This is a genomic window from Comamonas sp. CMM03 (assembly GCF_019218715.1).
Classification (GTDB): Bacteria; Pseudomonadota; Gammaproteobacteria; order Burkholderiales; family Burkholderiaceae_C; genus Comamonas; species Comamonas terrigena.
This window is the reverse complement of record NZ_JAHUXB010000002.1, coordinates 616,244-730,194: the sequence shown is the minus strand read 5'-3', so window position 1 is coordinate 730,194 and position 113,951 is coordinate 616,244. Positions and strand designations below refer to the sequence as shown.

Sequence of the window (113,951 nt, the reverse complement as noted above, 5' to 3'; positions counted from 1 at the left end):
GGCGTTGTCCAGCGTGTTTGTGCTCTCCAATGCGCTGCGGCTCAAGCGGTTCAAGGCACCGTTGTAAGACCGCAGGCTGCCGGGGCGCGGCTGCGGCATGAAAAAAGCGCTTCCGGGGAAGCGCTGGAGAGAAGGGCAGTCCGGGGTCAGGACGGCAGCTTGGGCACGTCGATGAAGTCGTCCAGGCTCAGCCCCTTTTCTTTCAGCAGCGCTTCCAGCACGGGCTTCAAGCGGCCCAGGCTGGCTTCCACGGTTTCGCGCACCGTGTCCACCACCACCTGGGTGCTGCGTTCGATCTCGATGTTGACCAGATCGCCCACCTGCTTGCTGCCGAACACGGTCATGCGCAGCGTTTCGGGAATCAGCCAGACCTCGAACCAGCCTTCCTTGCGGTTCACCTCGGCCACTGTCAGGCTGGCGCCGTTGACGGCGATATAGCCCTTGGCAAACACATAGGGGCGAAAGGCTTCGGGAATGCCGAAGCGGATCTTGTGGTTGGTGTCGGTGCGCACGATGTCCAGCAGCGGCGCGGTGAAGTCCACATGGCCGGACAGCGGGTGGCCGCCGATTTCGGCGCCGTCCTTGGCGGCACGCTCCACATTCACATGGGCGCCGGCCTTGTAGCTGCCCAGCGTGGTGATGGCCAGGCTTTGCTGCATCACGTCGAAGGTGGCGCTGGTGGGCGAGAGGTTTTCTGTCACGGTCAGGCAGACGCCGTCGTGCGAGACACTGGCGCCCACCGCCAGGTCCTGGCAGAAGCCTTCGGGGAATTCCATGGTGAAGGTGCGCAGACCGTCCTGGTCGCGCAGCGCGGCAATGGTTGCCACGGCCTGAATGATGCCGGTGAACACGGGTGGGTTTCCTTGGGACGCGGCCGCAGCGCTTGCGCGCGGTAGCCATGGTGCAAAACGCTTATTGTGCCCGCGGCCCTGGCGCACGGCGGTCTTGGCCCTGTTGCCAATGCGGCAGCCGCTCAGGCGGCCAGTGCGGCGCCATCCCAGTGGCCGCTGACCAGCCCCAGCGGTTTTTTCAGCGCCCGCACCCAGGCGCAGTCCGGCCAGGCCTCCATCTGTACATTCATGCCGGCAAATACGCCGTAGCCGGGACCGGCGGCGATCTCCCCGTCGGCCTGCAGGGTCTCGCCCGTGCGGATGCTGCAGGCGGCGCGGATGTCGCCCAGCGCCTTGATGCCCCAACCCGCCTGGATGTGGTTGCCGCAGTCCAGGCTGTCCTGGGTGGCAATGCCATGGCCTGCGTCCAGCAGGCCCTGCACGGCAATGCGGCCGCCCGCGCGCAGGCCCTTGCCGCAGTGCAGGGCCCCCTGCACGTCCACTTCCTGGCCGATGTGGGCCTGTCCTTGCAGCGTCACATCGCCGCCGCAGCGCAGTTCCCAGCCGGTGCGCAGGTCTGCGGCGCGCAGGGCGCCTTGCACTTCCACGCTCCAGGCGGCCTTGATGGCATTGCCGGCCTGCAGCAGTTCGCCGCAGAAGATGGCGCCGCCGCTGTGGATGTTTTCCCCCGCTTCCAGCGTGCCGGCGCGTATGCCGCCGCCCACCTGCAGGCTGCGCCCCACCAGCAGTTGGCCGCTGACGCGCACGTCGCCATGCACGATCAGCGTGCCGGCGTAGACCAGGTTATCGGCCTCCAGATGCTCCAGCTCCAGCACGGTGTTGGTGGGGCCGAAGTTCTCCAGCAGCCAGCGTGCGTCGTCCACGCGGCCGGCGGCCACCTGGGTGTCCATGGCCGCCTGGTAGTCGCCACCGCCCAGGTTGTTGCGCACAAACCAGCGGTACCCCATGGCGCAGGGGTTCTTGCCGCGCAAGAAAGTTTGGGTCAGTTCCATGTCCATTGTTCAACCTCGTCCATTCCGTGGGGGAAATGGGCGCGTGGCGCGGCCTGCGGGCGTGGTGGGGCCGTGGCTGCGCGCATGCGCCTTTGCATGTGCAAGTCGTGGAGGCCGTGCGGAGGAAAGGGACTGTGTGTGCCTTATGCCTTCCGCACGGCGGCGGAAAGCATGGCCGTAACGCCACTGAGGCTGACAAAGGCGGTCGGCACGCCATGGCGGCGGGTGTGCAGGGCACGCAGCACACAGGCACGCACCTGCGGCACTGCAGCAAGGGCAGCGCGGCGCAGGCGGGCAGAAAGGGGAAGGTGGGTGCAGACCATGGGGGGGAAACTGCTGCAAATTATGCCCTGCCTGCTTTTTCGGCACGGGGCGCTGCGGTATCACTGTTACAAATCGGTCCGCCGATGACCGTCTGGGCGATACCTGCACCCGGACAGGTATTGCCTGCTTTGGGTAACATCACGGCCCTTGCGGGCGCGCGCACCGCTGGGGTGGCCGTTGTTTGTAACAACCGCACCGCCCGGCGTGTGTGCGCGGCATGCCACCGCGTTCCCTGTTTTTGCGGGTTGCAGTCTCCTTCCGGCCTTGGGTGCCGGTGGTTGTCCGCTGCAGCCGGCCCCTATTGCGCGCGACTGCGCACCCTGCCATGCCATCCAACCAGCCCCCTTCTTTCTTCAGCCGCATCGCGATTGCAATCGGCAGCTTCTTTGCCATTCTGGGCGACGGCCGCCTGGCGGCCGATGTGCGCCGCGTGCGCGCCGGCGAAGCCCTGGCCGCCGACGTCCAGCCCACGGAAGTGCGCGTTGAAGTGCCGGTCGAAAAGGTGGTGGAAGTCCGTGTGGAAGTGCCCGTGGAGAAGATCGTTGAAAAGACGGTCGAAAAGCGGGTGGAAGTGCCTGTCGAAAAGCTGGTGGAAAAACTGGTTGAGAAGACCATTGAGGTGCCCAACCACGCGGCCGCCCTGCAACTGCTGGGCCTGATGCAGCGGGAAGCCCGTTTTGTCGACTTCATCCAGGAAGATGTGGCGCCCTACACCGATGCGGAAATCGGCGCAGCCGCCCGGGTGGTGCACGAAGGCTGCCGCAAGGTGCTGCGCGAGCATTTCGCGATTGCCCCGGTGCGCAGCGAAGCCGAAGGCGCCCGCATCACATTGGAGGCGGGCTTTGACGCGACCGCCGTGCGCCTGACCGGCAATGTGGTCGGCCAGGCTCCGTTCACCGGTACCCTGGGCCACCGTGGCTGGCAGGTCACCGAGGTGAAGCTGCCCCAGCTGACCGACAGCCAGGCCGCCAAGGTGCTGGCGCAGGCCGAAGTGGAGCTGTAAACCATGAGCGTGTTTGCCTCCATCGCCGCATCCGGTGCGGCCCAGCCTGCGGGCTCTATGTCCGCTGCTGCTCCCGCGCCCGCTACGGCCACCACGACCCCCGCACCCGTTCCGTCCGCTGCGCCCGCCCGCTACAGCATCGGCATCGACCTGGGCACCACGCACTGCGCGCTGTCCTATGTGAACAGGGCGGCCAGCGACGGTGAAACCGTGGTGCAGGGCGTGCTGGAGATTCCCCAGCTGACGGGGCCCGCCAGCGTGGAAGCCAAGCCGCTGCTGCCGTCCTTTCTGTACCTGCCGCACGAGAGCGAGCTGACCGAGGCCGAGCGCCGCCTGCCCGGCGCGGTCGCGCAGGACTTCATCACCGGCGAGTTCGCCCGCAGCCGCGGTGCGGCCACGCCCATCCGGCTGGTCAGCAGCGCCAAGAGCTGGCTGTGCCACCCTGGCGTGGACCGCCGCGCAGGCATTCTGCCGCCCGATGCGCCCGAGGAAGTCAGCCGCATCTCGCCGCTGACCGCGTCCATCCGCTACCTGGAGCACCTGCGCTGGGCCTGGGAGCAGGCCCATCCCGAGGCCCCGTTTGCCGAGCAGGACATCACCGTCACCATTCCCGCATCGTTCGATCCTGCAGCGCGCGAGCTGACGGCCGAGGCCTGCAAGGCCGCCGGCTTTGACCGGCTGACCCTGTTGGAGGAGCCCCAGGCAGCGCTGTACAGCTGGATCCAGGCCAGCGGCGGCCAGTGGCGCAAGCAGGTCCGGCATGGCGACATCATCCTGGTGGTGGACGTGGGTGGCGGCACCACTGACCTGTCGCTGATCGCCGTGCTGGAGCGCGAGGGCAATCTGGAGCTGCAACGGATTGCCGTGGGCGAGCACATTCTGCTGGGCGGCGACAACATGGACCTGGCCCTGGCCTACGGTGTGGCGCGCAAGCTGGCGCAGGAAGGCAAACAGTTGGATGCCTGGCAGACCCGCGCGCTGGCCCATGGCTGCCGCAGTGCCAAGGAGCAACTGCTGGCCGATGCGGCGCTGCAGTCCGTGCCGGTGGTGGTGCCCAGCCGGGGCAGCAAGCTCATTGGTGGCAGCATCCGCACCGAAGTCACGCGCGACGAAGTGCTGGCCATGCTGGTCGAAGGCTTCTTCCCCAAGGTGGCCGTCAGCGACAAACCCAAGACCCGCGCCCGGGGCGCGCTCACCCAGCTGGGCCTGCCCTATGCCCAGGATGCGGCGGTCACGCGCCATCTGGCCGCGTTCCTGACCCGCCAGGTCAATGCCCTGGCCGACATCGACGGCCTGGACGGCGACCAGGTGGACGGTTCCACCTTCCTGCACCCCACGGCCATTCTGTTCAATGGTGGCGTGCTCAAGGCCGGGCAGATCGAGCAGCGCATTGTCGAGGTCATCAACGGCTGGCTGGACGATGAAGCCTGCGCGCCCGCCCGCCTGCTGGACGGTGCCAATCTGGACCTGGCCGTGGCACGTGGCGCGGCCTACTACGGCCATATCGCCACCAGCGGCCGCGGCGTGCGCATCCGCGGCGGCACGGCCCAGTCGTATTACGTCGGTGTGGAGTCGAACATGCCCGCCATCCCCGGCATGGAGCCGCCGCTGTCCGCGCTGTGCCTGGTGCCGTTTGGCATGGAAGAGGGCTCGGAAGTGGCGCTGCCTGACGAGGAGTTCGGTCTGGTCGTGGGCGAGCCCGTGCGCCTGCGCTTCTTTGGCTCCAGCGTGCGCCGTGCCGATACCGTGGGCACCATGCTGGACTTCTGGGGGCCGGAGGAACTGGTGGAGCTGCAGGAGATCGAGCTGAACCTGCCGGCAGCAGGCCGTGTGGCCGGCGAGGTCGTGCCGGTGACCCTGCAGGCGCGCGTGACGGATATCGGCACCTTGGAGCTGAATGCCGTGCCGGTGGGCGGAACCGAACGCTGGAAGGTGGAGTTCGACGTGCGTGCGGAGACCGCCGCCGACGCTGCCGCCTGAAGCGGCTGTCCCTGGTGAAAAAGCCCGCTGGCCTATGGGTCTGCGGGCTTTTTTGGTGGGAGCTGGCGGCCGTGCGGAGATCGCCAATGCCCTGCCTGCCAGCAGGGGCCTGGCCTTGCATGCCAAGGCATATGAAATGGCGCTCTGTATGATATTGATAAATCTTTATCAATAAAACGTGAAAACCTTTTCCGCTTCTGCGCCGCTGGCGCTGCCCGGTGCTGGCCGGCTGCAATCGATTGACGCCCTGCGGGGACTGGTCATGCTGTTCATGCTGCTGGACCATGTGCGCGAGACCTTCTATCTGCATCTGCAGGTGCCGGATCCGATGGTGGTGGCCGATACGCCGCCGGGCCTGTTCTTTCCGCGCATGCTGGCCCATCTGTGCGCCCCGGTGTTTGTGTTTCTGACCGGGCTGGGCGCCTATCTGTACGCCAGCCGCCACGCCGATGCCGGGCAGGCGCGGGCGGCGGCTTCGGGCTTTCTGTGGCGGCGGGGCCTGTTCCTGGTGCTGCTGGAGGTGACGGTGGTCAACTTTGCCTGGACCTTCCAGTTTCCACCGGCCAAGGTGTTCCTGCAGGTGATCTGGGCCATCGGCCTGTCCATGCTGGCGCTGTCGGTGCTGGTGTTTCTGCCGCGCCAGGCCTTGCTGCTGCTGGGAGCGGTGCTGGTGGCCGGGCACAACCTGCTCGACGGCCTGCATTTCCCCGCCGGCCATCTGCTGCACGCACCCTGGGCCATCCTGCATGACCGGGGCTGGCTGGAACTGGCCGGGGTGCAGCTGCGCACCTCCTACCCGGTGCTGCCCTGGATCGGCGTGATCGCCCTGGGCTATGGCATCGGCCCCTGGTTTGGCAGGGCCTGCGCGGCGGCACAACGGCAGCACCGTCTGCTGGTGGCGGGCGCGGCCTGTCTGCTGGGCTTTGGGGTGCTGCGCACGCTGAACGTGTATGGCGATGCGCCCTGGCAGGCCGGTGCCGGCACGCTGTACACGGTCATGTCCTGGTTCAATGTGACCAAGTACCCGCCGTCGCTGCTGTTCCTGTTGCTGACGCAGGGGGTCGGGCTGCTGCTGTTGCACGCATTCGAGGCGCGTGCCGGCCGCCCCTGGCTGCAGCCGCTGGCCACGCTGGGCGCGGCGCCCATGTTCTTCTACGTGCTGCACCTGTATGTGCTGAAGTTCATGTACCTGGCGGCCGTGGCCGTCTGGGGGACCAACCAGGGGCAGCTGTTCGGCCTGGACCACCTGCTGTGGCTGTGGGTGCTGGCCGCCGTGCTGGCCGTGGCGCTGTACCCTGCGGTGCGCTGGTTTGCCGGGCTCAAGCAGCGCCGGCGCGACCTGGCATGGCTCAAGTACCTGTAGGCCGGCGTCGGCGGTGCCGGCGGCGGCACAATACCGCTTCCTTGAAGCAGCCCCCGCCATGACGTCTTCCATGCAACGATCCACCAAGCAGCGCACCGCCATCCAGCAGGCCATGACGCAGGCCGACCGGCCGCTGGCACCGCCGGATGTGCTGGAACTGGCCCAGGCCACGCTGCCGGGCCTGGGCATTGCCACGGTGTACCGCGCCCTCAAGGCCATGGCGGAAGAGGGCGTTCTGCGCGAGGTGCACCTGCCCGGGCGCAGCCCCATGTACGAGGTGGCCCACCACGGCCACCACCACCACTTTCAGTGCAAGCAGTGCCAGCGGGTGTTCGATGTGCACGCCTGCCCTGGCAATCTGGCGGGGCTGGCCCCGGCAGGGTTTGTGGTGGAGGGCCACGAAATCACGCTCTATGGCCGCTGCAGCGACTGCGCGGCCCAGCCGTCCTGAAGGCGCGCGGCGTGACCCGGCCTTCCGCGTCTGCGGCCTTTGTCGTTGGTATCGACCTGGGCACCAGCCACACAGTGGTGGCCAGCGTGCCCGTGCGCGGCACGGCTGCCGAGATTGCACTGCTGCACATTCCCCAGCGCAGCACGGCGGGCGAGGTGGCGCTGCTGCCCCTGCTGCCCTCGGTGCGCTACCAGGCTGCGCCGGGTGAGCTGGGCGAGGCCTGGCAGCAGCCCTGGCCGCCGCAGGGGGCATCGGCCGATGCGCCGGCCGTCATCGGCCGCTGGGCGCGGGATCTGGGCGCGGCGGTCCCCGGTCGCCTGGTGGCCAGTGCCAAAAGCTGGCTGTCCCACCCCGGCGTGGACCGTACGGCACCCATCCTGCCCTGGGGAGCCGCAGAAGATGTAACCCAGGTCTCGCCGCTGGCGGCCTCTGCGTCCTACCTGGCCCATGTGAAAGCGGCCTGGGACCAGGCCCATCCCGCCGCGCCGCTGCAGGACCAGATCGTGGTGCTGACGGTGCCGGCATCGTTTGACGAAGGCGCGCGGGCGCTGACGCTGGAGGCGGCAGCGCAGGCCGGTCTGCCTGGCGTGCAGCTGCTGGAAGAGCCCAAGGCCGCGTTCCACGACTGGCTGGTGCTGCAAGGCGCGCAATGGGCGCAGCAGCTGGCGGACAGCCGCCTGGTGCTGGTGGTGGACGTGGGCGGCGGCACCACCGATCTGACCTTGATCCGCGTCGAGGCTGCCGCCACCGGCGCACCGGATGGCAGCCTGCCCACCTTGACCCGCACCGCAGTGGGCGAGCATTTGATGTTGGGCGGTGACAACATGGATCTGGTGCTGGCCCACCAGCTGGAGCCGCAGTTTGCGGACGGAGGCCAGCGCCTGCCTGCGCAGCGTTTTGCCCAGCTGGTGCAGCGCTGCCGCGTGGCCAAGGAACAATTGCTGGCCGCCGATGCGCCGGAACATGCCCGCATCACCCTGCTGGGGGGCGGCAGCCGCCTGCTGGCGGCCACGCAATCCGCCACCTTGACCCGTGTGCAGGTGCAGCAGTGGGTGGTGGAAGGCTTTTTGCCGCCTGCACAGGTCACCGACCAGCCCGGCAAGCGCCAGGGTGCGCTGCGCGGTTTTGGCCTGCCGTATCCGGCGGATGCGGCCATCACACGGCATCTGGCGCAGTTCCTGGCCCAGCATGCCGGCGGCACCTGGCCCGACACTGTGCTGCTGAACGGCGGCGTGTTCCATGCGCATGCGATGGTGGAGCGGCTCACGCAGCAGCTGACCGCCTGGCGCGGCAGCCCCGTGCGGGTGCTGCACAACCCCCACCCGGACTGGGCCGTGGCGCGTGGCGCGGCAGCCCATGGCTTGGTGCGTACGCAGCAGGAGCATGCTGCACACGATGCACTTTCCGAACAGACTCCCGAACGCACGGAAGGCGTCACAGAAACGATCGCCACCCGCAAGCCGGCGGCCGCGGCCCTGCCGGTGATCGGCGGCGGTGCGGCGCGCAGCTACTGGCTGGTGCTGCCGGGCAAAAAGGGCGCGGCCCCGCAAGGCCTGTGCCTGCTGCCGCGCGGCACGGAAGAAGGCGTGCGCATGGTGCTCTCCGGTCGGCGCTTTGCGCTCAAGCTGGGGCAGGCCGTGCGCTTCAGCCTGGTGGCGCACAGCGGCAACCTGCCGGCGCAGGCTGGACAGCTGGCGGCGCTGCACGGCGAGGGCTGGGTGGAGTTGCCTCCCATTGCCACCGTGCTGCCGGCGCCGGAGGGCCACAGCACTGCGCAGATCGAGGTGCAGTTGCAGGCCTGCATGAGCGAGGTCGGCACGCTGGAAGTGCGCTGCGTGGCGGTGGCGGATACCGCCCAGTCCTGGCTGCTGCCCTTCCATGTGCGTGCTGGCGGCCATGCCGTGGATGTCGGCGCTGCGCCCGTGCCGGCAGAAGGCCCGGAGAGCCCGCAGGGCGGGGACAGAACGGCGCAGCACCTGCCCCAGGCCGTGGCCCGGATCGAACGCATCTTTGGCAACCAGGCCCAGGAAGTGGGCGCCAAGGAGGTGCGCCAGCTGCGCCAGTCGTTGGAAAAGCTGCTCGGCCCACGCGAGGGCTGGGAGGTGGCGGCGCTGCGCACGCTGTTCGACGCGCTGCAGGCGCGGGCCAAGCGCCGGCGCCGCACGCCCGAGCATGAACGCGTGTGGCTGAATCTGTCCGGCTGGTGCCTACGCCCCGGCGTGGGGGCGCAGCTGGACAGCTGGCGCATGGAGCAGGTCTGGGCCTTGTATGCCCAGGGGCTGGCCCATGCCAAGGAGGCCGCCAACTGGACCGAATGGTGGGTGTTCTGGCGGCGCGTGGCTGCGGGCCTGGATGCGGCGCAGCAACTGGCGCTGCTGGAAGATGTGGCCGGCCACATGCAGAAGGCCGTGCAGCAGACGGCACGCAGCGGTGGAAAAAGCAGCCATGGCAGCTATGACGACATGCTGCGCCTGTTTGCCGCCATGGAGGCCGTGCCCTGGCAGTACCGCCAGGAAATGGGCCAGTGGATGCTGCAGCGGCTCCAACGCGAGGGTGAATCGGTGCAGACCTGGTGGGCCATCGGCCGTCTGGCCGCGCGCCAGCCGCTGGCCGCCAATGCGCACCTGGTGATGCCACCCGAGGCCGCACAGGAGTTTCTGAGCGCCACCCTGGCCCAGGACTGGCGCAAGAACGACACCGCGATGTTTGCCGCGGTGCAAATGGCCCGGATGACGGGCGACCGTGCACGCGATCTGCCGGATGCGCTGCGCGCCCAGGTGCTGGAGAAAATGCGGGCCAGCGGTGCGCCCCAGCGCTGGGTGGCCATGGTGGAGCAGGTGGTGCAGATGGACGCCGAAGACCAGAAGCGCAGCCTGGGGGACAGCCTGCCGCCCGGGGTGGTGTTGCTGTGAGGGCGGAGGGTGCCGACGGCGGCGGCCATTCCCGCCAGTCTGGATGGCGGGAGGCTGGGCAACTGCAGACCCAAGCGGCCGCCCGCGCCCTGGCGCACACGAAAATGAACAAAAAGGGGGGGATGTGATGTCTGTGGTGGGCCCTTTTTCGATGCCCAGGCGCAGCCGCCTTGCCCTGGTGCTGCTGGCGCTGCTGGTCATTGCCCTGGGCCTGGCCTCCCGGCGTGGCCTGGTGCCGTTTCCGGCGGCGCTGGGCAACTACCCCGGCGATGCACTCTGGGCCTGGGTGGTGTTGCTGTGTGTGGCCTGGGTACAGCCGGCCATGCCGCGCACCCGGCTGGTGGCATGGTCGCTGGCCATCGCGTTTGGCATTGAATTTCTGCAGCTCTACCAGGCCCCCTGGATGCAGGCGCTGCGCGCCAACAAGCTGGCGTATCTGGTGCTGGGCAATGGCTTTGATCCGCTGGATCTGGTGGCTTATGGGGTGGGCATTGCACTGGGGGCGGCGGTGGATGGGGTCTGGGTATGCGTGGCGGCCCGCCGCGTGCCGGGGAGTGGCCATGCGGCGCGGTGTTGACTGGCGCCGTGCCGCAGTGCTGGCACTGTGCACCAGCCTCTGGGGTGCATGGGGTTTGCTCCCGGCGCAGGCCGGGACGGCGGACGCAGCCTCGGCGTCCCAGTTGCGCTGCGGCTGGTGGGAAAACCCCACACCGTCCAATGCCTGGTTGAACGACCGCGACGGCAGCTGGACCGTGGGTTCCCAAGGCGGCCAGCAGGCCGAAGGGGACTGGCCCAGCTTCACCGACGCGCAATGGGTGCGCACCAATGGCTATTACGGCTACGGCTACGGCTACGGCTACGGCTGCGCCTGTCTGCGCGTGGTGGCCGACGCCCGCAGCCAGAAGGTGGAGCGCATTCTGTCGGCCCGGGCCAGACCGCTGGCCGCTTGCCGCCAGGACCGTCATCTGCGCGAGCCGCTGCGGCCGGAGTGAGCGGCGCACTGCGCTGCACCGGTGCCGGGCGCTTGGCCGCATCTGCGTCGCCGCCCGCATGCAAGCCGCTACGATGGCTGCCGCGGTGTGCCGGCAAGCCCGTTCCGGGTGCGCTGTGTGCCCACCTACCGTTGTCCCTGCAGGAGTGATTGCATGACCATGCCGACCCAGACCGTGATTCCCCAACTGCGCATGACCGACGCGGTGCGCAGCCTGCAGTTCTATGTGGACGGGCTGGGTTTCACGGTGGACTGGGAGCACCGCTTTGAACCCGGCTACCCCTTGTTTGCCCAGCTTTCCCGCGACAGCGGTGCGGGCCGGCAGCTGATTTTTCTGACCCAGCACCGTGGCGACTGCGAGGTGGGCGGTGCCGTCTACTTTGTGGTGCCCGATGCGCGCGCCACGCTGGCAGCGTTCGAGGCGCGGGGCATCTGGCCCACCAATCCGCTGGAGGCCACGCCCTGGGGAAGCTGGGAATTTCTGTTGACCGATCCGGACGGCAACCGGCTGCGCTTTGCGTCGGACCAGGTCTCGGACGCCGTGGAGCACAGGGGCCAGGGCGGGGTTCAGTAGCTGGCGTCCGCGATGGCCTGTCCCACCTGGCGCAGCGCTGGCTCCAGCACGTCCAGCGGCACCGATCCCAGCGCCAGGCGCAGGGCATGCGGCACCTGGGCGGTGGTGGCGAACGGCTCGGCCGTGGAGACTGCTATCCGTTGCAGCAGCAGGGCCGCCGCAATCTGGTCGGCACGCACTTCGGGCGGCAGCGGCAGCCACAGAAAGTAGGACTGCGGGTGGTGGACCCGGGGCAGACCGGGCAGCAGCGTGCCCAGCACGCGGGCCGCCAGTTGCTGGCGCAGCGCGGCGTCTTCGCGTTTGTGCGTTTCCAGCCGGGTGACGGTACCGTCTTCCAGCCAGCCGCAGGCGATGGCGGCCATCACGCCCGGGGTGTTCCAGGTGGTGGCGCGGATGGCGCGCTCCAGCGCGGGCACCCAGTCCAACGGCGCGGTGGCAAAGCCCACCCGCAGACCGGCCGCCACATTCTTGGAAAAACCGGACACATACACCGTGCGCTCCGGCGCCAGTGCTGCCAGCGGCGGTGGGGCCGGGTCGGCCAAGTAGGCATAGGCGCCGTCTTCGATCAGCACCAGATCGTGCGCACGCGCCAGCTCCACCAGCTGCAGGCGCTGCGCAAGGGGCAGCACCCAGCCCAGCGGGTTGTGCAGCGTGGGCATGGTGTAGAGCGCACGCACGCTGCGCTGGCGGCACAGCTGCTGCAGCGCGGCCAGGTCGGGCCCTTGCGGTGTGGCGGGAATGGGCAGCAGCTCCAGGTGCAGCTGCTGCGCCAGCAGCTTGAAGCCGGGGTAGGTGAGTGCGTCCACGGCCACCACATCGCCGGGCGCAAGCCGCGCCATCAGCGCCACGGTCAGGCCGTGCTGGGCGCCGTCCACCAGCACCACCTGCTCACCGCTGACCTGCAGGCCGCGTGCACGCAGGTGCTGGGCCACGGCGGCGCGGTCGCGGGGGCGGCCGCCATGGGGCTGGTAGCGCAGCAGGGCTTCCAGGTCGCCGGTCAGGGCCAGCTGGCGCAGCGCAGTACGCAGCAGTTCGGCTTGGTTGGGCAAGGTCGGTACATTGAAGCTCAGGTCCACACTGCCCAGCGCAGCGGGCGGAATGTCGATGCCGTGGCCCGGCGGCAGTGCGGTTTCCTTGACGAAGGTGCCACGCCCGGTTTCGCCACTGACCAGGCCCATGGCGCTGAGCTCGGCATAGACGCGGCTGGCAGTGACCAGGGCCAGGCCTTCGCGGGCCGCGAGCTGGCGGTGCGTGGGCAGGCGCGTGCCGGCCGGCAGCTGGCCGCTGCGGATGGCGGCGGCCAGGCGGTCCACCACGGTCTGGTAGCGGGAGGTGCGGGACAGGGAAGTGGTGGCCATGGGGCAGATCAGCGCAGCCATCGCAGCCATCGCAACCATCGCAACCATCGCAACCATCGCAGCGGCTTTGTATGCATGACAATTTTTTGATTGTATTGGGTTGTGTGCCTAGCATGGCGGCCTTGTTCCTGTTGCACCGCGTTCCACTGCCATGACCTCTTCCGCCCAAGCTGCTTCGGCGTCCACCCCTGTCCACAGTTCCCAAGGCTGGCTCAACGGCCTGATCGGGGTGGTGATCTTCAGCGGCTCACTGCCGGCCACACGGCTGGCGGTGCTGGATCTGCCGCCGGTGTGGCTGACGGTGGCGCGTGCCAGCATTGCCGGGTTGCTGGCACTGGTGGTGGTGCTGTGGTGCCGGCAACCGCGCCCGGCGCGCTCCCAGATGGCGTCGTTGGCTGTGGTGGCGGGGGGCGTGGTGCTGGGCTTTCCGCTGCTGACGGCGCTGGCGCTGCAGCATGTGCCGGCGGCGCATTCGATTGTGCTGGTGGCGCTGCTGCCGCTGTGCACGGCGGTGTGCGGTGTGTGGCGCGGCGGTGAGCGCCTGCGGCCGGCGTTCTGGGCGCTGTCGCTGCTGGGCGCGGCCCTGGTGCTGGGGTTTGCGCTGTGGGCCGCCTGGCAGCAAGGGGGGGAGACGTCGTTTGTGGGCGACGGGCTGATGCTGCTGGCCGTGGCGGTCTGTGGCCTGGGGTATGCGGAAGGGGCCAAGCTCTCGCGCAGCCTGGGCGGCTGGCAGGTGATCAGCTGGGCGCTGGTGCTCTCGCTGCCGGTGATGCTGCCGCTCACCCTGTGGCTGTGGCCTGCTGACCTGAGCGCCGTGCGCGCCCCGGCCTGGTGGGGGCTGGCCTATGTGGCACTGTTCAGCATGTGGCTGGGCTTTGTCTTCTGGTACCGGGGCCTGGCGCAGGGCGGCATTGCGGCCGTGGGGCAGTTGCAGCTGCTGCAGCCCTTGCTGGGGCTGGCGCTAGCGGCCTGGCTGCTGGGTGAGGCGGTGAGCCCGGCCATGCTGGCGGTGACCGTGGCCGTGATCGCCTGCGTGGCCGGGGCCAAGCGGGTGGCGTGATCTGCCGTGCAGCGCGCCTCAGCGCGCGGTGATGGAATGCGCCACCGGCGCACCGCCGTCTTCGCGGCGCCAGGTGGTTTCCATGCGAAAGCGCGCAGGGATGTACCAGTTGACCGAGGCGGCCAGCAACTGGTCCTGGGTGTCGTAATAGGCCCGCACCACATGCAGGGCCGGGCTGCCGGCGGGCAGGCGCAGCAGGTGCAGCGCGGGATCGGGCATCAGGTCGGCTTCGATGCGCTGGCGGATGCTGTCCGCCTCTACGCCGCACAGCGTCTTCAGCAGCGTGTAGATGCTGGGGTGGTCGCCATGCAGGTGGGCAATGATTTCAGCGAATGCCGGGCGCAGGTAGATCTGCGAGTACGACATGGGACTGACCTGTCCCGTGGGGTGGCGCATGGCGGTCAGTTCCATCCACACCGATCGCTGGGGGCAGTGCAGGATGGCGGCCAGGGCGGCATCGGCCTCCTTGCGCTGGCTGGCCAGCACTTCCAGACGCGTGCTATCGCCATAGGTCATCGCATCCTGGAAGGTGCTCTCCGAGGTCAGCACATACGGCACCACCGGCTGGGTGGCCCGCACCACGCTGCCCGCGCCGGGCTGCTTGCTGATCAGGCCTTCCTCCACCATGCGGCGCGTGGCTTCACGCACCGTGTGGCGGCTGACGCCGTACTGGGCGCAGAGCTGGACTTCCGTGGGAAAGCTGCTGTGCACGGGGTACTGCCCGTTCTGGATGGCGGCGCACAGCTGCTGGTAGAGCTGCTGGTAGAGCGGGCCATCGGCAGCCACAGGGCGTTTGGCCGTGCGGGAGGCAGTGTGCGAGGAGGGCGTGGCGGTTCGGGGCATGCGGGGTGCAGTGTCGCAGAGAACGCAATGCTGCGGACAGGTTAAGCCATGTCAAAGCGGGTTTGTCCGTACATTGTTTTAAATGTACGTACATTACATTTTCATGCATCGGATTTGAAAGTGCCCGGCCATGTCTCTCCCCCCTCTCCAGTCCTCACCGCCACCCGCCCAGCCTTTCCAGGGGCTGGTGGTGGTGGAACTGGGTCACAGCGTGGCAGCACCGTTCACCGGACTGATCCTGGCCGAAATGGGCGCCGAGGTCATCAAGGTGGAAAAAGCCGAAGGTGACGATGCACGCCGCTGGGGTCCGCCTTTTTGGGAAGGCGAGGGCGCCTATTTCCAGGCGCTGAACCGCAACAAGCAGTCGGTGGTCTGCAACCTGCGCGGTGCGCAGGAGGTGGCGGCGTTGCGCCGTCTGATCGCCGAGCGCGCGGATGTGGTCATCCAGAACCTGCGCCCCGGCCATGTGCAGCAGCTGGGCCTGGATGCGGCCACGCTGCGGGCAGACAAGCCGTCGCTGATCTACTGCAACCTGGGGGCCTTCGGTGCGGTGGGGCCGCTCAAGGACCGCCCGGGCTACGACCCGCTGATGCAGGCCTTCGGCGGCATCATGAGCACCACCGGCGAGCCGGGCCGGGCTTCGGTGCGTGTGGCACCGTCCATCGTTGACATGGGCACGGGCATGTGGGGGGCCATCGGCATCCTGGCCGCGCTGCACCGCCGTCACCAGACGGGGGATGGCCAGACGGTGGACGTCTCGCTGTTCGAGACCGCTGCCACCTGGGTATCGCTGCTGGCCGGCCAGGTCATGGCCAGCGGCCAGCAGGTGCAAAAGCAGGGCTCGGGAGCGCCCGGCATTGCGCCCTACAAGGCCTATGCCACACGGGACGGGGAGGTGGTGATCTCTGCCGGCAGCGATGCGCTGTTCCAGCGCCTGTGCGGCGTGCTGGGCCACCCGGAATGGGCCACGCAGGCCCGCTTCATCGACAACCCGCAGCGCGTGGCGCACCAGGAGGCGCTGTACCGCCTGATCGACCCGCTGGTGGCAGCCCGACCCACCGCCCACTGGGTGGAGGCGCTGGAAGCCGCCGGCGTCCCCTGTGCCCCGGTCAATACGGTGGGCCAGATGCTGGAGCACGCCCAGACCCAGGCGCTGGACCTGGTGCATCCCGTGCCCGGTACCGGCATGCGCTTTGTGGCGCTGCCGCTGAGCCTGGACGGTCAGCGCCCGCGTGTGCGCAGCGCCCCGCCTGCGCTGGGCGCCCATACCCAGCAGTTGCTTTTTCCGGAGCTGGCATGACACAGGAGCCATGGATGGATGTTGTGAACACCGCCTACGAGACGCTGGATGTGGCGCTCGTGGGCCCGCACGTGCTGCAGGTGACACTGAACCGCCCCGATGCGGGCAATGCCCTCAACACCCAGATGGGGCGCGAACTGCTGCAGCTGTGGAGCGCGCTGACCGAGGACGCCGGCCCGGTGCGCTGCGTGGTGCTGACCGGTGCGGGGGGGCGGATTTTCTGTGCCGGAGGCGATCTGAAGGAGCGCAACGGCATGACGCAGCGCCAGTGGCAGCTGCAGCACGAATTGTTCGAGCGGATGTACTGGACGCTGACCGACCTGCCGCTGCCGGTAGTGGCCGCCGTCAACGGCCACGCCTATGGCGGCGGCATGGAAATGGCGCTGTGCTGCGACTTTGTCTATGCCAGCGAGGTGGCGCGCTTTGCCCTGCCCGAGGTGACGCTGGGCATCATGCCGGGCGCCGGTGGCACGCAGAACCTGCCCCGCGCCGTGGGCGAGCGCCGGGCCAAGGAGCTGCTGCTGACCGGCAGGCCGCTGTCCGCCACCCAGGCGTTGGAGTGGGGTGTGGCCAACAGCGTCTACCCCATGGGCGAAGTGCTGGAACGGGCGCACGAGACGGCGGCGGTGATTGCCGGCAACGCGCCGCTGTCAGTGCGGCAGATCAAGAAATCGGTGCGCTATGGCGGCCAGATGGAGCTGCGCACGGCCTACCGTTTCGAGGTGGAAGCCTACAACCACTTGGTGGGCACCCAGGACCGCATGGAAGGCGTGCGTGCCTTCAACGAGAAGCGTCCCCCCGTTTTCACGGGGCAGTGACACCCCCGGGAGCCCGTGTTTGAACAGCCAATTGACAGTGCGAGGACAGCCATGACCGAATCTGCCGTGGTCCACATCGAAGCCGGTACCGACTATGCCGACATCCGCGACAGCGTACGCCGCGTCTGCGCCGACTTTCCGGGTGCCTACTGGCGCACGCTGGAGGAGACCGGCGCTTACCCGTCGGAATTTGTCCAGGCGCTGACCGACGCCGGTTTTCTGGGGGCGCTGATTCCCGAGGAGTACGGCGGCAGCGGCATGCCGCTGCGCGCGGCGGCCGTGATCCTGGAGGAAATCCATGCCAGCGGTTGCAATGCCGGCGCCTGCCACGCCCAGATGTACACCATGGGCACGGTGCTGCGCCACGGCTCGCAGGCGCAAAAAGACCTGTACCTGCCGCAGATTGCCGCCGGCACGCTGCGCCTGCAGGCGTTTGGCGTCACCGAGCCCACCACCGGATCGGACACCACCAAGCTCAAGACCCGTGCCGTGCGCGAGGGTGACAGCTATGTGGTCAATGGCCAGAAGGTCTGGACCTCGCGGGCGCTGTACTCCGACCTGATGCTGCTGCTGGCGCGCACCACACCGCTGGAGGACTGCGCCCGCAAGAGCGACGGTCTGTCGGTCTTTCTGGTGGACATGCGCCAGCTGAAGGGCAAGGGGCTGGAGATCCGCAAGCTGCCGGCCATGGTGAACCACAACACCACCGAAATCTTTTTCGACAATATGCGCATTCCGGCCAGCAGCCTGATCGGCGAGGAAGGCAAGGGGCTGAAATACATTCTGGACGGCATGAATGCCGAGCGCATTCTGGTGGGCGCCGAATGCATTGGCGATGCGCGCTGGTTCACCGACACGGCGGTGCAGTACGTCAGCGAACGCCGGGTGTTCGATCGGCCCATCGGCCAGAACCAGGGGGTGCAGTTTCCCATCGCCAAGGCCTACGCCGAAATGCAGGCCGCCGATCTGGTGCTGCGCCGTGCCTGTGCCCGGTTTGCGGCCGGCCTGCCCTGCGGCGAAGATGCCAACATGGGTAAGCTGCTGGCCTCCGAAGCCTCCTGGCACGCGGCCGAAGCCTGTCTGCAAAGCCATGGTGGCTTTGGCTTTGCCACCGAATACAACGTGGAGCGCAAATGGCGCGAAACCCGGCTCTACCAGGTGGCGCCGATCTCCTCCAACCTGATCCTGTCCTATGTGGGTGAGCACATCCTGGGCATGCCCCGGTCGTACTGAGGAATGGAGATGACGTTTCCTCTGGGCTGCTGCACAGTGTCCGTCGATCACATTGCCCCGGCAGGGGCGGTCCCGGTTTCGGGGCGGGCTGAGGGCGCGCAGCGCCATGGAGCAACACGATGCCGATAGCTGAAATGACACCGGTGGCGGCGCCGCCTGCCCGCTTGAAGACCTCCTTGCCGCTGACGCAGGCGCTGGCGCGCTATGTGCGGGCGCCGCACTTTGGCGGCCAGGAGGCTGCAGCCTGTGCCCTGGCGCTGACCGGCACGCTGGACACGCTGGCCACGCTGCTGGCGGGCCAGAACGAGCCGGTGGTGCGCATCGTGCGGGCTCATCTGGCGGCCAGCGGCACCGGCCCTGCCGAGGCGCCGGCTCCGTCGCTGCAGCAGTTGCTGGGCACCGCCCAGGCGGCCCTGGTGAATGCCGTGGCCGGCCATGCGCTGGACTATGACGATGTGGCCATGTCGGCCCACCCCAGCACGGTGCTGGTGCCCACGCTGTGGGCCGAGGCCCACCGCCTGGGCGCCAGCGGCGCCGAACTGCTGCGTGCCTATGTGGTCGGTTACGAGGTCTGGGCCGAGCTGTTCAGCCGCGAAAGCGGGCAGTACCACCTCAAGGGCTGGCACCCCACCGGCGTGTTCGGCGTGGTGGGTGCGGCGGCCGGCGTGGCCTACCTGAACCGGGAGACACTGACCGAAGGCCAGGTGGCCCAGGCGCTGTCGCTGGCTGCCAGTTCGGCGGCAGGGCTGGTGGCCAATTTCGGCACCATGGCCAAACCCTGGCACGCGGGCCGTGCGGCGGCGGCGGCGATCGATGCCGTGCGGCTGGCACAACTGGGCATGACGGCGGCCACCGATGTGTTCGAGCACCATGCCGGCTTCCTTGCCGCGCTGTCGCCAAGCGGTGAATGCGATCTGCAGCGCCCGGCCACCATCGGCGGTGTTCCCCGGCTGCTGAGCTGGGGGCTGTCGATCAAGTGCTATCCGGTGTGCTACTCGGGCCACCGCGTGATCGACGGCGTGCTGCAACTCAAGGCAGCCCATGGGCTGCAGCCCCAGGATGTGCAGCGCGTGGATGTGACCATTGGCAATGCCCAGGCCAGCATGCTGCGCAACCACCGCCCGGTGAGCGGGCTGGAGGCCAAGTTCAGCATCGAGTTCGATGTGGCCTGCGCCCTGGTGGCCGGCGACGTGGGCCTGGCGCAGCTGACCGACGTTTTCACCCAGCGCACTGACATGCAGGCGCTGATGGCCAAGGTGCAGGTGCACACCACCGAGCGCAGCGACCCGGTCGATCCGGCGTTTTCTGTGGCCGACAGCGTGCGCATCACCACGCGCGACGGCCGGCGGCTGGAGACCGGAGAGATCCGCTTTCCCAAAGGCCATGCCATGTACCCGCTCAGTGCCGAGGCGCTGCGCAGCAAGTTCCTGGACTGCGTGGCCTACAGCGGCCTGCCGTGCGATGGCGCCGCGCTGTACGACGCCGTGCGCAGCCTGGCCCAGATGCCCGACGTCCGCGCGCTGGCGCAGCATCTCTGAAGGAGGCTATCGAGTCCCTGATACCTCCTGCAAGGCGCGTGCCGTGCACCGGCCCCACAAGGACCGCATGCCCCGCGCTGCAGCAGCCGCCCACCGGCGGTGGAAGACCGAAAGTGAGGCCGTCCGTGCTGGCTGCTGCCGCCGGACGCATGCGAACCCGGTGCGCCGTATGCCAACGATGAACGCGGCGCGCTGTTTTGACGGAGTCCACCATGTCCGATCTGTTAGTTGCTTCTTCCTCCGTCACCTCCGCCGGCTGGCGCCGCCGCGACTGGCTGGCTGCCGGTGCCGGCCTGCTGGGGGCCGGCCTGCTGCCCGGGGCCGCGCGTGCCCAGGGCTGGCCCGACAAGCCCATCCGCATCATTGCGGCCCAGGCGCCAGGTTCGTCCAATGACGCCACTTCGCGGGCGCTGGCTGACTATCTGTCCACCAAGCTGGGCGTGCCCGTGGTGGTGGAAAACAAGCCCGGTGGCGTGGGCATGATTGCCGCCGAAACCATCGTGCGCGCGCCGGCCGACGGCTACACGCTGCTGATGACCTTGCACAGCCAGCCGGCCCAGGCACCGGCCCTGCTCAAGCGCCTGCCGGTGGATCCGGACAAGGACATCGTGCCCATTGCCGCTATCGGCGTCGGGCCGGTGCCGGGCGTAGTGCACAAGGATTTCCCGGCCAGGACCATCCAGGAGGTGATTGCCTATTCCAAGAAGAAGCCGGTCAACGTGGGCAACTATGCCGTGGGGTCGGGCTGGCAGCTGATGCTGGACCAACTGGTCAAGGACACGGGGGCACAGTTCAACGTGGTCAACTACAAGGGCACGGGCGCCATGCTGATGGACCTGTACGGCGGCCAGATCGACATGGGGGCCGGTTCCCTGGCCGGCATTGGTGGCGGGCTCAAGCAGGGCAGCGTGCGGCCGGTGGTGATTGCCATGGGCAATCCCTCGTCCAAGCTGCCGGGTGTGCCGACCTGGAAGCAGGCAGGCTTCAGTGGGAGCGCCTACGAGAACCTGCCCGAATGCAATATGTTGTTTGCCAAGGCCGGCACCCCCCAGGCGCTGGTCGACCGTCTGGCCCAGCTGGTGCACAGCAGCTACACCGAATCGGAGCGTATCAAGAGCGTGCGCGAGACCCTCTCCGATGAAGACCCGGCGCTGACCGGCGCTGCGCTGCGCGCCTTCATCGACCGCACCTGGCCGACCTACCGCCAGCTGACGCGGGCGGCGGGGATTGCGGCGAGCTGAGCTTGCCCTTCAGAGGGCTGGACATGGCGCACGGCAGTGCTTGGTTCTTCCGGCGGCACGGCACGCGGGTGCCCGTGCCGCCATGTGTTGGCAGAGGGCGACAGATGCGGGTTGCATTTTGTACACGGTCTGGGAGACAAAGGCTGGCGCCCCAGAGGGGCGCGCCAGATTTTTGCGGAATGGGAATGGGAGCATCTCTTTTTCTCATGCCCCGGGATGGCCCGCATTGCTGAGAATGCGCACTGTATGGACGGCTCTCTCCCAGTGCTCCCCCTTTCCGTTTTGCAGGCCGCGTTGCGTGCGGCGTTCGAGCGCTGGATGGTCCTGTGCGAGCTCACGGCCCGCAGCGACGGCATTGCACCCGAGGAACTGCAGCGCGAACTGGACTGGCTGCGCAGCCGCAGTGCGCTGCTGGTCCAGCGCAGCACGCCGCAGCAAATGCGCCAGCTCATTGCGGACCTCCAGAACGCCGAATCCTGGGTGCACGCCAGCCTGCGCCTGCGCATGCAGGCCCTGCCTGGGGGGGAGGGTGGTGGCACGCAGGCGACTGCCGCAGGCTGTGGAGGCCGCGCAGCTTTGCTATGTTCCGGCAAATACCAGCACTGCGCAGTTTTCTGCCCTTCCACCGCCATGCCTCCTGTCAACCATTTCAAACGTGCCCTGCAAGCCGGCCAGGCCCAGATCGGTCTGTGGTCCACCCTGCCGTCGCCCTATGTCAGCGAGCTGATCGCCGGCGCGGGCTTTGACTGGGTGCTGCTGGACACCGAGCACACCCCCACCGATGTGCCCCAGATGCTGCAGCAACTGCAGGCGGTGGTGGCAGCCCGCCCGCGTAAAGGCCTGGGCTGCAGCCATGCCGTGGTGCGCCCGGCGTGGAACGATAAGGTGCTGATCAAGCGCTATCTGGACATCGGCGCGCAGACGCTGCTGCTGCCTTTTGTGCAGAACGCCGACGAAGCCCGCGCGGCGGTGGAGGCCGTGCGCTACGCCCCCCAGGGCCTGCGGGGCATGGGGGGATCGATGCGCGCCTCCAACTTCGGCCGTGACGCCGACTATGTGGCCAAGGCCGCCGACGAGATCTGCCTGCTGGTGCAGGTGGAAACCGGCGAGGCGCTGGACAACCTGGAGGCCATTGCCAGCGTGGACGGTATCGATGGCGTGTTCATCGGCCCGGCCGATCTATCCGCCAGCCTGGGCTACCCCGGCAATGCGGGCCATCCGGACATGGAGGCGACGATCGACCGGGCGCTGGTCACCATCCGCGCCTGCGGCAAGGCGCCGGGCATTCTGGCGGTGAACCCCGACCGTGCCCAGGCATGCCTGGACAAGGGCGCGCTGTTCGTCGCCGTGGGCATGGACATGCTGCTGCTGCGCCAGAGCGCCGATGCGCTGGCCCTGCGCTTCAAGCGCCCGGGAGATGCAGCGGTCAGTGCATCCATGTATTGAGTGTGGTGTCCCCCGCTTTCTAGAATGGATGCCGACGGGCGCCCAGGGCGCACCGCCACCTTCTATCAAAAACGCAGCTGCTTCTGCACTTGCAGCAAGGTTTTCACAGGCGTTGGATACTGAAAACCTTTAAGCCAGTGCACCAAAGCGCCTGTTTTCCTAATGCCCCTGGAGCGACCGCTCCGGGACTCTCCCTCTCAGCCATGGATGGATTTCGCATGTCGCATGCCTACCCCGATACCCAACTCCTGATCGACGGCCAATGGGTCGATGCCGCCAGCGGCAAGAAGATCGCTGTGCACAACCCGGCCACGGGAGCGGTGATCGGCCATGTGGCCCATGCCGGTATTGCCGATCTGGACCGTGCACTGGCCGCCGCTCAAAAAGGCTTTCAGGTCTGGAAGAACACCAGCGCCCACGAGCGCCAGGCCACCATGCGCCGCGCTGCGCTGCTGTTGCAGGAACGCGCCGACGCCATTGCCGCCGTGCTGACGCAGGAACAGGGCAAGCCCCTGGCCGAAGCCAAGGGCGAGGTGCTGGCCGGTGTGGGCATCATCGACTGGTTTGCCGACGAGGCGCTGCGCCTGTATGGCCGCATCGTGCCGGCGCGCCGCAGCGATGTGCTGCAGCAGGTCGTCAAGGAGCCCGTGGGCCCGGTGGCGGCGTTCACGCCCTGGAATTTCCCGGTCAACCAGATCGTGCGCAAGATCAGCGCTGCCCTGGCCACCGGCTGTTCCTTCCTGTGCAAGGCGCCGGAAGAAACGCCTGCCGCCCCCGCCGCGCTGCTGAAATGCTTTGTCGACGCCGGCGTGCCCGCGGGCGTGGTCGGTCTGGTCTATGGCGATCCGCATGAAATCTCCAGCTACCTGATTCCCCATCCGGTGATCCGCAAGGTCACCTTCACCGGCTCGACGGCCGTGGGCAAGCAGCTGGCCGCCATGGCCGGCGCCCACATGAAGCGCTGCACCATGGAGCTGGGTGGCCACGCCCCGGTCATCATTGCGGAAGATGCCGATGTGGAGCTGGCCGTCAAAGCCGCTGGCGCTGCCAAGCTGCGCAACGCCGGCCAAGTCTGCATTTCGCCCACGCGTTTCCTGGTACACAGCAGCCTGCAAAAGCAATTCACGGAAAGCGTGGTGAAGTACTTTGAGTCCGTCAAGGTGGGCAACGGCTTGGAAGCCGATTCCAAGATGGGCCCGCTGGCCAATCCCCGCCGCGTGACGGCCATGAAGGCGCTGGTGGAAAACGCCCACGCCAAGGGTGCGGACGTGCTGCTGGGCGGCAAGGCCCTGGGCGATGCCGGCAACTTCTATGCACCCACCATCCTGGGCAATGTGCCGCTGGATGCCGATGTGTTCAACAACGAACCCTTCGGCCCCGTGGTCGCCATGCGCAGCTTCGAGAAGCTGGAGGAGGCCATTGCCGAAGCCAATCGCCTGCCCTATGGCCTGGCGGCCTATGCCTTCACCCGCTCGCTGAAGTCGGCCCACCAGCTCAGCCAGCAGGTGGAAACCGGCATGCTGTGGATCAACCAGCCCGCCGTGGCGTCGGCGGAAATGCCTTTCGGCGGCATCAAGGATTCGGGCTATGGCTCCGAAGGCGGCACGGAAGCGCTGGAAGCCTATCTGATTCCCAAGGCCGTCTCGATTGCCATGGTGTGAGCACCGGCCCCGCTGACGGGGCTGCTGCTGCAAAACGGCCACCTGCGGGTGGCCGTTTTGCTTTCTGCCGTGCAGCCGGCTGGCCCGGCCGGTTGCAACATCTGGCTTGTCCTACAGCCAGCGGCCGAGAGGGCATTGCAGGATGCGGTGCAGAAGCACCTGTGTGCCGCGAAAGGAGCCTCCATGCCCTCCAAAGCCCCTACCCTGCAAGCGCTGTTCGTGCAGCTCGGTCTGGCGGCAGATGAGCTGGCCATCTTGCGCTTCATCCGCCAGCACCGCCCGATGCCCCCCGACGTGGACATGCTGCATGCCCGGTTCTGGACCCCTTCGCAGGCCGCGGTGCTGTGGCGGCTGCGCCGCCGGGGGCCGCACTGGGTGGAAGTACTGGACCAGTTGGAGGCCGCATTGCGCGGCCACCGTGGTCAGCAGCAGGAAAGCGCCTGACCCCGGTGTTCTCTGGCGAGCGCAGGCCGGCAGGGACGGCCCGTGCGATGGGGCGTTGCCGCAGCGATGGCTGTCAGAGCCACAGCGGCAGCCACAGATTCAGCAGCCAGCCTGCCCCCAGCAGCCAGCCAAACAACACCAGGGCCAGCAGCAGCGGCCGGGTGCCGGCGGCGCGCACGGCCGCGATGTGGGTGGTCAGTCCCAGGGCGGCCATGGCCAGGGTCAGCAGCAGCGTATCCAGCTGCACACCGGCCTGCACCAGCGCAGCGGGCAGCACGCCCAGGGAATGGATGCCAGCCACCAGCACAAAGCCCAGTGCAAACCAGGGGATGGTGATGCGGCTGTGCGGGGCGGCGGCCTTGACGGAGCCGCTGTCCATTGGCTGATGGTCGGCGCGGCGCTCGCTGCGCGCCAGCCACCACGACAGCACCAGCAGAAATGGGGCCAGCATCATCACCCGCACCATCTTGGCAATCACCGCCATGTCGGCCGCATCGCGGCCCACGGCTTCGCCGGCAGCCACCACCTGGGCCACTTCGTGCACGGTGGAGCCCACATACAGGCCGTACTGCTGGGCGCTCACCTCGAACCAGCCATGCGCAGCATTCCAGTGAAACAGCGCCGGATAGAGAAAGGTGGCCACGGTGCCGAACACCACCACGGTGGCCACGGCCACCGCCACATCGGACGCCCGGCCCTTAGCCACCGGTTCGGTGGCCAGCACGGCGGCCGCACCGCAGATCGCACTGCCGGCCCCCACCAGCAGGCTGGTGCGCGGATCCAGGCCGAACACGCGCCGGCCCAGCCATTGGGCCAGCACAAAGGTGCTGGAAAGCACCAGCGCGTCGGTGGCGATGCCGGCCCAGCCCAGCTGGCCCATGTCCTGGAAGGTCAAGCGCAGGCCATACAAGACGATGCCGGCGCGCAGCAGCCGCGCCTTGGACAGGCCCACGCCGCTGGCGCAGGAGGCGGCCAGGCGGGGGTAGACGGTGTTGCCCAGCACCATGCCCAGCACGATGGCCAAGGTCAGCGCGCTCAGGCCGCGCTCGGCCAGGGCCGGCAGCGTGGCGGCCCACAGGGAGGCGGCGGCGATGGCACCACACAGCAGCAGACCGGGCAGCCACTGCTGCAGGTGCTGGCCGGCGCGGGCCCAGACGGACAAGGGAAATGCGGAAGTGGACATGGCAGACACGGCCGTCCACGGGAGTGAAAAGCGTGCCAGGACCGGCCTGGAGCGTGGGCGACGGTCTGCACTTTAGATAATTTGGTTATATTTGTATAACCGATAGTTTGTGTAAAGACTATCGATGAAACAGGTAGATTCATGCGCCAGATCACGCGAAAAGGAGAGTGCCCATGCTGCATCTGACGCTGCGCCAGGTGGAAATATTCTGCGCGGTGGCCCAGTCCGGCAGCACCGTGGCGGCGGCCCAGGCGGTGTCGCTGTCCCAGTCCGCCACCAGCGCCGCGTTGCAGCAGCTGGAGCGTGCGCTGGGCAGCCAGCTGTTCGAGCGGGTCGGGCGCCAACTGGTGCTCAACGATGCCGGCCGCGCCCTGCTGCCGCAGGCGCTGGGTCTGCTGGAGCAGGCGCGCGCAATCGAGCAGGCGTTTGTCGTGCAGGGCTGTGGCCTGCCGGTGCGGCTGCGGCTGGCGGCCAGCACCACCATCGGCAGCTATGTGCTGCCGCCGGTGCTGGCGGCGTTGGCGCGCAGCCACCCGCAGGTGGCGGTGGACCTGCAGATTGCCAACACCGCCGAAGTGGCCGAAGCGGTGCTGGCGCTGGAGGTGGATCTGGCCTTGATCGAAGGGGCCAGCCACTGGCCGGGGCTGGAGGTGCAGCCCTGGCTGCGCGACGAGCTGGTCATCGTCAGTGCGCCCCACGACCCGCTGGCAAGGCAGGCTGCCGGCCAGCCACTGGCATCCGACGCGCTGCGCAGTGCCCGCTGGCTGCTGCGCGAGGCGGGCTCGGGCACCCGCGAAATGGTGGAGCACGCGCTGCTGCCGCACCTGCACCAGTTGCATGCGGCCGCCACCCTGGGCAGCTCCGAAGCCATTGCCCGCTGCGTGGCCCAGGGGTTGGGCATCAGCTGCCTGCCACGTGTGCTGGTGCAGCCCTTGGTGGATGCGGGTGAGCTGGTGGTGCTGCCCACCGTGCTGCCGCAGATGCAGCGCTATTTCTCGCTGGTGCAACGGGCGGGCAAACGGCGTTCGCCGGCACTGCAGGCGTTTGTGGACGCCTGCCGGGCGATTGCGCCGCCATCCACGGATTGAGTGACCGGGCGGCTGCTGGGGCTGCAGCGGTTTCGCCAACGTGCCACTTCGCTTGCGGCCGCCGCTTTTGGCCCTATATTGGAATCACAAGCCCGGCGTGGGCTGCGCAGCGCCGGATGCCATCACCAGGGAGGCCACCATGAAAACCATCGACGAAATGCTGCACCTGGACCTGCTGACCCACGAACAGCACCTGCAGATCAGCACCTGGATTGACGCTGCAGACACCCCCGAAGCCATTCTGCAGATGCCCGCCTCCCTGTGGCAGGCCGTGGAACGCGCCAGCCAGGCCATGGGCGTGAACGAGGATTTGCTGCGGCCGCCGGCACTGGACGCGGGCAACGCCGTCTTTGGCTGACGCGCAGCAGGCGGAGGGCGGAAATCCCCCTGCCATCGTGGGCATGCCGCTGAATTCGCCTGCTCCATCCCCGTTTCGTGTCCGCCCGGCCGCTGCCACCGATATCGACGCCATCTTCCATGTCCGGACCTCGGTTCGGGAAAATGCACTCACGGTGACCGAACTGGCGGCGCTGGGCATCACGCCCGCTTCCATCCATGCGGCGATCACAGCGGCACCGTGTGCCTGGGTGGTCGAACGCGATGGCAAGGTGGTGGGCTTTGCCATGGCCGATTTGCCCGAGGCATGCCTGTTTGCCGTGTTCGTGCTGCCGGAGCATGAGGGGCAAGGGGTGGGGCGCCAGCTGATACAGGCCGGCGAAACCGCGCTGTTCCGGCACCACCCGGTCATCTGGCTGGAAACGGATGCGACCAGCAGGGCCGCTGCCGTGTACCGGCATCTGGGGTGGACACCGGCCGGCGATGCGGGCGACGGGGATGTGCGCCTGCAAAAGCTGCGCCCCTGACGCGATAGCGGGAGCCGTGCAGGGGACGCTCCCCGACGGATGCGACCCGTTGCTGTGGCAATTGCTTCGGGCACCCCGAGGCCGGGCAGGTGCCGACGGCAGCAGCTCCGGTGCGCTGCCGCCGTGGTGTTTACTTCTTCAGCGGAATCGGCGTGCCCGCGGGCACGGCCACGGCGGTGACGCTGTTCTGGGGTGAGCCTTCGATCACCCGGTCGGAATAGGTCATGTAGACCAGGGTGTTGCGTTTGGCATCCACCATGCGCACCACGCGCAGGCGCTTGAACAGCAGCGAGGTCCGTTCGGTGAACACTTCTTCCTGCTGGCGCAGCGGCTGGGGAATCTGGATGGGGCCGGTGGCCTGGCAGACGATGGAGGCTTCGGAGCGGTCTTCGGCCAGGCCCAGCCCGCCCTTGATGCCGCCGGTCTTGGCGCGCGAGACATAGCAGGTCACGCCGGCCACCTTGGGGTCGTCATAGGCGTCAACCACGATCTTGTGGTCCGGGCCAATCAGCTTGAACACCGTGTCCACGGCGCCGATCTCTTCGGATGCGGCGGCGCGGGTGGCCGGTGCCAGGGTGGTGAGGGCCGCCAGCAGCAGGGCGGACAAAGCAGGGCGCAGGGCAATGTGGTGCATGGCTGCCAAGCATACGCGCTGCGCGGGTGGGCGCCGGGCCGGCGATGGCACTGTGCCAGGCCCTGGTTTGCAAGGGACCACGGGCAGGCGTGTACCGGCCGCGGGACAATCCCCGTCCTCCACCACGGCAACTGGGGCGCACAGCGCGCCCAGACCGGTGGCCGGTGGAGCAGGCATGCCATGGCGGTTGCCGGACCCCGGGTCTTTCGGGTGTCTGCGACGGCCGCGCTGCATGCCTGCAGGCCCGGTGCACCGGGTGCCCAGCGCATGGCGCTGGCAGAACGCCCGCCCCGCGATGCCGGCCCTGACTGCCGCTGCGTTGCGGCATGGCCCACAGCCCCCGTGCAGTCTCCATGCGCGCGCGGCTTCTGAATTCAGAGTTTCCACCCGGTGGCACAGGCTGCGGGGGTGGGCTTTTCTTTTCCCGGAGGAAATGGTTTGGTAGGAATGCGAGAGAAGAACGTTGCGGCGTTGCCCGTGCTGGGCCGGTCTGCGCTGCTGTGGATGGCGCTGGCCTGTGGACTGTGCGCGGGCGGCAATTATTTCAACCAGCCGCTGCTGCACTCGATTGCCCGGCACTTTGGTGTGGACCAGGGAGTGGCGGCACTGTCGGTCACCTTGGCGCAGTCGGCCTATGCGCTGGGCCTGCTGCTTCTGGTGCCGCTGGGCGACATGCTGGAGCGGCGCAGTCTGGCGGTGGCCTTGATGCTGCTGGCGGCGGCCGGCCAGGCCATGGCGGGCTGTGCACCGTCGGTGGGCGGCTTCATGCTGGGCACGGTGGTGGCGGGCCTGTTTTCCGTCGCAGCCCAGGTGCTGGTGCCCATGGCGGCGGCGCTGGCCGCGCCCGGCCACAGCGGCCGCAATGTGGGCACGGTGATGACCGGGCTGCTGCTGGGCATTTTGCTGGCGCGCAGCGTGGCGGGCCTGGTGTCGGCATGGGCCGGTTGGCAGGCGGTGTACCAGGGGGCAGCGCTGTTGATGGTGCTGGTGGCCTGGTGGCTGTGGCGGGTGCTGCCCACCTCGCGCACGGCGCAGCCGGTGGCCTATGCCCAGGTGCTGTCCAGCATGCTGGAGCTGCTGCACACCCACCGCGCGCTGCGCCAGCGCACGCTGGCCAGCGGGCTGGCGTTTGCCTCGTGCAGCGTGCTGTTTGCCACCATGGCCCTGCAGCTGTCGGCCGCACCACTGGCGCTGGATGACGCACAGATCGGCCTGGTGGGGCTGGCAGGTGTGGCCGGGGCACTGGTGGCATCGCGCGCCGGACGCTGGGTGGACCGGGGCCTGGGGCGTACCACCTGCACGGTGGGGGCCATTGCATTGGTGGCGGCCTGGCCCATGCTGTGGTGGGGCGGGGAACACCTGGGCTGGTTTGCCCTGGGCCTGGTGGTGATCGACCTGGGCCTGCAATGCCTGAACATCACCAACCAGGCCACCGTGGCCCAGTTGCTGCCGGCGGCACGCTCGCGCATGAATGCGGTCTATATGACGGGGTATTTTGCGGGGGCGGCGGCGGGCTCGGCCCTGGGCACACTGGCCTGGCACTGGGGGCAGTGGCAGGGTGCCTGCCTGCTGGGGGCGGTGCTGGCGCTGGGGGCCGCACTGGCCGCAGTGCGGCTGCGTGCGCCGGCGGGGCAGATGGCTGCCGCCTGAAGTCTCGCGCTTTCTCTGTGGTGGCCGTGGCAGAGGCCACAATCGCCGGCGTGGTCTGCGCATGCCGAACCTGGCATGCGACAGGCCGTTTTCTGCAGGACACCGCTGTGCACCACTTTGCCTCCCTATTGCTGATCGCCGGTATTTACCTGGCCGTGCTGGCCAGCCCCGGACCCAATTTCTTCATCCTCAGCCAGATGGCGCTGGATGGCCGCGCCCGCGCCGCGCGCTGTGTGGTGCTGGGGTTGACGACGGGGTCGGTCGCCTGGGTGCTGCTGTCGATTGCGGGTGTGGCCACCGTGCTGGCCCGGCACCCGCAACTGGGCACGGCATTGCGCGTGCTGGGGGCGGCCTACCTGGTCTGGTACGGACTCAAGCTGTTGCGCTCTGCCTGGAAAGTGCCTGCGGTCAACGCAGCACCGTCCACGGCGCTGGGGGGGCAGTCGGCCTGGGCGGCGTACCGCACCGGCTTGCTGACCGGCCTCACCAACCCCAAGGGCGCGGCTTTCTGGACCAGTGCGTTTGCTGCCATCTTTCCGGATGCGGCGCCGCTGTGGTTCTATGGCGCCACGGTGCTGCTGGTGGCGCTGATGTCGCTGGGCTGGCATCTGGGCATCACGCTGGTGTTCGGCATTCCGGCCCTGCGCAGCGGCTATCTGCGCATCGAGCGGGCCATCAACGGCCTGTCCGGCGCCGCCCTGGTGCTGTTGGGACTGCAGCGCATGGTGGCGCGCTGAAGGGTACGTCCAGTCGGCCTCGGCGCCCTATGCCTGCAGCGGGCCCCCGGGCAGCGGCACCTGCAGGCCCACTTTCAGGCAGTTCAGCGCCACCGAGGTGCGAAAGCGCCGCACATTCTCGTCCCCGCCGAACAGCCGGGTGGTGATGGCTTCGAAATCCGCCATGGTGGCGGCGGTGATGACCAGCAGATAGTCTGCTTCCCCGGTGATGGCATAGCACTGCTGCACGGCGGCTTCGTCCTGGATGCGCTGGCGCAGGCCAGCGGTGCGCAGCGGGTGTTCGTCGTGCACATGCACTTCCACCAGCAGGGTCAGCGGGCGGCCCAGGCGGGAGGCGTCCAGCACGGCGGTTTCCGCGCGGATCACGCCGCTGTCCCGCAGCCGGCGGATGCGGCGCTGCACGGCAGCGGCCGACAGGTGCACGGTCTGCGCAATGTCACGCTGCGCCACGGTGTTGTCGCGCTGCAGCAGGGTCAGGATGGCCAGGTCGAAATCGTCCAGGGACAGCGTGGAAGGCGTGGGCATAGAATGAGTGAAAGTTGCGTGAAGCCAGTCTATTCAGAGGCAAAAAACCAGGAGTGGCGCAATATATTCTCGCCATGTCGAATGTACGCAATGCACGCTGGCTGCCGTGGCTGGCCATCTTCGGTTCCGTGGTGTTTCTGGGGCTGGGTACGTCCTGGGCCAAGCACACGCTGTTTCCTGCCGTCGGGGCCCAGGGGACGACGGCGGTGCGGGTGGGCTTTTCTGCGCTGATCCTGTGGCTGCTGTGCCGGCCCTGGCGGTTGCCGCTGTCGCCGGCGGACCGGCGGGCCGTGCTGCTCTACGGGGCGGCACTGGGGGTCATGAACCTGTCTTTCTACATGGCGCTGCGCACGCTGCCGTTCGGCGTGGCGGTGGCGATCGAATTTTCCGGGCCGCTGGCGGTGGCGGTGTGGGCGTCGCGCCGGGCGCTGGACATGGTCTGGGTGCTGCTGGCCATGGCAGGCCTGGCCCTGCTGCTGCCGCTGGGCCATGCGGTCAGCAGCCTAGACCCGGTGGGCGTGCTGTGGTCGGTGCTGGCGGCGGTGTGCTGGGCCAGCTATATCCTGTTCGGCAAGCGCATAGGGCATCTGCCGGTGGGGCATTCGGTGTCGCTGGGGCTGGCCATGGCGGCGCTGGTGGTGATTCCGGTGGGCGTGGCCCATGCGGGCAGTGCGCTGCTGGCGCCTTCGGTGCTGCTGGTGGGGCTGGGCGTGGCGGCGGTGTCGAGTGCGGTGCCGCTGTCGCTGGAGATGGTGGCCCTGCAGCGCCTGCCGCCCCAGGCCTTCGGCATCATGATCAGCATGGAGCCGGCGGTAGCCGCCATGCTGGCCTTGCTGCTGCTGGACGAACAGCTGAGTGCCGTGCAGTGGCTGGCGATCGGCCTGATCGTGCTGGCATCCATGGGCAGCGCGTTGGCGGTGCGGCGGTCGGAGCCGGCCCCCAGGGCGGCACAGTTGCCGGCCGAGGCCTGAATCCCGCCGGGCGCCGCAGCCTTGGTGGTCCGTGTGACGGCGCACACGGCTAAGGTGGCATAGACGGCATAGACGGCATAGACGGCATAGACGGCATAGCTGCCCGGTGGCCCAGTGGCCATTTGGGCGCACTTCCTGTCTGCATCTCCCGCGGTGTATCCGAACGCAAAAAAGCCCCGGTGACGGGGCTTTTTCAGGGGCGGTACAGAGCAGGCTCTGCGGGCAGGCCGGAGATCAGACTTCGGCGATGCGTTTTTGCAGGTGGGCCAGGGCTTCTTCCACCTGGTCGACCAGCACCAGGCACAGATCGCCGGGTTGCAGACGGGCCAGCGCGTGGTCAATGGCGATGAACTCGCCATGGATGTCGGTCACATAGCTGGTGCGGCTGGCGCCTTCCAGACCCTTGCGCAGCAGGGCGATGACTTCGCCGTCCTCGCGGCCGCGCTGGCAGGCGTCCTGGTACAGGACCACATCATCGAAGGCGTGACCCAGGATCTGGGTCTGCTCGGTGATGTCCTGGTCGCGGCGGTCGCCGGCACCCGAGATCACCACGCTGCGCTTGTTGCCGGGCATGCCTTCTACCGCCTTGGTCAAGGCACGGATGGCATCCGGGTTGTGGCCGTAGTCGGCAATGATGGTGGCGCCCTTGTAGTCCATCACATTGAAGCGACCGGGGGCGTTGTCGCTGTCGTTCACAAAGCCGGCCAGGCCGCGCTTGATGGTGTCCCAGGGCAGGCCGGCACCCCAGGCGGCGCCGATGGCGGCCATGGCGTTGTCGACCTGGAAGCCGATGGTGCCGTTGCGGGTGACGGGAATGTCGCGCAGCGGCACGGATTCGCGCCACGAGCCTTCGGCAGCGACGATGGAGTCACCGTCCACATAGACCACGCGGTTGCCCTGGGCACGGTGTGTTGCCATCACGGGGTGGTGGCGGTCGGCACCGAAGAAGATCACCTTGCCGGTGCAGAACGGCGCCATGGCCGAGACGTGCGGGTCGATGGCGTTCAGCACGCCGTAGCCGTTGGGGGCCACGTTCTGCACGATGACGCGCTTGAGCACCATCAGCTCATCGACGGTGGTGATGAAGTTCAGACCCAGGTGGTCGCCTTCGCCCACGTTGGTGACCACGGCCACCTGGCAGCGGTCAAAGCCCAGGCCTTCGCGCAGGATGCCGCCACGGGCACATTCCATCACGGCGGCGTCCACCTCGGGGTGGCCCAGCACGTTGCGGGCGCTCTTGGGACCGGAGCAGTCGCCGCTGTCGATCTGGCGGCCGTTGACGTACACGCCGTCGGTGCTGGTCATGCCCACGCGCAGGCCTTGCGAGGTGAACAGCTGGCCGATCAGGCGGGCGGTGGTGGTCTTGCCATTGGTGCCGGTCACGGCCACCAGGGGGATGCGGCCGTCGTCGCTGCCGTTGAACAGCAGATCGACCATGGGCACGCCCACGTTGCGAGGCTTGCCATAGGACGGGGCCAGGTGCATGCGCAGGCCAGGGGCTGCGTTCACTTCGACGATGCCGCCGTTCTGCTCTTCCAGCGGGTGCAGCACGGATTCGCAGATCACGTCCACGCCGCAGATGTGCAGGCCGATGGTCTGGGCGGCTTCGATGGCGCGGGCCGCCACTTCAGGGTGCACGTCGTCGGTCACATCGGTGGCGCTGCCGCCGGTGGACAGGTTGGCGTTGTTGCGCAGCACCACGCGCTGGCCCTGGGCGGGCACGGATTCGGGGGTCAGGCCTTCGCCGGCAATGCGGGCAATGGCAATGTCGTCCAGGCGGATCTTGGTCAGCGCCGTGCCGTGGCCGGTGCCGCGGCGGGGGTCCAGGTTGACGATGTCCACCAGTTCACGGATGGTGTGTTCGCCGTCACCCAGCACCTGGGGCGGTTCGCGGCGGGCAGCGGCGACCAGCTGGCCGCCCACCACCAGCAGGCGGAAGTCGTGGCCGGGCAGGAAGCGCTCGACCATCACGTCATCACCGTACTGCTGCGAGGTGGCGTAGGCAGCTTCCAGCTGGGCGCGGGTGGTGATGTTTACCGTCACGCCCTTGCCCTGGTTGCCGTCCTGGGGCTTGACCACCACGGGCAGGCCCACTTCCTGGGCCACGGCCCAGGCGTCGTCCACGTCGGTGACGGGGCGGCCCAGCGGCACGGGAACGCCTGCGGCGTGCAGCAGGCGCTTGGTCAGGTCCTTGTCCTGTGCAATGGATTCGGCCACGGCGCTGGTCTGGTCCACTTCCGCGGCCTGGATGCGGCGGGCCTTGGAGCCCCAGCCCAGCTGGACCATGGAGCCGGCCGTCATGCGGCGGAAAGGGATGCCACGGGCTACGGCGGCGTCCACGATGGAGCCGGTCGAGGGACCGATGCGTTCATCTTCGTCCAGCTCGCGCAGGGCGGCGATGACGGGCGCCGCATCGAACGGGGTGTCGTTCAGAGCGGCCTGGATCAGGGCTTCGGCCTGTTCCAGGGCCTGTTTGCCCACGGCTTCTTCGGTGTATTCGACCACTACCTGGAAGGTGCCGGTCTCCAGCGTGGCATGGGTGCGGCTGAAGGTGACCGGGCAGCCAGCCTGGGCCTGCAGCGACAGCGTGGCCAGTTCCAGCACATCGGCCAGCGACACCGGCTTGTCGGCGCCTTGCGGCAGCAAGGTGCCGATGGAGGGGAAGCGGGCGCGCAGGCGGTCTTCAAAGCCGGCCAGCTGGGCGATGTTGCACTCGGCCGGGGTGCAGAGCACGACGGCCTCTACAGCGGTGTTGCGGCTCCACAGATTGGGGCCACGCAGGGCACGGGTACGAGAGATTTCCATGGTGTGTGTCTCTTTTGAGGCTGCTGCAGCCCGGGATGCGGGCGCAGCGGCAATGCAAGGGTGCGCGGGCGCTCGGTCTCAGGCAGGCTGGTATTCGAAGGTCTTGATGCCGGCCGCGATCAGGTCGGGCGCAATGTCCATGGCCCAGGCTGTGGCAATGGCCGCCAGCAGGGCCGAGGTGTCCACCGCATGGCCCGTGGGCAGGCGCAGCGCGTCGAGCGTGCCCAGTGCGCGTTCCAGACCGCCGGTGGCCAGAATGACCTGCTGGTTGCGCAGCAGCACGGCACGGCCTTCGTTGGCGCCGCGGTGTGCGGCCACGACGGCGTTGTTGGCCTGGGCGCTGTAGAGCACCACTTCGCCGTCACACAGCTCGGCCAGGTCGGCCACTTCGGGCAGGTCGGCGTTCAGCACGCCGGCGCCATCGCTGAGTACCACATCGATCTGGGTGCGCAGCACGCGGCGCATCTGGGAGGCTTCGCGCACATCGTGGTCGGCCAGGGTCTCGAAACCGTCCATGTCGGTGACCACGCCCACCAGGCAGCGGTCATAGGCCAGGCCTTCTTCCAGAATGGAGCGCGAGGTGGTCTGGATCACCGCGGCCTGGGCCAGGCGGTTGGTCAGCAGACGGTGGGCGCCGGCCCAGTTGGCGGTATTGGTCTTCTGCGTCTGGCGGTTGTTCAGGAACATGCCTTCGCTGCTGGCCACGCCTGTGAGCTTGCCGGACAGCTGCAGCAGCCAGCCGACCAGGCGGGCGATGAAGGCGTTGTGGCGCGTACCGACAATGCCCACCAGGGGGATGCGGCCGGCATTGGCGCCGTCTTCACGCGGGAACAGGTGGTCGGCAATGGCCATCCCCACCGGGCGGGGAGCGCCGCTGGTGGGCTTGAGGTGCATCAGCAGGCCGGGGCCGGCATTGACTTCCAGGATGGCGCCCTGGCCTTGCATGGGCTGGGAGACGTCCTTGAGGATCATGTCCATGCCGGCGATGTCCAGGCCCACGATCTTGGCGGCCAGTGTGGCGTAGTAGGCCACATCGGGGTGCACGTCATCGGTGCAGTCGATGGCCATGTTGCCGTTGCGCTGCAGCAGCACGGCCTGGCCCTGAGGAATCACGGAGTCGGGCGTGACATGCTGGCGATTCAGTTCCAGCTTGACGGCGCCGGCATCCAGATTGATCCAGTCCAGCGGGTATTCCTGTTCGGGGCCGCGGCGGGGGTCCTGGTTCAGCACGGCCACCAGCTCGCGCAGCGTGGCCTTGCCATTGCCGTGCACCGACACGGTTTCGCCCTTGGTGGCAGCGACCACCTTGCCGCCCACCACCAGCAGGCGGTGTTCCACGCCGTCGATGAATTTTTCGACAATCACGTCCGAGCCTTCGGGCTCGGCCAGTGCAAAGGCGGCCTTGACGTCCGCTTCCTGGTACAGCTCCAGGGTCACGCCGCGGGCGTGGTTGCCGTCCGAAGGCTTGACGGTGACCGGGAATCCGATGTCCTGGGCGACTTCCCAGGCTTCTTCGGCATTGGCCACGATCTGGCCTTCGGGCACGGGCACGCCGCAGGCGGTCAGCAGGCGCTTGGTGAAGTCCTTGTCCTGGGCGATGCCTTCGGCAATCGCACTGGTCTGGTCGGATTCGGCCGTCCAGATGCGACGCTGCGCTGCACCATAGCCCAGCTGGACCAGGTTGCCGTCGTTCAGGCGGATATGGGGGATGCGGCGCTCGCCGGCGGCATCGACGATGCAGCCGGTGGAGGGGCCGAGGTAGCGGTCGTTGATGGCCGTCTTGATGGCGTGGATGGCCGGCTTGCGGTCAAACGGCAGATCGTTGATGGCGGCCATCAGCAGCTTGTGGCCGTATTCCAGCGCCACGCGGGCCACCGCCTCTTCGGGGCAGCGGAACACCATGCGGTAGACGCCGCGCTGGGAAATTTCACGGGTCTGACCGAATTCGGCAGGCATGCCGGCCAGGTTCAGCAGCTCGATGATGACGTGCTCCAGCACATGGCCCATCCAGGTGCCACCTTCCAGGCGCTGGATGAAGCCGCCGCGCTCGCCCACGCCACAGGTGTGCTCGACCAGGTCGGGCAGCCAGGTGGTCAGTCGTTCGTTGAGGCCGGGAATCTTATTGGACGGGTAGTCTTCCAGCTCTCCCAGATCCAGCCAGACTTCCAACACGGGACGGTAGGTCCAGACGCTGGGGCCGCGCAAGAAGGTGGTGCGCAAGAGTTGGATGTCGTTGAATGTCTTCGCCATGGATGCAGCGCTTGATGAGTGGTGGGCGGGCGGTGTGAAAGGCCACATATCGTCGCTTTTCACAGAGGTTGTCAGCCTAATAGGGGTTTGGAGCGTTAAGTCGTCAGACACCATCGCAATGGGCGCGCACATTGAGTGCATCCATATCCATCCACTGGCAGCGATCCTGCCGGAACGGATACAAACTGTTCAATATGCAACATCACCATTCTGTAGATGCCTCTGGCGTCTCCGATGGCCCTTTCGGGGCTGACTTGCGGGCACAGCTCGCACCCCAAGAAAACGTATTGTCGGCCCTTCCGGTTGACTTGACCCGGGATTTGCGCTTCGCGCCAGGCCTGGTGGCGGTCACGCAAACGCATTTGTGGGCCCGTGCCGGGGACGATACGGCCTGGACTTCCTGGTCGCTGTCGCCGGCGCTGCGCCTGCAACTGGCGGACCATGCCGGGGTGGGAACGCTGGAGCTGCACGATGGCCAGCAGCGCCTGGCGCTGTGGCGTTTTCGCCTGGCCGCGCAGAACGAGGCCTTCCGCCTGATCCAGCGCTTCGATCAGCAGCGCGAGCTGCTGGCCCAGGGCGGTGTCCCGGGCCATGCCCATGAGGACGAGGAAATCCTGTGCGAGACCTGCGGTACCCCCTTGCCGCCCGACAGCGATGAATGCCCCGCCTGCGCCCGCCAGCAGGCCCCCCAGACATCGACCTGGGTGCTGCTGCGCCTGTGGCGCTTTGCCAAGCCCTACCAGGGCCAGCTGCTGCTGGGTTTTCTGCTGACGCTGGCCACCACGGCCGCGCAGCTGGTGGCGCCGTATCTGACCATCCCGCTGATGGACAAGATTTTGATTCCCTTTCAGAACGGCGAGAAGATCGACCAGGGTCTGGTGGCCTTCTATCTGGGGGCGCTGCTGCTGTCGGCGTTGCTGGCATGGCTGCTGGGTTGGGCGCGCACCTTCGTGCTGGCCAAGGTGTCCGAGCGCATAGGCTCCAATCTGCGCACCACCACCTACAACCACCTGTTGAACCTGTCGGTGGATTACTACGGCAGCAAGCGCACCGGTGACCTGATGGCCCGCATCGGTGCTGAAACCGATCGTATCAACCTGTTTCTGTCGCTCAACGCGCTGGATTTTGCGACCGATGTGCTGATGATCGTGATGACCTCGGTCATCCTGTTCTCCATCAATCCCTGGCTGGCGCTGGTGACCCTGGTGCCGCTGCCGTTCATCGCCTGGATGATCCACACCGTGCGCGATCGCCTGCGCACCGGCTTCGAGAAGATCGACCGTGTCTGGTCCGAGGTGACAAATGTGCTGGCCGACACCATCCCCGGCATCCGGGTGGTGAAAGCTTTTGCCCAGGAAAAGCGCGAGGCGGACCGCTTTGCCGACGCCAACCTGGTGAATCTGCAGGCCAATGACAAAGTCAACAAGACCTGGTCGGTGTTCACCCCCACGGTCACCTTGCTGACGGAAATCGGCCTGCTCATCGTCTGGGGCTTCGGCATCTATCTGGTGGCCGGTGGCTCCATCACGGTGGGTGTGCTGACGGCGTTCATTGCCTATATTGGGCGCTTCTACACACGCCTGGATTCGATGAGCCGCATTGTCTCGGTCACGCAAAAGGCGGCCGCAGGCGCCAAGCGCATCTTTGACATCCTGGACCATGTCAGCAATGTGCCCGACCCGGTCAACCCGGTGAAGCTGCCAGGCAAGGCCCGGGGCGCCATCACCATGGAGGATGTGGGCTTCCGCTACGGCAGCCGTGCCGTGATCAAGCACCTGGACCTGGAGATCCAGCCTGGCGAGATGATCGGTCTGGTGGGGCACAGCGGTTCGGGCAAGAGCACGCTGGTCAATCTGATCTGCCGCTTCTATGACGTCAGCGAAGGCTCCATCCAGCTCGATGGCGTGGACGTGCGCCGCATGGCCGTGTCCGACTACCGCAGCAACATCGGCCTGGTGCTGCAGGAGCCGTTCTTGTTCTTCGGCACGATTGCCGAGAACATCGCCTACGGCAAGCCGGATGCGACCCGGGAAGAAATCGTGGCGGCGGCCCGTGCCGCCCATGCGCACGAGTTCATCCTGCGCCTGCCCCACGGCTATGACTCGCTGGTGGGCGAGCGTGGCCAGGGCCTGTCGGGCGGGGAGCGCCAGCGTATCTCGATTGCGCGTGCGCTGCTGATCGATCCGCGCATCCTGATCCTGGACGAGGCCACCTCGGCCGTGGACACCGAAACGGAAAAAGAGATTCAGAAGGCGCTCGACAACCTGGTGCAAGGCCGCACCACGATTGCCATCGCCCACCGTCTGTCCACGCTACGCAAGGCCGACCGCCTGGTGGTGATGGACCGTGGCGAGATCGTGGAAGTGGGGCCGCACGACGAGTTGATGGCGCTCAAGGGCCATTACTTCCGTCTGTACGACGCCCAGGCACGCCGTGCCGAGGAAGATGCCCAGGCAGCGGGTTTGAAGCTGCAAGTGACGACCGAGGAATAAGCCATGCTGCACATGTCCCATGCTGATCTGACAGGGATGCGCCTGGCGCGCAACGCCCATGGCCGCTTGGTGCTGACCCTGGGCAGCGGCCAGGTCTTTGAATCCGTGGTGCCGGTGCGCGCTTTTCCTTTGGCGGCACCCGAGGAGGGGTTGTCCCTGGTGGGCAGCGACGGCAAGGAAGCACTGTGGGTGGACCGCATGGCCGACCTGCCCGCCGATGCCCGTGCACTGATCGAGGAAGATCTGGCGGTGCGGGAGTTTGTGCCCACTATCCAGTCCATCCGCAAGGTGTCGAGTTTCTCCACCCCCAGCACCTGGGATCTGGAGACCGATCGGGGCAGCGCCCAGATGGTGCTCAAGGCCGAGGAAGACATCCGGAAGCTGGCGGGGCGCACCCGGCTGCTGATCAGCGGCAGCGACGGCGTGCAATACCGGATTCCGGATACGACCCAGCTGGACAAGCATTCCCGTAAGCTGCTGGAGCGATTTTTGTAAGCGCTTACTTTCTGTTTTTGGCGCGAAGTTTGTGTTCCAGGGACCGTTTGTCGGCCCCTTTGTACTGCGCTGGAAATGTTTGTAAAAAAACCTAAACTTTCCCTCACGACTGCCGAAAAGATGAAGGAACAGCGGAATTCCGCGTCCACTATCCATACAACACCACCGAGGGCCACGCTATGCAAATACCACCTGTTGATCGCAACCCCATCCAATGGAACTCGCAGGCTGCCAATTTGTATTCCACCGGCGCCTCGGGTCCGGCCCCCATTCGCCCGGTCAACCAGGTGAACAACGTCGAGTCCACCGACAAGATTGGCGAAGGTGCCCAGGCCCGGACGCCCGAAAAGCCCACGGACAAGGACGACCGCAACCTGGACTGGACGCAGCGCGTAGAGCAAAAGGCCGAGGCGCAAAAGGCGGTGGAGGAAGAGCAGAAGAAAGAGCCCATCTCCAAGATGCTGATCGAGCACATCCAGTCGCTGTGGCGTGCCAGTGCCATGGCGGTGGAAGCTTCGCTGGAGGCCCAGCAGAAGGAACAGGGCCAGGAGGTGCACCAGAAAGTGCAACCCTCCCGTGCCGCCAGCGAGCGACTGACCTACGAGGATGTCACGGTCAAACGCACCAACGGTCTGTGATGCCCAGCGCCGGCATTGATGAAAAAAGCCATGCGAATGCATGGCTTTTTTCATGGGTGTCGCCAGCGTGCGCTGTACACACAGCGCGCTTACTTGGCCGTGGCTGCAGGGGTGTTGCTGGCCGCGTCGGGGGCAGGCGTTGGCGCGGCAGCCGCCTGGGCGGCCTTGGCGGTTTCGCGCCGGGCGCGGTATTTGGCGGCGAATACCCGCACCTCTTCCAGTGACAGGTAGTTGTCCTTGTTGGTGTCGGCTTCGTCAAAACCCGCGTAGAGCTTGGGCACCAGCATCAGCTCCTTGCGGCTGATCTTGCCGTCCTTGTTGAAGTCCAGCATCTGGAAGTCCTTGATGGCCTTGATCTCGCCCTTGGACAGCGGCTTGCCGTCCGGGCCGGTCATGGCCACGGGGTCGATCTTGCCTTCTGCCAAGGCAGACGCCAGCGGCGCTGCTGCGGCGCAGCACAGGGCCAGGGGCATCAACAGGCGGCGGGACAGAGTGGGCTGGGGCATGGGCGCATTTCCAAAAAAGCAGGACAGACCACCAGTGTGGTGCCTGTCTGCAAACCGGGTACGTTGCTGGGGTAAACCAGGGTAAGCCGATGTATCGCCGTCTGGTGGCCGCTATATGGAGTGATGCCGATCACCGGCGGCCTTATGCCCAGGCGGTTGAGACACGAAATGCGACATGCATTTCCTGGAAGGGGGCGCAGGCCGCAGTGGATCAGGGGTTGGCAATGCCGCTGCGCACATGGCCCGCCGGCACATGGGCCGCCGCCGAGGTGACATGACCGGTCTGGTCGTCAAAAAAGAAGTCGGGCTCGAATTCGCGCAGAAACTCCCCCTTGGCCAGACCGCCCAGAAACATGGCTTCGTCCACCCCGATGTTCCAGTCCATCAGCGTGCGGATGGCGCGTTCATGTGCCGGGGCGCTGCGGGCGGTGACCAGGGCGGTGCGCAGCCGCATGCCGCTGGTGGTGCCGGCCTGGGCGGCCTGCTGGAGCCGATGCAGTGCGGCCAGCAGCGGCTTGAACGGGCCATCGGGCAGCGGCTGGGCCACATGCTCCATTTCATGGCGCTGGAAGGCATCCAGCCCCTGGGTCTGGTAGACGCGCTCGGCCTCGTCGGAGAACAGCACGGCGTCGCCGTCAAAGGCAATGCGCACCTCCTGCGGATGGGCGGCGCTGGCGCCGGCGGATTCGGTCAGCACCCGGGCGGCGGGGTAGCCCAGGCGCAGGGCTTCGGTCACATCGGCGGCATTGGCGGACAGAAACAGATGGGCGCCCAGCGGCCGTAGATAACCGAAAGGGTCGCGCCCCTGGGTGAACACGCCGCGCTGGATGCTGGAAAGCCCATGGGCCTTGGCGCTGCGGAACACCCGCATGCCGCTGACCGGGTCGTTGCGCGAGAGCAGCACCACTTCCACCCGCTGTTCCTCGGGGGTGTTGAAGGCCAGCAGCTTGCGCACCAATGGCAGCGCCACGCCGGGCGGGGCCGGCTGGTCGAGCCGGCTGCGCTGCAGTGCCACATAGCTAGCCGGGTCCCGGTCGAAGAGCTGGTTTTCCTCTTCAAAATCGAACAGGGCGCGCGAGGAGATGGCCACCACCAGTTGGTCGTGCAGGGAAACGGGCATGCAGTCTTTCAGCCAGGGCAATGGCTAAGCATAGCGTTTCCCGGCACATGCCTGCTGCCTGCCTGTGGCGAGACAGCGGTGCTTACCAGTTGGCTTCGCGCTCGGGCGTGGCACTGATCCTGTGGATGGACAGGTCGGCGCCGTCGAATTCCTGTTCCTGGCTCAGGCGCAGGCCCATGGTCTTGCGAAGGAGCCCGTACACGGCAAAGCCGCCGGCCGTGGCCCAGGCCACGCCCATCAGCGTGCCGATCAGCTGTGCACCCAGGTGCACGCCACCCAGGCCGCCCAGTGTCTGGGTGCCGAAGATGCCGGCCGCAATACCGCCCCAGACGCCGCACAGGCCATGCAGCGGCCAGACGCCCAGCACATCGTCGATCTTCCACTTATTCTGTGTCAGCGTGAACATGGCCACGAACAGCGCGCCGGCCACGCCGCCCACCACCAGGGCGCCCAGCGGGTGCATCAGGTCCGAGCCGGCGCAGACCGCCACCAGGCCGGCCAGCGGGCCGTTGTGCACAAAGCCGGGGTCGTTCTTGCCCAGGGCCAGTGCGGCCAGCGTGCCGCCCACCATGGCCATCAGCGAATTGACGGCCACCAGGCCCGAGATCTTGTCCAGGCTCTGGGCGCTCATCACGTTGAAGCCGAACCAGCCCACGGTCAGGATCCAGGCACCCAGGGCCAGGAAGGGGATGCTGGAGGGTGGGGTGGCGGCAATCGCGCCGTCGCGGCGGTAGCGGTTGCTGCGCGGGCCCAGCAGCAGCACGGCGCCCAGGGCAATCCATCCGCCCACGGCGTGCACCACCACGCTGCCGGCGAAGTCGTGGAACTCTGCTCCGGTCAGCGACTTGATCCAGGCCTGCACGCCAAAGTGGCCGTTCCAGGCAATGCCCTCGAAGAAGGGGTAGACCAGGCCCACGATGATGGCGGTGGCAATCAGCTGCGGGCAGAATTTGGCGCGCTCGGCAATGCCGCCCGAGATGATGGCGGGGATGGCGGCGGCGAAGGTCAATAGAAAGAAGAACTTCACCAGCGCGTAGCCGTTGTGTGCCGCCAGTTGTTCGGCGCCCACGAAGAAGCCCGTGCCATAGGCCACGGCATAGCCTACAGCGAAATAGACCACGGTGGAGACGGAAAAGTCCACCAGGATCTTGACCAGGGCATTGACCTGGTTCTTGCGTCGCACAGTGCCCAGTTCCAGAAAGGCGAAACCTGCGTGCATGGCCAGGACCATGACCGCGCCCATCAAAATGAACAGGGCATCTGCGCCCTGTTTTAGTGCTTCCATGAAGCGCTCCAGCTGATATTGGTTGTTCTTGGTGCGCGTGCACGTGAAAAGCACAGAGCGCACTAAAAACAAGCAAAAACCGCGCCAGGCGGTAGCTGGGGTGAGGCGGGTGCACCGGTGTGGGGCGCGTGGACTATCGTGCTGCAGCAAGGGGCTGCGCAATGGGACCCCTGCCCGCGCTGGGTGGGATGCCGCGGGGGAGGGGGCATCCCGCCCCGTTGTGGTGCGGGCCAGCCGGGTCCTGGGGCCTTACCAGATGGCGGCCTGCGCCGTGATCTCCAGGCTGCGCAGCCGCAGTGCGGGATCGTAGACATCGGACACCAGCATCAGCTCATCCGCCTGGGTGGCCTGGGCGATGGACCACAGGCCGGCACGCATGCGTTCGGGGCCGCCGACCACGCCCATGGCCAGAAAGTCCTGGATGGCGGCTTTTTCCTGGTGGCCCAGGCTGGCCATGTAGTGCTCCACCGGGGGCTGCAGGCGGCCGCGCTGGCCGGTGAGAATGCCCAGCACGCGCTGGTAGGTGCTGCTGGCCAGGAAATCGGCTTCGGCGTCGGTGGGGGCGGCAATCACCGGTACGCCGACGATCACATACGGCTTGTCCAGCTGGGCCGAGGGCTGGAACAACTGGCGGTACAGCGCAATCGCCTGGTGGAGCATGCGTGGCGCAAAATGCGAGGCAAATGCGTAGGGCAGGCCTTTGGCTGCCGCCAACTGGGCGGAGAAAAGGCTGGAGCCCAGCAGCCAGATGGGCACATGGGTGCCGGCGCCGGGCATGGCGACGATGCGCTGGTGGTCCTGCGCCGGACCCAGCAGGCGCTGCAGTTCGGTCACGTCGCGGGGGAAATCCTCTTCCGATTCCACGCGGTCGCGGCGCAGCGCGCGCATGGTGGGGCCATCGGTGCCGGGCGCCCGGCCCAGGCCCAGGTCGATGCGGCCGGGATAGAGCTCGGCCAGCGTGCCAAAGGCTTCGGCCACGACCAGCGGTGCGTGGTTGGGCAGCATGATGCCGCCCGAGCCCACGCGGATGGTGGAGGTGCCGCCGGCGATATGCCCCACCAGCACCGCAGTGGCCGAGCTGGCGATGCCCGGCATGTTGTGGTGTTCGGCCAGCCAGTAGCGGGCAAAGCCCAACTCCTCGGCCTTGCGGGCCGTGTCCAGGGCGATGTCCAGCGCCTGGCGCACGGTGCCGCCTTCGCGCACGGCCACCAGGTCCAGCATGGACAGGCGGGGCAGGCGTGGGGGAAAGTCGGTCATGGCAGTTCTCCAGAGGGAAAAATCAAATCGTGTCGCTGCGCGCCGGAAGCCAGTTGGAATGGGTTTTGTGCTTCAGGCGCGGGTTCAGCATGCTCACTGCTGCGTGGGCAGGGGTGCCGCGCGTCGCCGTGCGGTGCGGCTCACTCGCTGCGGCGGGACATTTCGTTCTTGCAGGTGATGCCGATGATCACGCACCACACCAGCGACAGGATGGCAATGCCCAGGTTCTGGCCGCCGCCGGTTTCCATGGCCAGCACGGAAAACGGCAGTGCCACCAGCGCCGCCAGGCGGATGAAGCGGCGCAGGCGTGCCGTGGGCACGCGCTCCTTGAAATACAGCAGCGCTGCATAGCTGGCCACGGCCAGCACGGTCAGGTACAGAAAGGCGTCGCCGCCATAGGGGGCGGCCCAGGTTCGTAGTGATTCCAACATGGGGTCATTGTCAGGCACATGCTGGCGGTCTTGGTGCGGTGCGGGGGATGGCCTCTGGCCTGTGGGGCTGCTGCACCGCTCGGTACATGGATAGGTGCTGTCGGCAGCGGTGGCTCACTTGCGGCGGGATCGCTGGTTCCAGTAGGTGAAGGCCTCGTGGTGTACCTCGATGTCCAGTTCGGCCACGCGGGCCTGCAAGTTTTCCTGGGCATCGGCCACGCCCTGGTTGTAGAGCGCAGGACCCACTTCTTCCACGAGGAACTTCAGCAGCCCGCCGGCGGCGACATTGCCTATGGGCTCGTCCATGTGCTCGCGGAAGTAGCGTTCGATGGAGGCAATGGCCTGCTGCTGGGCTTCGGGAGACAGGGTCAAAGGCATGGGGGTGGACGCGAAATGAAGGGCAGGGCGGGTTCTGTGGCGCCCGCTCTACCCAGCCAGGATGGGGGCGCCCAGGAGTGGCAGGATGCGCAGAAACAGGCGCTATCTTGAGAGTGTGCCGTGCGCGGCACGAGGATCCAAGCCCGCACTGCGCAGCGGTCAAGGGTGTTGCTGCATGCCCGCCAGGCCATCCCATGGCAGGGCCAGCCATTGGCCATAGCCCGGTGCGGGCAGGTTCCATTCGGCGCTGGTGGGCAGCCCATTGCCGTGCTGCTGCAGCCATTGCACACAGCGGACCACGCCAGCATGCGTGACCCAGACTACATCACGCTGGCCCTGCCGGCTGTCGTAGGCCCAGCTGTGCTGCAGGGCCTGTTGCACGCGCTGCAGCATGGCGGCCAGCGATTCCCCGCCACCGGGGGCACAAGTGGCCAGATCGGCAGCCCAGGCATCGATGTCGGGGCGGGGGATCTGCGCCCAGGGCTGCCCTTCCCAGCGGCCAAAGTCCATTTCCTGCAGGCGCGAATCGGGGTGGCGGTCAGGTGCCAAAGCGGGTATGTGCGCAACCAGTGCATCGGCCAGTTGCACACATCTGCACAAGGGGGAGTGGCGCAGCACGCTTCCGGCAGATAGCAAGCCCGAAAAATCGTGTGCAGCCTGCGCTGTGCGCACCGCATCGGCGGCCACATCCAGCCGGCCGTAGCAGACGCCGGCATCGACCAATGGGTGTGCATGGCGCAGCAGCCACAAGGTGCTCATGCCATGCTCACAGCAACTGGCGCAGGTAGAGGGCCGTGGCCAGCAGCAAAGCCAGCTCGGTGAACTGCTGGCAGGCACCCAGGCAGTCCCCCGTCATGCCGCCCAGGCGGCGCCACAGCCAGCGGCGCACCCACCAGATGGTCAGGGCCATGGCTCCCAGCAGGCAGAGCACATAGCGGTAGGTGCCCAGCCAGCTCAGCAGGGCCAGGGCCGGAAGGCTCCACAGCGCGCCGGTGAGCAGGCCTTTCCAATCCAGCGGCTGTCCCGCGACATGCAGGGTCTTGCTGGCAGCGGCCAGGCCCACATGGGGCAGGGTGTGCATCAGCACCAGCGGCGCAAAGCGTGACAGCACATGGGTGCAACACACCAGTATCAGCACTGGCACCGGGCCCCAGAACGGCTCCATGGTTGCCAGCAGCAGGGCGATCAGTCCCAGCTTGGTGAGCAAGGCCATGGCCAGCGCCATCACGCCATACGCACCGATGCGGGAATCTTTCATGATTTCCAGCGCGCGCTCGGGTGGCACCATGCCACCCAGGCCGTCGGCCACATCGGCCAGGCCGTCTTCGTGGAAGCCTCCGGTCAGCCACAGCGTGCCTGCCGTGCTCAGGAGGGCTGCGACCAAGGGTGTCCAGCTGGTGGTGGGCAGCAGCCACAGCGATGCGCCCAGCAGCAGCGCGGCCCACAGTCCCACCAGCCAGCCCACCCCCGGCAAATGCCCGGCGCTGGCGCGCTGCAGGGCCGGGCTCCAGCCCACCCAGGAGGCCAGCCGCCCGCTGACCGGGATGCGGCTGAAGAATTGCACGGCCAATAGAAAGTGGCGCAAGGACTGCATGGCGGGTGAAGGACTCCAGGCATAGGCGCTGTGCGCGCCGATGCCGCAGGGGGCAAGGCGTGGAACACGCCACTTGGGAACACTGTATCGGATGCGGCATGCGGAACTGGCGCCGCCTTGCCCGCCGCCGCGGCAAGGGTGGCGGCACGTTGCGCCTCTCGAAAAGAGAGGGGAGGCAGCGCCGCCGTGCAGTGCGGCTTATTTCAGGAACAGCTGGTAGGCCGGGTTGTCGGTTTCCTCGACCCAGGGATAGCCCAGTTGCTTGAGGAAACTTTCAAACTTCTTGCTGTCCTTGGCCGGTACCTGCATGCCGACCAGGATGCGGCCATAGTCAGCGCCCTGGTTGCGGTAATGGAACAGCGAGATGTTCCAGGTCGGGGCCATCAGGCTGAGGAACTTGAACAGTGCGCCCGGGCGTTCCGGGAAGACAAAGCGCAGCAGGCGCTCGTCCTGGGCCAGCGGCGAATGGCCGCCCACCATGTGGCGCAGATGCTCCTTGGCCATTTCATCGAAGGTCAGGTCCAGCGCCTCGAAGCCGTTTTTCTGGAAGTTCTTGCAGATCTTCTCGGATTCGCCCTTGGTCGGCGTGGTCAGACCCACAAACACATGGGCCTTGCTGTCGTGGCTGATGCGGTAATTGAACTCGGTCACGCTGCGCGGACCGCCGGGCAGCTTGCCCACCACTTCGCAAAAATGCCTGAAGCTGCCGCGCTCTTCGGGGATGGTCACGGCAAACAGGGCCTCGCGCTCTTCGCCCACCTCGGCACGCTCTGCCACAAAGCGCAGGCGGTCGAAGTTCATGTTGGCGCCGCTCAGGATGGCGGCATAGGTTTCGCCCTTGGTCTTGTGCCGGGCCACGTACTGCTTGATGGCAGCCACGCCCAGGGCGCCGGAGGGCTCGACGATGGAGCGGGTGTCGGTGAAGATGTCCTTGATGGCGGCGCAGACGGCATCGGTGTCCACGGTCACAAAGTCGTCCACCAGGCCCTGGGTGATACGGAAGGTTTCCTCGCCCACCAGCTTCACGGCCGTGCCGTCGGCAAACAGGCCGACATCGGCCAGCTCCACGCGCTGGGCGGCCTGCACCGACTGCTGCATGGCGTTGGAGTCCTTGGTGTGCACGCCAATCACCTTCACGTCCGGCCGCACGGCCTTGATGTAATTGGCCACGCCGGCAATCAGGCCGCCGCCGCCAATGGGCACGAACACAGCGTCCAGGCGCTGGCTGCCCAGTTGCTGCAGCTGGCGCAGCATTTCCATGGCAATGGTGCCCTGGCCGGCAATCACGTCCGGGTCGTCGAAAGGGTGGACAAAGGTCAGGCCCTGTTCTTTTTGCAGCTTGACTGCGTGCTTGTAGGCGTCGGAATAGCTTTCACCTGCCAGCACCGCTTCGCCGCCGAGGGCGATCACGGCGTCGATCTTCACCTGGGGCGTGGTGGTGGGCATCACGATGACGGCCCGGCAGCCCAGCTTCCTGGCGCTCATGGCAGTGCCCTGGGCGTGGTTGCCGGCGGAGGCACAGATCACGCCTTTTTGCAGCTGTTCGGCCGAGAGATGGGCCATCTTGTTGTAGGCACCGCGCAGCTTGAAGCTGAAGACGGGCTGCTGGTCTTCGCGCTTGAGCAGCACCTTGTTGTGCAGGCGGCGGCTGAGGCTCTTGGCAATGTCCAGGTCCGACTCCACGGCCACGTCGTAGACGCGTGCATTGAGGATGCGGGTCAGATAGTCGGCAGGGGTGAGGGGTGTCTTCGTCATGGAATAGGTGCCAGAAGCGGTGCCGCAGCGCGGGTGGGCGGTGCGCGAGGGCTACCATCATAGGCATTTGCCGCCCGGATGCTGCAGCGCACACTACGTAGCGTGCCGCCGCATGGCATGGCGCACAGGCAGGTAGGGGCCGTGTGGTACCAGGAAATACTGCGGTGTGCATCGGCCGCAGCGCGAAAAAAAGCCCCAAGCCGTTGCGGGCTTGGGGCTGAATCCACCGTTAGAGGAGGTGGAGGAGACAATCGGTGCGGGGACGAAGAGAAAGTCTTCTTCGTGCTGTCCATCCGACAATCGGATAACGCATGATTCGCATTGTATGCAGTTTTCTGTTGCGTCGCAACAAATACTGAATTTTCAGGAACGGCTGAAACTTTCGGCCGGACTACGCTTACGCTTAGCACTAGGGAGAACCTTGATATGGAATGCACCGTCAGTTGGACTGGCGCTACGGGCACGCGCTCGGGCATGGGCTTTATTGCAGAAACCGGCAGCGGCCACATCCTGGCCATGGATGGCGCGCCGGACGAGAAGAACCCCGCCAATGGGGGCCAGAACCTGGCGCCCCGTCCCATGGAAGCGCTGCTGGCCGGCACCGGCGGCTGCACGGCCTATGACGTGGTGCTGATCCTGAAGCGCGGCCGCCACGATGTGCGCGGCTGCAGCGTCAAGTTATCGGCCGAACGTGCCGATACAGAGCCCAAGGTGTTCACCGCCATCAACATGCATTTCACCGTGACGGGCAAAGGCGTGCCCGCCACTGCCGTGGAGCGTGCGATCGCCATGAGCCATGAGAAGTACTGCTCTGCCAGCATCATGCTGGGCAAAACGGCGCAGATCACCACCAGCTTCGACATCGTCGAAGGCTGAATAGCAGCACACGGCCCCGTGCACTGTGACGGGGCGCAGGGGCGGGCGTCATTCGTATCTGTTGCTTAAGAGCAACGTAAAAGCGCGTTTTTGGCAGTCATGTAGGTGAATTGCTTTGCGCATCCCTCCCCGGTCTGGTGCAATAGGCTCAACTTCCCCACCAGGAGGTTGGCGCGGATGTCGGCCAGGTTGTCCTGTAAGAAGACGATTCCCGCTCCGCCGCCCTCTGTAAACCTTGGAGTAACTCGCAATGAAGAAATCTCTGATCGCCCTGGCTGTGCTGGCTGCTTCCGGCGCCGCAATGGCCCAATCCTCCGTGACCGTGTTCGGCGTGGTCGACGAAGCCGTGACCTATGTCAACGGTGCTGACAACTGGAACGGCATCAACTCCGGTGGCAACGCTACCAGCCGTATCGGTTTCCGTGGCGTGGAAGACCTGGGCGGTGGCCTGAAGGCCAACTTCTGGCTGGAAGCCGGTATCCTGGCCGACCAAGGCACAGGCAACACCACTGGCTCGACCGGTCTGGACTTCCAACGTCGCTCGACCGTGGGCCTGGAAGGCGGCTTCGGTGAAGTGCGTCTGGGTCGTGACCTGACCGAAGCCTACAAGGCCACCAGCCGTTACGACGTGTTCGGCCAAGTGGGTCTGGGCGTGTCCCGTCTGTGGGCTAACAACACCCTGGGTTCCGGCGCCAACGCAGTTGCTCTGACCAGCCAACGCGTCAGCAACATGATCACCTACGTGTCGCCTAACATCAGCGGTTTCAAGGCTGCTGTGAACTACGGCTTCGGTGAAGTCGCTGGTGAAAACCGCGACAGCCGTTACGTCGGTGCTGGCCTGACCTATGACAACGGCCCTCTGAGCCTGGGTCTGTCGGGCGAGCGTTCGAACCGTGGCGTCAACAGCAACCTGACACGTGACGTGACCGCATGGGCCCTGGGTGGTTCGTACGATCTGGGCGTGGTGAAGCTGTCTGCTGCTTACCGCGATTCCAAGGCCAAGAATGTGGCTGGCGACAAGAACAAGGCCAAGGGTTACTACCTGGGTCTGTCCGCTCCTGTCGGCGCTGCTGGCGAAGTGAAGGCTTCGTACAACCGTTACGAAGGCGAAATCGCCGGTGCTGACAAGCACAAGGCCGACCAGTTTGCTCTGGGCTATGTGCACAACCTGTCCAAGCGCACTGCTCTGTACGGCACCTACGCCTACATCAAGAACAAGGATGACGGCGCTCTGGGTCAAACCCTGGGCACTGCCGCCACTCTGAAGGACAACGGCTCGCAGCACGGTCTGCAAGTCGGTATCCGTCACGCTTTCTAATGGAATGCAGGCGCAAGCCTGCTTCGGTTAGCAAGACCAAAAACCAGCCTTCGGGCTGGTTTTTTCGTTTAGGGTTTCTGCCTGTGGCAAAAAAGCACGCGAGTGCACTTTTGTCGTCCTGCCCCTTCTAGAATGAAATTGCACACAGCCAATTACACATATTCACGAAGGAGACAGCTGATGCATACAAAGACCGCGGTGAGCGTGGTAATCGCTCTGGTGGGCCTGGGAGGCTCACTGGCCGCCCAGGCGCAGAGCAAGGTGGAGTTGTGGGGCATTGTGGACGTCGGCGTGCGCCACACCAACAACGAAGGTGCCGGCAAGGACGGCCTGACCAAGATGATTGGCGGCGGCATGTCCCAGAGCCGCTGGGGCCTGAATGTCGAAGAGGACCTGGGAGGCGGCTCCAAGGCCCTGGCGCACGTGGAGCACCGTTTCAATGCGGATACCGGCGAGAAGGATGCGACGGCGCCTTTCTTTCAGTTGTCCTACGTAGGTCTGCAAGGGCCCTATGGCAAGCTGACCATGGGCCGCCAATGGAATGTGCTGTTTGATGTGGTGACTTCCACCTACGCATCCTTCCCCTATTCGCCCTATATGGATGCCTACAAGCCCGAATTGGGGATGGCGGCCGGTGCACGTTCCAGCAATTCGCTCAAGTACACCCTGGCGACGCCGTCGCGCAATTGGGTGGGTACGCTGCAGTATTCGTTTGCGGAAGGTAACAATACCGATGCTTTGGCACGAGGTGCTCAAAGCGCCGCAGCGACAGCAGGCGCATCCGCCGCTGCTGCAAGAGCAGCGGCCTTGACCTCTGCAGCGAACATAGCGAGCACCACCGCTGCGGCAGGTGGCGCGGCCAATGTGCCGGCATATGTGGCCGCCCAGGCTGCGGCAGCAGGGCAAGCGGCGGGAGCGGCGGCCGTGAATACCTACGCCCAAGCCAATATCCCGAGCGTGGCGGCAGGTGCGTTGAAGCAGGTGGGTGGTTTCCTGCGTTACTCGGAAAACGGCATTTCGCTGGGCGGTGGTTATCTGCGCACCTCGCTGCCAGGCGGCTCCGATCTGGATGCCTGGACGCTGGGAGGCTCTTATCGCTCCGGTCCTCTGTATGTGAACTTGGGCTATGGCTTGAACAAGATCAAGATCGATCGCGCTGCATCGGGTGATATTGCTGGCCTTATTCGTAATGCGACCGATCTGGCGATCGTGGGCAGCATGTGGTCGGGTCAGACCAATGGCGGCTTCCAGCCGGGTGATGCCAACAAGCGCCAGATGGTGAAGGTGGGCTTTGGCTACCAGATCACCCCGCAGATCAATGCAGGCCTGCATTACTTCCATGCCAAGCAATCGGGCGGGGCTTCGGGTCTGTACAACGGCAAGGCCAATTTCATGATCGCTGCCGTGGATTACGCGTTCAGCAAGCGCACGGATGCCTATTTCGCCGTGGACCATACGCGCATCAGCGGGGGTGCCGGCATGGAAATCGATGTGGCCAGCCACGCACGTACCCGCACGGGTATCACTGCGGGTCTGCGCCATCGTTTCTGACGCGGTGCAGCTTGAAAAAAACCGGCCCTGGGCCGGTTTTTTTTATTGGTCCGGGCTGTGGCGCTTGGACTGGAGGTTGGTGCGCAATTGCTGCAGCTGGTTTTGCAGCTCGGGCCCCATCTGCAGGGCGACATGGGTGGCCAGCACATCGATGATCAGCAAATGCAGCAGGCGGGAGACCATGGGGCTGTAGACGTCATAGCCCTCCGGGTGGTCGGCTGCCAGATGGATGTCGCACAGGCTGGCCAGAGGGGAATGGCTGGCGGTGATGGCAATCACGGTGGCGCCGTTGGCCTTGGCAATTTCCGCGGCGTCCAGCAGATCCCGGGTGCGGCCGGAATTGGACACGATCACTGCGCAGTCGCCTGGACGCAGCATGGTGGCACTCAGCACCTGGATATGCCCGTCGCTGCTGGACAGGCTGGTGATGCCCAGGCGAAAGAACTTGTGCTGGCCGTCCTGGGCCACGATGCCCGAATTGCCGGCGCCGTAAAACTCCAGCCGCCGGCCTTGCTTCCAGGTGCGCAAAATGGCCAGACCGGCCTGCTCCAGTTGAATCGGGGAGGCTGCATTGCGGTACTGCAAAAATGCGGCGACGGAGTTGTCGATGACCTTGACCAGAACATCGGCCGGCTTGTCGTCCGGATCGACGCTGCGGTGGATGAAGGGCACGCCTTCATTGGCATGGCCGGCCAGTTTCAGCTTGAAGTCTGCCAGGCCGTCATAGCCCATGCTGCGGCAAAAGCGCACCACCGTGGGTTTGCTGACATGGGCGCGTTCGGCCAGTTCGCGCACCGGCAGATGGGCGAATGCCTTGGGGTCGTGCAGAACCAGTTCGCCCACACGCTGTTCGGCGGGGGCGAGGGAGGGGAGGGAGGCAGCTATCCGGTCCAGCATGACAAACACTTGCGTTATTCAAAAAAAGGCACACAGCGCAGGCGCATACACTTACGCCCCAGCGGCCGGAGCTTTTGCCGGCCGATGCAACTGTCAGGCTTTCACATCAGGATCAGAAGTATGAACCAGCTCGAAGCGCTCAAGCGCTGGACGACGGTGGTCGCAGACACCGGTGATTTTCAGCAGATGGAACAGTTTCGTCCCCAGGACGCCACCACCAATCCGTCGCTGATTTTGAAAGCCGTGCAGAAACCGGAATATGCCCCATTGCTGCAACAGGTGGTTGCGCAGGGTAAAGGGACGGAGATTTCTGCGCTGATGGACCAGTTGATCGTGCGCTTCGGGTGCGAGATCCTGACCAAGGTGCCGGGGCGCGTGTCCACCGAGGTGGATGCCCGCCTGTCGTTCGATGCGGCCGCCACTGTGGCGCGGGCGCAGCGCATTGTGGCCCTGTACCGGGCGCAGGGGGTGGATACGGCGTCGCGGGTGCTGATCAAGGTCGCAGCCACCTGGGAAGGCATCCAGGCCGCCCGCCAGCTGGAGCGGGAAGGCATTCACACCAATCTGACGCTGCTGTTCTCGCGCTGCCAGGCCATTGCCTGTGGCGATGCCGGGGTGCAGCTGATTTCGCCGTTTGTGGGGCGCATCTACGACTGGTACAAAAAGCAGGCCGGCGCGGGCTGGGACGAGGTGGCCATGGCCGGTGACAATGACCCCGGCGTGCAGTCGGTGCGCAGCATCTTTGATTACTACAAGCACTTTGGTATTCGCACCGAGGTGATGGGTGCCAGCTTTCGCAATGTGGGGCAGATTCTGGCCTTGGCCGGCTGTGACCTGCTGACCATTGCGCCCGATCTGCTGGCGCAACTGCAGGCCGCCTCCGGTGAGGTGCCACACAAGCTGAATGCGGCGGCTGCGCAGGACATGGTGTTGGAGCGTGTGCACTATGACGAAGCCGGTTTCCGCTTTGCCCTGAACGCGGATGCCATGGCCACGGAAAAACTGGCCGAAGGCATCCGCGCCTTTGTGGCCGATGCGGTGAAGCTGGAGCAACTGATGCAGGCAGCGGCGGTTTGAACCGGGTATCCGAACAACGAAGAGACACAGTGAATGGGTTGTGATCAGACGTCCGCATGGCAGTCCTTGGCGCTGCTGCGTAGCCAACAGACCCAGGACTGGGACATTCGGGGTGCATTTGCCAGCGATGCGCGGCGGCTGACGGATTTCAGTCTGCAGGCCCCCCATGTGTTTGCAGACCTGTCCAAAAACGCCTGGGATGCACAGGTCGAGGCCGCGCTGATGGCCCTGGCGCGCGAGCGCCGCCTGGAGTCCTGGCGCACGGCCTTGTTTGCCGGCGAAGCCATCAACACCTCCGAGCACCGTGCGGCCATGCACTGGCTGCTGCGCATGCCGGCTAATGGTGGTGAACTGGCGGCAGCCCTGTCCGGTAATACTGCATTGCAGCAGCCCTTGCGCGATGTGCACCAGACGCTGGACGCCATGCTGGCGCTGGCCGAGCGGGTGCGGGGCGACACGCTCATCACCGATGTGGTCAACATCGGCATTGGCGGCTCCCACCTGGGGCCGGAGGTGGCGGTGAATGCCCTCGAAGACTGGGTGACCACCGGCAAGCGCTTTCACTTTGTCTCCAATGTCGATGGCCACGAACTGGGCCATGTGCTGGACAAGGTGGATGTCCGGCACACGCTGTTCATCGTGGCTTCCAAGTCTTTCACCACGGCGGAAACCATGCTCAATGCCCGTTCGGCACGGGCATGGTTCATGGCGCAGACGGCCGCACTGTCTGCCGAAGAACAGGCCCAGGCCGTGGCACGCCACTTTGTCGCGCTGACCACCAACACGGTCGCTGCGGCAGATTTCGGCATCCACACCACCTTGCCGTTCTGGGACTGGGTGGGGGGGCGCTATTCGCTGTGGTCCGCCATCGGCCTGCCGGTGGCGATTGCGGTGGGAGCGGAGCGCTTTCGCGAGATGCTGGCCGGCGCCCACGCCATGGATGCGCATTTCGTGCAGGCGCCGCTGGAGCAGAACCTGCCGGTGCGTCTGGCGCTGCTGGACGTCTGGTATCGCAACTTCATGGGCTATGGCAGCCGCTGCATGGCTGCCTACAGCCATGGCCTGCGCCGCCTGCCGGCCTATTTGCAGCAGCTGGAAATGGAAAGCAATGGCAAGAGCGTGGACCGCGACGGTCGGCCCGTCCGGGTGCAGACCTCGGCCGTGGTCTGGGGCGAGCCCGGCACCAACGGCCAGCACGCGTTCTTCCAGATGCTGCACCAGGGCCAGGATGTGGTGCCGGTGGAATTCATCGCTCTGCGCGACGGCGGCAAGCACCTGGGGGCCCACCACCGCAGCCTGGTGGTGAACGCGGTGGCCCAGGCCCAGGCCCTGCTGATGGGGCGCCACGATGGCCGGCCCGAACAGCATTGCCCGGGCAACCGGCCCAGCACCTTTCTGCTGCTGGAGCGGCTGGATCCGGCCTCGTTCGGTGCCCTGGTGGCACTGTATGAGCACCGCGTGTTCTGCTCGGGCGTGATCTGGGGCATCAACAGCTTCGACCAGTGGGGGGTGGAGTTGGGCAAGCTGCTGGCCGAGGACCTGCAGGACCGCATTGCCCGCAAGGACTGGCAAGGGGTGGATGCCTCGACCACGGCGCTGGTGCGCCAGCTGCTGCTGGACTGAGCGGCGGCCTCCCGGCGACGGCGGTGCCGGGTGTGCGCGGTCGCGCAGCACCATGGATCTCTGGTGGTGAGGCACATGCCGAGGCCTGGGCGCTTTTGCTGGGCGCCTTGGAACGACCGGCGTGTGCACTGCGGCGCCTTTTTCACTCTGGGCTGCCTCCCTTGTACCGCTCCACTGGCGGTTATGGTCCGGGGCATTCCACTGCAGCCATTCCCGCCCTTTGAACCGCTGTCGCCATCAGCGACCACTGCGGACGATCCGTCGCTGTATTTTTTGCGCCAATGCAGTTCGCAAAAATTTGCGCGTACTTTACAATTATTAATAAAACTAAGAATGATTCTTGGTTATCAAGCTGCCAGCCTACGGTCTCCGTCTTAGCCACAGCACTTCTGCTTGCCCGTGGCGGAGCGCATCGTGCTGTTCCCATGGGGTATTCCGTGGTTTCCGCACTTTGAGTCGTTCATGTCCACTCGCTTGTTCTCTTCCGGCCGCAATGCCGCACCCGGCGCTGTGCGCGCCTGCGCCCTGGCCGCAGCCTCATTGTTTGTTCTCCTCGATGCCTGCTGGGCGCAAAGCGCTGCGGCCACTGCCAACACCACAGCCCTGGGCGAAGTGACCGTCACGGAGAAGTCGGCGCCCAGTGTGTACAGCGAGGCCCTGAATTCCTATGCTCCCCAGGGGGTGGAAGTGGGCAAGGCGGCGCAATCGCTGCGGGAGATTCCGCAGTCCGTCACCGTCGTCACACGCCAGCGCATGGACGACCAGGCACTGCGTACGCTGGACGATGTGATGAACCAGACCACGGGGGTCACCCGTGAAGAGACCTGGCTGGACACCACCTACCTGTCGCGCGGTCTGGAGATCAAGAACATCCGCTATGACGGCGGCGCGGCCAATTCGACACGATCCGGCAGCCGCAGCCTGGACATGGCGCAGTTCGACAACGTCAGCCTACTGCGCGGTGCCGACGGCATGTTCGGTGCTGGCGAGGCCGGTGGTGTCATCAACTTCACCTATAAGCGGCCCCAGGTACAGCGCCAGACGCAGGTGCTGCTGTCCGGCGGTACGCTGAACAACTACCGGGCCGAGCTGGATACCACGGGGGCACTCAACGCCACTGGTAGCGTTCGCGGCCGCTTTGTGGCGGTCAACCACGATCGCCGTGAAATGGCGGATCCGTCGCGCCTGAAGCGGCAGATGCTGTATGGCGCCCTGGAAATGGACCTGAGCGCCAGCACCCTGCTGATGCTGGGCGCCAGCTACCAAAAAGACCGCAATACCGGCTTCAACGCCAGCCTGCCACGTTACGCAGACGGCAGCGACATCGGCCTGCCCCGTGACACCAATATGGGGGCGCCCTGGAACTGGATCGAGCGTGAGAACAAGACGGTGTTTGCCAAGCTGGAGCACCAGCTCTCTTCCGATTGGCAAGTGAAGGCGCAGGTGCGGCACACGCGCTTCCATGAAGGCGTGAATGGCGCGGAAATCGAAAGTGCACCAGACCCGATCACCCTGGAAGGCGCGGATTGGTGGATTCACCAAAGCAAGACACGTTCGCGTGAAACCAGCCTGGATGTGAACGTCCAGGGTGGCTTCGATGCCTTCGGTCAACGCCACGATGTGATTGTGGGTTGGGACATGCAGCGCACCAGCGATACCGTTCGCAGCCTCTGGCCGATGATCGGCCCTGCCGACGTGTTCAACCGCATACCGCCGGTCAACCCCGGCTATCCGCTGGGGGCATGGGACAGCGGTTCGCAAACCAGCACCCAGAAGTCCGGCCTGTATGGTTCCTTGCGCCTGCGCCCTGTCAAGGACTGGGCCGTGGTGCTGGGGGGGCGCTACACCTTGCGGGACAGCAACACCCAGTACGACATGAGCGGGGTACTCAACTCCCGCAGCCGGGAAAACGGGGTCTTCGTGCCCTATGCCGGCGTGGTCTACGACTGGTCCGCCACCACCAGCCTGTACGCCAGCACGGCAGAGATCTACCAGTCCCAGGCCGGCAAATTCTCCGCCCCCTTGCCAGGCGCGCCGCTGGATCCGGTCCGTGGCCGGACTTACGAGCTGGGCATCAAGAACCAATGGGGCAAGGACCTGATCGCCAGCGCCGCGCTGTTCCGCACGGAAAAAAAGGGCGAGGCAGCCTATGACCCCGCTTACCCGCAAACCAACTGGCGTGGCGGTTGCTGCTATTTCCGGGACGGCTACCTGCTAAGCCAGGGCATCGACCTGGAGCTGATGGGGCGCATCACGCCCAATTTGCAACTGGCGGTGGGTTACACCTACAACGACAACGAAAACAAGCGCCAGGACGATGCCCAGTTCAGCACGATCACGCCGCGCCATCTGTTCAAGGCCTGGGCGGACTACCGCATGACCGGCGCTATGCGCGGCTGGAGCCTGGGGGCGGGCGTGGTGGCGCAGAGCTCGAACTTCCGCTCCGGGGGCATCAGTGCCTACAACCCGGTCACGGGCCGTTATGACGGCGCATGGACGCCGTACCAGTTCACCTCGCCTGGCCAGGCCGTCTGGTCTGCGCGTCTGGGCTATGCCATCAATCCGGACTGGAGCGTGGCCATGAACGTGGGCAATCTGTTCGACAAGACCTACTACAGCACCGTGGGCTACGCCGGTTATGGCAACTTCTATGGTGAAAAGCGCACGGTGACGGTCACCCTGAAGGGCCGATTCTGATCGGGCAGGGCGCATGAGCCGGCACCTCGATCGCCATCCCGGCATGGGGCTGGTGCTGCGCATGGCGGTGGCGTTGCGCGCGCTGCTGCGCTGCGTGGGCGTACTGCTGCTGGCGGGCGTCTGGGTCCCCTGCGTAGCGGGCTGGAATGCCACCGTGGGCACGGTGGCGGCCATCGGCTTCTGGTCGCTGGGCGCGTTGCTGGCGGCGGGAGGAATGTCCTGCTCCCCACGCTAGACGGCACGCACCGGTGCGGTGGCGGCGCTGCTGGGGGTGAGCGGCTGCGTGCTCCCGCTGCTGCCGGCGATGCGGTGGTGAGGCCGGAATGGGAATGTCGCTGGCGCAAGGCGGTTGTTATTGTTTTTTGAAAGTGCTCCTTTGATGCAGGTTGGTGGATTGAGGCGTTGGATGGTCGTGGCCCTGGCGGCCGCAAGTGGAATAGTTGGTGTTCTGTGGTGGGCCAGCCGGCCCTATACGGCCTACCATACGGAGGCGGTGGCCCGCGGGGATGTGGAGGCCACGGTAACGGCCATCGGCACCTTGCAGCCGCGCCGCTATGTGGATGTGGGGGCGCAGGTCTCAGGGCAGATCACGCGCTTGCTGGTGGCGCCCGGCACCACGGTGGAAAAGGGCGCATTGCTGGTCGAGATCGACCCCAGCGTGCAACGCGCCACGGTCGATGCCGGGCGTGCATCGCTGGCAGGCTTGCGCGCGCAGCTGGCCGAACAGCTGGCCCAGCACCGGCTGGCCCAGCAGCAGTGGGAGCGCCAGCAGCAGATGGCTCGGGAGGGGGCCACGCGCGAAGAGGATGTGCAGTCCGCCCAGGCGCAGCTGGCAGGCGCTGCGGCACGCATCGAGCATCTCAAGGCACAGATCGAGCAGACCCAGGCCACCCTCAAGGCCGATGAGGCCCGCTTGGGCTACACCCGCATCTATGCCCCCATGGCCGGCACCGTGGTGACGGTCGAGGCACGCGAAGGGCAGACGCTCAACGCCACCTACCAGACCCCCAATATCCTGCGCATCGCGGATCTGACGGCCATGACCGTCTGGACCGATGTCTCGGAGGCCGATGTGCGCCGGGTCAAGCCAGGCATGCCGGTGTACTTCACCACCCTGGGCAGTGCAGGCCAGGACAAGCCGCGCCGCTGGAGCAGCGAAGTGCGCCAGGTCTTGCCGGCACCTTCCGCCAGCGTGGCGCCGGTCGGCAACGCGGCCAATGCGCCTGCGGCAGCCACCAAGGCGGTGGCCTATACGGTGCTGTTCGATGTGGACAACCTGGATGCCGAGCTGATGCCGCAGATGACGGCGCAGGTGGTCTTTGTCGCGGAACGAGCTCCCCAGGCCTTGACGGTGCCCCTGGTGGCGCTGCAGCCGGATGCCAAGAGCGACGGCCAAGTGGTGCGTGTCTTGAACGCCCGCGGCCAGCCGGAATCCCGCTCCGTGCAAACCGGGGTGCGCAGCCGCCACCAGGTGGCCGTGCTGCAGGGGCTGGAAGAGGGTGAGAAGGTGGTCACGGGTGAAACCACCAGTGCGGGCGGGCTGCGGTGGCTGCAATGGTGAGCACGGAATCGGCGCCTTCCTCGGTATCCACAGACCGTTCCGTGCCCTTGATTGCGCTGCGCGGCATCTGCAAGCACTACGGCGGCAGCGGCGGCCAGCCGGAAGTCACGGTCTTGCGCGGCATTGATCTGGACATCCACGCCGGCGAATTTGTCGCGGTGGTCGGCAGCTCGGGCTCGGGCAAGTCCACGCTGATGAACATCCTGGGCTGTCTGGACCGTCCCAGCCAGGGCAGCTACCACTTCCAGGGACAGGATGTGGGCCAGCTGGATGCGGATGCGCTGGCATGGCTGCGGCGCGAAGCCTTTGGCTTTGTGTTCCAGGGCTACCACCTGATTGCCAGCGAAACTGCCCAGGAGAACGTGGAGATGCCCGCCATCTATGCCGGCGTCTCCAAGGAAGCGCGGATGCAAAGGGCGCAGGGCCTGCTGAACCGCCTGGGTTTGAGCGCCAGGCGGGACAACCGGCCCCACCAGCTTTCCGGCGGGCAGCAGCAGCGGGTGTCGATCGCCCGGGCATTGATGAATGGCGGCAGCGTGATCCTGGCCGACGAGCCGACCGGTGCGCTGGACTCCCAGAGCGGGGCCGAAGTCATGGCGCTGCTGAACGAGCTGGCCGATGCCGGGCACACCATCCTGCTGATCACGCACGACCGGTCCGTGGCGGCCCAGGCGCGGCGCGTGATTGAAATCCATGATGGCCGCATCGTGAGCGACAGCCAGAGCCGGCACACGGCAGACCAGGACGCGGCACCGGCACAGCCGCTGACCATCCCGGCGGCGAAAGATACATCGCACCAGACGGCCACGGCTTCCTGGTGGGCCGATCTGCTGGAAGCGGCCCGCAGCGCCTGGCGTGGCATGGTCGTGAACCGGGTGCGTACCAGCCTGACCTTGCTGGGCATCGTGATTGGCGTGGCTTCGGTGATCGTGATGCTGGCCATCGGGGAGGGGGCGCGCCGCCAGGTGATGGAGCGCATGGGCACCATGGGAACGGCCATTCTCTACATGGGGAGCAAGCCGCCTGCCACCGGAGGGCCGGCTGGGCAGCTGACCGAGGAGGATTTGCAGGCCGTGCGCGAGCTGCCGGAAATCCGCCGCGTGCTGCCGGTCATCGGAGACCCGGTCACCGTGCGCTACGGCAGCGCGGACAAGCAGCTCTATGTGTTTGCCGCCAGCGAGGAAATGCCGGCCGTTCACCACTGGTCGGTGGCGCAGGGGCGTTTCTACACCGAGGCGGAAGACCATGACCTGGCACCCTTGGTGGTGCTGGGGCACAAGGCCTGGAAGCACTTCTTCCCCGATACCCCGAATCCGCTGGGCAAGCAGCTCATCATCGGCAACTCGGCCTTCGAGGTGATTGGCGTCATGAGCGAGCGCGGGGCAGACTCCGGTGCCCAGGACTATGACGACATGGTGTTCATCCCCTACAACGCGGGCCGGGCCCGCGTCTACCAAAGCCAGACCCAGCCGGACTATGTGGTGGTGGAGGCCATGTCCTCCACTCAGGTCCATGCGGCAGAGACCGCCATGCGCCAGTTGCTGATCGCCCGCCATGGCGGGCGGGAGGACTTTGGCATCGGCAACGCCGCGGCACGCATCCAGGCGGAAGCCGCCACCCGCAAGAGCATGGCCATGATGCTGGGCCTGATTGCGGCGGTCTCGCTGGTGGTTGGCGGGATCGGGGTGATGAATGTGATGCTGATGACGGTCAAGGAACGCACACGGGAAATCGGCATCCGCATGGCCGTGGGCGCGCGCCAGCGCGACATCTTGCGACAGTTCCTGACCGAAGCCAGCCTGGTGACCCTGGTCGGCGGTAGCGTGGGCCTACTGGTCGGATTGGCGGTGGGGGCGGTGTTGATTGCCGCCGAGGTCGCCGTGGTGTTTTCGGTGCGGGCCATGCTGGGCGCGTTTGCCTGTGCAGTGATCACCGGGCTGATCTTTGGCTACAAGCCGGCCCAGACCGCTGCGCGTCTGGACCCGGTACGGGCATTGGCAGGAGAGTAGGAATGCAGGTATTCGCAACCGCCGGGGCATGTGTGGCCCTGTTGGCGTTAATGGGGTGCGCGGCACCCTCGGTGCAACCAGCGGAGTGGGCACCGAACCTGCCTGCCCGGTGGCAGCAGGTCGCGCAAGGGGAACTGCTGCCGGTGAACCAGGATTGGTGGCGCAGCCTGGGCAGTGCAGAACTGGATGCCCTGGTGGCGCAGGCTCACCAAGGCAGCTGGGACATTGCCGCAGCAGCGGCCCGTGTGGACCAGGCCGCTGCCAGTGCACGCCAGACAGGCGCTTCGCTGCTGCCGGCCGTGACTGCCTCTGTGGACGGCAACCGGGAAGGGCGGCTCGGTGGGCAGGCCAATGTCAGCGGGACCCGCTATGGCGCCGCGCTGTCGGCCAGCTACGAGCTGGACTTCTGGGGACGAAACCGGTCTGCACTGGAGGGCGCCCAGGCCAGCGTGCGCGCCAGCGCCTATGACCGCGATACCGTGCGACTGACTGTGACCGCGGGGGTGGCCAGTGCATGGCTGCAAGGCGTTGCCTTGCGCGAACGCACAGAGATCGCCCAATCCAATCTGCGCAGCGCCGAGCGGCTGCTGCAGCTGATCGACTCCCGGGTGCGCGCCGGTGCGGCGTCTCCGCTGGACCTGGCGCAGCAGCGCGGGCTGGTGGCAGCGCAGCAGCGCAGCCTGGCCCTGCTGGAGCAGCAGGTGGCCCTGACCCAGACTTCCATGGAGATACTGCTGGGACAGACACCGGCTGCGCCCATGGCGGAGCGCAGCGTGATGGCCCTGCGTGCCCCAGCGCTGGATGCGGGCCTGCCATCGGAACTGCTGGTCCGCCGCCCGGACGTGGCACGGGCCGAGGCGCAGCTGGCCGCCGCCCATGCCGATGTGGCGGTGGCCCGTGCAGCCATGCTGCCGCGCCTGACACTGACCAGCAGCCTGGGCACCGGCGATGACCGGCTGGGCGGCATGTTCGACAACCCCTTGTATACGCTGGCTGCGGGGCTGGTCGCACCGGTGTTCGACGCTGGCAGGCTGGCCGCGGGCCATGAGCTGGCCCAGGCCCGGCAAGCAGAGCTTCTGGCGGTCTACCGGCAAACCATCGTCCAGGCCCTGGGCGATGTGCAGGCGGCGCTGCATACGCTGGCAGGAGTGGATGCGCAAATCCTGGCGCACACCCAGGAGCTGGAGCAGGCGCGCCGTGCGCTGGCGCTGGCCGAGGTGCGTTACCGCGCAGGGGCTGAAAGCCTGCTGGCGCTGCTGGAGACCCAGCGCACCCTCTATGCAGCCCAGGACCAGGCGGTCCAGTTGCAGAACGATCGCCTGCAAGGGCATGTGGCCTTGTACAAGGCGCTGGGGGGCGGCTGGTCGCTGCAGACGGCGACGGAACTGCCGGCCTCTTGAGGCGGCTGCCAGCAGCGTGCTGCTGGCTCCCCAGGGCTGCGGTATCCGCGCGCCCTTGGAAGCATGCGCTGCGAAGCGCATGCCTTCATCTCAGGCGGTGCTGCGCTGCAGATGCGGGTTCTGCACAAACAGCTCGGCCGCCCAGTCCACAAAGGCACGCACCTTGGCGCTCAGGTGGCGGTTGGGCGGGTAGACCACATAGACGGGCAGCAGCGGCTGGGTCCATTCGGGCAGCAGTTGCACCAGTTCGCCGGCCTCCAGATGGCTCTGGGCCTGGAAGGTGGTGATCTGGCCCACGCCCCGGCCCGCGACGATGGCCGCCACATAGGCATTGGCCTCGTTCACGGCCAGCTGGGCCGGGCTGCCGATCTCCAGCACTTCCCCGCCGCGGTGGAATTCCAGCGGGTAGCGGCGCATGGAAACCGGCGAGAAATAGATCACGTTGAGGTGGCCGTTCTCCAGATCCAGCGGGTGCTGGGGCGTGCCGTACTGGGCCAGATAACCGGGTGCGGCCACGGTCACGAATTCGAGGTTGCCGATACGCCGCGCCACCAGGGACTGCTCGGACAGCTCGCCACCACGGATCACGCAGTCCACGTTGTCACCGATCAGGTCCACCGTGCGGTCGCTGACGCCCAGGTCGATCTGGATGTCGGGGTAGCGCGCCTGGAACTCGGCCAGCCGCGGAATGATGAGCAGGCGTGCCATGGAGGTGCCGACATCCACGCGCAGGCGCCCGCGCGGCGCGGCACGCGCCTGGCTGAGGCTGGCTTCCATATCGTCAAAGTCGGCCAGCAGCCGCACGACACGGTCGTAGTAGGCCGCGCCATCGGCCGTGACCGTGACCCGGCGGGTCGTGCGGTTGAGCAGCTTGACGCGCAAGCGCGCCTCCAGGGCCTGGACGTGCTTGGTCACCGTGCCCTTGGGCAATTGCAGTGAATCGGCCGCGCGCGTGAACGTGCCGGCTTCGACCACGCGCGCAAACAGGCGCATGGCCTGGATCTGGTCCATGGACTCTCCCTTTTTCCTTCTCTGCCCCGAAAGGGGCAGAAGAATTCTCACACGCAGTTCCCTGCGCCATTGTTCGGGAATTGGAAACACTGCGGTGGCAATTGCCCGGTTTATCGGGGTCCTTTGCCGCGCTACATTTGCCCTCATCCGGCTTTGTCCGGTCCTGTTTGGTTCTGTCAGGTCCTGCCCGATCCCGTTCGGCCCCACCACCATGTCCACCACCTCTGCTGTCCCGTCGCCACCGTCCGTCTGCACTGATTCCACCCTCACCGTGGCCGGGCAGGAGGTGGCCGTGCGCGTCTACGGCAGCAAGCCGGCGGGCCAGGTGCTCCCTCTGGTGGTGCATTTCCATGGGGGGGCTTTTGTCTCGGGTGATTTGGACAACGGCTGCACCGTGGCCAGCCTGCTGGAAGGCGCTGGCGCCCGTGTGGTTTCGGTGGCCTACCCGCTCTCGCCGTTTCCCCAACCGCTGGAAACCGGGTATGCCGTGTTGCAGTGGGCCTACAAGCAGCGCACGCGTCTGGCGGGTGCCGGTGCCCAGGTGTACCTGGCCGGTGAAGAGGCAGGCGGCAATCTGGCGGCCGGTGTGGCCCTGATGGCGCGTGACCAGTCGCATCCGCCGCTGGCAGGACAGATACTGTTGTCGCCCATGCTGGATCCCTGTGTGGGCACGCCCTCGCTGCGCGCGGCCACAGGGACCGCCACCGCCTGCAAATGGGCCGATGGCTGGCTCAAGTTCCTGGGGTGCACGCGCGATGCCGAGCACCCTTATGCCGTGCCCGGTGCCGCCCAGCGCCTGGCAGGCCTGCCGCCCACCCTGGTGCTGGTGGGCAGCGACGACCCCATGCACGACGAAGCCCTGGCCTATGCGGCCCGGCTCGAAGCTGCGGGCCTTTCCGTGACCCGCCACGTGTTCAACCAGGCGCAGCAATGGCCCGACGCCCTGCTGCAGCCCGGCACCCGCGCCTGTCCCTGTGCGGACGAGGTGCAGGAGCAGTTTCGCCGCTTCTTTGCAGACAGCCGATGTCGGCCCTCGCCGTGACGGACGCTCCACCACTGCCACTGAATCTTTGCCTGTGACCGCTGCCTGAGCTCCAGACCGTTGGAGCATAGCCACGGTATCCCCTGACCGGCACCCGCCGGGGCAGGTCCTCCTGTTGTTCGGTTTTTTCCGGCGTGATCTGCCGGAGGGCACCGCTTTGCCCGGATTTTCAGCGTCCTGCCCCTCGGGGCGGGCGCACCATCTTTTAGGAACTGCCATGAACGCACCGCTTTCCCCTGTTTCCTCTTCCTCGCGCCGCTGGTGGACCGCCATCGGCCTGGCCACCGTGGTCGTCGCTGCCGGGGGCGCGGCGCTGGGCCTGCAGGCATCGCATGCCGAGGCGCCTGCCCAGGCCGCACCGCCTGCCATCCCCGTCTCCGTGGCCGCCGTGGTGCTGCAGGACGTGTCCCTGTGGGATGAATTCTCGGGCCGCCTGGAAGCCGTGCAGCGCGTGGACATCCGCCCGCGCGTGGCCGGTGCCGTGCAGGCCGTGCATTTCCGCGAAGGTGCCCTGGTCAAGCAAGGGGATCTGCTGGTCACCGTGGACCCCGCGCCCTATGTGGCGGAAGTGGACCGCGCCGAAGCCCAGGTGGTGGCCGCCCAGGCCCGCCTGTCCTACACCCGCAGCGAGATGGAGCGTGCCGCCCGCCTGCTGCAGGAAAGCGCCATCGCCCAGCGTGAGCACGACGAACGTGTGAACGCCCAGCGCGAAGCGGATGCCAATCTGCGTGCCGCCCAGGCTGCGCTGCAGACCGCCCGGCTGAACCTCTCCTACACCCAGGTGCGCGCCCCCGTGGCCGGCCGTGTGGGCCGCATCGAAGTGACCGTGGGCAACCTGGTCAGTGCCGGTGCCAGCGCACCGGTGCTGACCACCCTGGTCTCGGTCAGCCCGATCTACGCCAGCTTCGACACCGACGAACAGGTCGTGGCACGCGCCATCGACGGGCTGGACGGTGGCAAGGGCACCCAGGGCGGGCGTGCACGCATCGAGCACATTCCGGTGCAGATGGGGACCGGCACGGCCGGCAGCACCCCCTTCAACGGCCATCTGCAACTCATCGACAACCAGGTCGATGCGCGCAGCGGCACGGTGCGTGTGCGCGCCGTGTTCGACAACGCCGACGGCAGCCTGATGCCGGGCCAGTTCGCGCGCATCCGCATGGGCCAGGCGCAGAGCACTTCGGCCGTGCTGATCAACGAGCGCGCCGTGGGCACGGACCAGAACAAGAAGTTCGTCATGGTCGTGGGCGAAGGCGACAAGGCCGAGTACCGCGAAGTGCAGCTGGGCGCACCGGTGGACGGTCTGCGTGTCGTGACCTCGGGCCTGAAGGCCGGGGAACGCATCGTCGTCAACGGCCTGCAGCGCGTGCGCCCCGGCGCAGTGATTGCGCCCCAGGAAGTGCCCATGGCCGCCAAGGCCGAACTGCAGGGTGAGCGCGCGCCGGCTGCCAAGGCCACCGCCAAGCAGCCCATCGCCTGAATGCGTCCGGCAAGAAAGACCCGCACATGAATCTCTCCCGCTTTTTCATCGACCGCCCCATCTTTGCCGGGGTGCTGTCGGTGCTCATCTTCCTGGCCGGCCTGATCGCCCTGCGCGTGCTGCCGATCTCGGAATACCCGGAAGTCGCTCCCCCCTCGGTGGTGGTGCGCGCCCAGTATCCCGGTGCCAACCCCAAGGTGATCGCCGAAACCGTGGCCACGCCACTGGAAGAATCCATCAACGGTGTGGAAGGCATGCTCTACATGGGCAGCCAGGCCACCACCGATGGTGTGATGACGCTGACCGTGACCTTTGCCCTGGGCACCGACCCGGACAAGGCCCAGCAACTGGTGCAGAACCGCGTGTCCCAGGCCGAACCGCGCCTGCCCGAGGAAGTGCGTCGCCTGGGCATCACCACGGTGAAGAGTGCGCCCGACCTGACCATGGTCGTGCACATGGTCTCGCCCAATGGCCGCTATGACATCGACTATCTGCGCAACTACGCGGTGCTCAACGTCAAGGACCGCCTGGCACGCATTCCCGGCGTGGGCCAGGTGCAGATCTTCGGCGGCGGCGACTATTCCATGCGCGCCTGGCTGGACCCGCAGAAGGTTGCGCAGCGCGGCCTCTCGGCCGCCGACGTGGTGAGCGCCATCCGGGGCCAGAACGTGCAGGCCGCGGCCGGTGTGGTGGGCGCTTCGCCCGGCCTACCGGGCGTGGACATGCAGCTGTCCATCAATGCCCAGGGGCGCCTGCAGACCGAAGAGGAATTCGGCGACATCATCGTCAAGACCGGCGCGGACGGTGCCGTGACGCGCCTGCGCGACGTGGCCCGCCTGGAGCTGGGTGCGGCCGACTATTCGCTGCGCTCCCTGCTCAACAACGACCCCGCCGTGGGCATGGGCGTGTTCCAGGCCCCGGGCTCCAACGCCCTGGACATCTCGGCCAATGTGCGCGCCACCATGGCCGAGCTGCAAAAGCACATGCCCGAAGGCGTGGAATTCCGCATCGCCTACGACCCCACGCAGTTCGTGCGTGCCTCCATCAAGTCCGTGATCCACACCCTGCTGGAAGCCGTGGCCCTGGTGGTGGTGGTGGTGATCCTGTTCCTGCAGACCTGGCGCGCCTCCATCATCCCGCTGCTGGCTGTACCGGTGTCGGTGGTGGGTACGTTCGCCGTGCTGCACCTGCTGGGCTTTTCGATCAACGCGCTGTCGCTCTTCGGCCTGGTGCTGGCCATCGGCATCGTGGTGGATGACGCCATCGTGGTGGTGGAAAACGTGGAGCGCAACATCGAAGCCGGCCTGTCGCCGCGCGAAGCCACCTACCGTGCCATGCAGGAGGTGAGTGGCCCCATCATCGCCATTGCCCTGGTGCTGGTGGCCGTGTTCGTGCCCCTGGCCTTCATCAGCGGCCTCACGGGCCAGTTCTACCGCCAGTTCGCGGTGACCATCGCCATCTCGACGGTGATCTCGGCCATCAACTCGCTGACCCTGTCGCCGGCGCTCAGCGCGCTGCTGCTCAAGGGCCACCACGAGCCCAAGGATGCGCTGACACGCGGCATGGAACGCGTGCTGGGCGGTTTCTTCCGCCGCTTCAATGCCCTGTTCCACCGCGGTTCCGATGCCTACAGCGGCGGCGTGCAGCGTGTCATCGGCCGCAAGGCGCTGATGCTGGTGATTTATGCCGTGCTGGTGGGCGCGACCTGGGGGCTGTTCAAGCTGGTGCCCGGCGGCTTCGTGCCGGCCCAGGACAAGCAGTATCTGGTGGGCTTTGCCCAGCTGCCCGATGGCGCCACCCTGGACCGCACGGAAGACGTGATCCGCCGCATGGGCGAGATCGTCAAGCAGAACCCGAATGTGGAAGACGCCATTGCCTTCCCGGGCCTGTCCATCAACGGTTTCACCAACAGCTCGAACTCGGGCATCGTGTTTGTCACGCTCAAGCCCTTTGCCGAGCGCACCCGCGCCGACCAGAGCGGTGGTGCTGTGGCGGGCCAGCTCAACCAGGCCTTCGGCAGCATCCAGGAAGCCTTCATCGCCATGTTCCCGCCGCCACCGGTGGCCGGCCTGGGCACGACCGGGGGCTTCAAGCTGCAGATCGAGGACCGTGCCTCGCTGGGCTATGACGCCATGGACCAGGCGGTGAAGGCCTTCATGGCCAAGGCCTACCAGACGCCGGAGCTGGCCGGGCTGTTCACCAGCTGGCAGGTCAATGTGCCGCAGCTCTATGCCGCCATCGACCGTACCAAGGCGCGTCAGCTGGGGGTGCCGGTGACCGATATCTTCGAGACCCTCCAGATCTACCTGGGCAGCCTGTACGCCAATGACTTCAACCAGTTCGGCCGCACCTACAGCGTGCGCGTGCAGGCGGATGCCTCCTACCGGGCGCGTGCCGAAGACGTGGGCCTGCTGAAGGTGCGTTCCACCACGGGCGAGATGGTGCCGCTGTCGGCCCTGATGAAGCTGGAGCCCAGCTTCGGGCCCGAGCGCGCCATGCGCTACAACGGCTTTCTGGCGGCCGATGTGAACGGCGGGCCCGCACCCGGCTTCTCCTCGGGCCAGGCCCAGGCCGCCATCGAGCGCATCGCTGCCGAAACCCTGCCACCCGGCATCGGCTTCGAGTGGACCGAGCTGACCTACCAGGAAATCCTGGCCGGCAATTCCGCCGTGCTGGTCTTCCCCCTGGCCATTCTGCTGGTGTTCCTGGTGCTGGCGGCCCAGTACGAAAGCCTGACCCTGCCCATCGCCATCATCCTCATCGTGCCCATGGGCCTGCTGGCCGCCATGACCGGGGTGTGGCTCAGCGGGGGGGACAATAACGTGTTCACGCAGATCGGGCTCATTGTGCTGGTGGGGCTGTCGGCAAAGAACGCCATCCTGATCGTGGAGTTTGCCCGCGAGCTGGAGTTTGTTGGCCGCACTCCGGTGCAGGCCGCGATCGAAGCCAGCCGCCTGCGCCTGCGCCCCATTCTGATGACCTCGCTGGCGTTTGTGATGGGTGTGCTGCCCCTGGTGCTGTCCACCGGGGCCGGTGCCGAGATGCGCAGCGCCATGGGCGTGGCGGTGTTCGCCGGGATGATCGGTGTGACGGCCTTCGGCCTGTTCCTGACCCCCGTGTTCTATGTGGTCCTGCGCCGCCTGGCGGGCAACCGTCCGCTGCAGCAGCACGGCCACCACACGGCACCACTGGGCGAGCGCGAGCTGCACAGCGGCCCGGGCGCAGCCGCCCACCCCGTGCTGGCCGCACCGCGCGGCTCCAACGAATGAAACCGAGGAATCCGGTGATGACGACTGTTCTTTCTTTTCCCGCGGCGCGCTGGCTGCCGCTGGCGGCGGCCCTGTTCCTGGCCGGCTGCATGAGCCACCCGCTGGCCCCCGTGACCGCCGACGCGGCTTTGCCTGTGCCAGCGCATTTCTCCAACAGCGTTGAAGGCCAAGGCCAGACCTGGACCACGGCAGCGCCGGCCGAAGCCCAGCCGCGTGGGGCCTGGTGGCTGGGTTTTGCCGACCCGGTGCTCACCGGTCTGGTGGAGCGTGCCGCAGATGGCAACACCAGCATCCAGGAGGCAGCGGCCCGGCTGGCTGAGGCGCGTTCCCTGCTGCGCACGGCCGACGCCCAGCGTGCGCCCCAACTGGGGGTGTCCACCGGGGCGGTACGCCAGGCCGGGATCACCACCACCGGCAGTGCCATGCCGGCCACCGTGGTCACAGCCGGTCTGAATCTGTCGTACGAGCTGGACCTGTTCGGCCGGCTGTCCAAGGCCAGCGACGCCGCACGGCTGGACGCCCAGGCACGCGCTGCCTTGCTGCAGAGCACGCGCCTGCTGGTGCAGGCCGAAGTGGCCCAGACCTATCTGCAGCTGCGGGCCGTCCAGGCCGAGCATGGCCTGGTCACGGCCAGCCTGGCGGCCTACCGCGACACCCTGCACCTGACGCAGCGGCGTTTCCAGGCCGGCGACGTGGCCGAGCTGGACGTGGCGCGGGTGCAGACCGAGGTGGCAGCGACCGAGGCCGAAGCCCTGTCCCTGGCCCAGCAGCAGGCCCAGCTTCAGCATGCGCTGGCGGTGCTGGTGGGCGAGGTGGCCAGCGGCTTTGCCGTGCCAGCGGCTGCAGCCGAAGCGGCCCTGCCTGTGGTACCCCCTGGCGTGCCGGCCACGGTGCTGGCGCGCCGCCCGGATGTGGCGGCGGCCCAGGCCTCCGTCATGGCGGCCCAGGCGCGCGTGGGCGTGGCTGAGGCGGCCTGGTTCCCTGCCATCACGCTGACCGGCAACGGCGGTCATGCCTCGCCCGAGCTGGGCGACCTGTTCAAGTGGTCGGCCCGCTCCTGGGGCATCGGTGCGCTGCTGTCGCTGCCGTTGTTCGACGGTGGCCAGCGCGCGGCCCAGGAAGAGGGCGCCCGCGCCCGGCTGGAAGCGGCCATGGCCGCCCACCGGGGCCAGGTGCTGACGGCCTTCCGTGAGGTGGAGGACCAGCTCAGCGCGCTGCGGCTGCTGGAAGGCCAAGCCGAAGCCCAGGGCCGTGCCGTGCAGTCGGCACGGCGTGCGACCCAGCTGTCGGATTCGCGCTACCGCAATGGCCTGGTGAGCCAGCTGGAGCTGCTGGATGCGCGCCGCAGCGAACTGCGCAGCCAGCGCCAGGCCCTGCAGGTGCGCACGGCCCAGTACACGGCCACCGTCGGCCTGATCCGCGCCCTGGGCGGCGGGTGGGACGTGGCGTCGCAGGCGGCAGCCCAGGCACAGAACCTGGCCGTGGTGGCACGCTGAACTGTGATGGGGCAGGGCGGGACATGCTCCCGCCCATGGCAGCTCCCGTCTGTGGATGGATGATGGCGTCGAAATGGCCTGCTGCTCAAACCCAAGGCCGTCTAAGATACTTGGCCAATCAACACCGGCCCTCGTGCACGCCAGAGTTCAGAGATGCGAATCCTTGTCGTCGAAGATGATCCCGGAATTGCCCAAGGGCTGCAGGCGAGCCTTGCGCAGCGCGGCTATGCGGTGGACGTCTGCGGCAGCGTGGCCCACGCATGGACGGCGTTATGCACAGAGCCGTTTTCCGCTGTGTTGCTGGATCTGGGGTTGCCTGATCAGGATGGCGCTCAACTGCTGCAGCGTCTACGGGCCAGTCCTGAAAGTCCTTGGGGGTCGCAGAGCTTGCCTGACCCCGCAACCCCTGTGCTCATTCTGACCGCACGCGACCAAGTCCATCAGCGCATCGCGGGATTGAATCTGGGCGCGGACGATTACCTGCCGAAACCATTCGATGTGGATGAGCTTGAGGCGCGTTTGCGCGCCTTGCTACGTCGGGCTGCTGGCCGGGCCAGCCCAACCATTGTCCATGGTGATCTGGCGGTTGACCCCGCGACACGCACAGCGTACCTGGGTGGAAAGCTGGTGGACATGTCTCCGCGCGAGTTCTCGATCCTGCTGGTTCTGCTGCAGTCTCGCGGACGCGTGCTGTCCCGCCAGCAGTTGGAAGAACGTCTCTACAACTGGCAAAGCTCCCTGGAGAGCAATGCCATCGAGGTCCATATCCACCGGTTACGCCGCAAGCTGGGCAACGAGTGCATCCAAACCATGCGCGGCGTTGGTTATTTCATGCCATGGGACGCTGGCCGATAGCGGGCTGGCGTTCAGGGACTCTCGGGTGGCACGTCGTGTTCCACCATAGGCTTGTGCTCCGCACGGTCGATATTGGTGAGCGGACTTAGCCTGTAGCCGACTGAAGTACCGTCATCGGCGGTCGTCTTGAAAAAGCCGGCCCCATGGATCGTGGCGATCTTCCGAACCACCTGGTGCCCGAGCCCCAGACCCTGGATTCCGTTGGCCGCGCTGATGGGAGATTCTGCCGGTGTGGTGTCCCGAACCTCGATTGCTACCGGCAATGCCTCGACGATGATCTCGACCGCAGTTCCGGGGGGCGTGTGTGCCAGAGAGTTTTCGACCAGGTTTCTAATGGCGATTTCCAGCAGCGTGCTGTATCCGCGCACCTCCACCAGGTCTGGTGCCGACACGGAGAGCTCATGGTGGCTTTTGTACGCTTTCTCGCCATAGTCTGCAGCGATGTGTCTGACCAGGTCTGCCAGGTTGAAGAGCGAGGCATCTTCTGCAAGCTGGGTGCGGCTCGCACGGGCAAGTGCCAGCAGATGGTCGATCACGGCTGCGCTTCGCTTCGCATCCAGATCGAGGCGCCTGATGATGCCGGGTGCAGTTTCTGCACCAGCAGACTTGAGAAGGTCCACATGCAGTCGCAAGGAGGCGACAGGGGTTCTCAGTTCGTGGGCAAATTCATTGGCAAGGTCACGTTCGCGCTGCAAGGCAGACGTGTAGCGGTTGGACAGGGTCTCGATGGCCTGCACCATGGACTGAAACTCCTCGTGGGGTGGGGCACGCAAATTCAGCGCTTGCCCCACCTCAAGCGAGCGGACCTGGTGGCTGAGCACGTTGAGCGGACGCAGACCACGTCGCACTGCCAGCACCAGAACGAGTGAAACCACGGGCAGCAACCACAGGCCTGGTGCCGCAACTTGTCCAGCAATGTCCTGTGCAAGCGCATCTCGCTCGGCAATGGGAAGCAGCACCGCAACACGGCGTGCATGCGCTTCGTCATTCCACCGGATGAAAAGTCGCCAAGGGCGAGCAGGAGTCCCTAGATCCAGAGTCTAGAATCCCTCGGCCAGGTCAAAGTCGGGGACCGGGGACTGGCCCGTGTGGGCAATCACCTTGCCGGTACCGTCCCATATCACCACGCTCATGGAGTGCTGGTAATCGTGCGCACGGAGGCTGGTGCTGCTCAGTGATGCCGCATCGGGTTGGCTGCTGAAAGCTTCCACCCGCTGCGCGAGAAGCAACGACGCCACGCTGGCCAGGTGACCGTCCGTGAGCTCATCGGCTTCATGTTTTCCTGTGTGGTAGCCGAAATATATGAATGCAGACCACACCACCACCAGTCCACCCAGAGTCCAGGCCAGCAGCTCTTTCTGCAGAGACGGTCTGAAAGTCATATTCCCTGCCTTTCGCTCTGTTCGCGCAGCGTCTTCATGTGGCCAAAGACCGGGGCCTCAGTGTTTCGAAATAGGCAAGGCATAGGCTGATCCAGCATGCGGCCGCAATACACGATGCAACGACATCGGACGGGTAATGGGCGCCCAAGTAGACCCGGCTGAGTGCAACCAGTACCACGATCATGACGACTGCGCAGGCCATGGCCATGCGCGTGGACCGGCGCAACGAGCTTCGAAGGATCATACATAGGGCCCAACCCACAATCACTGCCGCTGACATCGTGTGCCCACTCGGAAAGCTGTAGCCATGGGCCGGCACCAACTGGTCGACCGCAGGACGTGCACGATGGAAAGCCGCCTTGAGGACAAGGTCCAGCGGCATGGCTCCCAACAGCAGCACTGCCGACTCAGCAACCAGGCGCCACTGCCGGCGCCGCAGCGGCAGTGCAAGGCCTGCTGCCGTGACCGCGGCCAGGACCGGAATTTGGAACTGATACATCGCCAGCATCAACCAGCGCAGAGTTTCGCTGCCAAGACTGCGCAGCAGTTTGAGCGAGGCCAGCTCGTGCGCCTCGACGCCTGGATTGCCTGCGATGGCAGCCAGACACAGCAGGGCAGCTCCGAGCAGCCATGACGCGATCAGGTAGTGCCTGGTCGGATAAGACGGCGCGTGCAGGTCCGACGGGGTGTCAAGGCTGCGGTCCGGCGGAGGAAGGGAGAGCTGCATTTCGGTTCCTTTCGAAACCGCGATCGTGTGAGTCGCAGATTAATGTCGGCTTAAGGTCTTCCGGCGACTCTCGGTCCATGCGTTTTGCTGGCGAGCAATCCATGGGCTGACCCAGAAATCTGCGGGAATACCTCTTTCTGCCTCCCTTGATCTCTTCAGGCGTCTCCGGACTGTGGCATGTGGTTTTCCACACACTCAGTGCTATTCAACGGGCGCTGAAAGCGCCTGCATTTCGCGTCGAGTGCCGTGTCGCCGGCGCAGGGTCGCCACGGTGTGGGGGGAAACCGTGCTGCTGTCAGATGCGTGCTCTCGCTTGCCTCGTTGGAGCCTTCGGTGGTGTGCTGACTGCATCCCGGTTGCAATCCCGTAAACGCGTCGGTCATTCACGCTTGTGGATGCGCTTTGGAATAGGCTTTTATTTCGTCGAGGGGAGGTGAATGTATGCGGGGTCGTGGCGGCTCAACTTGAGAGACTTTCGTGCGACATGCATGGCGAAGTACAGGCTCGCCATGAGATGCAACCGATAGCGCAAGTCATGGTGCGCATGCACTGTCGACGCCATGGCTGTGCAGGGCCACGCAAGAAAGAAGACCCTGGTCAACGGCGTCAAGCCGACGGTCACTGCGTGTCTGGCATGTCGGCCAAGCAGCATGCCCCACGGCGCATACGCCTATGCTGCCGCAATAGCAGCCAACCGGGGACTGCCCCAGGGAGCCGAACTTTGATCTCCAGAGCACACGGCCTGCAAAGGAGCGAATTTCGTGGTTTGCATCACACGCGCGCTTCCATCTGACGCGCACAGCGCTGGAAGAGCGCATTTGCAGTCCATCCGAACAGCCAGCAGATCCAGCCCGTCCACAGCGTATGGCTCATGAAATGGGCCCCACGAAGCTGTTGGGCACCACCTAGAACGAGGCCTAAAGCGATGGATGCAAGCAGCCACCACCGTGCAAGTTGGGGCTTGTCATCCCGCAATGCAAAGTAACCGGCGATGAAGGCGAAGCCTGTAGACGCCTGGCCTGCGGGAAAGCAATGGCCCCCTCCGCCGTCCGAACGAACCCACCCGGTCCAATGAGAGATGTAGCTGGCCACGCCCCCAAACTGTTCAAGATCCCAGGGGCAACTGGTGTGGTTGCCCGCCTTGAGCAACGCGATCAGACCGCTTGCGCAAAGCGTTACTGCTGTCAGCTGGACCCGGCGGGCAAATGGCAGGTCCTTCAGCGGTCCCCATGGCCAGACAGTGGAGACTGCCAAGGCGAGTACAAACATCCACGCCAATTGCTTCACTCCATCGTGCAGGACAGTGGTCAAAAACCAACTGTCTCTCAAGGGGAAACCTGCCTTGCCACCTACAAGCTGGGCGAAAGGCATGTCGAGGCCTGATACATCCCACAGGACGATCAAAGAAAAAACAGCCAAGGCAATCAGGCTTCGGCGATCTCGGTATTGGGTCATGCCAAGATCGTCGAGTTCTGAACTTAACGTCGTCTTAAGGGCTGGTCCCTGTGTGGGCTAAGGCAGTCCAGTTCGCGGAAATTCGGGTTTGCGTGGAGCCGGCATGCTCCAAAACGGAGGCGGTCGCTGCAACCGTCTGACTTGCCGTCCGGCATCTGCCGCCAACGTATGCAACGACCGGACGCTTTCGGGGCAATTGATCACGCGGTCGGACTGGAGGGGCTCAGTCAACAAGGGCAGAACAGGAGCGGAAGCAAGCATGCGGCCCTTCAGCCTGGCGGACGCGGCTCGGGTTGGGACGGCTGCCGCTGCGACGCGCTCCACGGTATCTCATCCCGTGGGGTCCTGCCCGGATGTTTTCGGAATGGGCATCGCCAAAAGCCACAGGGCCGTTGCGCTTTCCACGAACTTGCTGTGAGAGCCGTTCCTTGCATGGCGTTCCACGGTAACCCTGCTTTTCAAGCGACCTTGGGACTTGAAAGCTTCCGATTTCGCCTTATTATTAGCACTCGTAGGGGTTGAGTGCTAACAAGCCCGGTCCCTCGCCTGTTTAGCCACGCTGGCTTTGCGCAGCGTGGAACGGATAAATCCACTTTGTTGATTTCTAGGAGAAGTGAATGAACCTGCGTCCTCTGCACGACCGCGTGATCGTCAAGCGCCTTGAGAACGAAACCAAGACGGCTTCGGGCATTTATATCCCTGACAACGCCGCCGAAAAGCCTGACCAAGGCGAAGTGCTGGCAGTGGGTCCTGGCAAGCGCAACGACAAGGGCGAACAGATCGCTCTGAACGTGAAGGTCGGCGACCGCGTGCTGTTCGGCAAGTACTCTGGCCAGACTGTCAAGATCGACGGCAACGAGCTGCTGGTGATGAAGGAAGACGACCTGTTCGCAGTCGTCGAGAAGTAAATCACCCGGTGATTTGCCGGTGCCAGAGGCCCGCGGCCCCAGGCACCCGTTCCCCAGCATCCAAACTTTCAAATTCATAGCTGTCTCAGCCCACTGGATGCGCTGAAACAGCCAAATTGAACCCATTTGTAGGAGCCAAACATGGCAGCAAAAGACGTAGTTTTCGGTGGTGAAGCACGTGCACGCATGGTCGAAGGCGTGAACATTCTGGCCAATGCCGTTAAAGTGACCCTGGGCCCCAAGGGCCGCAACGTGGTGCTGGAGCGCTCCTTCGGCGCCCCCACCGTGACCAAGGACGGCGTGTCCGTGGCCAAGGAAGTGGAACTGAAGGACAAGCTGCAGAACATGGGCGCCCAGCTCGTGAAGGAAGTGGCTTCCAAGACCAACGACATCGCCGGTGACGGCACCACCACCGCCACCGTGCTGGCCCAGGCCATCGTGCGCGAAGGCTCCAAGTACGTGGCTGCCGGTCTGAACCCCATGGACCTGAAGCGCGGTATCGACAAGGCTGTCGCCGCCCTGGTGGAAGAGCTGAAGAAGCAATCCAAGGCCACCACCACTTCCAAGGAAATCGCCCAAGTCGGCACCATTTCCGCCAACTCCGACTCCGACGTGGGCGAAATCATTGCCCAAGCCATGGACAAGGTCGGCAAGGAAGGCGTGATCACCGTGGAAGAGGGCAAGTCCCTGGCCAACGAACTGGATGTCGTGGAAGGCATGCAATTCGACCGCGGCTACCTGTCGCCCTACTTCATCAACAACCCCGAAAAGCAAGCCGCGATTCTGGACAACCCCTTCGTGCTGCTGTTCGACAAGAAGATCAGCAACATCCGTGACCTGCTGCCCACCCTGGAGCAAGTTGCCAAGGCTGGCCGTCCCCTGCTGATCATTGCCGAAGACGTCGAAGGCGAAGCCCTGGCGACTCTGGTGGTGAACACCATCCGCGGCATCCTGAAGGTCGTGGCTGTGAAGGCTCCTGGCTTCGGCGACCGTCGCAAGGCCATGCTGGAAGACATCGCCATCCTGACGGGCGGCAAGGTGATCGCCGAGGAAGTCGGCCTGACCCTGGACAAGGTGACCCTGGAAGACCTGGGCCAAGCCCAACGCGTCGAAATCGGCAAGGAAAACACCACCATCATCGACGGTGCTGGCCAAGCTGCTGAAATCGAAGCCCGCGTCAAGCAAATCCGCCTGCAGATCGAAGAAGCGACCAGCGACTACGACCGTGAAAAGCTGCAAGAACGCGTGGCCAAGCTGGCCGGCGGCGTGGCAGTGATCAAGGTCGGCGCTGCGACCGAAGTCGAAATGAAGGAAAAGAAGGCCCGCGTGGAAGACGCCCTGCACGCTACCCGCGCTGCTGTGGAAGAAGGCATCGTGGCCGGCGGCGGCGTGGCCCTGCTGCGCGCCAAGCAAGCCGTGGGCGCTCTGTCCACTGGCAATGCCGAGCAAGACGCCGGTATCAAGCTGGTGCTGAAGGCCGTGGAAGCCCCTCTGCGCGAAATCGTGTCCAACGCCGGTGGCGAACCCTCGGTGGTGGTGGACTCGGTGCTGAAGGGCCAAGGCAACTTCGGTTTCAACGCTGCCAACGACACCTACGGCGACATGCTGGAAATGGGTATCCTGGATCCCACCAAGGTGACCCGTACCGCTCTGCAAAACGCTGCTTCCGTGGCTTCGCTGCTGCTGACCACCGAGTGCATGATCGCTGACGCCCCCAAGGCCGAAGGCGCTGGTGCTCCCGACATGGGTGGCATGGGTGGCATGGGCGGCATGGGCGGCATGGGCATGTAATTGCCTGTTGGCCGCTGTGACAAGGGTGGAGCCCAGGCTCTGCCCGGTCCCAGACCGACACAACCCGCACGCCGCAAGGCCTGCGGGTTTTTTTCATGTCCGCACGCGACCATCGCCTCTGCCGTGGGTGTACCACCCGGTCCGCGATGCCTCGGCCTGCCGGCTGCCCTACACTTGGGCGCAGACCTTTCCCGTTTTCTGACTTTCTGCCCGCATGACCTCCGCTGCCACGCTTGTCCCTTTCGCCTCTGCCACGGCCGACCAGGCCACCGTGCACATTGATCTGGGAGAGCGCAGCTACCCGATCCGCATTGCCGCCGGTCTGCTGGGCGATGCCGCCACCTATGCCGCTCTGCCCAAGGCGGCCAGTGCGCTGATCGTGACCAATACCACCGTGGCGCCGCTGTACCTGCAGCAGGTGCGTGCAGCGCTGGCGGGCCGCTACCCGCAGGTGCATGTGGTGGAGCTGCCGGATGGCGAGGCCTACAAGGACTGGCAGACGCTGAACCTGATTTTTGACGCCCTGCTGCAGCATGGCTGCGACCGCAAGACCGTGCTGTTTGCCCTGGGGGGCGGCGTGATTGGTGACATGACGGGGTTTGCCGCTGCCAGCTATATGCGTGGCGTGCCCTTTGTGCAACTGCCCACCACGCTGCTGTCGCAGGTGGATTCCAGCGTGGGCGGCAAAACCGCCATCAACCACCCGCTGGGCAAGAACATGGTCGGTGCCTTCTACCAGCCGCAGCTGGTGGTGTGCGATCTGGCATCGCTCGACAGCCTGCCTCCGCGCGAGCTGTCGGCCGGGCTGGCCGAGGTCATCAAGTACGGCCCGATTGCCGATATGGCGTTCTTCGAGTGGCTGGAGTTGCACATCGACCGTCTGCGTGCCGGTGACCGCACGGCCATGGCGCAGGCGGTCAAGCGCAGCGTGGAGATCAAGGCCTGGGTGGTCAGCCAGGACGAGAAGGAAACTGGTCTGCGCGCAGTGCTGAACTTTGGCCACACCTTTGGTCACGCCATCGAAGCCGGCATGGGCTACGGCAACTGGCTGCACGGCGAAGGCGTGGGTGCCGGTATGGTGATGGCGGCCCATCTGTCGCAGGAACTGGGCATGGTGGACGCTGCCTTTGTGGCACGGCTGACCCGCCTGATCGAACGTGCCGGCCTGCCCACGCGCGGCGCCGTGTTGGACGCGCAGGACAACGCCGGCGCCTACCTGGAACATATGCGGGTGGACAAAAAGGCCGAAGCGGGCGAGATCCGCTTCGTGCTGATCGACGGCCCGGGAAAGGCCACCATGCGCGGCGCACCGGATGCGCTGGTGCGCCAGGTCATCGACTGGTGCTGCGCACCCGCCTGACACGCCGACGGGGGAGGGGGCTGTGCGGCGGCTAGGCTGTGCCGTGAATGGCGGTGGTGTCTCTGAAGTGTCTTTGAACAGAGGAGTGGTGGATGGCGATGCAGGCACTGGCCCCTTGGGCATGCGACCCGGCACAGACCCGGGGCAGGCGTTTTGCGGAGGTGGCGGCGCCCACGCGCAGCGACCACCAGCGGGACCGTGACCGCATCGTCCACTCCAGCGCCTTTCGCCGCCTCGTCTACAAGACCCAGGTGTTTCTGAACCACGAAGGGGATCTGTTCCGCACGCGGCTCACCCATTCGCTGGAGGTGGCGCAGCTGGGCCGCTCCATCGCCCGGCCGCTGGGCCTCAATGAAGACCTGGTGGAGGCCATCTGCCTGGCCCATGACCTGGGCCACACACCGTTCGGCCATGCCGGGCAGGACATGCTCAACGCCTGCATGCGGCCCTGGGGGGGCTTTGAGCACAATCTGCAGAGCCTGCGCGTGGTGGACCAGCTGGAAGAGCGCTATCCCGAGTTCGACGGCCTGAACCTGACCTTCGAGGCCCGCGAAGGCATCCTCAAGCACTGCTCCCAGGCTAATGCCCAGAAGCTGGAGGCACAGGAGCCCGGTGGCGTGGCCGCGCGCTTTCTGCAGGGCGGCCAGCCTTCGCTGGAGGCCCAGCTGTGCAATCTGGCCGATGCCATTGCCTACAACGCACACGATGTGGACGACGGTCTGCGCTCCGGCTACCTCACCTGGGAGCAGCTGCTGACGGTCCCTCTGGTGGCGCGCTACCACGCCCAGGCACTGGCCCAGCACCCGCAGCTGGCCCAGGCCGAGTACCAGCGCCGCCTGCTGTACGAAACCATCCGCCGCATGCTCAGCGACCAGGTGTACGACGTGATTGCCACCACCCGGCAGCGTATTGCGGCCGCAGGGGTGGACAGTGTGGCCGCGGTGCGCGCCCATCCGGACAAGCTGGTGGCCTTCAGTGCGGACATGGCCAGGGAAAGCCAGGCGCTGAAACAGTTTCTGTTCCGCAATCTCTACCGTCATGCGGAAGTCACACAGACCATGGACCATGCGCAGACGGTGGTCCAGGACCTGTTCTCCCTCTATCTGGCCCGCCCGCAGGAAATGAAGCCGCGCCACGCTGCCAAGGCCCAGGCGGCCGCCAGCGAGGCCGGGCGTGCCCGTGCCGTGGCGGATTTCGTGGCCGGCATGACCGACCGCTATGCCGCCCATGAGCATGAACGGCTGACCGGAAAACGCCTGCTGGTCTGAAACGCTGCAAAGCGTTACGCTTGCAGCCGGAGGAGTCACAGATACGCCGCTGCCACCAGAAGCCGGCAGCCGATACCGGGTGCCGCATGCCGGCGTGGTCGGGCTTTGCGCCAGCGCAAAGTCCGCACCGTGCACGCAAGAGCGGCAGCCCGATAGAATTCGCGCCACAGAATCGATGAGAGAGAGGGGGCGTTGCGCCCCCATTTGCTTTTTGGGGCCCACATGACCGATACCACCATCCAGACCGACGCAGACCAACCATCCTTTCCCGAAGACATGGTGATCGCCGACACCGTGCGCTGGCTGGAGCGGGCCGTGATCGGCCTGAACCTGTGCCCCTTTGCCAAGGGCGTGCATGTGAAGGGCCAGATCCACTACGTCGTCAGCCAGGCCACGGATGCCGAAGGTGTGGCCAATGACCTGCACCGCGAGCTGGAAGCCCTGGCCGAGACCAACCCCGAAAAGCGCGACACCACGCTGCTGATGCTGCCCGAGGCACTGCAGGATTTTCTGGACTTCAACGATTTTCTGGAAATCGCCGATGCCATGGTGGAAGAGCTGGATCTGGGCGGCATTCTGCAAGTGGCCTCCTTCCATCCACGCTTTCAGTTCGAAGGCACGGATGTGGACGACGTGACCAACTGCACCAACCGCTCGCCTTATCCCACGCTGCACCTGATCCGCGAAGAAAGCATCGACAAGGCGGTGGAAGCCTTCCCCGAGGCCGAGATGATTTTCGAACGCAACATGGAAGTGCTGGAAGACATTGGCCTGGAAGGCTGGCTGGATCTGGACGTGGGCGCGCGCTGCCCGGTGACTGGCCATGCTGAACCCCAGAAGGCAGGCAACTGATGGCCAAGCACGACAAGAAAGGCCAGGGCGCTGCGAACGCCGGCCAAGCTGCCAAGCCGGCGGCCCAGGACATTGCGGCCCAGCTGGAGCTGAAACCCGGCCAGAGCATCGCCTTGCTCAAGGCCCTGCACATCCTCACGCGCGACGGCAAGCTCAACCAGGATTCGCGCCGCAAGCTCAAGCAGGTCTACCACCTGTACCAGTTCATCGAGCCCATCCTCAAGGAGCTGGGGGCCGACGGCCACGCCGTGACGCTGGCCGATCATGGCGCGGGCAAGTCCTATCTCGGCTTCATCCTGTACGACCTGTACTTCAAGGCCCAGGGGCTGGGCCGCATCTACGGCATCGAAACCCGCGCACCGTTGGTCGAGGCGTCGCAGAAGCTGGCCGCCGATCTGGGTTTCGAGCGCATGGAGTTTCTGAACATGTCGGTGGCCGAATCCACCCAGGCCGATTTCATGCCTGAGCGCTTTGACGTGGTTACGGCCCTGCATGCCTGCGACACCGCCACCGACGATGCGATTGCCTTCGGCCTGGAGAAAAAGGCCAAGGCCATGGTGCTGGTGCCCTGCTGCCAGGCCGAAGTCGCGGCCTGCCTGCGCCAGACCAAGGCATTGAGCCTGGCGCGCACGCCGCTGGCCGAACTGTGGCGCCACCCCATCCACACGCGCGAGATCGGCAGCCAGGTCACCAATGTGCTGCGCTGCCTGTACCTGGAAGCCAGCGGCTACCAGGTGACGGTGACTGAGCTGGTGGGCTGGGAGCACAGCATGAAGAACGAGCTGATCGTGGCCCGCTACACCGGCCACAAGAAACGCGCGGCGGCCGATCGCCTGCAACAGCTGCTGGCCGAGTTCGGACTGGAAGCATTGGCGCAGAGCCGTTTCAAGCTGCCGCAACACGCGGTAGCGCCGGCCGCACTGGGTGAGCCAGCGGCTGCCGTTGCTGCTGAAAACGCCGCCTGAGGTGGTGTTGCCAAGGGCGCGAATGGTCTGCGCCTGAACGCCGGTGGTCTCCAGCGCGGTTCAGCCCTGCTTCGCGTTGTTTTCAGCAGCGGGGCATGCCTGCTGCGGCGGCGAGCCCGCTCACGGCATGGGCATGTGCGGTATGGGCAGACGGGGGGCGGGCAGAGGTGCTGCAGCGCCCAGGTCCGCCAGCGGCAGGCAGGCCTCGATCACGGTATGGCCCGGGCGGGAGCGGACATGCAGCGCGCCGCCCATGCGCTCCATGCGTGCCCGCATGCTGGACATGCCGATGCCCAGGCCGGCGCGCAGGGCGATCGGCGCGTCAAAGCCGATGCCGTCATCCTCGATGCGCAGCACCAGCTGCCTGGCATCCGGATACAGCAGGTTGACCCGCACCATGCGGGCCTGGCTGTGTTTGACGATATTCGTCAGCGCTTCCTCGGCCACCCGGGCCAGCAGCATGCACTGCAGGGCGCTGGGCGGGGTTTCCCAGTGCGCTGGGGTCAGCCATTCAGAGGACATCTCCAGGTCGTCGAACAGGGTGACAAATCGATAGCGCAGCGGAATGGTCCATTCCTCGGGGGTGGTCGGCGCGTTGGCGCCGATGCTGCCATCGCTGTCCACCACCTGGCGCAGGTCATCGCGCAGCAGCTTGAGCATGGACAGATAGCGTTCCTTGGAGGGGGGCGCATCGCTTTGCTCTACCAGCATGATGGAGCGCACGATCTGTCCACCCAGGCCATCGTGCAGATCTTGTGCCAGCTGCAGGCGTTCCTGCAGGTGGGCATTGGCCAGGGCCAGGGCATGTTCCTGGGAAAGTGTGGTGTTCAGCTCGTCGCAGGCGCGGGCCACGGTTTCGCTAAGCTCCTGGTTGAAGCGCTCGATGCGCTGGGCATCCTGCAGAATGCGCCGGCGCATCAGTACGGCCGACAGCAGCATGAACAGCAGGGCGGTGTAGGCACTGTAGAAGTTGCGGCTGGGCCAGATTTCCGCCACCACCAGCAGATCGCGCACGCCCATGGACACCATCAGCAGCAGATAGACGGCGACCAGCTGGTGCTGCAGCGCACAGGTGCGCCAGGCATGCCGGATCACCAGCGCGGTATTGCCCAGGAAGATCAGGGTATAGAAGTCGGCCGCCCGCTGCATGGGGAACCACCCCGGGGTGGCCATAACGACCGCACCGGCCACCAGGGTCAATCCGCCCAGGCGTTGCAGCTGGCGGCGTGACAAAGGGCTTTCAATCAGCTGCCAGCAGAACACCGCGAAGCTGGCGATGTAGCCGATATAGGCCAGGTGGTTGACGCGGGCCATGGCCAGGCTGTCTGGAAAGGGCCAGGTCTCGGTCAGCAGCACATTGCTGCCGAACAGCACCCAGCACAGCGACACCAGTGCATACCAGCCCAGCAGAGACTGCTTGCGCCGGGGCAGCCATACCACCAGCGCCATGATGCCCAGGGTGGCGGACAGGGTGAGGTTCAGCTGGAACAGGGTGCGCGTGTTCCAGTCATGGTGGCGCTGGCTGGCGAGCATGGCTTCGGGGGTACCTACCTCCACCACGCCCAGACCGGGGCGCAGCTCCGGCACGCCGACCACGCGCAGCCAGATGGTGTTCGGTCCCTGGGGCTGTAAGGAGGATTGCGGCAGCACCCAGGAACGGGCGGTGCTCCAGGAGCGGGACAGCGGCTCCTGCAGATGGTGGTCGCGCCAGATCAGGTCCTGGTTGCTGTAGACCTCCCCGGCCATGTTGATGGAGTCCACGGTCATGGCCACGGGGCTTGTCAGCGGGCAGTCCGTGCTCCAGGTGATGCGGTACCAGACCGGGCCGTGGTGTCCGGGCCAGCGGCGCGACCAATTGTCCGGCAGCGTCACGGCTTCCCAGCCCTGGGTCGGTGCCTGGGTGGCTGCTGCATCCGCACGGGCAGCCATGGTACTGTCGATGCGGGCGCTGCATGCCTGGGCTGCAGTGCTGGCATGGGCTGCAGGCATCCAGCACAGCCAGGCCAGCAGCAGACTGCACAGCCACCAGAGGCTGCGTGCCAGGCGGTGCCCGCCGAACCCCGTCATCGCGTCAGCAGTCCCCGGGCACGGGCTTCGCTGACGGCACGCATGCGCGAGCTGACGGCCAGTTTGCGGTAGATGTTGCGCACATGGGCTTCCACGGTGTGGCGCGAGATGAACATGCGCTCGGCAATCTCGCGGTGGGTCAGGCCGCTGGCCACCTGGTTGAGGACGTCGATCTCGCGTGCGCTCAGCACGGCATCGGAGTCGGTGGCGGCCGGCGGCTCGGTGGGCGCCTGCTGTTGCTGGAACTCGGTGATGACGCGGCGCGCGATGAAAGGGTCGATAGGCGCACCGCCGCGCAGCACGCTGCGGATGGAGAGGGTGACTTCCAGGTCGTCACGTTCCTTGAGCACATAGCCGGTGGCCCCGGCGCGCAGGGCGTTCAGGATGGCCTCCTTGGTGCTCCAGGCGGAGATCACCAGAATGCCCATGACGGGGTCGCTGCTGCGCAGCTCGCCAATCAGTTCCGTGCCATTGCCGTCCGGCAGGCCCAGATCGACCAGGGCCAGGGCAAAGCTTTGCTGCGCGGCCAGCTGGCGGGCCGGGCCCAGGGCCGAGGCGAAGTGCAGCATGTCGGCCTGGTAGCCCAGGCTGGCCAGGATCTGCCGCAGCCGTTGCTGGATCAAGGCATCGTCTTCCACCACCAGCACAGGGGTTGGCAAAGGGGCGGGCGTGGTCGGAGGAATGGCGGACATGGTGTTCAAGGAGTGCGCGCGGTGCGTGTTGCGCGCACTATCGCTGCTGGAGCCGGTGTTGCCAATCCCGAAACATAGGTAATTGCAGGCCGACGCCGGGCGCTCAATACTGGTAGCGCAGCGTGGCCTGCCAGCTGCGCGGCGGTCCATAGGCGGTGAACATGGGCGCTTCGATGCTGCGGTAATAGCGCTTGTCCAGCAGATTGTGCACGTTCAGCTGTAGCTGCCAGTGTGGCGTGATCTGGCGTGCCGCCATCAGCCCCACCAGGGTGTAGGAGGGCTGGCGGATGCGGTACTGGTAGCCGCTCAGGGTGTCCAGCCCGGTATTTCCGGTGCTGCTTTGGCGGTAGAGGCTGCCGCCCACACGCCAGGCGCTGTCCGGCAGGCGGTAGACCGTGCTCAGCTGCCACTGCAGGCGAGGCAGTTGCGGCTCGTAGCGCTGGCCTTGTTTCTGCGGGTCCTGGGTATGGCGGCTGCTGACCAGGGTGGTGCTGGCCGACAGCTGCCAGCCCGGGGTGATCTGTCCTTGCAGCTGCAGGGTCACGCCGCGGCTGCGCACCTGCTCGATGCTTCGGTAGCACGCCACGCCGGGGTAGCTGGGGCAGGTGAATTGCTGGTATTCCTGCTCCAGCGCATGGCGCTGGGTGGCCTGGAACAGGTGGATGCCGGCCTGCAGGCGCTGGTCCAGGTAGCGGCCTTGCAGGCCGGCGCCATAGGTGCGCCCCGTGGTCGATGGCAGCACCTGGCCCGCCATGTCGCGTTCGGTGCGGGGCTGGAAGATGTCCGAGGTCTGCAGGTAGGCGCTGTGCCGCGCATCCAGCTCCCACACCAGACCGGCGTAGCGGCTGAAGTGCTGCAGGCGGTCCTGGTCGGTGCGCTGCATGGGCATGCGGAAATTGTCGGCCACCAGTCCGGCATGGCGGTAGCGGTCCCAGCGTCCGCCCAGGGTCAGCTGCAGCCGCTCGTGCAGTTGCAGCTGCGTGGCCAGCCAGACACCCGTCTGGGTGGGGTCCAGCGTCTGGCGGTAGCGGTAGGCGTAGGCCGACAGCAGGCCCAGGTTCGGCGCCGCGACGGGGGCCATGGGCGCGTAGACATTCAGGCCGGTGATCCAGTTGGGGGCCGTCCAGCCCTGGCCGGAGGTGTCGCCCCGGCGGTGGCTCAGGCCCAGCGCCAGTTGGTGGGTGCGCCCGGCAAAGCGCCAGGGGCCGCGCAGCGACACGGCGTAGCTGTTCTCCTCCTGGCTGGAGTTGTACTGACCCAGGCTCTGGCGCATGGCCGTGGGGGAGCCCCCGTTCAGGTAGGTGCCCAGGTATTCCAGCTGGGAGTGCAGCCGCAGCAGGTCGGCGCGCAGGCGCCAGCCGCTGTCCCATTCATGTTCCAGCTGGGCAAAGGCGGTGTCGGTCTGCTGCCGCCAGTATTCCCAGTCGTAGCCCAGGTAGGTGGAGCGCGGCAGGTGCAGGTCGCCGCCGTCGGGGGCGGTGGGGATCTCGCTGAGCGAGTCGCGGTGGATGTTGCGCTGCTGGCTGGCCCCCAGGCGCAGCGTGGTCTGGGCGGCAATGTCGGCCTCGACCACGCCGTAGTAGCTGCGTTTGCGGCTGGCCATGCGGTCCATATAGCTGTGGTGGTTGTTGGCATCCACCACGGCGCGGGCACGCAAGCTGCCGGCGGCATTCAGCGGCCCGGAGGCGTCGACCATGGCTTCGCGCTGGTTCCAGCGGCCGGCACGCAGCTGCAGTTCCACGCGCGGCTGGGCCGTGGGCAGCTTGCGCACCAGGTTCAGCGCGGCAGAGGGGGTGCCCATGCCGCTCATCAGGCCCGAGGCGCCCTGGACCACTTCCACCCGGTCGTACAGGGCCAGGCTCTGGCTCAGGTCGAAATTCTTGTCGGAGCTGACGCTCATGCCGTCCACCATCCAGTGGCTGAGCGCAAAACCCCGGGCGTACAGCTGCCCGCGCGAGGCGCTCAGGCCGGCCGAGAGCACGGCCAGATCCCGCACCGACTGGGCGTCCTGGTCGTTGAGCAGGCTGCGGGTCAGCACCTGCACGGGCTGGGGGGTGGCCTGGCTGCGCAGTGCCAGGCCGGTGGCCGTGGCACTGGGGGCGGTGCTCAGGTACTGGTCGCTGCCTTCGGTGCTGGCAGAGGCTGGGGCGGTGACATCGACCGTACCCAGCGTGGCCGCCGTGGGGGCAGTGCCCTCTGCCGCCTGGGTGGGCAAGGCCGCAGCCAGGCAGGCCAGAGCCAGGGCGGTGCGTGCGCACACGGGCCGGCCCACGGCAGGAAAAGACAAGGCGGAGGGCAAGGCAACGCAGAGCACGGCAAGGCAAGGGACGCAAAGACGCTGGGACAGCAGGAAAGGGAGGATGTTAGGTGACGATTGATGACAATTCGTCACTTTGTGATGCAAAAAGCACGCCTGCTCTTTTCTTTGCGTGGCTGACCTGTCCGTACTTGTCTTGCAGTCCTGTTTTGTATACAGAGGTTGGGAGCGCCCATAAAAAACGCGCCTGCACAGCCCGCTACAGGCTGTGACAGACGCGCAAAGGAGGAGATATGTCGACGTCGCGGCACGTCGACGGCAGCGCAACCCGGGCGCTGCCGCGTCGGCGATCAGACCTGAGCGCCAGACTCCTTGACGACCTTGCCCCACTTGGCGGCTTCGGACTTGATATAGGCATCGAACTGGGCCTGGGTGTCGATCACCACGTCACCGCCCTGGTCTTCGATCTTCTTGACCACGGCGGGGTTCTTCAGCACCTTGACCAGCGCAGCGTGGAGCTTTTGCTGCACATCGGCCGGGGTCTTGACTGGGGCCCACAGGCCGAACCAGGAGGTGGCCTCGTAGCCCGGCACGCCGGCTTCGGCGATGGTCGGCACATCCGGCAGTTCACGCGAGCGCTTGGCCGTGGTCACGGCGATGGGGCGCAGCTTGCCCGAACGCACGTGCTGGATGGCGGAGGGCATGTTGTCGAACATCACCGAGATCTGGTTGCCCAGCAGGTCGGTCATGGCGGGGGCGCTGCCCTTGTAGGGCACGTGCACCATGTCCACCTTGGTCATGGACTTGAACAGTTCGCCCGACAGGTGCACGGAGGAGCCGCTGCCCGAGGAGCCGAAGTTCACCTTGCCCGGATTGGCCTTGGCGTAGGCGATCAGTTCCTTCACGTTCTTGAACGGCTGGGCAGGGTTGGCCACCAGCAGGTTGGGCACGGTGGCCACGCGGCTCAGCGGTGCAAAGTCCTTGATCGGGTCGAAGGGCATCTTGCTGTAGAGCGACTGGTTGATGGCGTGCGTGCCCACCGTGCCCATGAACAGGGTGTAGCCGTCGGCGGGCGAACGGGAGGCCGCCATGCCGCCGATGTTGCCGCCGGCGCCGGGGCGGTTGTCGATGATCACGGGCTGGCCCAGTTCTTCACCCAGGTACTGGCCGACGATGCGGGCCAGGATGTCGGTGGTACCACCGGCCGAGAAGGGGACGATGATGTTGATGGGCTTGCTGGGGAAGGCGCCCTGGGCAGCCGCACCGCCAGCCACGGCCAGGGTGGCCGCGGCGGCCAGCAGCTTCAGACCATGGCGGCGCGAGAAAGAGCGGGTGGATTCAAACATCAAAGTCTCCAGTACACGAGGAAAAGACCCCTGCGCACCCTGCTGGCCAGGGCCAGGCACGCACGCCGGGGGTGGTGGCCGTGCATGCATGGCACGGCCATCCGGGGGAATCGGGAAAGTGAAACGGCTTGCGGGCGCTCAGACCGGGGCCACGCCCAGCGTCGTTCCGCCACACACGTACAGCACCTGACCGGTGACAAAGCCGTTGTCGGGCGACAGGAAGAACAGCGCCGCGCGGGCCACGTCTTCGGGCGTGCCCATGCGGCCCACGGCGATGCTGTTCAGGATGCGCTGCGTCTGCGGCGCGCCATCCGGGTTGCTGTTCTTGAACAGCTCGGTGGCAATGGGGCCGGGGCCGATGGCGTTGACCGTGATGCGGTCGCGGCCCAGCTCCATGGCCAGGGTGCGTGTCATGCCGATCAGGCCGGCCTTGGTGGCCGAATACACAATGCGCTCGCCCTTGCCCAGTGCGGCACGCGACGACATGTTGACGATGCGGCCTTCACCGCAGGCGCGCAGCGTGGGCAAAAAAGCCTGCACCAGCAGCATGGGCGCACGCAGGTGCAGACCCACCACATCATCGAGCTGGGCCGAGGTGGCTGTGTCGATGGTGCCGGGGCGGGTGGCTCCGGCGTTGTTCACCAGTGCGGTCACGTTGTGCGCAGCCGCAATCTTCTCGGCCGCGGCCTGGGTGGACTCTGCGCTGGTCAGGTCGGCCTGGTAGGACACCAGGCGTTCATGGCTCCAGCTGGGCAGCACATAGTCCAGGTTGACCACGGTGCGGCCCTGGGCCAGCAGGGCTTCGGCGATCGAACGGCCAATGCCGTTGCTGGCGCCGGTCACTACGGTGCAGGCGGCGGATTGGGGGGCTTGGCTCATGCAAGGTCTCCTGAGCGGTGATGGGGGCAGGTTCCGGTCCGAGGGAAAAGGTTCAGACCTTTTCCAGAATCACGGCAATGCCCTGGCCCACGCCGATGCACATGGTGCACAGTGCGTAACGGCCGCCCAGCGTGTGCAGCTGGTTCACGGCGGTGGTGGCCAGGCGGGCACCGGATGCACCCAGGGGGTGGCCCAGAGCGATGGCGCCGCCCCACTGGTTGACGCGCTGGTCGTCATCGGCAATACCCAGGTCGCGCAGCACGGCCAGGCCTTGGGCTGCAAAGGCTTCGTTCAGCTCGATCACATCCATGTCGGCCAGTGTCAGGCCGGTCTGGGCCAGCACCTTGCGCACTGCAGGGGCGGGGCCGAAACCCATGATGCGGGGGGCGACACCGGCGGTGGCCATGCCCACCACGCGGGCGCGGGGCACCAGGTTGTATTGCTGGGCGGCTTCTTCGTTGGCCAGCAGCAGGGCGCAGGCGCCGTCGTTCACGCCGCTGGCATTGCCGGCGGACACCGTGCCGTCGGGACGGACCACGCCCTTCAGCTTGGCCAGCGCTTCCAGCGTGGTGGCGCGGGGGTGTTCGTCCTGGCTCACCACGATGGCATCGCCCTTCTTCTGGGGGATGACCACGTTGACGATTTCCTTGGCCAGGTAGCCGGCAGCGATGGCCGCGGCGGCCTTTTGCTGGGAAGCCAGCGCCATGCAGTCCTGGGCTTCGCGTTCGATCTTGAAGTCGTCGGCCACGTTCTCGGCGGTTTCGGGCATGGAGTCCACGCCGTACTGCTGCTTCATCAGCTTGTTGATGAAGCGCCAGCCGATGGTAGTGTCGTACACGGCGTTGCTGCGGCTGAAGGCGCTTTCGGCCTTGGGCATGACGAACGGGGCACGGCTCATGGATTCCACACCGCCGGCAATCATCAAACGGGCTTCGCCGGACTTGATGGCGCGGGCGGCAGAGCCCACGGCGTCCAGGCCGGAGCCGCACAGGCGGTTGATGGTGGAGCCGGGCACATCGATGGGCAGACCGGCCAGCAGGCTGGACATGCGGGCCACGTTGCGGTTGTCTTCACCGGCCTGGTTGGCATTGCCGTACAGCACATCGTCCACGGCCTTCCAGTCCACACCGGGGTTGCGCTCCATCAGCGCCTTGATGGGCAGGGCGCCCAGGTCGTCGGTGCGCACGCTGGACAGTGCACCGCCGTAGCGGCCGAAGGGGGTGCGGATGGCGTCGCAGATGAAGGCTTGGGGGGTGTTGCTCATGGTGTTGTCTCCGATGTGCGGTGGCCGGTGGGCCGGTCGATGTTCAAGAAATGGGGTGTCCTGTGCGCCTCTCCTGTCGCGGGAAGGGCGCAGGGGAGGGGCGTTCAGGCTGCGACGGCTGCAGCCGGTGCGGCGATGGGCAGGCCGACGATGCGCTCCAGTTCGGCGTGGCTGAGACCGTCCACGGTGTCCACCAGGCGCAGACCCGAAGGCGTGCATTCCAGCGTGCACAGGTCGGTGTAGATGCGCTTGACGCAGCCCAGGCCGGTCAGCGGGTAGTTGCAGGCGGACACGACCTTGCATTCGCCGGTCTTGGTCAGCAGGTCCATCATCACCCAGGTCGCCTTGGCGCCGACGGCCAGGTCCATGGCGCCGCCCACGGCGGGAATGGCACCGGGCTCGCCCGTGCTCCAGTTGGCCAGGTCACCTGTGGCCGAGACCTGGAAGGCCCCCAGCACGCAGATGTCCAGGTGGCCGCCGCGCATCATGGCGAAGCTGTCGGCGTGGTGGAAGAAGCTGCCGCCTGCCAGCAGCGTGACGGGCTGCTTGCCTGCGTTGATCAGGTCATAGTCTTCCTGGCCTTCGGCGGGGGCCGGGCCCATGCCGAGGATGCCGTTTTCCGACTGCAGCACCACCTCGCGGTCGGCGGGGATGTAGTTGCCGACCAGCGTGGGCTGGCCGATGCCCAGGTTCACATAGGCACCGTCGAAGATGTCTTGGGCGACGCGGGCGGCGAGTTCGTTCTTGCTGCGCTTTTGGTAGCTGCTCATGAGGTATCTCCTTGATTCGCGGCTTAGGCGGCTTGTTTGAAACCACCGGCCTGGGTGGCCACGAACGGGATCTGGACGATGGAGTTCACATAGATGCCGGGGGTGACCACGGCTTCGGGGTCCAGCTGGCCCAGCTCCACGATCTCGTGCACGGTGGCGATGGTGTGCTTGGCAGCCACGGCGCACACCGGGCCGAAGTTGCGGGCGGCCATGCGGTAGGTCAGATTGCCCCAGCGATCACCCTGCTCGGCCTTGACCAGTGCCACATCACCGTAGATGGGGTACTCCAGCACATAGTGCTTGCCGTTGATTTCGCGGGTTTCCTTGCCGTTGGCCAGTTCGGTGCCGTAGGCGGTGGGGCAGAAAAAGGCGCCGATGCCGGCGCCGGCGGCGCGCATGCGCTCGGCCAGCGTGCCCTGGGGCACCAGTTCCAGCTCGATCTTGCCGGCACGGTACAGGTCGTTGAACACCCAGCTGTCCGCCGTGCGGGGGAAGCTGCAGATGATCTTCTGCACCAGACCGCTTTGCAGCAGTGCGGCCAGGCCGGTGTAACCGTTGCCGGCGTTGTTGTTGACCACGGTGAGATTGCGGGCGCCATGGGCAATCAGACCGTCGATCAGCTCATTGGGGTTGCCAGCGGTGCCAAAGCCGCCGATGAGGACCACGTCCCCGTCTTTGACGACCGAAACGGCTTCGGCAATGGTGTCGGTGATTTTGTTGATCATGTGTTGTCTCCTGCTGACATGACCCCTTCGCGGTGTGGGCGAAGGCGTTAAAATGTTCGCATATAGAACAAAAGTTCGCTAAAAGAATTATAGGAAGAGGCTTTGCCTTTTCGCGCCTGTAGAAACCACATCAGGGAAAACCCTTGTAGCTATGGAAAACGAAGCACAAAAACCAAGCGACAGCTACGTTCAGTCGTTTGCGCGGGGGCTGGAGGTGATCCGCTCCTTCAGTGCACAAGCACCGGTTCAGACACTCAGCGAGGTGGCTGCGCGCACCGGCATGACGCGCGCTGGTGCCCGCCGCATCCTGCTGACCTTGCAGACCCTGGGCTATGTGCACAGCGACGGCAAACACTTCCGGCTGACACCGCGCATCCTGGATCTGGGCTTTGCCTACCTCAGCTCCATGCCGCTGTGGAGCCTGGCCGGCCCGGCCATGGAAGGCCTGGTGGATGCGGTGGGCGAGTCCTGTTCGGCCGCCGTACTCGACGGGCTGGATGTGGTCTATGTGTTGCGCGTGCACACCCACAAGATCATGAGCACCAACCTGGGCGTGGGCTCGCGCCTGCCGGCGTTCTGGACGTCGCTGGGTCGCGTGCTGCTGGCGGCCCAGCCCGATGCGCAGGTGCAGGCGCTGATGGACCGCTGCCCGCGCAGCCAGTTCACCCAGCTGACGCAGACCAGTGACGAGGCGCTGTGGGCTGCCATCCGCCAGACGCGCAGCCAGGGCTGGTGCCTGCTGAACCAGGAGCTGGAGGAAGGGCTGATTTCGATTGCCGCACCGGTGCGCAACAGCCTGGGCCAGACGGTGGCCGCGCTGAACATCAGCGGCCAGGCCAACCGCACCAGTGCCGAGATGATGCAAAACCAGTTGCTGCCGCAGCTGCTGCGCACCTGCGACACCATCTCGCAACTGCTGCGGGCGGCGGGGCGCTGAACAGCAGGGGCACCAGGCATTCTGTGCGGGTCTGCGGCGCAAGGCCCTCCTGGCCCTTCTGGGCCATCAGACCTGTCCGACCCGTCTGTCTGCGTGGCTGACGGATCTCCGATTCCGCGGCGCCCTGTGGATGGTGCGCTGGAGCCGCCATCGCGCGGCGTGCACGCTTGCCACGGGCATGCCCTGGAACCGGCGGTACCTGCACACCGATCCGGTGTGGGGGTTCTCCATGTGGCGCGTTGCCCGCAGCGCCGAGGTACAGCATGCTCCTGTTTTGATAGAGTGCAGCCAGGCTGTGCCGCGTGCTGTGGAGGCCGGGCGGCCATCCAGGCGATGGGCTTGTGCCAGCCACACCGTGTGTGGACGTCGTATGGAGACAGGAACTCCTCCGACAAATGGTCGCTGGTACGCTGCGCATAATGTATTTCAACCTTGTGCACTGCTGTTGATAGCCAAAACCTATTCTGGTCGGCGCACAGCGATGTGGTGTGCCTCCTCTTCAACCTGTGACGCTCCATGGCCCGCTTGCCCCGACTGACACTGCCAGGAATGGCCCATTACGTGATCCAGCGTGGGAACAATCTGCAGCCCATTTTTGAGGACGTGCAGGACTACGAGACCATGAAGGATCTGATGCGCGAGATGGCGCGGCGCTTCCAGGTCGATCTGCATGCCTATGTGCTGCTGCCGGCGCAGTTCCATGTGCTGGCCACGCCCGAGACGGAAGAGGGGCTGCCGCTGTTCATGCAGTCGGTGGGGCGCAGCTATGTGCGCTACTTCAACAACCGCCACGGCCGCAGCGGCACCTTGTGGGAAGGGCGCTACCGCTCCACCGTGCTGGAGGCCTCGGCCTATCTGCTGCCCTGCATGGTGGTGCTGGAAACCCAGCCGGTGGCGGAAGGCTTGGTAGGGCGCCCGCAGGACTACCTATGGTCCAGCTATGCGCACAACGCAGGCGTGCAGCAGGACAGCCTGGTGCGCTCCCATGCCCAGTACTGGGCCCTGGCCAATACCCCGTTCGCCCGGGAAGCCGCCTACCAGCGCACGGTGGAGCATGGGGTGTCGGCAGCCGTGGCGGAAGAGGTGCTGGCGGCGGCCAGCAAGGGCTGGGCCCTGGGATCGCCGGATTTTGTGGCGCAACTGCAGCACCAGACCCAGCGGCGCCTGACCCGGCGGCGTCCGGGGCGGCCGGCGCAGCGGCCGGTTGAGGCCAGTCTGCCACAGGGTGGCGAGGCGAGTTCGTCACCATCTGCAACGGCTGCAGATGCGGCGTTCGCACCATATCAGGGCAATTGATCCTTCCTGGTTATTGAATTTGCACTTTGTTGGTGCGTTTTGGTGTGTGAGCAGGCGCTCGCGTGCCGCGTGGCTTTCTTTTGGTGCATTTGATATGTCCCTAATTAAAATGAAAATGCGGATTTTTATTTTTAATTAGTATCTGACCCCAATTAAATTTTCTTGCATAGGTTTATGCGGTGTCGTACTCTCGCGTTCCCTGCGATAGACAAATAGAGGAAAACCCCATGACTACGGCTGCCGAAATTGCCCACTTGCAAGAGCACGGGCTGTACGCCAAGAGCAATGAACACGACGCCTGCGGTCTGGGCTTCGTGGCCCATATCAAGGGGCAGAAGCGCCATGACATCGTCCTGGGTGCGCTGAAGATCCTCGAGAACATCGACCACCGTGGCGCCGTGGGTGCCGACCCGCTGATGGGTGACGGTGCCGGTATCCTGATCCAGATTCCCGACCAGCTCTACCGCGAAGAGATGGCCAAGCAGGGCGTGGAACTGCCACCCGCCGGCGAATACGGCGTGGGCATGATCTTCCTGCCCAAGGAGCACGCTTCCCGTCTGGCCTGCGAACAGGAGATGGAACGCGCCATCAAGGCCGAAGGCCAGGTGCTGCTGGGCTGGCGCGATGTACCGGTGAACCGCGACATGCCCATGTCGCCCACCGTGCGCGAAAAGGAACCCATCCTGCGCCAGGTCTTCATCGGCCGTGGCTCCGACGTGATCGTCCAGGACGCGCTGGAACGCAAGCTGTACGTGATCCGCAAGACCGCATCGGCCGCCATCCAGAACCTGGGCCTCAAGCACAGCAAGGAATACTACGTTCCCAGCATGAGCAGCCGCACCGTGGTCTACAAGGGCCTGCTGCTGGCCGACCAGGTGGGCGTGTACTACAAGGACCTGGCCGATGAGCGCTGCGTCTCGGCCATCGGCCTGGTGCACCAGCGCTTCTCCACCAACACCTTCCCCGAATGGCCGCTGGCCCACCCCTACCGCTACGTGGCCCACAACGGTGAAATCAACACCGTGCGCGGCAACTACAACTGGATGGTGGCCCGTGAAGGCGTGATGGCCTCGCCCGTGCTGGCCGACGACCTGCAAAAGCTCTACCCCATCAGCTTTGCCGGCCAGTCCGACACCGCCACCTTCGACAACTGCCTGGAACTGCTGACCATGGCTGGCTACCCCATCAGCCAGGCCGTGATGATGATGATTCCCGAGCCCTGGGAACAGCACGAAGCCATGGACGAGCGCCGCCGCGCCTTCTATGAATACCACGCTGCGATGATGGAGCCCTGGGACGGTCCCGCTTCCATCGTGTTCACCGATGGCCGCCAGATCGGCGCCACGCTGGACCGCAACGGCCTGCGTCCTTCGCGCTATGTGGTGACCGAAGACGATCTGGTCATCCTGGCCTCCGAAGCCGGCGTGCTGCCCGTGCCCGACAGCAAGATCGTGCGCAAGTGGCGTCTGCAGCCCGGCAAGATGCTGCTGATCGACCTGGAACAAGGTCGCATGATCGAGGACGACGAGCTCAAGGCCAACGTCGTCAACACCAAGCCCTACAAGCAGTGGATCGAGAACCTGCGCATCAAGCTCGACCAGGTGCAGGTGCCGGCCGACTTTGTCGCGCCCGCCAAGCCCGCGCTGACGCTGCTGGACCGCCAGCAGGCCTTCGGCTTCACCCAGGAAGACGTCAAGTTCCTGCTGACCCCCATGGCCAAGAACGGCGAAGAGGGCGTGGGCTCCATGGGCAACGACAGCCCGCTGGCCGTGCTGTCGGACAAGAACAAGCCGCTGTACAACTACTTCCGCCAGATGTTCGCGCAGGTGACCAACCCGCCGATCGACCCCATCCGCGAAGCCATCGTGATGTCGCTGGTGTCCTTTGTGGGCCCCAAGCCCAATCTGCTGGACATCAACCAGGTCAACCCGCCGATGCGCCTCGAGCTGCAGCAGCCCATCCTCGACTTCGAGGGCATGGCCAAGCTGCGCGAGATCGAGAAGTACACCCACGGCAAGTTCAAGAGCGCCACCATCGACATCACCTACCCGCTGTCGTGGGGCCGTGAAGGGGTGGAAGCCAAGCTGGCTTCGCTGTGCGCCCACGCCGTGGACGAGATCAAGGGCGGCGCCAACATCCTGATCATCAGCGACCGCAACGTGAGCGCCACGCAGGTGGCCATCCCTGCGCTGCTGGCACTGTCGGCCATCCACCAGCACCTGGTGCGTGAAGGCCTGCGCACCACCGCCGGTCTGGTGGTGGAAACCGGCTCGGCCCGTGAAATCCACCATTTCGCCGTGCTGGCCGGCTACGGTGCGGAAGCCGTGCACCCCTATCTGGCGCTGGAGACCCTGGCCGACCTGTACCAGGAACCCGTGGACGGTCTGGATGCCGACAAGGCCATCTACCACTATGTCAAGGCGATCGGCAAGGGCCTGTCCAAGATCATGTCCAAGATGGGCGTGTCCACTTACATGTCCTACTGCGGCGCGCAGCTGTTCGAGGCCGTGGGCCTGAACACCGCCACCGTGGACAAGTACTTCACCGGTACCGCCAGCCGTGTGGAAGGCATCGGCGTGTTCGAGATCGCCGAGGAAACCATCCGCAACCACGTGGCCGCCTTCAGCGACGACCCGGTGCTGGAAACCATGCTGGACGCCGGCGGCGAGTACGCCTGGCGCGCCCGTGGCGAAGCCCACATGTGGACGCCCGATGCGATCGCCAAGCTGCAGCATTCCACCCGTGCCAACAACTTCAGCACCTACAAGGAATACGCCCAGCTGATCAACGACCAGAGCAAGCAGCACATGACGCTGCGCGGTCTGTTCGAGTTCAAGTGCGATCCCGCCACGGCCATTCCGGTGGACGAAGTGGAATCCGCTGCCGAGATCGTCAAGCGTTTTGCCACCGGCGCCATGTCGCTGGGCTCGATCTCCACCGAAGCCCACGCCACCCTGGCCGTGGCCATGAACCGCATTGGCGGCAAGAGCAACACCGGTGAAGGCGGCGAAGATCCCAAGCGCTACCGCAACGAGCTCAAGGGCATCCCCATCAAGCAGGGCGAAACCCTGGCTTCCATCATCGGCAAGGCCCAGGTCGAGTCCGATATCGAGCTGCGCGAAGGCGACAGCCTGCGCTCCAAGATCAAGCAGGTCGCTTCCGGCCGCTTTGGTGTGACGGCCGAGTACCTGGTGTCCTCCGACCAGATCCAGATCAAGATGGCCCAGGGCGCCAAGCCCGGTGAAGGCGGTCAGCTGCCGGGCGGCAAGGTGTCCGAATACATCGGCATGCAGCGTTACTCGGTGCCCGGCGTGGGCCTGATTTCGCCGCCGCCCCACCACGACATCTACTCCATCGAAGATCTGGCCCAGCTGATCCATGATCTGAAGAACGTGGCTCCGCACGCCGACATCTCGGTGAAGCTGGTGTCTGAAGTCGGTGTGGGCACGATTGCCGCCGGCGTTGCCAAGTGCAAGAGCGACCACGTGGTGATCGCCGGTCACGACGGCGGCACGGGCGCTTCGCCGCTGTCGTCCATCAAGCATGCCGGCGGTCCCTGGGAAATCGGTCTGGCCGAAACCCAGCAGACTCTGGTGCTGAACCGCCTGCGCGGCCGTATCCGCGTGCAGGCCGACGGCCAGATGAAGACCGGCCGCGACGTGGTCATCGGCGCCCTGCTGGGTGCCGACGAGTTCGGCTTCGCTACCGCACCGCTGGTGGTGGAAGGCTGCATCATGATGCGCAAGTGCCACCTGAACACCTGCCCCGTGGGCGTGGCCACGCAGGACCCTGTCCTGCGCGCCAAGTTCACCGGCAAGCCCGAGCATGTGGTGAACTACTTCTTCTTCATCGCCGAAGAAGTGCGCCAGATCATGGCCCAGCTGGGTCTGCGCAAGTTCGACGAACTGGTGGGCCGTTCCGACCTGCTGGACACCCGCAAGGGCGTGGAACACTGGAAGGCCCAGGGTCTGGACTTCAGCCGCCTGTTCTACCAGCCGAACGTGCCCGCCGATGTGCCTCGCTTCCATGTCGACAAGCAGGACCACCTGCTGGACAAGGCGCTGGACGTGAAGCTGATCGAGCGCTGCAAGCCCGCGATCGAAAACGGCGAGAAGGTGCGCATCATGGAAGTGGCGCGCAACGTGAACCGTTCCGTGGGGGCCATGCTCTCCGGCGCGGTGACCCGTGCGCACGCCGAAGGCCTGCCAGACGACACCATCCGCATCCACTTCGAAGGTACGGGTGGCCAGTCTTTCGGTGCCTTCCTGTGCAAGGGCGTGACGCTGAACCTGACCGGCGAAGCCAACGACTACACCGGCAAGGGCCTGTCCGGCGGCCGCGTGGTGGTGCGCCCCAGCCATGAATTCCGTGGCAACTCGGTGAGCAACACCATCGTGGGCAACACCGTGATGTTCGGCGCTACCCGCGGTGAAGCCTTCTTCAGCGGCGTGGCCGGCGAACGCTTTGCCGTGCGCCTGTCGGGTGCCACGGCGGTGGTCGAAGGCGTGGGTGACCACGGCTGCGAATACATGACCGGCGGTACCGTGGTGGTGCTGGGCAAGACCGGCCGCAACTTTGCCGCCGGCATGAGCGGCGGCGTGGCCTATGTGTACGACGAAGACGGCAAGTTCGCCGAGCGTTGCAACACCGCGTCCGTCAAGCTGGACAAGGTGCTGCCGCACGAAGAATTCGTCAGCAGCATCGACCCCGGTGTGTGGCACAACGGCCAGAGCGACGAGCAACAGCTGCGCGCCATGGTCGAAGCCCACAGCCGCTGGACCGGTTCGCAGCGTGCCCGTGACCTGCTGGACAACTGGGCCGCAGCGCGTGCCAAGTTCGTCAAGGTCTTCCCGACCGAGTACAAGCGTGCACTCGGCGAAATCTATGAACGCAAACAGAAGGAAAAGCAAGCTGCATCTGCGCAAGCCACTCCCAAAAAAGAAGCGGTAGCGGCCAAGTAAACACGGCCCGAACGCGGCGGCCCGGGCGGGCCGTCGCACCGCCAGCGAACACAGATTTCAAGGAATACACACCATGGGTAAGACCACCGGCTTTATGGAATACGACCGCATCGAAGAGGGCTACGCCCCGGTTGCGGAACGTTTGAAGAACTACAAGGAATTCGTCATTGCACTGACGCCCGAGCAGGCCAAGATCCAGGGCGCACGCTGCATGGACTGCGGCACCCCGTTCTGCAACAACGGCTGCCCGGTCAACAACATCATTCCGGATTTCAACGATCTGGTGTACCGCGGCGACTGGGAGAACGCGATCAAGGTGCTGCACAGCACCAACAACTTCCCCGAATTCACCGGCCGCATCTGCCCCGCGCCCTGTGAAGCCGCCTGCGTGGCCAACATCAATGGCGATGCCATCGGCATCAAGTCCATCGAACACGCCATCATCGACCGCGCCTGGGACGAAGGCTGGGTCACGGCCCAGAAGCCCAAGCTGCTGACCGGCAAGAAGGTGGCCGTGGTCGGCGCCGGCCCTGCGGGCCTGGCTGCCGCCCAGCAACTGGTGCGTGCGGGCCACGATGTGACCCTGTTCGAGAAGAACGACCAGGTCGGTGGTCTGCTGCGCTACGGCATCCCCGACTTCAAGCTGAACAAGTCCAACATCGACCGCCGTGTCGAGCAGCTGGTGGCCGAAGGCCTGAAGATCCGCACCGGCGTGCTGGTGGCGGGCAAGGACGGTCTGGGCAAGGACAGCAAGGTCACCAACTGGGCCAAGGAAACCATCGCCCCCGAAACGCTGATGGCCGAATTCGACGCCGTGCTGCTGACCGGCGGTGCCGAGCAGTCGCGTGACCTGCCCGTGCCCGGCCGTGATCTGAAGGGCGTGCATTTCGCCATGGAGTTCCTGCCCCAGCAGAACAAGGCCACGGCCGAAGGCAAGTACAAGGGCCAGATCCGCGCCGACGGCAAGCACGTTGTGGTGATCGGCGGTGGTGACACCGGCTCCGATTGCGTGGGCACCTCCAACCGCCATGGCGCCGCCAGCGTGACCCAGCTGGAATTGATGCCCATGCCGCCCGAGCAGGAAAACAAGCCCCTGGTGTGGCCCTACTGGCCGCTGAAGCTGCGCACCAGCTCCAGCCACCAGGAAGGCTGCGAGCGCGAGTTCGCCATCGGCACCAAGGAGTTCATCGGTGAAAAGGGCCAGCTGACGGCCGTGAAGACCGTGCGCCTGGAGTGGAAAGACGGCAAGATGACCGAAGTTGCCGGTTCCGAGCAGATCATCAAGGCCGATCTGGTGTTCCTGGCCATGGGCTTTGTCTCGCCGGTGCAGACCGTGCTGGACGCCTTTGGTGTGGACAAGGACCAGCGCGGCAACGTCAAGGCCACGACCGATCTGATCGGCGGCTACGCCACCAGCGTGCCCAAGCTGTTCGCCGCAGGCGACATCCGCCGCGGCCAGTCGTTGGTCGTCTGGGCCATCCGTGAAGGCCGTCAGGCTGCCCGCGCCGTGGACGAGTTCCTGGTGGGCGCCAGCCAGTTGCCCCGCTGAGCCCGGTCTGGTCTGTGTGGCGGCCCCAGGGCCGCTGTGCGGGCCGACGCCGTACACCTCCGAGCCTTTGCGATGTCTGTCGCAAAGGCTTTTTGCATCCCGGGCCTGCCCCCGGGGTGCGGGAGCGGAGGATCAGGCCGCGCCCTGTGCCGTCAGCGCAGCAGCAGCAACCGGGGGACGGCGTCGCTGCCCACCGTCAGCACGGCGTTCTGCTCCCAGTGCCGGCCCCAGGCGCGGGATTGGGTGGGGCCCATATGCCAGACCAGCAGGCTGTCTTCGCCTGGCCACTCGCCTTGCGGGTCCCGGCCCTGGGCCGGGGCCCAGCTCCAGCCGTCCTGCTGCAGTGCCACACGCAGCGCCTGCATGCGGCGTTCGTTGTCCGCGGGCGACAGTGCGACGCCCAGCGGGTTGCAGGCCGTCAGCAGGCTGGCCTGCCGGGCTCCGCACTGTTGCATGGCGTGCTGCAGGGCCGGCGAGTGCACGTCCACTTGCAGCCGCGAGGCGGTGGCGTGGGCGGGCAGCGCCACGTCGTACCAGGCCTGGCGGTAGGCCTGCACCAGGGCTGCGGGCAGCAGGGTGGGGTGGCCGTCGGCACACAGGGGCGCGGGCTGGGTGGTGGATGCAGGACGAAGTGGCATGGGCTTGCAGGAAATGGGATGCGCGCCATGGCGCTCTGGGCGACAATAGCGGATTCGTCCGGCAGCGGAACAGCCGGGGGGCGTACACCACGCTTCTTGCAGCCAGTTCCGGTCGCGCCGTTTGCAGGTCTTTCATCACCTTTTCTTTCGACACCATGAAGAAACGCACCCTCCTGGCCACGGTGGCCCTGACTGCTTTGCTGGCCGCCTGCGGCAAGAATGAACCTGCCTCCACGGCAGCGGCCCCTGAAGCCGCGCCCGCACCGGCTGCCGTGACCAAGCTGGTCGTCGGTCTGGACGACAACTTCCCGCCCATGGGCTTCCGTGACGAAAAGAACGAGCTGGTCGGTTTCGACATCGACATGGCCAAGGAAGTCGCCAAGCGCGCCAACATCGAAGTGGAATTCAAGCCCATCGACTGGAACGCCAAGGAAGCCGAGCTGCTGGGCAAGCGCGTGGACGCCCTGTGGAACGGTCTGACCATTCTGGAAGAGCGCAAGGAAAAGATCCTGTTCTCCGATCCCTACATGGTGAACAAGCAGATCATCATCGTGAAGGCCGGTTCGGACATCAAGGGCAAGCCTGACATGGCTGGCAAGACCGTGGGCGCCCAGGAAGGCTCCAGCGCCGTGACCGCCATGGCCAAGGACAAGGAACTGTCGGACAAGTTCAAGGAAACCAAGCTGTTCGGCGACAACATCGCTGCCCTGATGGACCTGGAAGCCGGCCGCCTGGACGTGGTGGTGGTGGATGAGGTGGTGGGCCGTTACCTGGTCAACAAGAAGCCCGACAACTACACCGTGCTGGCCGACGACTTCGGTACCGAAGACTACGGTGTGGGCTTCCGCAAGGACGACGAAGCCACCCGCAACAAGATCAACGACGTGATCGCCGAGATGAAGAAGGACGGCAAGGCCGCTGAAATCGCCAAGAAGTGGTTCGGCGCTGACGTCATCAAGCACTGAGTCTGACCGACCGAGCTGTACCGGCAATGCCTGGCATTGCCGGTTTTTTTTGCTTTGCGACGACAATCGCGTCCTGGCATGCGGGTTGCACCCGCCATGTCCGGCGCCTGTGCCTGTGGCAGCTGCCCTTCACCCAAGCGCCACCTTGAAGGCCATCGATGGATTATGTAATTTCGCTTTTGGGCCCCATGTCTGCCGGGGCCCTGGTTACGCTCAAGCTCTTTGTCATCACGCTGATCCTGTCCATCCCGCTGGGATTGGCATTGGCGTTGATGCGTATTTCCCGTTTCAAGGCGCTCAGCAGCCTGGTGGGCGGCTATATCTGGCTGATGCGCGGCACGCCGCTGATGCTGCAGCTGCTGTTCATCTACTTTGCCCTGCCGTTTGTGCCGGTGGTCGGCGTGCGCCTGCCGGACTTTCCGGCCGCCGTGGTGGCGTTCGCGCTGAACTACGCGGCCTACTTCGCTGAAATCTTCCGTGCCGGTATCCAGTCGGTGGACCGGGGCCAGTATGAAGGCGCCAAGGTGCTGGGCATGAGCTATGGCCAGACCATGCGCCGCATCGTGCTGCCGCAGATGTGGTCGCGCATTCTGCCGCCGGTCAGCAACGAGACCATCACCCTGGTGAAAGACACCTCGCTGATATACGTGCTGGCGCTGAACGACTTGCTGCGCGTGGCGCGCGGCGTGGTGCAGCGTGACTTCACGTTCACGCCCTTCATTGTGGCGGCCTGTTTCTATCTGGTGATGACGCTGGTACTGACCTGGATCTTCCAATACCTCGAAAACCGCCATGCAAAGTACGAAGCCTGAAGCCATGTCCGAAGTGATGATTTCTGCCCAGGGCATCCACAAAGGCTTTGGCGGCACGCCGGTGCTCAAGGGCGTGTCGCTGGAACTGGCGCGCGGCGAGGTGGTGGCCATCATCGGCCCATCCGGCTCAGGCAAGAGCACGTTCCTGCGCTGCCTGAACCACCTGGAGACCATCGACCGCGGCACCATCACCATCGAAGGCGAGGTGCTGGCGCGCTCGGAAGGCGAGGCCAGGGCCCAGTATGTGAGCGAGGCCGAGATCCGCCAGATCGGCCGCAAGATGGGCATGGTGTTCCAGTCCTTCAATCTGTTCCCGCACCTGACGGTGCTGGAGAACATCATCGAAGCGCCGATCATTGTCAAAGGCATGAAGCGCGATGCCATCGTGCCCAAGGCCGAGGCGCTGCTGCAGAAGGTGGGCCTGCTGGAAAAGCGCGATGCCTATCCCAACCGTCTGTCGGGCGGGCAGAAACAGCGCGTGGCCATTGCCCGTGCGCTGGCCATGGACCCGGACATTCTGCTGTTCGATGAACCCACGTCGGCCCTGGACCCGGAGCTGACCGGCGAAGTGCTGCGCACCATGCGCGAGCTGGCCGAAGAGCGCATGACCATGTTGGTGGTCACGCACGAAATGGGCTTTGCCCGCGAAGTGGCCAACCGCGTGATCTTCATGGACGGCGGACACATCGTGGAGCAGGGGCCGGCGGCCGCGTTTTTCGCCAACCCGCAGCAGGCCCGTACCCGCGCCTTTCTGCAAAATATGTTGTGATGCAGCAACACTCTGCCCCGTGACTGTCACAGCGCAGCCACAAGGCGGGTGCCGTTGGCTATGCTGCGCCGCAGCGTGACAGGGCCGCCCCGTGCTGCCACTGTCGCTGCGAATAAACATACACTGGTGTATGTTTATTCGCCAAATTGCAGCCAAGCCGGGCGCTTGTTTGCACAATAAGCCCCTTTGGGCCGTGGAAAACTTCAATCCCCATGTCTGATTCCCCTTCATTGGTAGAGCTGCGCAATGTCACGTTCGGCTATGGCGAACGGGTGATCCTGCGCGACCTCTCGCTGTCCGTGCCGCGTGGCAAGGTGACGGCGCTGATGGGGGCTTCCGGCGGTGGCAAGACCACGGTGCTGCGCCTGATTGGCGGACAGAACCGCGCCCAGCAGGGCCAGGTGCTGTTCGATGGCCAGGATGTGGGCACCATGGACCAGACCCAGCTGTACGCCGCACGCCGGCGCATGGGCATGCTGTTCCAGTTCGGGGCTTTGTTCACCGACATGAATGTGTTCGACAACGTGGCTTTTCCGCTGCGCGAGCACAGCCAGCTGCCGCCGTCCATGGTGCGCGATATCGTGCTGATGAAGCTGCAGGCCGTGGGCCTGCGTGGCGCACGCGATCTGATGCCCAGCCAGATTTCCGGCGGCATGGCCCGCCGTGTGGCCCTGGCCCGTGCCATGGCCCTGGATCCCGAGCTGATCATGTACGACGAGCCGTTTGCTGGGCTGGACCCGATTTCGCTGGGCACGTCGGCGCGCCTGATCCGGATCCTGAACGACGCCATGGGCCTGACCACGATCCTGGTCTCCCACGATGTGGAAGAGACCTTCCGCGTGGCGGACCATGTGGTGATTCTGGGTGCTGGCGGCGTGGCCGCACAGGGCACGCCACAGGAAGTGATGGACTGCCCCGATCCATTGGTGCAGCAGTTTGTCCACGCCCGGCCCACGGGACCGGTGCCTTTCCACTATGCCGCCCCCTCGCTGGAGGCCGATTTTGGCGCCGCACACGGTGACGGAGGTGCACGATGAACTGGCTGCATCCCGCACGCATCGGTCTGGCCGTGCGTTCCAAGCTGGCCGACATGGGCTATGGTGCCCGCCTGTTCGGACGGCTGCTGGCCCTGTTGCCGGAAGCGCTGCGGCGCTTTCGCCTGACGGGTGACCAGATCCATTTTCTGGGCAATTATTCGCTGGCCATCATTGGCGTGTCGGGCCTGTTCGTGGGCTTTGTGCTGGGTCTGCAGGGCTATTACATCCTGCAGCGCTACGGTTCGGCCGAGGCCCTGGGGATGATGGTGACGCTCAGTCTGCTGCGCGAGCTGGGCCCGGTGGTGACGGCCTTGCTGTTCGCGGGCCGCGCCGGCACGGCGCTGACGGCAGAAATCGGCCTGATGAAGGCCGGCGAGCAGCTTTCGGCGATGGAAATGATGGCGGTGGACCCGATCAAACGCATTCTCGCGCCCCGTTTCTGGGCGGGGGTGGTGGCCATGCCCCTGCTGGCGGCGGTGTTCAGTGCCGTCGGCGTGCTGGGTGGCTGGATCGTGGGCGTGCTGCTGATCGGCGTGGATGCGGGGGCCTTCTGGGGCCAGATGCAGTCCGGCGTGGATTGGTGGAACGATCTGGGCAACGGCGTCATCAAGAGCACGGTATTTGGGGTGGCAGTGACCTTTGTGGCACTGCTGCAAGGCTATGTGGCCAAGCCCACGCCGGAAGGCGTGTCGCGCGCCACCACCCGCACGGTGGTGATGGCTTCGCTGGCGGTGCTGGGACTGGACTTTCTGATGACCGCATCGATGTTCAGCATCTGAGGCACGGCGCCCAGGCAAACAAGGAATAGATCAAAAATGCAGCAATCCAAAAATGACATCTGGGTCGGCATGTTCGTGCTGATCGGGGCTGCCGCGCTGGTGTTTCTGGCGTTGCAGGCAGCGAATCTGCTGAGCCTGAACTTTCAGAAGGGCTACCCGGTGACCGCCCGCTTCGACAATATCGGCGGGCTCAAGCCCAAGGCGGCGGTCAAGAGTGCCGGCGTGGTGGTCGGGCGCGTGGAATCCATCAGCTTCGACGACCAGACCTTCCAGGCCAGCGTGAACCTGGTGATGGAAGAACGTTACAAATTTCCCAAGGACAGTTCGCTGAAGATCCTGACCAGCGGCCTGCTGGGAGACCAGTACATCGGCATCGAAGCCGGCGCAGACGAGGAAAACCTCAAGGCCGGTGATCGCATCAGCTCGACCCAGTCGGCCGTGGTGTTGGAGAATCTGATCGGCCAATTCCTCTACAACAAGGCCGAAGAGGGGGCCACCACGCCTGCGCCCGCAACCAACGGAAACTGACCCATGATGCAGAAGAACAAGACATCCCCCATCGTGCGCTGGAGCGCGATTGCCGCCGTGTCGGCCAGTGCATTGGTGCTGGGCGGTTGCGCGGCGACCGGCAGCAACCCGCAGGATCCGTACGAGTCCTTCAACCGCAAGGTGCAGTCGTTCAACGACGGGGTCGATGACGCGGTGCTCAAGCCCGTGGCCACGGCCTACCAGACCGTGACGCCCCAACCGGTGCGCACCGGTGTGGGCAACTTCTTCGGCAACGTGGGCGATCTGTGGTCCATGGTGAACCATTTGCTGCAAGGCAATGGTCTGCAGGCCTACAACCACATGGTGCGCTTCACCACCAACACGGTGCTGGGCATTGGCGGTCTGCTGGACATTGCGACCGAAATGGGCGTGGACCGCCAGAAGCAGGACTTTGGCCGCACCCTGGGTGCCTGGGGGATCAAGCCCGGCCCCTACCTGGTGCTGCCTTTGCTGGGACCATCCACCGTGCGGGACACGGTGGCCCTTCCTGCGGACTGGAACGGGAATGTCCTGAGCGAGCTGCGTCCGATTTCGCACCGCAACGCGCTGGTGGGCCTGAAGGTCGTGGATGACCGTGCACGCCTGCTGAAGGCCGGTGACATTGTGGATTCGGTGGCGCTGGACCGCTATGTGCTGCTGCGCGATGTGTATCTGCAGTCGCGCCAGCCCAAGGGGGACGGCCGCGTCGAAGACATGGACGCCGGCAAGCTGCCGCCCGAGGAATAACGCTTTCCCGGCATGGCCTGCGCTGGCGCGGATGCATGGTGTTGCAAGACTTTACGCACGCCTTGCATGCTGTTGACCAGAATGCGGCACGCTGTGCCCAGGTGTGTTGCCCAGGCGCACACCCCCCCACGGGCTGCGGCCCGTTGCTGAAAAGGATTACCCATGAAGATGAATCGACGTACCTCTGTGCACTCCCTGGTGGCCCTGGCCGCTGCTGCCTGCCTGCCGCTGGCAGCCCTGGCAGCCGAGGAAGCGCCGGATGCGCTGATCAAGCGCCTGTCGACCGACGTGCTGACCACCATCAAGGCGGATCCGGCCCTCAAGGGCGGAGACATGGCCAAGATCAATGCCCTGGTGGACCAGGTGGTGCTGCCGCATGTGAACTTCCGCCGCATGACGTCGGCGGCCGTGGGTCCCAAGTGGCGCCAGGCCACGCCGGCCCAGCAGGAACGCCTGCAAACCGAATTCAAGCAGCTGCTGATGCGCACCTACTCCGGCGCGCTGGCCCAGGTGAGCGACCAGACCGTGGTGGTCAAGCCGCTGCGCATGGCGGCCGGTGACACCGATGTGCTGGTGCGCACCGAAGTGCGTGGCAAGGGCGAGCCCGTGCCGCTGGACTTCCGTCTGGAAAAGAAGGACGGCGTCTGGAAGGTCTACAACTTCAACGTGCTGGGCGTCTGGCTGGTGGAAACCTACCGCACCCAGTTCGCCGAAGAGCTGAACAAGACCGGCATTGACGGCCTGATCCAGACTCTGGCCAGCCGCGGCGCCATGCCGGCCAAGGCCGCCAACGCCCAATGAGCGTGATTGCACTGCCCGCCGATCTGGATAGCGACCAGGCCGCAGCCCTGCTGCCGCAGCTGCGCCGCCAGATCGCCGGTGGCGGCACCGGTGCCGTGGTGCTGGATGCCGCTGCCGTGCGGCGTTTTGATTCCGCCGCACTGGCGTTGTTGCTGGAATGCCGCCGTCTGGCCCTGGCCAGCCAGCGCACCTTGGAAGTGCAGCATCTTCCCGCCGGCCTGCAGTCCATGGCCCATGTCTACGGCGTGGACGGCGTGCTGGGCGTGCCGGTGGGCGCCAGCGCGGGCGCAGACCCCCTGGTCTGACACCCCGCGGCGGCAGCGCCATGCCGGTGGTGCGGCCCGCTGTGCGGGCGCTGGTGCAGGCATTGGTGCGGGGTTGCAGCAGCCCCGATAAGGTTTATCGCCCAGCCCCCCGGGCACACAGCGGTGGACTGCCTTTAAAATGACCGGCTGCCATGCCAGCTGTCTCATTCCAATCCATCTCCAAGACCTACCGCACGCCCAAGGGCGAGTTCCAGGCCCTGCAACAGGTCAGCCTGGACATCGGTGAGGGCGAATTCTTCGGCCTGCTCGGTCCCAACGGCGCAGGCAAGACCACGCTGATCAGCATTCTGGCGGGATTGGCCAAGGCCACTTCCGGCCGTGTCACCGTCCAGGGCCATGACGTGCAAAGCGACTTTGCTGCAGCACGTCGTCAGCTGGGCGTGGTGCCCCAGGAGCTGGTGTTCGACCCCTTCTTCAATGTGCGCGAGACGCTGCGCCTGCAGTCCGGCTACTTTGGCGTGAAGCACAACGACGACTGGATTGATGAATTGCTGGACAGCCTGGGCCTGGCGGACAAGGCCACGGCCAATATGCGCCAGCTGTCGGGCGGCATGAAGCGCCGCGTGCTGGTGGCCCAGGCCCTGGTGCACAAGCCGCCCATCATCGTGCTGGATGAACCCACGGCCGGGGTGGATGTGGAACTGCGCCAGGCCCTGTGGCATTTCATTGCCAAGCTTAATAAGCAGGGCCACACGGTGCTGCTGACCACCCACTACCTGGAAGAGGCTGAAGCGCTGTGCAACCGCATCGCCATGCTCAAGCACGGACAGATCGTGGCGCTGGACGATACCTCCAACCTGCTCAAGACGGCGTCGGCCAATGTGCTGCAGTTCAAGAGCGACCAGGCCCTGCCCGAGGTGCTGCTGCCCATCGCCCGCGTCACCGGCCGGGTGGTGCAGCTGCCGGCCCAGGGCCCCAACGACATAGAACGCTATCTGGCCACCTTGCGCGAAGCGGGCGTGGCCATGGAAGACATGGAAATCCGCCGTGCCGACCTGGAGGATGTGTTTCTGCAGGTGATGAAAGGAGCGGCATGATGCAAGGCTGGCAGTCGCTGTTCTACAAGGAAATCCTGCGGTTCTGGAAGGTGAGCTTCCAGACCGTGGCCGCGCCCGTGCTCACGGCCGTGCTGTACCTGCTGATCTTCGGCCATGTGCTGGACGGGCATGTCAAGGTCTACGGCAGTCTGAGCTACACCGCCTTCCTGGTGCCCGGCCTGGTGATGATGAGCGTGCTGCAGAATGCGTTCGCCAACAGCTCGTCCAGTCTGGTGCAAAGCAAGATCATGGGCAGCGTGGTGTTCATCCTGCTCACCCCGCTGTCGCACTGGGCCTGGTTTGTGGCTTTTGTCGGTGCGTCGGTGGTGCGTGGTCTGGCCGTGGGGCTGGGGGTGTACATCGTCACGCTGTTCTTCACGCCGCCCGTTGCGGTGGCGCCGCTGTGGATTCTGGCCTTTGCCTTCCTGGGCGCGGCGCTTCTGGGCACACTGGGCCTGATTGCGGGGCTGTGGGCCGACAAGTTCGACCAGATGGCGGCCTTCCAGAACTTCCTGATCATGCCCATGACGTTTCTGTCGGGCGTGTTCTATTCCATCCACTCGCTGCCGCCGTTCTGGCAGCAGGTGAGCCACCTCAACCCCTTCTTCTACATGATCGATGGCTTTCGCTATGGCTTCTTCGGCCTGAGCGACGTGTCCCCCTGGACCAGCCTGGCCATCGTGGGCGGCGCCTGGCTGCTGGTCAGCGCCCTGGCCGTGCGCCTGCTGCGCACCGGCTACAAGATGCGCCACTGAGCGGTACCACCACCATGTGCAAGATTTCCACTTTCTCTGTCGCCCGCGCTGCGGGTGCTTTGGCCCATGACCGCTGACCAACTCCAAGCCATCATCTCTGCCGGCCTGCCTTGCGAACACATTGCGCTCGAAGGCGATGGCCGCCATTGGTATGCCACCATCGTCTCGGCCGCATTCGAAGGCCAGCGCCTTGTCGGCCGCCAGCGCCTGGTCTATGCCACGCTGGGCAACCGCATGGCCACCGACGAGGTGCATGCGCTGTCCATGAAGACCTACACGCCCGCCGAATGGGCGCAGCAGGCGGCCCAGTAAGCCGCCGCATTCATTCATTACTCACTCGCTGTGGGGGCGCATTCAGAGCGCGCCACAGCCTGATTGGACCCATAAGGCAGTTTTGCGATGGACAAACTCAAGATCCGTGGTGGCCGTTCGCTCAAGGGCGAAGTCCTGATTTCCGGTGCCAAGAACGCAGCCTTGCCCGAGATGTGCGCGGCGCTGCTGACCGCCGAGCCCGTGCACCTGCACAATGTGCCGCGCCTGCACGATGTGGCCACGATGCGCAAGCTGCTGGCCAATATGGGCGTGCAGACCGAGACCCACGGCGAGCGTGGCGGCATGAGCTTTGTCGCACCCGACAGCCTGACGCCCGAAGCACCGTACGAGCTGGTCAAGACCATGCGCGCTTCGGTGCTGGCGCTGGGGCCGCTGCTGGCCCGCTTTGGCCGCGCCAAGGTGTCGCTGCCCGGCGGCTGCGCGATCGGTTCGCGTCCGGTGGACCAGCACATCAAGGGCCTGCAGGCCATGGGGGCGGTCATCACCGTGGAAAACGGCTACATGCACGCCAGCCTGCCTGCAGGCTGGACGCGCCTCAAGGGCGCGCGCATCACCACCGACATGGTGACCGTGACGGGGACCGAGAACTTCCTGATGGCTGCAGCGCTGGCCGACGGCGAGACCGTGCTGGAAAACGCTGCCATGGAGCCTGAAATCCCCGATCTGGCCGAGATGCTGATCAAGATGGGCGCCAAGATCACCGGCCACGGCACCAGCCGCATCGTGATCCAGGGGGTGGAGCGGCTGCACGGCTGCACCCATGACGTGGTGGCGGACCGCATCGAGGCAGGAACCTTCCTGTGCGCGGTGGCTGCCACCGGCGGCGAGGCCTTGCTGCACCATGCACGCGCCGACCACCTGGGCGCCGTGATCGACAAGCTCAAGGAGGCGGGCGTGACCGTGGAGTCCGTGGCGGGCGGCCTGAAGGTCAGCTCCAACGGCAAGCTCAAGGCCCAGAGCTTCCGCACCACCGAATACCCCGGCTTTCCCACCGATATGCAGGCGCAGTTCATGGCGCTGAACCTGGTGGGCGAGGGAGGCAGCGTGGTGACCGAGACGATCTTTGAAAACCGTTTCATGCACGTCAACGAGATGCGCCGCCTGGGTGCGCAGATCTCCACCGATGGCCGTGTGGCGTCCATCGAAGGCGGCAAGCGCCTGACCGGCGCCGCCGTGATGGCCACCGACCTGCGTGCATCGGCCAGCCTGGTGATTGCCGGCCTGGTGGCCGAGGGCGAGACCCTGGTGGACCGTATTTACCACCTGGACCGTGGCTACGACCGCATGGAAGAGAAGCTGCGGGGCCTGGGTGCAGATATCGAAAGAGTGTCGGAATGACGATCGCAACCCCTGTGACGATTGCCCTGTCCAAGGGCCGTATCTTTGAAGAAACCGTGCCCCTGCTGGCGGCTGCCGGCATCGCGGTGACGGAAGACGTGGAAAAGTCGCGCAAGCTGATCTTCGACACCAACCAGCCCCATGTGCGCGTGGTGCTGGTGCGTGCGTCGGACGTGCCGGTGTATGTGCAGTACGGGGGCGCCGATCTGGGCGTGTCCGGACTGGATTCGCTGATCGAGCATGGCGGCCAGGGCCTGTACCAGCCGCTGGACCTGCAGATTGCCCGCTGCCGCGTGAGCGTGGCCGTGCGCAATGGTTTCGACTATGCGCATGCCGTCAAGCAAGGTGCGCGCCTGCGCATTGCGACCAAGTATCCCGAGATCGCACGCCATTTCTTCGCCAAGAAGGGGGTGCACGTGGACATGGTCAAGCT

99 protein-coding genes (2 of these 99 running past the window's edge) are annotated in these 113,951 nt (G+C 65.9%); 66 read left to right on the top strand and 33 right to left on the bottom strand.

Annotation, left to right across the window (positions count from 1 at the left end; translation table 11 throughout):
- Window positions 1-67, top strand: partial view of a heavy metal translocating P-type ATPase gene (locus KW830_RS10205; protein WP_218333055.1) — the final stretch only. The gene continues 2,423 nt to the left of window position 1, outside the view; 67 of the gene's 2,490 nt are visible here — the last part of the coding sequence; the start codon falls outside the window, past its left edge; its stop codon occupies window positions 65-67.
- Window positions 68-146: 79 nt separating this feature from the next.
- On the opposite strand, the gene KW830_RS10200 is transcribed toward KW830_RS10205, so the two are convergent.
- Window positions 147-851, bottom strand: a complete 705-nt coding sequence (locus KW830_RS10200) for a riboflavin synthase (protein WP_066540159.1) — start codon at window positions 849-851, stop codon at window positions 147-149.
- A gap of 122 nt (window positions 852-973) precedes the next feature.
- Entirely contained in the window at window positions 974-1,843 is an 870-nt protein-coding gene (locus KW830_RS10195) for a hypothetical protein (RefSeq protein ID WP_225608839.1), read from the bottom strand.
- A gap of 649 nt (window positions 1,844-2,492) precedes the next feature.
- Between KW830_RS10195 and KW830_RS10190 the strand changes: the two genes are divergently transcribed.
- The 8 genes from KW830_RS10190 to KW830_RS10155 all read left to right on the top strand — a co-directional run bounded on the left by KW830_RS10190 (window position 2,493) and on the right by KW830_RS10155 (window position 11,441).
- Window positions 2,493-3,170: a DUF2760 domain-containing protein gene (locus tag KW830_RS10190; protein ID WP_218333054.1), complete on the top strand. Its 678-nt coding sequence runs from the start codon at window positions 2,493-2,495 to the stop codon at window positions 3,168-3,170.
- A 3-nt stretch (window positions 3,171-3,173) separates the two neighbouring features.
- Window positions 3,174-5,150: an Hsp70 family protein gene (locus KW830_RS10185; RefSeq protein ID WP_218333053.1), complete on the top strand. Its 1,977-nt coding sequence runs from the start codon at window positions 3,174-3,176 to the stop codon at window positions 5,148-5,150.
- A gap of 178 nt (window positions 5,151-5,328) precedes the next feature.
- Window positions 5,329-6,513, top strand: coding sequence for a DUF1624 domain-containing protein (locus KW830_RS10180; protein ID WP_370626108.1), 1,185 nt, complete (start codon window positions 5,329-5,331; stop codon window positions 6,511-6,513).
- Window positions 6,514-6,583: 70 nt separating this feature from the next.
- Window positions 6,584-6,964 carry a Fur family transcriptional regulator gene (locus tag KW830_RS10175; RefSeq protein ID WP_225608838.1) on the top strand — a complete coding sequence of 127 codons (381 nt, stop codon included), beginning with the start codon at window positions 6,584-6,586 and terminating at the stop codon, window positions 6,962-6,964.
- A gap of 11 nt (window positions 6,965-6,975) precedes the next feature.
- Window positions 6,976-9,876, top strand: coding sequence for an Hsp70 family protein (locus KW830_RS10170; protein WP_218333052.1), 2,901 nt, complete (start codon window positions 6,976-6,978; stop codon window positions 9,874-9,876).
- 127 nt (window positions 9,877-10,003) lie between these two features.
- Complete coding sequence (locus KW830_RS10165; protein WP_218333051.1) at window positions 10,004-10,453, top strand: DUF2809 domain-containing protein; 450 nt, start codon at window positions 10,004-10,006, stop codon at window positions 10,451-10,453.
- Window positions 10,437-10,868 carry a DUF4087 domain-containing protein gene (locus tag KW830_RS10160; protein WP_218333050.1) on the top strand — a complete coding sequence of 144 codons (432 nt, stop codon included), beginning with the start codon at window positions 10,437-10,439 and terminating at the stop codon, window positions 10,866-10,868. The genes KW830_RS10165 and KW830_RS10160 overlap by 17 nt, the downstream gene beginning before the upstream one ends.
- Window positions 10,869-11,021: 153 nt before the next feature.
- On the top strand, window positions 11,022-11,441 hold the full coding sequence (locus KW830_RS10155) for a VOC family protein (RefSeq protein WP_218333049.1): 420 nt from the start codon (window positions 11,022-11,024) through the stop codon (window positions 11,439-11,441).
- Here the strand turns inward: KW830_RS10155 and KW830_RS10150 are convergent.
- On the bottom strand, window positions 11,435-12,799 hold the full coding sequence (locus KW830_RS10150) for a PLP-dependent aminotransferase family protein (protein WP_218333048.1): 1,365 nt from the start codon (window positions 12,797-12,799) through the stop codon (window positions 11,435-11,437). The genes KW830_RS10155 and KW830_RS10150 overlap by 7 nt on opposite strands.
- Window positions 12,800-12,950: 151 nt before the next feature.
- On the opposite strand from KW830_RS10150, the gene KW830_RS10145 reads away from it, so the two are divergent.
- A complete protein-coding gene (locus KW830_RS10145) occupies window positions 12,951-13,859 on the top strand; it encodes a DMT family transporter (protein WP_066540177.1) in 909 nt (302 codons plus the stop codon).
- Window positions 13,860-13,877: 18 nt separating this feature from the next.
- Here KW830_RS10145 and KW830_RS10140 read toward each other — a convergent pair whose 3' ends face one another.
- A complete protein-coding gene (locus KW830_RS10140; protein WP_218333047.1) occupies window positions 13,878-14,702 on the bottom strand; it encodes a GntR family transcriptional regulator in 825 nt (274 codons plus the stop codon).
- Window positions 14,703-14,832: 130 nt separating this feature from the next.
- On the opposite strand from KW830_RS10140, the gene KW830_RS10135 reads away from it, so the two are divergent.
- The 8 genes from KW830_RS10135 (at window position 14,833) to KW830_RS10100 (ending at window position 24,383) form a co-directional block, all read left to right on the top strand.
- Window positions 14,833-16,002 carry a CaiB/BaiF CoA-transferase family protein gene (locus tag KW830_RS10135; protein ID WP_218333046.1) on the top strand — a complete coding sequence of 390 codons (1,170 nt, stop codon included), beginning with the start codon at window positions 14,833-14,835 and terminating at the stop codon, window positions 16,000-16,002.
- Between the two features lie 14 nt (window positions 16,003-16,016).
- Window positions 16,017-16,820, top strand: coding sequence for an enoyl-CoA hydratase/isomerase family protein (locus KW830_RS10130; protein ID WP_066540186.1), 804 nt, complete (start codon window positions 16,017-16,019; stop codon window positions 16,818-16,820).
- A gap of 51 nt (window positions 16,821-16,871) precedes the next feature.
- A complete protein-coding gene (locus tag KW830_RS10125; RefSeq protein WP_218333045.1) occupies window positions 16,872-18,053 on the top strand; it encodes an acyl-CoA dehydrogenase family protein in 1,182 nt (393 codons plus the stop codon).
- 119 nt (window positions 18,054-18,172) lie between these two features.
- Window positions 18,173-19,591 (top strand): MmgE/PrpD family protein, encoded by a 1,419-nt coding sequence (locus tag KW830_RS10120; protein WP_255578262.1) that lies wholly within the window; start codon window positions 18,173-18,175, stop codon window positions 19,589-19,591.
- A 212-nt stretch (window positions 19,592-19,803) separates the two neighbouring features.
- Entirely contained in the window at window positions 19,804-20,832 is a 1,029-nt protein-coding gene (locus KW830_RS10115) for a tripartite tricarboxylate transporter substrate binding protein (protein ID WP_066540197.1), read from the top strand.
- A 630-nt stretch (window positions 20,833-21,462) separates the two neighbouring features.
- A complete protein-coding gene (locus KW830_RS10110; protein WP_218333170.1) occupies window positions 21,463-22,278 on the top strand; it encodes an HpcH/HpaI aldolase/citrate lyase family protein in 816 nt (271 codons plus the stop codon).
- 218 nt (window positions 22,279-22,496) lie between these two features.
- Entirely contained in the window at window positions 22,497-23,939 is a 1,443-nt protein-coding gene (locus KW830_RS10105) for an NAD-dependent succinate-semialdehyde dehydrogenase (RefSeq protein WP_066540199.1), read from the top strand.
- Window positions 23,940-24,122: 183 nt separating this feature from the next.
- Window positions 24,123-24,383 (top strand): DUF2789 family protein, encoded by a 261-nt coding sequence (locus KW830_RS10100; RefSeq protein WP_066540821.1) that lies wholly within the window; start codon window positions 24,123-24,125, stop codon window positions 24,381-24,383.
- A gap of 73 nt (window positions 24,384-24,456) precedes the next feature.
- Here KW830_RS10100 and KW830_RS10095 read toward each other — a convergent pair whose 3' ends face one another.
- Complete coding sequence (locus KW830_RS10095; protein WP_218333044.1) at window positions 24,457-25,566, bottom strand: YeiH family protein; 1,110 nt, start codon at window positions 25,564-25,566, stop codon at window positions 24,457-24,459.
- 173 nt (window positions 25,567-25,739) lie between these two features.
- On the opposite strand from KW830_RS10095, the gene KW830_RS10090 reads away from it, so the two are divergent.
- The 3 genes from KW830_RS10090 to KW830_RS10080 all read left to right on the top strand — a co-directional run bounded on the left by KW830_RS10090 (window position 25,740) and on the right by KW830_RS10080 (window position 27,517).
- Window positions 25,740-26,654: a LysR family transcriptional regulator gene (locus KW830_RS10090; protein WP_192334762.1), complete on the top strand. Its 915-nt coding sequence runs from the start codon at window positions 25,740-25,742 to the stop codon at window positions 26,652-26,654.
- A 139-nt stretch (window positions 26,655-26,793) separates the two neighbouring features.
- Window positions 26,794-27,012 (top strand): hypothetical protein, encoded by a 219-nt coding sequence (locus tag KW830_RS10085; protein ID WP_066540824.1) that lies wholly within the window; start codon window positions 26,794-26,796, stop codon window positions 27,010-27,012.
- 43 nt (window positions 27,013-27,055) lie between these two features.
- Complete coding sequence (locus tag KW830_RS10080) at window positions 27,056-27,517, top strand: GNAT family N-acetyltransferase (protein WP_218333043.1); 462 nt, start codon at window positions 27,056-27,058, stop codon at window positions 27,515-27,517.
- A gap of 130 nt (window positions 27,518-27,647) precedes the next feature.
- On the opposite strand, the gene KW830_RS10075 is transcribed toward KW830_RS10080, so the two are convergent.
- Window positions 27,648-28,151 (bottom strand): CreA family protein, encoded by a 504-nt coding sequence (locus KW830_RS10075; protein ID WP_225608835.1) that lies wholly within the window; start codon window positions 28,149-28,151, stop codon window positions 27,648-27,650.
- A gap of 447 nt (window positions 28,152-28,598) precedes the next feature.
- Here KW830_RS10075 and KW830_RS10070 point away from each other — a divergent pair, with 447 nt between their 5' ends.
- Both KW830_RS10070 and KW830_RS10065 read left to right on the top strand, forming a co-directional pair.
- On the top strand, window positions 28,599-29,801 hold the full coding sequence (locus KW830_RS10070; RefSeq protein WP_066540220.1) for an MFS transporter: 1,203 nt from the start codon (window positions 28,599-28,601) through the stop codon (window positions 29,799-29,801).
- A gap of 107 nt (window positions 29,802-29,908) precedes the next feature.
- Window positions 29,909-30,538, top strand: coding sequence for a LysE family transporter (locus KW830_RS10065; protein ID WP_218333042.1), 630 nt, complete (start codon window positions 29,909-29,911; stop codon window positions 30,536-30,538).
- A gap of 27 nt (window positions 30,539-30,565) precedes the next feature.
- On the opposite strand, the gene KW830_RS10060 is transcribed toward KW830_RS10065, so the two are convergent.
- Window positions 30,566-31,063: an Lrp/AsnC family transcriptional regulator gene (locus KW830_RS10060; RefSeq protein WP_218333041.1), complete on the bottom strand. Its 498-nt coding sequence runs from the start codon at window positions 31,061-31,063 to the stop codon at window positions 30,566-30,568.
- 74 nt (window positions 31,064-31,137) lie between these two features.
- Here KW830_RS10060 and KW830_RS10055 point away from each other — a divergent pair, with 74 nt between their 5' ends.
- Window positions 31,138-32,034 carry a DMT family transporter gene (locus tag KW830_RS10055; RefSeq protein ID WP_066540830.1) on the top strand — a complete coding sequence of 299 codons (897 nt, stop codon included), beginning with the start codon at window positions 31,138-31,140 and terminating at the stop codon, window positions 32,032-32,034.
- Window positions 32,035-32,268: 234 nt separating this feature from the next.
- Here the strand turns inward: KW830_RS10055 and cphA (KW830_RS10050) are convergent, their stop codons facing one another.
- Both cphA (KW830_RS10050) and cphA (KW830_RS10045) read right to left on the bottom strand, forming a co-directional pair.
- A complete protein-coding gene (gene cphA, locus KW830_RS10050) occupies window positions 32,269-34,839 on the bottom strand; it encodes a cyanophycin synthetase (protein ID WP_066540226.1) in 2,571 nt (856 codons plus the stop codon).
- Window positions 34,840-34,917: 78 nt separating this feature from the next.
- Window positions 34,918-37,089: a cyanophycin synthetase gene (gene cphA / locus KW830_RS10045; protein ID WP_218333040.1), complete on the bottom strand. Its 2,172-nt coding sequence runs from the start codon at window positions 37,087-37,089 to the stop codon at window positions 34,918-34,920.
- Between the two features lie 194 nt (window positions 37,090-37,283).
- Between cphA (KW830_RS10045) and KW830_RS10040 the strand changes: the two genes are divergently transcribed.
- The 3 genes from KW830_RS10040 (at window position 37,284) to KW830_RS10030 (ending at window position 40,714) form a co-directional block, all read left to right on the top strand.
- Entirely contained in the window at window positions 37,284-39,581 is a 2,298-nt protein-coding gene (locus KW830_RS10040) for an ABC transporter transmembrane domain-containing protein (protein ID WP_218333039.1), read from the top strand.
- A gap of 3 nt (window positions 39,582-39,584) precedes the next feature.
- Window positions 39,585-40,076, top strand: coding sequence for a DUF1854 domain-containing protein (locus KW830_RS10035; RefSeq protein WP_218333038.1), 492 nt, complete (start codon window positions 39,585-39,587; stop codon window positions 40,074-40,076).
- A 179-nt stretch (window positions 40,077-40,255) separates the two neighbouring features.
- Window positions 40,256-40,714 carry a hypothetical protein gene (locus tag KW830_RS10030; protein WP_218333037.1) on the top strand — a complete coding sequence of 153 codons (459 nt, stop codon included), beginning with the start codon at window positions 40,256-40,258 and terminating at the stop codon, window positions 40,712-40,714.
- Between the two features lie 89 nt (window positions 40,715-40,803).
- Here KW830_RS10030 and KW830_RS10025 read toward each other — a convergent pair whose 3' ends face one another.
- The 9 genes from KW830_RS10025 to ilvA all read right to left on the bottom strand — a co-directional run bounded on the left by KW830_RS10025 (window position 40,804) and on the right by ilvA (window position 49,040).
- Window positions 40,804-41,220, bottom strand: coding sequence for an EF-hand domain-containing protein (locus KW830_RS10025; protein WP_218333036.1), 417 nt, complete (start codon window positions 41,218-41,220; stop codon window positions 40,804-40,806).
- Between the two features lie 211 nt (window positions 41,221-41,431).
- Window positions 41,432-42,340, bottom strand: a complete 909-nt coding sequence (locus tag KW830_RS10020) for a 5'-nucleotidase (protein WP_218333035.1) — start codon at window positions 42,338-42,340, stop codon at window positions 41,432-41,434.
- Window positions 42,341-42,422: 82 nt separating this feature from the next.
- Window positions 42,423-43,625: an ammonium transporter gene (locus KW830_RS10015; protein WP_066540833.1), complete on the bottom strand. Its 1,203-nt coding sequence runs from the start codon at window positions 43,623-43,625 to the stop codon at window positions 42,423-42,425.
- A 249-nt stretch (window positions 43,626-43,874) separates the two neighbouring features.
- Window positions 43,875-44,882, bottom strand: a complete 1,008-nt coding sequence (locus KW830_RS10010; protein WP_255578261.1) for an LLM class flavin-dependent oxidoreductase — start codon at window positions 44,880-44,882, stop codon at window positions 43,875-43,877.
- Window positions 44,883-45,022: 140 nt separating this feature from the next.
- A complete protein-coding gene (locus KW830_RS10005) occupies window positions 45,023-45,313 on the bottom strand; it encodes a hypothetical protein (RefSeq protein ID WP_066540245.1) in 291 nt (96 codons plus the stop codon).
- 114 nt (window positions 45,314-45,427) lie between these two features.
- The gene (locus KW830_RS10000; protein WP_066540249.1) at window positions 45,428-45,691 is read right to left on the bottom strand and encodes a DUF2164 domain-containing protein; all 264 of its coding nucleotides are present in this window, start codon (window positions 45,689-45,691) and stop codon (window positions 45,428-45,430) included.
- A gap of 159 nt (window positions 45,692-45,850) precedes the next feature.
- Window positions 45,851-46,450, bottom strand: coding sequence for a histidine phosphatase family protein (locus KW830_RS09995; RefSeq protein ID WP_066540252.1), 600 nt, complete (start codon window positions 46,448-46,450; stop codon window positions 45,851-45,853).
- Between the two features lie 7 nt (window positions 46,451-46,457).
- On the bottom strand, window positions 46,458-47,285 hold the full coding sequence (locus tag KW830_RS09990; RefSeq protein WP_218333034.1) for an adenosylcobinamide-GDP ribazoletransferase: 828 nt from the start codon (window positions 47,283-47,285) through the stop codon (window positions 46,458-46,460).
- A gap of 198 nt (window positions 47,286-47,483) precedes the next feature.
- Entirely contained in the window at window positions 47,484-49,040 is a 1,557-nt protein-coding gene (ilvA, locus tag KW830_RS09985) for a threonine ammonia-lyase, biosynthetic (protein ID WP_066540258.1), read from the bottom strand.
- Window positions 49,041-49,466: 426 nt separating this feature from the next.
- Between ilvA and KW830_RS09980 the strand changes: the two genes are divergently transcribed.
- From KW830_RS09980 to KW830_RS09970, 3 genes are all read left to right on the top strand, one after another.
- Complete coding sequence (locus KW830_RS09980; protein WP_218333033.1) at window positions 49,467-49,916, top strand: OsmC family protein; 450 nt, start codon at window positions 49,467-49,469, stop codon at window positions 49,914-49,916.
- A gap of 250 nt (window positions 49,917-50,166) precedes the next feature.
- Window positions 50,167-51,234 (top strand): porin, encoded by a 1,068-nt coding sequence (locus KW830_RS09975; protein WP_218333032.1) that lies wholly within the window; start codon window positions 50,167-50,169, stop codon window positions 51,232-51,234.
- 180 nt (window positions 51,235-51,414) lie between these two features.
- Window positions 51,415-52,785: a porin gene (locus KW830_RS09970; protein ID WP_218333031.1), complete on the top strand. Its 1,371-nt coding sequence runs from the start codon at window positions 51,415-51,417 to the stop codon at window positions 52,783-52,785.
- A 42-nt stretch (window positions 52,786-52,827) separates the two neighbouring features.
- On the opposite strand, the gene KW830_RS09965 is transcribed toward KW830_RS09970, so the two are convergent.
- A complete protein-coding gene (locus KW830_RS09965) occupies window positions 52,828-53,682 on the bottom strand; it encodes a MurR/RpiR family transcriptional regulator (protein ID WP_218333030.1) in 855 nt (284 codons plus the stop codon).
- A gap of 120 nt (window positions 53,683-53,802) precedes the next feature.
- Here KW830_RS09965 and tal point away from each other — a divergent pair, with 120 nt between their 5' ends.
- The 7 genes from tal to KW830_RS09930 all read left to right on the top strand — a co-directional run bounded on the left by tal (window position 53,803) and on the right by KW830_RS09930 (window position 64,049).
- Complete coding sequence (tal, locus tag KW830_RS09960) at window positions 53,803-54,759, top strand: transaldolase (RefSeq protein ID WP_218333029.1); 957 nt, start codon at window positions 53,803-53,805, stop codon at window positions 54,757-54,759.
- A 33-nt stretch (window positions 54,760-54,792) separates the two neighbouring features.
- Window positions 54,793-56,382 (top strand): glucose-6-phosphate isomerase, encoded by a 1,590-nt coding sequence (gene pgi, locus KW830_RS09955; protein WP_218333028.1) that lies wholly within the window; start codon window positions 54,793-54,795, stop codon window positions 56,380-56,382.
- A gap of 462 nt (window positions 56,383-56,844) precedes the next feature.
- Window positions 56,845-59,079 carry a TonB-dependent siderophore receptor gene (locus KW830_RS09950; RefSeq protein WP_218333027.1) on the top strand — a complete coding sequence of 745 codons (2,235 nt, stop codon included), beginning with the start codon at window positions 56,845-56,847 and terminating at the stop codon, window positions 59,077-59,079.
- A gap of 13 nt (window positions 59,080-59,092) precedes the next feature.
- Window positions 59,093-59,314, top strand: a complete 222-nt coding sequence (locus tag KW830_RS09945) for a DUF3325 family protein (protein ID WP_218333026.1) — start codon at window positions 59,093-59,095, stop codon at window positions 59,312-59,314.
- A gap of 144 nt (window positions 59,315-59,458) precedes the next feature.
- Window positions 59,459-60,640 (top strand): efflux RND transporter periplasmic adaptor subunit, encoded by a 1,182-nt coding sequence (locus KW830_RS09940; RefSeq protein WP_218333168.1) that lies wholly within the window; start codon window positions 59,459-59,461, stop codon window positions 60,638-60,640.
- Window positions 60,634-62,649, top strand: a complete 2,016-nt coding sequence (locus KW830_RS09935) for an ABC transporter permease (RefSeq protein ID WP_218333025.1) — start codon at window positions 60,634-60,636, stop codon at window positions 62,647-62,649. Before KW830_RS09940 ends, KW830_RS09935 begins: the two co-directional genes overlap by 7 nt.
- A gap of 2 nt (window positions 62,650-62,651) precedes the next feature.
- Window positions 62,652-64,049: an efflux transporter outer membrane subunit gene (locus KW830_RS09930; protein WP_218333024.1), complete on the top strand. Its 1,398-nt coding sequence runs from the start codon at window positions 62,652-62,654 to the stop codon at window positions 64,047-64,049.
- A gap of 90 nt (window positions 64,050-64,139) precedes the next feature.
- Here the strand turns inward: KW830_RS09930 and KW830_RS09925 are convergent, their stop codons facing one another.
- Entirely contained in the window at window positions 64,140-65,060 is a 921-nt protein-coding gene (locus KW830_RS09925; RefSeq protein ID WP_218333023.1) for a LysR family transcriptional regulator, read from the bottom strand.
- A 211-nt stretch (window positions 65,061-65,271) separates the two neighbouring features.
- Here KW830_RS09925 and KW830_RS09920 point away from each other — a divergent pair, with 211 nt between their 5' ends.
- From KW830_RS09920 to KW830_RS09900, 5 genes are all read left to right on the top strand, one after another.
- Window positions 65,272-66,102, top strand: a complete 831-nt coding sequence (locus tag KW830_RS09920; RefSeq protein ID WP_066540283.1) for an alpha/beta hydrolase — start codon at window positions 65,272-65,274, stop codon at window positions 66,100-66,102.
- A 217-nt stretch (window positions 66,103-66,319) separates the two neighbouring features.
- Window positions 66,320-67,582 (top strand): efflux RND transporter periplasmic adaptor subunit, encoded by a 1,263-nt coding sequence (locus KW830_RS09915; protein ID WP_218333022.1) that lies wholly within the window; start codon window positions 66,320-66,322, stop codon window positions 67,580-67,582.
- A gap of 26 nt (window positions 67,583-67,608) precedes the next feature.
- Complete coding sequence (locus KW830_RS09910; protein ID WP_218333021.1) at window positions 67,609-70,851, top strand: efflux RND transporter permease subunit; 3,243 nt, start codon at window positions 67,609-67,611, stop codon at window positions 70,849-70,851.
- 17 nt (window positions 70,852-70,868) lie between these two features.
- Window positions 70,869-72,347, top strand: coding sequence for an efflux transporter outer membrane subunit (locus KW830_RS09905; protein WP_218333020.1), 1,479 nt, complete (start codon window positions 70,869-70,871; stop codon window positions 72,345-72,347).
- Window positions 72,348-72,500: 153 nt separating this feature from the next.
- The gene (locus tag KW830_RS09900; RefSeq protein ID WP_218333019.1) at window positions 72,501-73,202 is read left to right on the top strand and encodes a response regulator transcription factor; all 702 of its coding nucleotides are present in this window, start codon (window positions 72,501-72,503) and stop codon (window positions 73,200-73,202) included.
- Window positions 73,203-73,213: 11 nt separating this feature from the next.
- Here KW830_RS09900 and KW830_RS09895 read toward each other — a convergent pair whose 3' ends face one another.
- The 4 genes from KW830_RS09895 to KW830_RS09880 form a co-directional block, all read right to left on the bottom strand.
- Window positions 73,214-74,161 (bottom strand): HAMP domain-containing sensor histidine kinase, encoded by a 948-nt coding sequence (locus tag KW830_RS09895; protein ID WP_218333018.1) that lies wholly within the window; start codon window positions 74,159-74,161, stop codon window positions 73,214-73,216.
- A gap of 81 nt (window positions 74,162-74,242) precedes the next feature.
- Window positions 74,243-74,584, bottom strand: a complete 342-nt coding sequence (locus KW830_RS09890) for a hypothetical protein (RefSeq protein WP_218333017.1) — start codon at window positions 74,582-74,584, stop codon at window positions 74,243-74,245.
- A 34-nt stretch (window positions 74,585-74,618) separates the two neighbouring features.
- A complete protein-coding gene (locus KW830_RS09885) occupies window positions 74,619-75,311 on the bottom strand; it encodes a phosphatase PAP2 family protein (RefSeq protein WP_218333016.1) in 693 nt (230 codons plus the stop codon).
- Between the two features lie 771 nt (window positions 75,312-76,082).
- On the bottom strand, window positions 76,083-76,766 hold the full coding sequence (locus tag KW830_RS09880; RefSeq protein WP_218333015.1) for a phosphatase PAP2 family protein: 684 nt from the start codon (window positions 76,764-76,766) through the stop codon (window positions 76,083-76,085).
- Between the two features lie 617 nt (window positions 76,767-77,383).
- On the opposite strand from KW830_RS09880, the gene groES reads away from it, so the two are divergent.
- The 6 genes from groES (at window position 77,384) to KW830_RS09850 (ending at window position 83,910) form a co-directional block, all read left to right on the top strand.
- The gene (groES, locus tag KW830_RS09875; protein WP_066540317.1) at window positions 77,384-77,674 is read left to right on the top strand and encodes a co-chaperone GroES; all 291 of its coding nucleotides are present in this window, start codon (window positions 77,384-77,386) and stop codon (window positions 77,672-77,674) included.
- A 141-nt stretch (window positions 77,675-77,815) separates the two neighbouring features.
- A complete protein-coding gene (gene groL, locus KW830_RS09870) occupies window positions 77,816-79,465 on the top strand; it encodes a chaperonin GroEL (protein WP_066540320.1) in 1,650 nt (549 codons plus the stop codon).
- 214 nt (window positions 79,466-79,679) lie between these two features.
- Window positions 79,680-80,825: a 3-dehydroquinate synthase gene (aroB, locus tag KW830_RS09865; RefSeq protein WP_218333014.1), complete on the top strand. Its 1,146-nt coding sequence runs from the start codon at window positions 79,680-79,682 to the stop codon at window positions 80,823-80,825.
- A 92-nt stretch (window positions 80,826-80,917) separates the two neighbouring features.
- The gene (locus KW830_RS09860; RefSeq protein ID WP_218333013.1) at window positions 80,918-82,093 is read left to right on the top strand and encodes a deoxyguanosinetriphosphate triphosphohydrolase; all 1,176 of its coding nucleotides are present in this window, start codon (window positions 80,918-80,920) and stop codon (window positions 82,091-82,093) included.
- Window positions 82,094-82,315: 222 nt separating this feature from the next.
- Window positions 82,316-82,945: a DUF1415 domain-containing protein gene (locus KW830_RS09855; protein ID WP_066540329.1), complete on the top strand. Its 630-nt coding sequence runs from the start codon at window positions 82,316-82,318 to the stop codon at window positions 82,943-82,945.
- Window positions 82,945-83,910, top strand: coding sequence for an SAM-dependent methyltransferase (locus KW830_RS09850; protein ID WP_083520576.1), 966 nt, complete (start codon window positions 82,945-82,947; stop codon window positions 83,908-83,910). Before KW830_RS09855 ends, KW830_RS09850 begins: the two co-directional genes overlap by 1 nt.
- A gap of 120 nt (window positions 83,911-84,030) precedes the next feature.
- Here KW830_RS09850 and KW830_RS09845 read toward each other — a convergent pair whose 3' ends face one another.
- From KW830_RS09845 to KW830_RS09810, 8 genes are all read right to left on the bottom strand, one after another.
- Complete coding sequence (locus tag KW830_RS09845) at window positions 84,031-85,977, bottom strand: ATP-binding protein (protein WP_218333012.1); 1,947 nt, start codon at window positions 85,975-85,977, stop codon at window positions 84,031-84,033.
- Window positions 85,974-86,669 (bottom strand): response regulator transcription factor, encoded by a 696-nt coding sequence (locus KW830_RS09840; RefSeq protein WP_218333011.1) that lies wholly within the window; start codon window positions 86,667-86,669, stop codon window positions 85,974-85,976. Before KW830_RS09840 ends, KW830_RS09845 begins: the two co-directional genes overlap by 4 nt.
- Before the next feature lie 103 nt (window positions 86,670-86,772).
- A complete protein-coding gene (locus KW830_RS09835; protein ID WP_218333010.1) occupies window positions 86,773-88,956 on the bottom strand; it encodes a TonB-dependent siderophore receptor in 2,184 nt (727 codons plus the stop codon).
- 320 nt (window positions 88,957-89,276) lie between these two features.
- The gene (locus KW830_RS09830; protein ID WP_218333009.1) at window positions 89,277-90,272 is read right to left on the bottom strand and encodes a tripartite tricarboxylate transporter substrate binding protein; all 996 of its coding nucleotides are present in this window, start codon (window positions 90,270-90,272) and stop codon (window positions 89,277-89,279) included.
- Between the two features lie 138 nt (window positions 90,273-90,410).
- Window positions 90,411-91,151 (bottom strand): SDR family NAD(P)-dependent oxidoreductase, encoded by a 741-nt coding sequence (locus KW830_RS09825; RefSeq protein ID WP_066540343.1) that lies wholly within the window; start codon window positions 91,149-91,151, stop codon window positions 90,411-90,413.
- Window positions 91,152-91,203: 52 nt separating this feature from the next.
- The gene (gene pcaF / locus KW830_RS09820) at window positions 91,204-92,415 is read right to left on the bottom strand and encodes a 3-oxoadipyl-CoA thiolase (RefSeq protein ID WP_218333008.1); all 1,212 of its coding nucleotides are present in this window, start codon (window positions 92,413-92,415) and stop codon (window positions 91,204-91,206) included.
- Window positions 92,416-92,519: 104 nt separating this feature from the next.
- The gene (locus tag KW830_RS09815; RefSeq protein WP_218333007.1) at window positions 92,520-93,185 is read right to left on the bottom strand and encodes a 3-oxoacid CoA-transferase subunit B; all 666 of its coding nucleotides are present in this window, start codon (window positions 93,183-93,185) and stop codon (window positions 92,520-92,522) included.
- A gap of 23 nt (window positions 93,186-93,208) precedes the next feature.
- Complete coding sequence (locus KW830_RS09810; RefSeq protein ID WP_066540350.1) at window positions 93,209-93,910, bottom strand: 3-oxoacid CoA-transferase subunit A; 702 nt, start codon at window positions 93,908-93,910, stop codon at window positions 93,209-93,211.
- 151 nt (window positions 93,911-94,061) lie between these two features.
- On the opposite strand from KW830_RS09810, the gene KW830_RS09805 reads away from it, so the two are divergent.
- From KW830_RS09805 to KW830_RS09790, 4 genes are all read left to right on the top strand, one after another.
- Window positions 94,062-94,847, top strand: a complete 786-nt coding sequence (locus KW830_RS09805; protein ID WP_066540352.1) for an IclR family transcriptional regulator C-terminal domain-containing protein — start codon at window positions 94,062-94,064, stop codon at window positions 94,845-94,847.
- A gap of 516 nt (window positions 94,848-95,363) precedes the next feature.
- A complete protein-coding gene (locus KW830_RS09800; protein WP_255578254.1) occupies window positions 95,364-96,143 on the top strand; it encodes a transposase in 780 nt (259 codons plus the stop codon).
- A gap of 227 nt (window positions 96,144-96,370) precedes the next feature.
- Window positions 96,371-101,104 (top strand): glutamate synthase-related protein, encoded by a 4,734-nt coding sequence (locus KW830_RS09795; protein WP_218333006.1) that lies wholly within the window; start codon window positions 96,371-96,373, stop codon window positions 101,102-101,104.
- Between the two features lie 73 nt (window positions 101,105-101,177).
- On the top strand, window positions 101,178-102,653 hold the full coding sequence (locus KW830_RS09790) for a glutamate synthase subunit beta (RefSeq protein ID WP_218333005.1): 1,476 nt from the start codon (window positions 101,178-101,180) through the stop codon (window positions 102,651-102,653).
- Between the two features lie 152 nt (window positions 102,654-102,805).
- Here the strand turns inward: KW830_RS09790 and KW830_RS09785 are convergent, their stop codons facing one another.
- Window positions 102,806-103,291 carry a DUF3293 domain-containing protein gene (locus KW830_RS09785; RefSeq protein ID WP_218333004.1) on the bottom strand — a complete coding sequence of 162 codons (486 nt, stop codon included), beginning with the start codon at window positions 103,289-103,291 and terminating at the stop codon, window positions 102,806-102,808.
- A gap of 155 nt (window positions 103,292-103,446) precedes the next feature.
- On the opposite strand from KW830_RS09785, the gene KW830_RS09780 reads away from it, so the two are divergent.
- From KW830_RS09780 to hisG, 14 genes are all read left to right on the top strand, one after another.
- Window positions 103,447-104,256: an amino acid ABC transporter substrate-binding protein gene (locus tag KW830_RS09780; protein WP_218333003.1), complete on the top strand. Its 810-nt coding sequence runs from the start codon at window positions 103,447-103,449 to the stop codon at window positions 104,254-104,256.
- Window positions 104,257-104,414: 158 nt separating this feature from the next.
- Window positions 104,415-105,068 (top strand): amino acid ABC transporter permease, encoded by a 654-nt coding sequence (locus tag KW830_RS09775; RefSeq protein ID WP_066540365.1) that lies wholly within the window; start codon window positions 104,415-104,417, stop codon window positions 105,066-105,068.
- Between the two features lie 16 nt (window positions 105,069-105,084).
- Window positions 105,085-105,837 (top strand): amino acid ABC transporter ATP-binding protein, encoded by a 753-nt coding sequence (locus KW830_RS09770; protein ID WP_066540845.1) that lies wholly within the window; start codon window positions 105,085-105,087, stop codon window positions 105,835-105,837.
- A 212-nt stretch (window positions 105,838-106,049) separates the two neighbouring features.
- Window positions 106,050-106,874, top strand: coding sequence for an ABC transporter ATP-binding protein (locus tag KW830_RS09765; protein ID WP_066540368.1), 825 nt, complete (start codon window positions 106,050-106,052; stop codon window positions 106,872-106,874).
- The gene (gene mlaE, locus KW830_RS09760; protein ID WP_066540371.1) at window positions 106,871-107,653 is read left to right on the top strand and encodes a lipid asymmetry maintenance ABC transporter permease subunit MlaE; all 783 of its coding nucleotides are present in this window, start codon (window positions 106,871-106,873) and stop codon (window positions 107,651-107,653) included. The genes KW830_RS09765 and mlaE overlap by 4 nt, the downstream gene beginning before the upstream one ends.
- Window positions 107,654-107,689: 36 nt before the next feature.
- The gene (gene mlaD, locus KW830_RS09755) at window positions 107,690-108,181 is read left to right on the top strand and encodes an outer membrane lipid asymmetry maintenance protein MlaD (protein WP_218333002.1); all 492 of its coding nucleotides are present in this window, start codon (window positions 107,690-107,692) and stop codon (window positions 108,179-108,181) included.
- A gap of 6 nt (window positions 108,182-108,187) precedes the next feature.
- A complete protein-coding gene (locus KW830_RS09750; protein ID WP_218333167.1) occupies window positions 108,188-108,928 on the top strand; it encodes a VacJ family lipoprotein in 741 nt (246 codons plus the stop codon).
- Between the two features lie 162 nt (window positions 108,929-109,090).
- Complete coding sequence (locus tag KW830_RS09745; RefSeq protein WP_218333000.1) at window positions 109,091-109,729, top strand: ABC transporter substrate-binding protein; 639 nt, start codon at window positions 109,091-109,093, stop codon at window positions 109,727-109,729.
- Window positions 109,726-110,034, top strand: a complete 309-nt coding sequence (locus tag KW830_RS09740) for a lipid asymmetry maintenance protein MlaB (RefSeq protein ID WP_218332998.1) — start codon at window positions 109,726-109,728, stop codon at window positions 110,032-110,034. Before KW830_RS09745 ends, KW830_RS09740 begins: the two co-directional genes overlap by 4 nt.
- A 152-nt stretch (window positions 110,035-110,186) precedes the next feature.
- Window positions 110,187-111,092 carry an ABC transporter ATP-binding protein gene (locus KW830_RS09735; protein WP_066540381.1) on the top strand — a complete coding sequence of 302 codons (906 nt, stop codon included), beginning with the start codon at window positions 110,187-110,189 and terminating at the stop codon, window positions 111,090-111,092.
- Complete coding sequence (locus tag KW830_RS09730; protein WP_066540849.1) at window positions 111,092-111,847, top strand: ABC transporter permease; 756 nt, start codon at window positions 111,092-111,094, stop codon at window positions 111,845-111,847. The genes KW830_RS09735 and KW830_RS09730 overlap by 1 nt, the downstream gene beginning before the upstream one ends.
- 66 nt (window positions 111,848-111,913) lie before the next feature.
- Window positions 111,914-112,159: a BolA family protein gene (locus KW830_RS09725; RefSeq protein WP_066540383.1), complete on the top strand. Its 246-nt coding sequence runs from the start codon at window positions 111,914-111,916 to the stop codon at window positions 112,157-112,159.
- A gap of 87 nt (window positions 112,160-112,246) precedes the next feature.
- Entirely contained in the window at window positions 112,247-113,518 is a 1,272-nt protein-coding gene (gene murA / locus KW830_RS09720; RefSeq protein ID WP_218332996.1) for a UDP-N-acetylglucosamine 1-carboxyvinyltransferase, read from the top strand.
- Window positions 113,515-113,951 carry the 5' portion of an ATP phosphoribosyltransferase gene (gene hisG / locus KW830_RS09715; protein WP_066540386.1) on the top strand. Its footprint extends 226 nt past the window's final position, so the window shows 437 of its 663 coding nt (coding positions 1-437); it begins with the start codon at window positions 113,515-113,517; the stop codon falls past the right edge of the window. Before murA ends, hisG begins: the two co-directional genes overlap by 4 nt.

Excerpts from the sequence above, each read along its gene's own strand:
- KW830_RS10140 (WP_218333047.1), bottom strand. The coding sequence starts at position 14,702 with ATGCCCCGAACCGCCACGCCCTCCTCGCACACTGCCTCCCGCACGGCC.
- KW830_RS10130 (WP_066540186.1), top strand. The coding sequence starts at position 16,017 with ATGGATGTTGTGAACACCGCCTACGAGACGCTGGATGTGGCGCTCGTG.
- KW830_RS09905 (WP_218333020.1), top strand. The coding sequence starts at position 70,869 with ATGACGACTGTTCTTTCTTTTCCCGCGGCGCGCTGGCTGCCGCTGGCG.
- KW830_RS10135 (WP_218333046.1), top strand. The coding sequence starts at position 14,833 with ATGTCTCTCCCCCCTCTCCAGTCCTCACCGCCACCCGCCCAGCCTTTC.
- KW830_RS09800 (WP_255578254.1), top strand. The coding sequence starts at position 95,364 with ATGGCCCGCTTGCCCCGACTGACACTGCCAGGAATGGCCCATTACGTG.
- KW830_RS09735 (WP_066540381.1), top strand. The coding sequence starts at position 110,187 with ATGCCAGCTGTCTCATTCCAATCCATCTCCAAGACCTACCGCACGCCC.
- KW830_RS09770 (WP_066540845.1), top strand. The coding sequence starts at position 105,085 with ATGATTTCTGCCCAGGGCATCCACAAAGGCTTTGGCGGCACGCCGGTG.
- KW830_RS09775 (WP_066540365.1), top strand. The coding sequence starts at position 104,415 with ATGGATTATGTAATTTCGCTTTTGGGCCCCATGTCTGCCGGGGCCCTG.
- KW830_RS10010 (WP_255578261.1), bottom strand. The coding sequence starts at position 44,882 with ATGACCGACTTTCCCCCACGCCTGCCCCGCCTGTCCATGCTGGACCTG.
- KW830_RS10085 (WP_066540824.1), top strand. The coding sequence starts at position 26,794 with ATGAAAACCATCGACGAAATGCTGCACCTGGACCTGCTGACCCACGAA.
- KW830_RS09840 (WP_218333011.1), bottom strand. The coding sequence starts at position 86,669 with ATGTCCGCCATTCCTCCGACCACGCCCGCCCCTTTGCCAACCCCTGTG.
- KW830_RS10090 (WP_192334762.1), top strand. The coding sequence starts at position 25,740 with ATGCTGCATCTGACGCTGCGCCAGGTGGAAATATTCTGCGCGGTGGCC.
- KW830_RS10190 (WP_218333054.1), top strand. The coding sequence starts at position 2,493 with ATGCCATCCAACCAGCCCCCTTCTTTCTTCAGCCGCATCGCGATTGCA.
- KW830_RS10095 (WP_218333044.1), bottom strand. The coding sequence starts at position 25,566 with ATGTCCACTTCCGCATTTCCCTTGTCCGTCTGGGCCCGCGCCGGCCAG.
- KW830_RS10105 (WP_066540199.1), top strand. The coding sequence starts at position 22,497 with ATGTCGCATGCCTACCCCGATACCCAACTCCTGATCGACGGCCAATGG.
- KW830_RS09855 (WP_066540329.1), top strand. The coding sequence starts at position 82,316 with ATGACCGATACCACCATCCAGACCGACGCAGACCAACCATCCTTTCCC.
- KW830_RS09825 (WP_066540343.1), bottom strand. The coding sequence starts at position 91,151 with ATGAGCCAAGCCCCCCAATCCGCCGCCTGCACCGTAGTGACCGGCGCC.
- groES (WP_066540317.1), top strand. The coding sequence starts at position 77,384 with ATGAACCTGCGTCCTCTGCACGACCGCGTGATCGTCAAGCGCCTTGAG.
- KW830_RS10185 (WP_218333053.1), top strand. The coding sequence starts at position 3,174 with ATGAGCGTGTTTGCCTCCATCGCCGCATCCGGTGCGGCCCAGCCTGCG.
- KW830_RS10120 (WP_255578262.1), top strand. The coding sequence starts at position 18,173 with ATGCCGATAGCTGAAATGACACCGGTGGCGGCGCCGCCTGCCCGCTTG.
- KW830_RS10030 (WP_218333037.1), top strand. The coding sequence starts at position 40,256 with ATGCAAATACCACCTGTTGATCGCAACCCCATCCAATGGAACTCGCAG.
- mlaD (WP_218333002.1), top strand. The coding sequence starts at position 107,690 with ATGCAGCAATCCAAAAATGACATCTGGGTCGGCATGTTCGTGCTGATC.
- ilvA (WP_066540258.1), bottom strand. The coding sequence starts at position 49,040 with ATGACGAAGACACCCCTCACCCCTGCCGACTATCTGACCCGCATCCTC.
- KW830_RS09830 (WP_218333009.1), bottom strand. The coding sequence starts at position 90,272 with ATGTTTGAATCCACCCGCTCTTTCTCGCGCCGCCATGGTCTGAAGCTG.
- KW830_RS10000 (WP_066540249.1), bottom strand. The coding sequence starts at position 45,691 with ATGCCTTTGACCCTGTCTCCCGAAGCCCAGCAGCAGGCCATTGCCTCC.
- KW830_RS09815 (WP_218333007.1), bottom strand. The coding sequence starts at position 93,185 with ATGAGCAGCTACCAAAAGCGCAGCAAGAACGAACTCGCCGCCCGCGTC.
- KW830_RS10060 (WP_218333041.1), bottom strand. The coding sequence starts at position 31,063 with ATGCCCACGCCTTCCACGCTGTCCCTGGACGATTTCGACCTGGCCATC.
- KW830_RS09975 (WP_218333032.1), top strand. The coding sequence starts at position 50,167 with ATGAAGAAATCTCTGATCGCCCTGGCTGTGCTGGCTGCTTCCGGCGCC.
- KW830_RS09925 (WP_218333023.1), bottom strand. The coding sequence starts at position 65,060 with ATGGACCAGATCCAGGCCATGCGCCTGTTTGCGCGCGTGGTCGAAGCC.
- cphA (WP_066540226.1), bottom strand. The coding sequence starts at position 34,839 with ATGGAAATCTCTCGTACCCGTGCCCTGCGTGGCCCCAATCTGTGGAGC.
- KW830_RS09885 (WP_218333016.1), bottom strand. The coding sequence starts at position 75,311 with ATGCAGCTCTCCCTTCCTCCGCCGGACCGCAGCCTTGACACCCCGTCG.
- KW830_RS09935 (WP_218333025.1), top strand. The coding sequence starts at position 60,634 with ATGGTGAGCACGGAATCGGCGCCTTCCTCGGTATCCACAGACCGTTCC.
- KW830_RS09930 (WP_218333024.1), top strand. The coding sequence starts at position 62,652 with ATGCAGGTATTCGCAACCGCCGGGGCATGTGTGGCCCTGTTGGCGTTA.
- KW830_RS09860 (WP_218333013.1), top strand. The coding sequence starts at position 80,918 with ATGGCGATGCAGGCACTGGCCCCTTGGGCATGCGACCCGGCACAGACC.
- tal (WP_218333029.1), top strand. The coding sequence starts at position 53,803 with ATGAACCAGCTCGAAGCGCTCAAGCGCTGGACGACGGTGGTCGCAGAC.
- KW830_RS09990 (WP_218333034.1), bottom strand. The coding sequence starts at position 47,285 with ATGCAGTCCTTGCGCCACTTTCTATTGGCCGTGCAATTCTTCAGCCGC.
- KW830_RS10055 (WP_066540830.1), top strand. The coding sequence starts at position 31,138 with ATGTCGAATGTACGCAATGCACGCTGGCTGCCGTGGCTGGCCATCTTC.
- KW830_RS09945 (WP_218333026.1), top strand. The coding sequence starts at position 59,093 with ATGAGCCGGCACCTCGATCGCCATCCCGGCATGGGGCTGGTGCTGCGC.
- KW830_RS10005 (WP_066540245.1), bottom strand. The coding sequence starts at position 45,313 with ATGTTGGAATCACTACGAACCTGGGCCGCCCCCTATGGCGGCGACGCC.
- KW830_RS09890 (WP_218333017.1), bottom strand. The coding sequence starts at position 74,584 with ATGACTTTCAGACCGTCTCTGCAGAAAGAGCTGCTGGCCTGGACTCTG.
- KW830_RS09790 (WP_218333005.1), top strand. The coding sequence starts at position 101,178 with ATGGGTAAGACCACCGGCTTTATGGAATACGACCGCATCGAAGAGGGC.
- KW830_RS10160 (WP_218333050.1), top strand. The coding sequence starts at position 10,437 with ATGCGGCGCGGTGTTGACTGGCGCCGTGCCGCAGTGCTGGCACTGTGC.
- pcaF (WP_218333008.1), bottom strand. The coding sequence starts at position 92,415 with ATGAGCAACACCCCCCAAGCCTTCATCTGCGACGCCATCCGCACCCCC.
- pgi (WP_218333028.1), top strand. The coding sequence starts at position 54,793 with ATGGGTTGTGATCAGACGTCCGCATGGCAGTCCTTGGCGCTGCTGCGT.
- KW830_RS09915 (WP_218333022.1), top strand. The coding sequence starts at position 66,320 with ATGAACGCACCGCTTTCCCCTGTTTCCTCTTCCTCGCGCCGCTGGTGG.
- KW830_RS10075 (WP_225608835.1), bottom strand. The coding sequence starts at position 28,151 with ATGCACCACATTGCCCTGCGCCCTGCTTTGTCCGCCCTGCTGCTGGCG.
- KW830_RS10115 (WP_066540197.1), top strand. The coding sequence starts at position 19,804 with ATGTCCGATCTGTTAGTTGCTTCTTCCTCCGTCACCTCCGCCGGCTGG.
- KW830_RS09965 (WP_218333030.1), bottom strand. The coding sequence starts at position 53,682 with ATGCTGGACCGGATAGCTGCCTCCCTCCCCTCCCTCGCCCCCGCCGAA.
- KW830_RS10100 (WP_066540821.1), top strand. The coding sequence starts at position 24,123 with ATGCCCTCCAAAGCCCCTACCCTGCAAGCGCTGTTCGTGCAGCTCGGT.
- KW830_RS10175 (WP_225608838.1), top strand. The coding sequence starts at position 6,584 with ATGCAACGATCCACCAAGCAGCGCACCGCCATCCAGCAGGCCATGACG.
- KW830_RS09910 (WP_218333021.1), top strand. The coding sequence starts at position 67,609 with ATGAATCTCTCCCGCTTTTTCATCGACCGCCCCATCTTTGCCGGGGTG.
- KW830_RS09950 (WP_218333027.1), top strand. The coding sequence starts at position 56,845 with ATGTCCACTCGCTTGTTCTCTTCCGGCCGCAATGCCGCACCCGGCGCT.
- KW830_RS09745 (WP_218333000.1), top strand. The coding sequence starts at position 109,091 with ATGAAGATGAATCGACGTACCTCTGTGCACTCCCTGGTGGCCCTGGCC.
- KW830_RS10015 (WP_066540833.1), bottom strand. The coding sequence starts at position 43,625 with ATGGAAGCACTAAAACAGGGCGCAGATGCCCTGTTCATTTTGATGGGC.
- KW830_RS09765 (WP_066540368.1), top strand. The coding sequence starts at position 106,050 with ATGTCTGATTCCCCTTCATTGGTAGAGCTGCGCAATGTCACGTTCGGC.
- KW830_RS09845 (WP_218333012.1), bottom strand. The coding sequence starts at position 85,977 with ATGACGGGGTTCGGCGGGCACCGCCTGGCACGCAGCCTCTGGTGGCTG.
- murA (WP_218332996.1), top strand. The coding sequence starts at position 112,247 with ATGGACAAACTCAAGATCCGTGGTGGCCGTTCGCTCAAGGGCGAAGTC.
- KW830_RS09880 (WP_218333015.1), bottom strand. The coding sequence starts at position 76,766 with ATGACCCAATACCGAGATCGCCGAAGCCTGATTGCCTTGGCTGTTTTT.
- KW830_RS09785 (WP_218333004.1), bottom strand. The coding sequence starts at position 103,291 with ATGCCACTTCGTCCTGCATCCACCACCCAGCCCGCGCCCCTGTGTGCC.
- aroB (WP_218333014.1), top strand. The coding sequence starts at position 79,680 with ATGACCTCCGCTGCCACGCTTGTCCCTTTCGCCTCTGCCACGGCCGAC.
- KW830_RS10020 (WP_218333035.1), bottom strand. The coding sequence starts at position 42,340 with ATGCCCGTTTCCCTGCACGACCAACTGGTGGTGGCCATCTCCTCGCGC.
- KW830_RS09980 (WP_218333033.1), top strand. The coding sequence starts at position 49,467 with ATGGAATGCACCGTCAGTTGGACTGGCGCTACGGGCACGCGCTCGGGC.
- KW830_RS09850 (WP_083520576.1), top strand. The coding sequence starts at position 82,945 with ATGGCCAAGCACGACAAGAAAGGCCAGGGCGCTGCGAACGCCGGCCAA.
- KW830_RS10125 (WP_218333045.1), top strand. The coding sequence starts at position 16,872 with ATGACCGAATCTGCCGTGGTCCACATCGAAGCCGGTACCGACTATGCC.
- KW830_RS10165 (WP_218333051.1), top strand. The coding sequence starts at position 10,004 with ATGTCTGTGGTGGGCCCTTTTTCGATGCCCAGGCGCAGCCGCCTTGCC.
- KW830_RS09780 (WP_218333003.1), top strand. The coding sequence starts at position 103,447 with ATGAAGAAACGCACCCTCCTGGCCACGGTGGCCCTGACTGCTTTGCTG.
- KW830_RS09750 (WP_218333167.1), top strand. The coding sequence starts at position 108,188 with ATGCAGAAGAACAAGACATCCCCCATCGTGCGCTGGAGCGCGATTGCC.
- KW830_RS09810 (WP_066540350.1), bottom strand. The coding sequence starts at position 93,910 with ATGATCAACAAAATCACCGACACCATTGCCGAAGCCGTTTCGGTCGTC.
- KW830_RS09725 (WP_066540383.1), top strand. The coding sequence starts at position 111,914 with ATGACCGCTGACCAACTCCAAGCCATCATCTCTGCCGGCCTGCCTTGC.
- KW830_RS09995 (WP_066540252.1), bottom strand. The coding sequence starts at position 46,450 with ATGAGCACCTTGTGGCTGCTGCGCCATGCACACCCATTGGTCGATGCC.
- KW830_RS09730 (WP_066540849.1), top strand. The coding sequence starts at position 111,092 with ATGCAAGGCTGGCAGTCGCTGTTCTACAAGGAAATCCTGCGGTTCTGG.
- KW830_RS10145 (WP_066540177.1), top strand. The coding sequence starts at position 12,951 with ATGACCTCTTCCGCCCAAGCTGCTTCGGCGTCCACCCCTGTCCACAGT.
- mlaE (WP_066540371.1), top strand. The coding sequence starts at position 106,871 with ATGAACTGGCTGCATCCCGCACGCATCGGTCTGGCCGTGCGTTCCAAG.
- KW830_RS10110 (WP_218333170.1), top strand. The coding sequence starts at position 21,463 with ATGCCTCCTGTCAACCATTTCAAACGTGCCCTGCAAGCCGGCCAGGCC.
- KW830_RS09900 (WP_218333019.1), top strand. The coding sequence starts at position 72,501 with ATGCGAATCCTTGTCGTCGAAGATGATCCCGGAATTGCCCAAGGGCTG.
- KW830_RS10155 (WP_218333049.1), top strand. The coding sequence starts at position 11,022 with ATGACCATGCCGACCCAGACCGTGATTCCCCAACTGCGCATGACCGAC.
- KW830_RS09805 (WP_066540352.1), top strand. The coding sequence starts at position 94,062 with ATGGAAAACGAAGCACAAAAACCAAGCGACAGCTACGTTCAGTCGTTT.
- cphA (WP_218333040.1), bottom strand. The coding sequence starts at position 37,089 with ATGGCGAAGACATTCAACGACATCCAACTCTTGCGCACCACCTTCTTG.
- KW830_RS10195 (WP_225608839.1), bottom strand. The coding sequence starts at position 1,843 with ATGGAACTGACCCAAACTTTCTTGCGCGGCAAGAACCCCTGCGCCATG.
- KW830_RS10040 (WP_218333039.1), top strand. The coding sequence starts at position 37,284 with ATGCAACATCACCATTCTGTAGATGCCTCTGGCGTCTCCGATGGCCCT.
- KW830_RS10070 (WP_066540220.1), top strand. The coding sequence starts at position 28,599 with ATGCGAGAGAAGAACGTTGCGGCGTTGCCCGTGCTGGGCCGGTCTGCG.
- KW830_RS09970 (WP_218333031.1), top strand. The coding sequence starts at position 51,415 with ATGCATACAAAGACCGCGGTGAGCGTGGTAATCGCTCTGGTGGGCCTG.
- KW830_RS10080 (WP_218333043.1), top strand. The coding sequence starts at position 27,056 with ATGCCGCTGAATTCGCCTGCTCCATCCCCGTTTCGTGTCCGCCCGGCC.
- KW830_RS09920 (WP_066540283.1), top strand. The coding sequence starts at position 65,272 with ATGTCCACCACCTCTGCTGTCCCGTCGCCACCGTCCGTCTGCACTGAT.
- groL (WP_066540320.1), top strand. The coding sequence starts at position 77,816 with ATGGCAGCAAAAGACGTAGTTTTCGGTGGTGAAGCACGTGCACGCATG.
- KW830_RS10035 (WP_218333038.1), top strand. The coding sequence starts at position 39,585 with ATGCTGCACATGTCCCATGCTGATCTGACAGGGATGCGCCTGGCGCGC.
- KW830_RS09740 (WP_218332998.1), top strand. The coding sequence starts at position 109,726 with ATGAGCGTGATTGCACTGCCCGCCGATCTGGATAGCGACCAGGCCGCA.
- KW830_RS09940 (WP_218333168.1), top strand. The coding sequence starts at position 59,459 with ATGCAGGTTGGTGGATTGAGGCGTTGGATGGTCGTGGCCCTGGCGGCC.
- KW830_RS10025 (WP_218333036.1), bottom strand. The coding sequence starts at position 41,220 with ATGCCCCAGCCCACTCTGTCCCGCCGCCTGTTGATGCCCCTGGCCCTG.
- KW830_RS10150 (WP_218333048.1), bottom strand. The coding sequence starts at position 12,799 with ATGGCCACCACTTCCCTGTCCCGCACCTCCCGCTACCAGACCGTGGTG.
- KW830_RS09795 (WP_218333006.1), top strand. The coding sequence starts at position 96,371 with ATGACTACGGCTGCCGAAATTGCCCACTTGCAAGAGCACGGGCTGTAC.